The sequence below is a fragment of the Paenibacillus sp. BIC5C1 genome, assembly GCF_032399705.1.
In the GTDB taxonomy this organism is placed as follows: domain Bacteria; phylum Bacillota; class Bacilli; order Paenibacillales; family Paenibacillaceae; genus Paenibacillus; species Paenibacillus taichungensis_A.
The window spans coordinates 5,649,778-5,765,120 of sequence record NZ_CP135922.1; the positions used below are offsets into that span (position 1 = coordinate 5,649,778).

The window sequence follows — 115,343 nt, forward strand, 5'->3', positions numbered from 1 at the left end:
ACTACCAGGGTATCTAATCCTGTTTGCTCCCCACGCTTTCGCGCCTCAGCGTCAGTTACAGCCCAGAGAGTCGCCTTCGCCACTGGTGTTCCTCCACATATCTACGCATTTCACCGCTACACGTGGAATTCCACTCTCCTCTTCTGCACTCAAGTCACCCAGTTTCCAGTGCGATCCGGGGTTGAGCCCCGGGATTAAACACCAGACTTAAATGACCGCCTGCGCGCGCTTTACGCCCAATAATTCCGGACAACGCTTGCCCCCTACGTATTACCGCGGCTGCTGGCACGTAGTTAGCCGGGGCTTTCTTCTCAGGTACCGTCACCTTGAGAGCAGTTACTCTCCCAAGCGTTCTTCCCTGGCAACAGAGCTTTACGATCCGAAAACCTTCATCACTCACGCGGCATTGCTCCGTCAGGCTTTCGCCCATTGCGGAAGATTCCCTACTGCTGCCTCCCGTAGGAGTCTGGGCCGTGTCTCAGTCCCAGTGTGGCCGATCACCCTCTCAGGTCGGCTACGCATCGTCGCCTTGGTGAGCCGTTACCCCACCAACTAGCTAATGCGCCGCAGGCCCATCCCCAAGTGACAGATTGCTCCGTCTTTCCAGTTCTCTTCAGGAGAAGAAAACAACTATTCGGTATTAGCTACCGTTTCCGGTAGTTGTCCCAAGCTTGAGGGCAGGTTGCCTACGTGTTACTCACCCGTCCGCCGCTAACCATCAGAGAAGCAAGCTTCTCTTCAAGTCCGCTCGACTTGCATGTATTAGGCATGCCGCCAGCGTTCGTCCTGAGCCAGGATCAAACTCTCCAATAAAGTATTGAAAAGAGCGATAAGCTCATTTTGAAACTGACGAGATTAAAAATCTCATTTATGCTTCGAAATCATACAGTCCGAAGACTTGTACCGATTTCTCAGCGTCGATCTTGCAAGCAAGATCGTTACTCACTCGTTGTTCAGTTTTCAAAGATCAAACTTGTTTGTGTTACTCTTTTTTTGTTGTCAGCGCTGTGTTTCAGCGGCGACTTAAATAATATATCATACTGACGAAACCAATGCAATAGTTTTTTCAAAAAAAAATCATTTAATAGATTTTACGTCCCAATGCCCCCACTAAAACTATAGTGAATTCGAGGCTCTATTTCCCAAATAACCCCTTCCACATTCAATAGCTCTCTTTCTTGAAATCTACTAAAGAGCCCTACAAGCGTGATACTCCATACTACTTAAGGAGCAACCCTGCTTCCCATGTAAAAACTCAAAAGGCCGGCTCTTCACAGAGTCGGCCTTTTGAAGATTAACGGTTTTTCGTTACTTTATATTGCTATTGCTGTATCCAAGGATTTCTACGCTTTTTGCTGTCAGAACGTTTAGTGGTGATTCCTGTGCGTTCTCTTGCTTGTTTCCCGGATACAGATACTTTAGATTTAGCTTTGGCAGCAGGTTTGGCTGTTCTGCGTTTCGCAGTTCCTGTTTTGGCAGCTTGTTTAGGCTTTGCTTCAAGGTTAAACTCAGCCTCACTCTCTGTAGAAGACTGGCTTAAGCTGGCCTCGTCACGTCCACCCTTTTTGCCCTCCCCCTTACCTTGTGGAGGATACATTTCACCAAATGCACCCAATGGAGACGGCGGCACCATGTTCTGAGTAGGGTATGGGTTTTGATATGCATACTCCAATGGCTGATTAGGCATCGTGGATGTAGTCATTTCGGGTTGCATCCCATAAGGATTGTATGTGCCCCACGCTGGGTTCTGGTAGTTATGTGAGGGATATGCGTACTGATGGTTTGGCATATGATGGTTGCCACATCCGCATGGCGGGTACGGAAGCATAGAGTAAGGAGAAATATGAGGCGGTTGGTGGTTCATATGCTCATTGGCCGCAAATGGAGGATATGGGCTGTTCACTTGACCTGATGGTGCGATCGGATACGAGTTATTCTGCATCTCAGCAGATACGTTTGGCATAACGTTGTTATGATTATACTCTGAACCGGTCCAAGGCATGTTAGATGTATTACCTATGGAGTAAGGACTCACTTCAGGTATACCCGGGAATGTAGCATTGTCATTTACCCCAGCCGTATACATGTTTTGTGGAGCAGTGTATACCTCTTGTGCAGGTACTGGAACTTGGGCATACGGGTGCTCGGCAGGAGCATGAAGCATTTTACTGCCACAACCACATGGAGCTTTGGTCGCAGGCGCCACCTCTGTAGGCCATTTCGTATTGTTAGGTATTACAGGTAAAGGCAGGACTTCAGGTGAGATATTAGGCATCGTATACGTCGGTGCTTCAGTTATCGGTTTTAATTGAACTTCGGATTTGCTGTTTTCTTTCTTCTGAGCTTCCTTCTGCGGCTTCTCTTCCGGAATTTCAGGTAACTGTGGTAACACTTCCACTTCCGGCTTGATATTAGGCACGACCGGATTTGCAGGCACAGGAGCCGGAACCGCATTGGAGACTTCCGGTACAGGTGCTGGTGCTGGCGCTGGTTCAGGTGCTACTGGAGCCGTTTCTTCTTTAACTCCCGTATATTCCTTTCCTTCAGGCGACAATTTCTCATGAACAACATTGGATGATGCACCATTCTCTGAATTCACATTTCCAGGTGTATTCGCTGATGGAATGTACACAGTCTCCCCTACAAGCAGCGCATTAGGATTTTTTAATTGCGGGTTCGCATTGATCATATCTTTCAACGGAACTCCCCAAGCCTGTGATAACTTCCACAATGAATCTCCTTGCTGAACTTTATGACTGTGCAGTACGCCTTCCGGCTTTGGTGTTACAGGCTCCGCAGGAATTTTGACCTTCATGCCGATCTCCAACTTGTCAGGATTTGAGATTTGCGGATTGGCTGCGATAATTTTGTCCAACGCTACATTATATTTTTGGGACAGCAGATATAATGTGTCGCCTTTTTTCACCATGTGTATTTTCACTTGGAACTAACCTCCTAGACGTGATACTTGGGCAGTGCATTCGCCCATACCGTTACTACATCCTATGCAGAAATTGGGCCAATGACATCAACTAAGCAAAAAAAATCCTTCCCACCCCAAAAACCGCATACTCCAGGTATGCTGAGATTCTGAGACAAGAAGGATTTCCTGCTTCCCTATTCAGTTCGTTCCATTTAATCTTCCCAAACTTTGTAACCGTCTTTGTCGACAATTTGACGGAACGCTTCCAGCAATCTCAAAGTTACAGGACCTGCGACGCCCGTGCCAATCGTTCTGCCGTCCACCTCACAAGCAGCAATAACTTCCGCAGCTGTTCCAGTGAAAAATACTTCGTCGGCAATATATACATCATGTAGCGTAAATGGCACTTCTTTTAATTCAAGATCCAGCTCACCGCACAGATCGATAATGGCCTGACGTGTAATTCCTTCCAGAGCACCAAGATAACAAGGCGGCGTATAAACCACACCATTTTTGATGATGAAGATGTTATCACTTGAGCCCTCAGTAACGTAACCTTGGGAATTCAGCATAATCGCTTCACCAGCATTTGAATAGTTGGATTGAATTTTAACCAGGATGTTATTCAAATAATTCAATGATTTAATTTTTGGATTAAGTGCATCGGGAATGTTGCGGCGCTGGGACACAGACACGGCTTTCAGACCAGTAAGATACGCTTCCTCCGGATAAATCGCCAGTTGCTCTACAATGATGATAACGGATGCTTTAGGACAGCGCAGCGGATCAAGACCCAGATTACCAGGTCCACGTGAAACGATCAGACGAATATAACCGTTTCTCATATCATTGCGACGTACCGTTTCAGCCATCACTTCCAGCATCTCATCATAAGACAGCGGAATGTTCAGACTGATGGATTTAGCTGAATCGTACAAACGATCCAAATGCGCTTTGCATCTGAAAATGTTACCGTTATAAATTCGAATACCTTCGAAAATACCGTCTCCATACAAAAATCCATGATCATATACCGAAACGGTTGCGTTCTCCTTGGTCACATATTGACCATCCAAGTAAATCCATTGTTCTGACACCGATGACTGCACCTCCATAAAATTTCCATTCCTAGATTCCGAAACAACATTTATCTCGTTCATTGTACAACAAATGACAAGCTATTTCCTGCTCATTTTGCCCAGTCTTATGACAACCTTCAACAATGTACGTCCTGAATCAGGTCGTTTTCAACGAAGGATATGTATAACACGGATAGCTGCCAAGAACACGTACCTGACAATTCAAAGCCTCAATCTCAGCCATGGCTGCGGTAAGCAATACCGAATCTGCACTTTCCTCAACATCAATGTAAAAATAATAACTCCCCAACCTTTTCTTCGTTGGACGAGATTCCAGTCGGGTCAAGTTCAGCTTCCGCCAGGCAAAAGCCGACAGTACCTGATGCAATGCACCCGGTGCATCTTCAGGCAATGTAACCAGCAAACTGGTTTTCACATGATCAGGTTCTCGTGATATCTGAACAGGTTCATGGCCAATCAGTACAAAACGTGTATAGTTGTTGTCATGATCGGTAACCCGTTCAGCCATAATGTCCAAACCATGCTTTTGTGCTGCCAGTCTGGTACCAATCGCGACCCAGCCTTTTCCAGGATTTTTTTTCACAATTTCGACAGCTTCCGCTGTACTGTTCACACCTTCAAGGTCTGCTCCAGGTGAATGCAGGCGAATAAAATTCTGGCACTGCGGAATCGCTACCGGATGGGACATGATCTTCGTGATTTTCCCGAAATCATATTCACCACTCTCTGACCTGAACTCGGAGCCATGCCCAATGACATTCTGGATGGAGGGATACACCCATTCTGCTTGCATCGGAATATCCACTTCGTTAACCAGCCAGTCCATATGCAAACTAACAGAGCCTTCAATCGTATTCTCGATGGGTATGACACTATACTGTGACTTTCCACTATCCGTTGCCCGGAAAACATCAGAAATCAGCTTGGAATGAAGCAATTCCAAAGGCTCCCCATTAAACAGAAAATCTACAGCTTCATGGGAAACCGAGCCTTCAGGTAATACTGCAATTCGTTTCATGCGTTAACTTCCCCTTTAACTCTGTCCATAAAAGGACTTTCATCTTGATCAGGCAGCACGGTAACACCGTCCAGGTCCGGATCCAACCACAATGCAGAGGCAGTGATACCTTCACGGCTCATTGTGTCTATCAAATATTGCTCCAGTTCGAGCTTACGAGTATCATGACGATCTACCAACGTCAAAAGGGTAGGTCCGGCTCCACTCAATGCAGCCCCCAGGGCTCCGTGACCCACCGCATGTTCCAGGATTTCAGCCATACCAGGTACCAAAGATGCTCTGTAGGGTTGATGAATCCGATCAGACATCGCCTTTTGAATCATGTCCAATCTCCCACTTGCCAAAGCCGCAACAAGTAAGGAGGATCTGCTTATGTTGTGAATGACATCAGACTTGTCAAACTGCTGTGGAATTACATTTCTTGCCTTTGAAGTGGACAACTCGAAGTCCGGTACGATAACCAAAGTCTGCAAATCCTGATGCGGCTCAATGCGAATATGGTCTACGCGACTTCCATCCCACGCTGCTGTAATGATACCTCCATATAGTGAAGCTCCTACATTATCCGGATGCTTCTCCAGTGACGTAGCCATGTCCAGAAGCTTGGCATCAGATAATGGAGTATCAATTAATGCATTGGCAGCAGCCAATGCTCCCACGATGGCCGATGCACTACTTCCCAGACCCCGAGTAAGCGGAATATCGGAATACATGGAAATCTCCAACTCCGGCACGGAAATCCCGGCTTCGTTGAACACCATTTGTGCAACTTCATATATCAAATTGGATTTATCTGTTGGCAAACCTGTCAGATGATCTCCATGTAAATGAAATGTTGTCTGCTCAGCCGGTTTCATCTCAAGCCATGCATACAGAGACAATGCCATGCCCAGGGTATCAAACCCTGGACCCAGATTGGCTGTACTTGCAGGTACCTTAACAGTTACCCTTTGCTGCAAACTCATACGGATTGTTGCTCCAATTGTGCAATTGCCGCCATAACCGCTTCTTCAGAATCTTCCACAACAAGTGGCTCAGTCGCTACCGTTTTGATTGCAATATTAGGATCTTTGAGACCATGTCCTGTCAGTACGCAAACCACAGTCTCTCCGCCTTTAAAGTACCCTTCACTCTTCAGTTTGTATACACCAGCAACGGAAGCAGCGGATGCAGGTTCAGCAAAAATCCCTTCACGAGCGGCGATTGTACGATAGGCAGTCAGAATTTCTTCGTCAGTTACATAATTAATCTGTCCGCCTGACTCTTCAGCTGCAGCTACTGCAGTTTTCCAACTTGCCGGATTACCGATTCGAATAGCTGTTGCTACAGTTTCAGGCTCTAGAATCGGTTCACCTTTGACAATCGCCATAGCACCTTCCGCTTCAAAACCGACCATCCGGGGCAGAGAGTTCGATTTTCCTGCTTCTTTATATTCTTTGAATCCTTTCCAGTAAGCCGAGATGTTGCCTGCGTTACCCACCGGGATTGCGAGTACATCAGGAGCTTGACCAAGCTGCTCAATCACTTCAAATGCAGCCGTTTTCTGTCCTTCAATTCGGAACGGATTCACGGAGTTCACGAGCGTGATTGGATGTTTGGCTGTAATTTCACGCACAATTTCCAGTGCACGGTCAAAGTTGCCATTAATCGCAATTACCTTTGCTCCATAGATCATGGCTTGAGCCAGTTTTCCCAGCGCAATGTTGTTATTCGGGATCAATACGATACAATTCAGACCCGCACGAGCCGCATAAGCTGCTGCTGCTGCTGAAGTGTTACCTGTCGATGCACACATGATCGTGCGGCTGCCTTCTTCCATCGCTTTAGCAACAGCCATAACCATGCCGCGGTCTTTAAATGAACCTGTTGGATTCAGACCTTCATATTTGAAATATAAATTTATACCGAGTTCCTCGGACAGATTCTCCGCATGAACCAGAGGTGTGTTTCCTTCGTGAAGCGTAAGCAGGGGCGTGTTTTCATTAACTGGAAGGTGTTCTTTATATGTTTGCAGTAATCCTTGATATCTCATTATGGGTAAACTCCTTTGTCGTTAATAATCCGAATATAATTGCATACATCTATATGGTTAAACGTGTACCTTAAACCTGGACTTAGATTTGAAAATTCAAATCGGTATTTGGGGACGTATTATCCTTCTACCCGATACACACTCTTAATGCGACGAATGACCGCAAGGGATTCAAAGTGTTTCAATACTTTATCCATGCTCGCCTTGCTAGCGTTATGCGTAACGATGATGATCTCAGCATCCGGGTTGTGCTCATTCGGCTGTTGCACGACTGAAGCCAAGCTGACTTCGTATTCAGCAAAGATTTGTGTAATTTGCGCCAGTACCCCTGCCTTGTCATCCACATGCAGCAAAATGAAATTTTTCGACATAATGTGCTCGTCACTTTGCAGACGCTTCTGTTTATAAGGTACTATCGCTTTGAGACCATTCACACCCAGCTTTAAGTTTTTGATCACAGCCACGATATCCGCTACTACAGAAGTTGCCGTCGGAAGCTCCCCTGCACCCGCACCGTAGAACATCGTCTCACCTACAGCTTCGCCATGTACATACACTGCGTTGAACACCCCATTGACGGATGCAATCGGATGATTCTGTCTTACCATCGTCGGCTGAACACTTATGGTGATCTCATCATCTCGACGATCTGCGATACCCAGCAGCTTCATTTCATAACCAAGTCTTTTGGCATACGTAATATCTTCACGGGTTACGGATGTAATCCCTCTAACGGTCACATCTTTCAGTTCCACATTCGTACGGAAACCCAAAGTACCCAGAATCGCCATTTTGCGAGCTGCATCGAGTCCTTCGACATCCGAGGTTGGATCAGTTTCTGCATATCCAAGTGCTTGAGCCTCTGCGAGAACCTCTTCATACGAGGCACCTTCCTGACTCATTTTGGTCAAAATAAAGTTCGTTGTTCCGTTCACAATCCCCATAATGCGGGTAATCCGGTCGGACGAGAAGCCTTCAATCAGCGTGCGGATGATCGGGATACCCCCAGCAACACTCGCTTCGTAGAATACATCACATTGCTTTTCCTGTGCCTTTGCCAAAATCTCGGAACCGTGCAGAGCCATTAAATCCTTGTTCGCGGTTACGATATGCTTGCCCCGCTCCAGCGCTTCAAGAATGTACTCTTTGGTCTGATCAATGCCGCCCATAACTTCCACGATAACATCAATATCCGGGTGACGTATGACTTCCCAAGGATCTTCGGTGAGCTTGGCGCGGTCTACAGCAATGACACGATCCTTCTCCGTATTCTTCACTGCAATCTTCTCAATAACGATCGGTGATCCAACCTGACTGCTCAGATCCTCCTGATTTCCTTCCACGATGCGAACGACCCCTGTACCCACCGTGCCCAGACCCAACAGTCCCACTTTTACTGGCTTCACTAACGATCTACCCCCAATGTCTTTTTCTCCTTCACCCCTGTACGATTTAACCATACATGCAACTTATTCCTGAACGTTTTAGTAAACGTCTAATTAACCTTGGCCAACAATGCGCGTGCGCCGAACTCCGGGCATATCCTGCATCCGATCGAGCATTTCACCGATTTCCCCATGAAGATGTGATGTCTCCACTGAAATGACGACATTGGCTCTTCCCTGGAGCGGGATACTTTGATTAATGGTTAGCACGTTGGCTCCATAACCAGCTACATGTCCGAGCACACGAGACAATATTCCTGACTGATGCTCCAAATCAATGGAGATCGTTACAATTCGCTCCCGTTCAAGCTGATTGATCAAATGGATGCCATCCTTGTACTTATAAAAAGCACTCCGGCTTAATCCAACCTGTTCAACAGCCTCATGAACTGTTTTAACATCCCCGGAAGCCAGCAGTTCTTTTACCTGCATGGTCTTCACCACAGCCTCTGGCAAAATGTCTTCCCGTACTAAGTAATAGCGTTCATTCACAGAACGTCCTCTCCTCAAAGACTCATGTATTCATATAGTGGACATTATATAGGATCTATCTCAAAAGGGCAATACCTCACATGTCTATTTTTGAAAAACTATTCCTAACAGTATACAAGTTTATCCCGCGCGCAGGTAAGGAAAAATAAAAAAAACGCAGAGTAGCGGGTTATCTCCCACTTCTCTGCGTATATGTTTTACCCTCTAACTGTACATGTTGGCATGACGTCCTTAGTAGTAGCTACTGCCTTCCACAAATTCGAACTCAAACTCGCCAATGCGCACAATGGTGCCTTCTTCAGCTCCACGTTTACGCAATTCCGCATCCACACCCATATATCGCAATGTACGCGCCAGTTTGAGAATCGCTTCATGCGAATTCAGCTGCATCCGCTTCATCATACGTTCAATCTTGGCACTTTCGACAACGAAGATTTCATTCTCCCGTACAATACGGAACCCATCGTCCTCTTTTTTGTCCAAACTGTATACTTTGCGTTCAGATAAATCAGCAACTTCTTCAACCACTGGCTCGTCCGGAATTTGATCCAGCAGATCAGCCGCACGATACAGGAGCTCTTGAATCCCTTTCCGTGTCAGGGACGAAATAGGCATAACTTCAATATCCGGTTGAACTTCACGAGCTTTCTGCAAAAACTCTTCCAGATTAGCTTCGGAATCCGGCATGTCCATTTTATTGGCTGCTACAACCTGCGGTCTCTCAGCGAGGACAGGATTGTACAATTTGAGTTCCTCGTTGATTTTCTGCCAGTCTTCGAACGGATCACGTCCTTCTGAACCAGACATGTCAACAACATGAACGATAATACGTGTACGTTCTACGTGACGCAAGAACTCATGTCCAAGCCCAATACCTTCATGAGCACCTTCAATCAGACCAGGCAAGTCGGCCATAACAAAGCTGCGACCTTCGCCCACACCAACAACACCCAGGTTAGGAGTAATGGTTGTAAAATGATATGCTCCAATCTTTGGCTTGGCTGCCGAAACAACAGACAACAGTGTAGATTTACCGACACTTGGGAAACCAACCAAACCAACATCTGCCATGACCTTAAGCTCAAGTACGATGTAACGTTCTTCGCCTTCTTCGCCATTTTCGGCAAGTTCCGGTGCTGGATTGTTAGGTGTGGCAAAACGAATGTTTCCCCGTCCGCCCCGTCCGCCACGAGCAACAACAACCTGTTGACCATGACGTGTCAAATCAGCCAGTACTTCTCCACTGTCTTCATCCAAAATCACAGTACCTGGTGGAATTCGTACAATCATGTTCTCAGCGTTCGCGCCATGCTGACTTTTATTACGTCCCTTCTCACCACGAGGGGCCTTGAAGTGACGCTGGTAACGGAAATCCATCAACGTACGCAGACCTTCATCCACACGGAAAATGATGTCAGCTCCTCTGCCTCCATCACCCCCGGCAGGTCCGCCGTTCGGTACATACTTCTCACGACGAAACGAAATAATTCCGTCTCCTCCGTCTCCGGCTTTCACATAAATCTTCGCTTTATCTACAAACATTGGTTAACCCCTTCTTCCTATATTCCGCAAGGCATTCTGAATTGTATAAACGTATCCTCAGACGGAAGCTGCTCCGTTCTGACTTTTTTTCCTTTGAGTACGGCATTGAGCTGCCGCAATGTTTCCGGATCGGGTGTTTGATCCCCATCCAGCCGGACAACCACATCTCCGTGATCCTGTCCGAAGTTCAAGGTCAGTTTGCGAACCTCTCCCCAAGACGACCGGCCGCCGCCATATTGATAGGCTCGAATCGCATCGGCAATCGCCCCCGTAAGCGACTCGCCATCCTCGGGAGAGACCAGAGCACTAAGCTGCAACTCTTCCTCTACGACCACATGCAATTCCAGAGCGACTCCACTGGTCCGGAAAGATTGAAGATAAAATACGAGTGAAGGAATACCCAATCTGGAGATTCGGCTTTCTTCGTTAACCCGCTCTACTATTCTTTCCACACATTGCACTGATTTATCAAGTTTGCCCAGTCTAAGATATCCATACAATACCTGAAGATCGTTCATCCAATCATGCCTATGATGATTTAATGATGCAATTGCTGTCTTTTCCATAGATTGTATGATGGTTCTGCGTTCCGCCTCTGCCTGTCTCTTCATCACATTTACAGAAACAAAAAGCACCGCGACGGACCACAATGCGTATACAGCAATTGAAATAATCACTGGATACAGCATAACGAAAACCAAAGGAATCAGAAGTGAACATGCCGCAATCCAGGGCACTCTTTTCCAAGATTTCATGGCTTCTCCCCGTTCTACAAAACTCGGTTGGTTTAAACCCCACCGTAACCAAGTATAACATGTCTTTTCTGCCAGTTCATTATCGAATAACCTATAAATACAAAAAGCCTCCGGCAAAAATGCCGAAGGCTCCTTAGGCGGAATGCCGATATTATGCTTCTACTGCAGCTGCTACTGGAGCAACATTCACAGGGTAGATGCTTACTTTTTTACGATCGCGTCCCCAACGTTCGAATTTCACAACGCCGTCAACTTTCGCAAACAAAGTGTCATCTTTACCGATACCCACGTTAGTACCTGGGTGAATTTTCGTTCCGCGTTGGCGAACGAGAATGCTACCACCAGTTACTGTTTGTCCGTCAGCACGTTTAACGCCAAGGCGTTGTGCGTTACTGTCACGACCATTCTTCGTGGAACCTACACCTTTTTTCGATGCGAATAACTGAAGATTTAATTTCAACATGATTGGTTGTCCTCCTTCTTTAATTATTTGACTTGCTCTATCTGAATATACTTTCCGTATGACTCTGCAATATCAGTGAGCATAAGCACCATGGATTCGAGTAGCAATTGTACCTGGGACCAGGTTCCGTCTTTCTCCAACACCGGTAAAGAAGCGCTTAAAAAGCCATTCTTCATTTTGGCGTCCATTTCGACACCAGTCAGTGTTTCAATCGAATTCACCGTACCCACTGTAACAGCGGATACCCCGGCACATACAATGTCTTCTCCTCGCTTGGCAAAATTAGCATGCCCTTTGATGGAGAAACGATCGATGCTCCCGTCATCATTACGAAAGACTTGAACGATAATCACTTATCGCACCTTCTTACGCTTTGATTGCTTCAATAGTTACTTTTGTATACGGTTGACGGTGACCTTGCTTCACATGGTAGTTCTTTTTAGGTTTGTATTTGTATACAACAACCTTTTGTCCTTTGCCATGTTTCTCCACTTTAGCCGTTACAGTTGCTCCGGAAACCAATGGTGTACCTGCTGTCAAACCTTGATCGTTAGATACAGCCAGGACACGGTCGAACGTTACGCTTTCGCCATCGTTCGCAGTCAATTTCTCGATGAACAGAACATCGCCCTCTTGGACTTTGTACTGTTTGCCACCTGTTTCAATAATTGCGTACATTTGCCTTGCACCTCCTCATGTCTCAGACTCGCCCGGTCTCAGGTGACAGTGTCCTTGCGGAACTGTTCTTGTACCCGGCCAGTGCGGTTACAGCATGTGCAAGACCAATAGGCTAAACACATACCTGATGATTATACCACCAACCATACTAAAAATCAATGCAAAGGCGAAATATATCTTTTGCCTGTCCCATGACAGGAAGAACACGGCTCCACGTAAGGGAGGGTGCTCTCTTCCCGTACTTTCTTACGGGTAAGTTCGAGCAATCCTAGCTTGGTCCAGCCAATTACAAAAGCCTTAGTTCGATCCTTCTTGAGTTCATTTTCCAGCGCTGCCGCAACTTCATGCCGATTGATCGCTTCCTCCATATCAATGAAATCCACAATAATCATGCCGCCGATATCCCGAAGACGCATTAAACGGGCGATCTCAACCGCTGCCTGCATGTTCGTCTCCGTTACCGTCTCTTCCAGACTGTCACCGCCCGCTCCCGTGTACTTGCCTGTATTGACATCGACTACAGTGAGCGCCTCGGTATGATCAATGACAATATATCCGCCACCAGGTAGCCATACCTTGCGGGCAAAATCCTTGTTCAACTGCTCCTGCACACGATAAGCAGTAAAAATGGATTCCTCTCCCTTGTACACCTGTACTTTAGGTTGATGGCCCGGACAGATTTCTTCCAGCAAAGCACTCAACTCACGGGCTTGTACTGCGTTGTCCGTTATTACCTCATCGCTGCCAGGCGTATACACATCACGAATGATCCGCTGAACCATACTGTGATCCCGATGCAGCAGGCTTGGTGAAGGCAAACTATCCGCTTTTTCACGAATCAGACGCCACTGCTCACGTAATGTTTCCAGATCGGCCTGAATGGCTTCCCTCTGTTCCTCTGCGGATACGGTTCGTATGATAAGCCCCTCTTCGTCCCGTCTCAGTTGTTCACCAAGAGTCTTGAGTCGGGATCGATCCCCCTCACGGGCAATTTTCTTGGAGACGGCTACATAATCCGCTAAAGGCATGTAGACAAGCCAGCGGCCAGGTAGCGAATAATGAGTCGTCACCCGGGCTCCTTTGCTTCCTACTGGCTCCTTCAGGACCTGGACAATTACATCCTGACCTGGACGAAGCAGCTCCGAAATTGAAGGCTTCACTTTGGGTTGTTTCTCCAGATTGGGATGCAATACATCGTCCACATACAGAAAAGCATTCTTTTTCTGACCGATATCCACAAAAGCAGCTTGCATACCTGGTAACACGTTCACTACCCGTCCTTTGAAATACGAACCCAGCAGTCCACGCTCGCGTGTACGCTCTGCCATGAATTCTACAGCTTTGCCTTCTTCCAGAAGCGCCATTTGCATGAGGTTATGTTCATTATGTACAATCATTTGTTTCATGGCTTCACCTCTAGAAGACAATTCAATTTAATCCACATCCATTCTGTATCATTGCTATACTCATTGTACATGTATTAACCCAATTCAGGACAGATCCACCAAGATGCTACAACTTATCCGTGTCTTGTTTGAAATAAGAACCGATGATTCGCTGCTCAGGCAAAACGGCCATGATTCTCCCCTGTCTATTCATCACATATATCATATGGTATCTTTCTCTCTTTAATAGACGCAAAATAGTCTCCAAAGGTTTCGCCGGAAATGAGATAATCGGCTGCGCCAAACTGCCTGTAGCTGCATGACGGGTGAATGCACTTTCACGATTCATCAGAAACCGTATAAACCGGTATGGGATATTTCGGTAATCAGTCAAATTGGAATAGAACAGAAAAATTCCGACCAATAGAATATTTAAAGGTAGCCCATAATCACCGGTAAACCAGCGACCGATGGCAACCAAGATAACCCCTGCGCTACACAGAATGCTGATTCTGTAAGTCCAAATCAATGTCGTATAGTAGGGAGCAGCAAGACTAACGAGTGCCTGTACAATTTTACCACCATCCAGCGGCAACACGGGTAGCAGGTTAAATAGGGCAATCAGCAGATTCCCCTGTATAATATAATCCAAAAACAGCGGGTCTCCCAGGTTCCCATACTTCAGCAACAATACGACTCCTACCATGAGCATATTTTGAAAAGGACCTGCCAAAGCGATAATGATCTCCCGGCGGGCTGTAATATTTCCGGCATCTTCAATAACGGCGACACCCCCAAAAGGAAGCATCTGTATCGAAAGGACACGGCAGCCCAGAAGGGCTGCCGCTGCAGCATGTCCACATTCATGAATAAAAACGATGGCGAACAATGTGATGAGCTCAATAAAATTTCCAGTCAACAGGGAAGCCATCATGATAATCACAAAAAAAGGATGAAACGAGATACGCACACCCCATAACCTAATCAAGGGCAACCACTTCCGCTGGGTCTACGTACTGCTCCCCCTCTTTTACAGCGAAATATAATGTGGCAGGTTGATCCTTTCCATTCTCCTTTAGGCTACCTACGGCGTCACCCGCTTCTACCCAATCATTCACCTGGACTTCACTCTCGTTCAAGCGTCCGTAAATGGCTGTGACTTGACCAGAGTGCTGGATTACAACCGTTGTCCCATTCTCCGGGTCATCCAATACTTGAAGTACTCGTCCGGCATCTGAACTGACAACTTGGACAAGTCCTGTACCTCCGGCTTCAGGAACAATTTCAATGCCTTTCATGCTCAGTGCAAAAGGCTGAACGACGGTTCCCGAAATCGGTTTGCCGAGCAGGTGTCGAATACCCGAGCCGTTCACAGCATCGGTGGTATGTCCGAGAACAGGCAGGAATGATGGTGTTCCACCAAAATGCCGTTCGTACCAGGCGGCGGCATAGGCAAAATCCATATCCCGATGCAGCACATCGGCGATCACGGTTTTGGCAGGTGCCGTCCATGAAGTGTTCAACTGGAACAATCCCCAGACAGCGCCGAATAATAAAATGCTAACCACCGTTCGTTTCACGAATGACTTCATCAGGTTGAAACGAGGATGGCCGCTAGGACCATAATGTCCGTTCTCTTTTTTCCACAGCCATTCCGGGTCTCTTTCCGGTTCCGCCAAAGAGGATCTGGCCGTTCGTAGATTATCTTGTATATCTATAGACGAGAACGGATTACGTTGCGTAGACGTACGCTTGTCGAATACCGAGCCCAATTCTCGCTTCTGCACAATTTCTTCCGCAGCACCATCCATTAACCGCCGAATGCGCTCTTCTCTTCTCTGTTTGATCCTGAGTTTCGTATTCATGGAATGTCCTCCCGCCGAGGCTTGTTTACTACATCTTATGAGGGGCTCGTTCATAATATGAACAAGCTTCGGCGGGAAGCAAAAATAACCCCACAACGTGGAGTCCTATTGTAAAGCACATGCCCTGTTCTATACCCAAGCTCCTTAACTCAAAGGCTCCATAATATTCAAAAAGCCGGGCTTGAGGGCCACGGCTATCATACATGAATGTGATGAAAAAGAGCGAGTTAACCCATTCCAAAAAACTTCTTAAAACGTGTGAAAGCACCTTTTTTTTGCTCCAATTGCATCAGAGGAACGGTATCTCCCAGAATACGACGGGCAATATTACGATAGGCAATGGCCGCAAGTGAATCCGGATTCATTACTGTGGGCTCTCCCGAGTTGGCTGCCTTAATGACAAGTTCATCATCAGGAACAATCCCGATCAGATCAATATTAAGTACTTGTAAAATGCCGTCAATATCGAGCATGTCGCCTGATTTGACCATATTGTTGCGGATACGGTTCACAACCAATTTTGGTGATTGAATGTGCGAACTCTCCAGCAAACCAATGACACGGTCCGCATCACGCACAGCCGCATTTTCTGGTGTAGTGACCACAATCGCCTGGTCAGCTCCTGCAACCGCATTTTTGAACCCCTGCTCAATTCCGGCTGGACAATCAATAATGACGTATTCAAAATCTTTTTTCAATTCGAGAATAATGTCCTTCACCTGTTCTGGTGACACAGAGTTCTTATCTCTCGTTTGTGCTGCAGGCAGCATATATAATTCTTCGAAACGTTTATCTTTGACCAAAGCCTGATTCAGTCGGCAACGGCCGTCTGCAACGTCGCACAGATCATAAATGATCCGGTTTTCGAGTCCCATCACGACATCCAGATTGCGAAGGCCGATATCGGTATCTACCAGACAAACCTTTTTGCCGAGCAGCGCCAGCGCTGTCCCGATGTTTGCCGAGGTGGTTGTTTTACCCACGCCGCCTTTACCCGAAGTGATCACGATCGCCTCTCCCATGAGCTACACTCCTTTAAACACATTAAAATCTCGGCGCAACCGAACGATATTGCTCATCTTGTCGATTTGCATCTGATTGTCCTGTAAATAAGCAAATTCCATACCGGTCTCTCGGCTCTCCCACTCATCGGGAGGACGGCTGATGATATCAGCGATCCGCAGCTGCGTTGGTGCAAACACCGAAGCTGCAATGATCGAGTCCTCGTCCCCACCAATTCCAGCGTGAGCCATGCCTCTGAGTGAACCCAAAACATATATATCTCCGGTACACGTTACTGTGCCCCCCGGATTGATATCACCAAGAAACAGTAGATTCCCTTCATGATGAAGCACCTGACCCGAACGTACCATACCACACATGGTTACAATCGGCGGCGGCCCTTTAACCTCTGGTTTAAGGGCCGGTGAGTCTATGGAACGAATGAGCAAATTCCCCTTTTGTTTCAATATATCAAGAATTGCTTCTTTCTGGTCCTCCGTCACTTCCCGGTTGCCCAGTTTGATATCCACATGAACTATCGGTCCGGTCAAAATATTTTGATGGCTGTGTTCCAGCTTATAGCGGAGCTCGTAGAGCAATTCCTCGAATTCACATTGATCGTCCAACAGGAAAACCAGGCCGTCTCGGATGCCTTTAATCGTTACGTGATTCGATTTTACCGTCATAAGCCTGTCCCTCCCATCTCATTACATTTCGTGCCCGGGTCCCCAAGTTCCTGCTTCTCACTCCATAAATGTATCAAGTAGCTTCTTGTGCTTTGCTCTTTCTCTTACCAATCCGCTCCAGTTGTTTCCGAAGAGGAACATAAATGATCAGCGCAAACACAAAATGAATGAACAAATTGGGAATCATGTATTCAAGCAGTGCCCAGTCAAATGTCACATGATTGAGTTGGAAGAGCTTGTACAGAAAGAATAACATGGTGTCATTCAGCAGACTTCCCAAAAGGACGACGGAAACCATAACCGGCAGTGGTGCGCGTGGCGCTTGAAAAATAAGTCCCATCATATATGCCGATAATCCCATCGAGAATCCGTATGGTCCAATCATTTCGCCGTAAAATACGACATCGTGCAAGAGTCCAAATAATATGCCAAGCACCAACGCCGTGTGCCGATGATGATATACAGCAATAAACAAAATCACGATGTAGACCAGGTTCGCAGAAATACGCATTTGCCAGGCCGAAGGAATGAGCAGCGGAAGAATCGTTCCTTCAACAATGAACAAAACGAACAGTAACAGGAATAAGACTTGCTTGCGCGTTATCATTATTCTTTTACCTCAGGTGGAATAATCACAATCAGCTCTTTCCAGTCCAGAAAGCTTGCATAGGGCTCAATTGTAGCTGTTTTTGTTAAACCATATTCGCTTTTCTCGACACTCTTCACTTCACCAATCCGCATATACTTCGGAAAGTTATTGATAATTCCGGAGGAGATAATCTCATCGCCGGCTTTGATATTAGAATCCTCTGAAATCTTGGTCATCTTGAGCATTCCGGACTTCGGATCGTAACTTTCAATCATGCCAAACACTTTTTCTTTACCTACCGCTGTAGCCGCAATGGCATTGGAAGTAGGATCATTCGCATCCATGGACGTTAACAGATTAACCGTTGACGTATATGAGCTGACATGACTGATCACGCCGACCAGCCCCTCTTGCGAAGTAACGGCCATCCCAGCCTTGATTCCCGCATTTTCACCAATGTCGATATTAATCGTTCTGCTGTTGGGGTCTGAGTTGGCACTGATGACTTGAGCAATTCGTGAACCGTAGTTATATCGATTCTTTTGTTCCTCGGTAAAATTGAGAGCTTTCTGGAGCTGTTCATTTACCTGCTCCATATCATTGTACTTCAGCCGATCACGGGTATAGTGCCCCATCGCAATGCGTAGCTCTTCATTTTCTTGATACACCGTACGCATGTTCGCCAAATCTTTGAAAAAGCCCGCTACAGAAGAAGCGGGCTTATAAAATACGTATTGTACAAATCCGACTGAATCCTTAAGGAATTTCTCCGGCCAGGATAGAGCGGTTCGCGGACCGAGCGTAAAGCCCATTAACGCGATAAATGTAACAAGGCCCACCAGCAAAACAAAAAGTCTTTTGTTACCCAGCAGTTTAAACAGTTCGACCACCCTCTAACATCCATTATTCTCTTCCGAGCCATGCCCGGCGGGGAGACTGTCAGACTTATAGTCCCATCGAGAATATCAGCCGATTCTCCCCGGGTATGCGGGTAATAGCTCTCCCGGGGTTAACCGGGTCCTCTTCGTTGATATCATGCCCTTGGCCGATAAGTGAGCCAAGCATGGCATATATCCATTAACGTTTGGAACGAACTGCCGAACTGCTTCTGCTCTTGAACAAATGAATATTTTCAAGCGCTTTACCTGTTCCGATCGCAACACAATCGAGCGGGTTCTCTGCTACGATCACAGGCATTCCTGTCTCACCAGCAAGCAGCTTGTCCAGATTGCGCAGCAATGCCCCACCACCTGTGAGAACAATACCACGGTCCATAATATCCGCCGCCAGCTCAGGTGGACATTTCTCCAAGGTTACTTTTACAGCTTCAACAATGGCATTCACCGTATCCGCCAGAGCTTCGCTGATTTCATCCGATGTAATCGTAATCGTCTTCGGCAGGCCTGTAACGAGGTCGCGTCCACGAATCTCCATAGTTTCCACTTGCTCAAGCGGCATAGCTGATCCGATATCCATTTTCAACTGCTCGGATGTACGTTCACCGATCATCAGATTATACTGGCGTTTGATGTATTGAATCACGGATTCATCCATCTCGTCACCAGCAACACGAACCGAACGACTTGTTACAATCCCGCCAAGAGAGATGACAGCCACTTCCGTTGTACCGCCACCAATATCGACAACCATACTACCCGTCGGTTCCCATACAGGCAGATCTGCACCGATTGCAGCTGCAAATGGCTCTTCGATCGTATAGGCTTCACGTGCTCCAGCCTGTTTGGTTGCATCTTCGACCGCGCGTTGTTCTACTGCAGTAATCCCGGATGGTACACATACCATCACGTTCGGATGACGTTGGAACATGGAGCGTTGTTTCTGCGCCTCACGGATGAAATATTTGATCATCGTTGCCGTTGTATCAAAATCGGCAATAACGCCATCTTTCATTGGACGAATGGCACGAATGTTACCTGGTGTACGTCCAATCATTTTTTTTGCGGCTTCCCCTACTGCCTCAATGCTTTTTGTATCTGTCCGTATAGCGACAACCGAAGGTTCGCGCACCACAATTCCTTTTCCACGTACATAAACCAAAGTATTCGCTGTCCCCAAATCAATACCCAAATCTTTCGTAAAACCACCAAACATGACGTAATCTCCTTTTCTGCCTCATATAGCCGCCCCAGTGAATCAAGAGCGTTTCATTTTCATTCCCACCAAAATGGTGGAGCTAATATTCGCATTTGTTTTGTGTTGCATTTGTTTTGCAAAGTAAAGTGAACCTATCTTCTACGGACAACGCCGTCAACATTCATAGGAAAACATCAACGCCAACCATTATATTATACTAAGCCCTTCTCCTTCAAACTTACGTACGTTCCATCTCCGATAATAATGTGATCCAGCACGTCTATGCCTACAATTGCGCCGGCTTCGATCAGTCTTTTGGTTATTTGGATGTCCTCTGGACTAGGCGTAGGATCACCACTGGGATGGTTGTGTGCGCACACAATAGAGGCGCTGCTGCATTTGATGGCAGCCCGGAACACTTCACGCGGATGTACAATCGAAGCGTTAAGGCTACCCATGGAGAGTGTTTCCTGGGCAATAATGTGGTTTTTGCTATTCAGGAAAAGACACACAAAGTGTTCTTTCTGCAAGTAACGCAATTGTTCGGTAAGGAGGTCGGCCGCATCACGAGGGGTACGAATTGAAGTTGACTGTGTAAGTCTGCTCTTCGCAATTCGATGACCAAGCTCAATGCTGGCTTTCAGCTGTACAGCCTTGGCCATGCCGATTCCCTTCATCGCAGTCAGTTCTTCCAGGCTCAAATCCATCAACGAGCGAATTCCACCCGCTTCGGTGAGAATCCGTTGTGCCATATGCACTGCGGATTCCTGTCTAGTACCTGTTCGAAGTAAGATCGCCAGCAATTCAGCATGGCTTAAGGCGCCCGCCCCGTATTCCATCATGCGTTCTCTCGGGCGTTCTTCCTGGGGGATGTCGCGCATCATATATTGAGGCGACTCCATATGTTCCCTCTTTTCAGATCGTCAATTGCGGAATTTCATGTACGTGGCAGTACATGTATGCCGAATCCATCCAGCATATCGCTAAGCAAAGACAACGGTAGGCCTACCACATTGAAATAACATCCTTCAACACGTTCTATCAATGAAGCACCAATGCCCTGAATGGCATATGATCCTGCCTTGTCCGCAGGCTCTCCAGTCTGAACATACGCACGAATCGTAGCTTCAGACAGTTCCTTCATTGTTACATCTGTCTGCCTATACTGAACCATGGATTGTCCATTACTTGCATCGATACAAGCTACTCCCGTGAAAACACGGTGTACACGCCCCTGTAGACGAGATAACATTCGTTCAGCGTCCGCTTCGTCTACGGGTTTACCAAGAATATCACCGTCCAGAACGACAACAGTGTCACTACCAACAATAACAGCATCCTGTTCACGGCCTTCCAGCCCGCGATAAACGGCAAGCGCCTTCCGCATCGCAAGCTCCTGTACCGTCTGTTCAGGAGTCCATTCCGGCGGTGTATCTTCATCGGCATGACTTGGTATTACTTCAAAAGCTAGATGGAGTGATGCGATCAGTTCTTTACGCCGCGGCGAAGTGGAAGCCAGAATAATGCGACGCTGTTGTGTTTTATCCAAAATAACCGGCCCCTTATGCTACGGCGACATCCTGTCGGATCACGCTAGTAGATATCATTTTTTTTAGTTTCTTCGTCAAAATTCGTCATACTCCTATAACCTGCGATACAGCCATACAGCAGCAATAATACCGATCAGACTCAGGAGGCTCATTTGAAATTGAAGTGAAATATCATAACTGATAATATCCAGATCAGCCTGCGGCGACCAACGAATGGTCGTGGCTTTCGTTAGAAAGGCAACGGCCTTTACAGGCTGCAGTGCCTTGGCGATCCACGCACCGGCCAGCCAGCCGAGCAGCAGAAACAGCAATAACATGCCGAAGTTTTTTTTCATCGGTGATCTTCCCTCGCCATTTTTTGACACCCACATTATTATACGGGGTTTTGTACGTCAATACAAACACAAATCCGGCAAGGGGAACTATTTCCAGTTCCTTGCCGGATAGGTATTTCAAGGCTGTGTTATGGGAAAGAGTTAATTATTGTTTTATTGCTTCAAGCCATTTTTTTTGCTGTAATACATATTCCATCAGATCGGACTGTACAGACCACATATGCACATTGGCCGGATTTTTGTTGTATTCGGCAATTGCCGTTACCGCACTGGCCATCGATTTTTCCATCGCCGATACATAGGGTTGTACATCTGCACTCAGACCTGGTGCAATACTATTCAAACCGGTCAGCCAGAGCTGATGCTGGTTCTGTAATGAAGTCATCGTTTCGGTAGATACGGCTTCAGGAACAGACTGACCAAGTTGCTGGATTGAGAGGGTAGACAGTTGTTCAACTAAAGCCGATCCGCTTGCGAAGAAATGCTGCACATCTTCTGCTTTTCCGCCAAATACTGCCGGGTTCACTTCAGGATTGACAATTTCCTTAACGTACAGCTCCACACCTTCGGCCTTAAGCCTTGAGCTGAGCAGCTTTGCCTCCTCACGGTCAGCCGAAATGCCTGCATATACCCGATTACCATCCTCTGGATCGGAGCCTGCCGCAATGCCTGCCTGGGACAGCTCCACCTTCGCCTGTTCAGCACGTTCAGGAGAACTGAATACACCATATTGCAGTGCATAATAGCTGCCGCCTGTAGTTGTTGCCTGGAGCTGCTGTTCCGAACCCGCCACTCCCTCTTGACCTGTCACGGCCGATACCGCCTGATTGGCGGGAATCTTGCTCCCAGGATCTACAGCCCCTTCCCGATTGAAAAAAGAAAGAATAACCATACCGAAGAGGGCCCCGGTTACAAGCGCACCCGTTACTGAACCAATCATTTTCCAGCCCTTTGGGGGGCGATTCCGCTTATAAGAGTAGTTTTCACTATCTGCAAGCCAATCGTGACCTCCATAATTCTCGTCCGATCTGTTCTCGTCCTCATCTCCCGGATACGCAGTAACATGATTATAACTGTATCCAGGCTCATCGAGTTTCGAATCCTTGTCCGTTCTTTGGTAAGGTTCAGGTACAGTGGAGCCTGTTAGCATCGTCTCTCCCCAGTCACCGGGAATATCCTCTGGTGTCCATGAAGGCGTTGTATTCAGCAGCGTTGGTGTTGGTGTTGGTGTTGGCGTTGGACTGTGCGGAATTTCTTCACTCAAAGCTGCAAATGTGCTGGATGTGGGTATCCCCTTGTTTTCAGGCTTGTCCGACTCGTTATCCCCAAAGCGAAACGTCATTCTAGCATTGCTCACCCCGTACCCTCTCCTTTGTCCCATTTATAACAGCTATATGCGGAGAGAATCTGAAACATTCCATTCATGCAAAAAAACCGCCTGCTTCGCAATGAAGTCAGACGGTTTTACGATTGTAATTATTTCAACCCTTTGGCAAGTGTATCGCCAACTTTCCAGATATCACCTGCACCCATCGTGAGCACAAGATCGCCTGGCTGAAGACGGTTCTGTAAATCTGCAACAACTTCTTCCTTTGTCGGAAGATAACGCGCAGAAGCATTGCTGTTTTGAACGATGAGTTCAACCAGTCTAGCCGAGTGAACACCTTCAATCTGTTTTTCGCCTGCAGGGGAATAGATGTCGGTAATGAGAACCTCATCCGCTTCTGCAAAGGCACGACTGAACGCATCAAGCAGGAAGAACGTACGTGTGTAGCGCTGTGGCTGGAATACCGCAATGATACGTTTCCCCGTTGCTTTGGCCGCACTGATTGTAGCCTCAATTTCAGTCGGGTGATGAGCATAGTCATCGATAATCAACATATCACGCGCTTCACCCAGCACCTGGAATCTGCGTTTCGCTCCATGGAACTGGATAATGGCAGCCGTAATTTTCTCAAAGGGAATACCTGCTTCCAGACAGGTAATAACCGTAGCCATCGCATTATAAACATTATGTTTACCTGGAACTGACAACTCCACCGTACCCAACACATTGCCCTGATGGCTCATCGTGAAGGAAATTCGGCGGTCCCCAAGCACGATATCTGTTGCTGTATAATCAGCAGCATAATCAATTCCGTATGTGGTTACCCGTGATTTTAACTCAGGCAAAATGGCTTGAACATTCTCGTCGTCAGCACACACAATGGCCGTGCCTTCTGGACGAATCTGACTCAGGAACTGCACATAAGCCTTTTTGAGTTCCTCAAAATCACTGTTGTAGTTCTCAAGATGATCTGCTTCAATATTCGTTACAATACCGAGCCAAGGGTGGTACTGCAAAAATGAACCGTCGCTCTCGTCTGCCTCGGCAACAACCCAGTCGCCTTGGCCTGCCTTCGCGTTGGTACCCACGTTCATGATTTCCCCGCCAATGATGTACGTCGGGTCTGTATCACATTTATCCATAACGAGTGCAATCATGGATGACGTGGTTGTTTTTCCATGAGCTCCGGCTACAGCCACACCTTTACGCTCATTCAGCAAACGCGCGAGCATCTGGGCGCGGTGCAAAATTGGAATGTTCAGCTTTTCAGCTGCCACCCGTTCCACATTATCAGCAGGAGCTGCCGTAGAGTAGACAACCAGGTCTGCCCCATTTACATGCTCTGCCGTATGTCCGATATATATTTTCGCTCCCTTGGCTGCCAGCTTCTCGGTCAACTCCTGTGAAGCGACATCCGATCCGGTAACGGTGTATCCCATCTCAAGCATAACTCTCGCGATGGCACTCATGCCATATCCGCCAATCCCTATAAAATGAACGTGTTCCGATGTATTTAACAAAACTTTCACCAACCTTTTTCAGAATCGGTTTGATGCAAAAGGGCTGCCCGCACATCTGCAATCAGGTACAATGTGCCGGACACCACCCCCAGATCTTCCGCTTCCGTCCGTGACTTCAATAGATCAAGTGCCTTTGCCCATTCAGGCTCGACGATGATTTCCAGCTCCGGTTTCGCAATGGCGGGACGTACCCGTTCCACAATCTGCAGCAATTCGGCTGCATCCATTTTGCGTCGGAAATCTGGCTCGGTCAGGATCAGCGTATCCACTAGTGGCAGTATATGCTGCAAATACGCTTCGTGATGCTTATTCGCCAGCATGCCCATCATCAAAATTAACTTGTTGTGAGGATATACGTCGATAATGCTCTTGGCTAGCGATTCAGCCCCCTCCGGATTATGCGCTCCATCCAGAACAATGCGGGGCTGATCAACCACTTTCTCGAACCGTCCTGCCCAGAAGGCATGTTCCAGTCCAAGTGCAATATCTTCATCATCCAGCATAAATGCCATGTATTGGCGAAGCAACTCCAGTACCATAAGTGCACCCGCTGCATTATCGCATTGATGTGCGCCCTGCATGCGAATACGAGCGTCCAGATCACGGAACGGTCCTGTAAAATGAAAAGATTGTCCGTTCTCATCACTGTCCAGTCTATAGTAGGAGAAACGATCTCCCGCCAGATACACGGTTGAACGCAACCGCTCTGCTGTCTCCTGGATCACCTTCACAGCCTCTGGCTGCGTGGCACAGGTAACAACGGGTACCCCCGCTTTAATAATGCCTGCCTTCTCTCCAGCAATCGCCTCAATCGTATCTCCCAGTACATCCGTATGGTCCATACCGATATTGGTAATGACAGATACGACGGGTGTAACAATATTCGTTACGTCCATCCTTCCCCCGAGCCCTGTCTCCCATACCACAATGTCCGGGTAGCACTCTTCCGCATAATACAGAAGGGCGAGTGCTGTAGATACCTCAAACATAGTAGGTGATCCAAGGGGAGTTGAAGCCATCTCTTGAACCAATGGATACAGGCGGTTTGAAAGTTTGAGCAACGTTTCTTCCGGGATATCCTCACCGTTGTACTGAAAACGGTTTGTGAATTTGGTGATATAAGGGGACGTAAACGTTCCAACATCATATCCCGCCTGAAGAAGCACTGACGTCAAAAAAGCGCAAGTCGAACCTTTGCCGTTCGTTCCCGCGACATGAATAAATTTGAGACGCTGGTGAGGATTGCCCAGCAATGACATCAATCCCTCGATTCGTTCCAATCCAGGTCGGATGCCAAAAGGAATAAGGCCATTGATCCAGTTCACGGCCTCGTCATAAGTAAGTAAAGGAGATGCTATTTCTGTCCCGTTAAGTTCCGTCATATGATTCACCTTCGGTTTGAGTTTGGTTGAAAAAAGCGGCCGGATGGCGCATAAGCACTCCATCCGACCCGAATATATTAACCTTTCAGTTCCTTGATTCGTGCAATCACCTTATCCCGTTTATCGGAATAATCCGCTTGCTTGGCGCGTTCTTCCTCGATAACCTTGGCAGGAGCCTTGGCAACAAAGCCTTCGTTCGCCAACTTTTTCTCCACACGGAGTACTTCGCCCTCAAGGTTCTGCAACTCTTTCTCCAGACGAGCCACTTCCTGATCAATATCAATAAGACCCGCCAGCGGCAAATACAGCTCAGCCCCAGTAATGACAGCAGTCATCGCTTTATCCGGTGAGCTCAGATCCAGGCCGCTGTCGAACTCGGACGTATTACAGAAACGTTTGATGTAATGGCTGTTGCGTTCAATGATGCTGGATGTCTCTGCGTTGTTCGCTTTTACCATCAATTCAATTTTCTTGCTCATTGGTACATTTACTTCTGCACGGATGTTTCGCACTGCACGAATGGTATCCATAAGCAGGTTCATCTCAGCAACCGCTTCTGGATTTTCCAATGCAGGGTCATACACCGGCCAGGAAGCCAACGTAATCGTCTCGCCTTCATGCGGCAGATGCTGCCAGATCTCTTCAGAAATGTACGGCATGAACGGATGAATCAGGCGCATAGTCTGATCCAGCACATAAGCAAGCACCGATTGTGTTTTCTTCTTGGCAACCGGATCTTCCCCGTAGAAGGACAACTTCGCAAATTCAATATACCAGTCACACAGGTCATCCCAAATAAAGTTATACAGCAAACGGCCTGTTTCTCCAAATTCATATGCTTCGATTAGACGCGTAATATCACGAGAAGTTTCGTTCAGGCGGTGCAAAATCCAATAATCCGCTGTTCCGAGGTCTCCACTAATATCACGATCTTCATAGGTGAAGCCTTCCAGATTCATCAGGGCGAAGCGTGATGCATTCCAGATTTTATTCGCAAAGTTACGAGCCTGTTCAACCCGCTCCCAACGGAAACGGAGATCCTGTCCTGGAGTGCTGCTAGTGGAGATCATGTAACGCATTGCATCCGCACCATATTTCTCAATCACATCCAACGGATCAACACCATTGCCGAGCGATTTGGACATCTTGCGTCCGTCTGCATCACGAACAAGACCATGCATCAGCACATCCTTGAACGGAACCTCTTCCGTGAACTCCAGAGCGGTAAAGATCATGCGTGCCACCCAGAAATAAATAATGTCATACCCTGTTACGAGTACACTTGTCGGGTAATAACGTTTCAGATCTTCCGTGTCTTCCGGCCAGCCTAATGTAGAGAACGGCCATAATGCGGAGCTGAACCATGTATCCAGAACGTCTTCATCCTGTCTCAGCTTGCGTCCAGCGTATTCTGGCAATGTTGTCGGATCTTCAGCAGATACAATAACTTCTCCAGTCTCCTCGTCATACCAGGCAGGAATGCGATGACCCCACCACAATTGACGAGAGATACACCAGTCACGAACATTCTCGATCCAGTTCAGATACGTTCTCTCAAAACGGTCCGGAACAAAACGAACTCCTTCACCGCTTTGTTGCTTCTCAATCGCTTTTTCCGCGAGCGGCTTCATCTCAACAAACCACTGTGTCGACAAATACGGCTCAACGACAGCTCCTGTCCGTTCGCTGTGTCCAACCTGATGCGTATGATCCTCGATGTTGATCAATACGCCCTGTTCTTGCAGGTCGGCAACAATCTGCTTACGGCAGTCGCTGCGATCCAGTCCCTGATATTTGCCTGCTTCGGCATTCATCGTACCCGTCTCATCCATCACCGTAATCTGTGGCAGATCATGACGAAGACCTACTTCGAAGTCATTTGGATCATGAGCAGGCGTAATTTTCACGGCCCCACTTCCGAAATCTTTATCTACGTACTCATCTGCAATAACCGGAATTTCGCGTCCGATGATAGGCAGAACAAGCACCTTGCCGATCATATCCGCGTAACGCTCATCCTTCGGATGAACAGCAACTGCCGTATCTCCCAGCATCGTTTCCGGGCGAGTTGTCGCTACTGTAACATACCCACTTCCGTCTTTGAGCGGATAACGCAGATGGTACAAGTGACCCTGAACTTCTTTATATTCAACCTCAATGTCGGACAGTGCAGTCCGGTTCACCGGGTCCCAGTTAATGATTCGTTTGCCTCGATAAATGAGGCCTTTTTCATACAGTTGAACAAACACTTTACGTACAGCCTGGGATAGACCTTCGTCCAGTGTAAAACGTTCACGCGAGTAATCGAGCGACAAGCCCATTTTGCCCCATTGCTGACGAATGGTTGTTGCATATTGCTCTTTCCAGTCCCACACCTTCTCCAAGAACTTTTCGCGTCCCAGATCATAACGAGTCTGACCTTCTTCACGCAATTTCTGCTCCACTTTGGTTTGGGTAGCAATCCCCGCATGGTCAGAACCTGGCAGCCACAGTGCATCATAGCCCTGCATCCGCTTAGTACGAATCAGAATGTCTTGCAGTGTGAAATCGAGCGCATGCCCGATATGGAGCATTCCGGTTACGTTCGGGGGTGGGATTACAATCGTATAAGGTTCAGCATCTTTACGCTGGCCAGCCTTAAAATATCCATTTTCCATCCAAGTGGAATACCATTTTTGTTCCGCAGCTTTCGGATCATATGTGGTTGGCATTTCTGTTGCAGCTGAATTTTTTTGTTCAGACATGTGTCATTCCTCCGTTACTTATTCATCATCGCCAAAAAACAAAAAAACCTTTCATCCATCAAAGGACGAAAGGTTAGCTTTCGCGGTACCACCTTTGTTTCACGCAGATAGAAAGACAGACTACCCCTTCTGTACTTACGTGACACTTCAAGCAGATAACGGCTGCGACCGGCCCATCCTACCTCAGGAATGAATGATACTAAAGTTACTCATCCCTTGTATTCAAACAGGCAACTCCCGGGCGACTTCGATCAGTTGGTTCCTACGGAATTTCCCAGCGCTACAATCCCGCTCTCTGAAAGGTCATACTGTCTACTACTCCCGATCCACGTTGTTCTTCAAAAAACCTAAACACATCATACCCTGCCCGTGCCCGATAGTCAACCTGACAACAGCGGAAAAAGCGCGCTGCAATGCAGGTTAAGGGCAGACAAAGCAAAAACCCGCCATCCTCAAGGGATCACGGGTCGAAATGGTCATTAAACCTGCCTACAGGTTAAGGGATATATAGAATCTGTCCTTCTTCCACAACCTGTTCAGATAATCGGTTATACAACTGGAGCTCTCGAGTACTTAACTGATATCGGTCTGCAATGGTATCGAGCGTCTCTTCACGCTGTACAATGCATAACTTTACTTTACGGAACGGGGTCTGATCGACAATGGTGCCGAGAAACAGGTTCTTCCACTCGACATCATCAGGCTGGTATGTTTCTTCCTGCTGGACCCCAGCAAGTGCCTCTTGCTCTCGTTCTGCCTCCGCCTCCCGTGTAACTCTGCCGGAGGATAACAAGGAGGAAATACCTACGCCCTCTTCCTGTTTGGGTGCAGTTTCTCTCTTGCTGCCAAAAGCAACCTTGAGCTCCGGCTTGTCTTCCGTCTCAGCCACAGGTTCAGGGATAAATGCTTCTTTTTCAGCGAACTCATTCGTATCCAACGCTTCAAGAGGAGGTCTGTCTTCCTCTGAAATTTCCGGTTCAGACGCTGCGAAGACATCCTGCCAGTTCTCTGACTGCGAACCTGTCGGAACATCTGCAACTGCCTGCTCCTCTGGCTTTGGTTCAGATCGGGCAGATTCAAAATGCCATACATCCGGTGCTGCCTGTTCATCCAAAGGCCGCGCGTCCGGTTTGGAACCAGCTTGTTCCGAGTTCCTTAAATTCGTATGTAAGGTCTCGACGGAAGGCTCGGACCAAACAGACGACTCTTCAGCCAGAGGAAGCAAAGGCTCGGATTCAGGGTAAGAAGCCAATCTGTCAGCAGTCTCCGCCAAAAAAGACGAAACGGGAGAAGGCGTATCGGACAATTCAGCTGCTTGCGCTTCATCTTCCTTATCCCTCAAGGACGAGGACGCTTCGTTTTCAGGTAATATTTTACTTGGATCGGCGTTTCCATCCCCTTGCTGCCAGGATTGAAACTGTTCGGAAGAAGCTTGAAATAAATGTTCCTGCTGCAACTCCTCTTCGCTCCGTTGAAGCAAATACTCCTGAGCAAATACATTAGGACGGCTGCCTGTCTGTTCTGTTTCAGCAGAACGGTCGCCCTGCTGAGGGTCGGGCGAATGGACAACGGTAAACTCATCTGCTGACCAGACTTGCGGTTCCTCCACCGGAAAGCCCTCGATACCGCGAAGAGACAATACGCCTGTAATGTTCAAACTTCGGTCGGATAACAAATCGACATCAAAATTTTCAATCTCAATGGAAATATCTTCAAGTGATCTTACCCGGTTCAGGGGTACTGTGATCTCCACCGGGATAAAATGTTTGAGTTCCTCCGAGATCTCGTTCTCTCCCCGATACGCACCTGTCAGTAAAAGATGGCCTCGCAATGTTGCATGATCATCCTGACCTATCACCTGAATTCGGGGGTATAACTCAATTTCCTCCAGTTCCTCAATTGCAGGGACTCCCTCTGACAAATGAACGCGCTCATAAATATCGAACCGCAAACCATAAGGTTGATTCAACAAAGGTGGCGTCCTCCTTTCGGCATATGTTCACCATGATCCTTCTCATGGGACTGATCCATGGTCCAAATCCTTCGTTACCCCATCTATATGCCTTGAATGAGATGAGCATGCCACCTTTTGTGCAAACCTTCCCAGTTTATTGGTCCTTGCCTTCCCGCCCTGCCAGTTGTTCGAAATCCTGCGGCCAAGGATCAGCCACTTTAATTCGCGCTCCTGTCAGCGGATGACTAAAACTCAGAGTCTCACCATGAAGCGCCTGCCGACCAATAGAATCCCTTCTGCCTCCATATAACTCATCTCCGATGAGGGGATGCCCCACATAACTTAAATGCACCCGAATCTGGTGTGTGCGCCCTGTATCCAGTGTCAGCCGGACAAGGGTCGCCCTATCCCAAACCTCCACGATCTTCACGTGAGTTACAGCGTCCTGCCCACCTTCAGAGACACGTCTGCGCTGCTTATGATGCCTGTCCTTACCAATCGGAGCATCAATCGTATTCAGCTCCGTGGATATCTGACCGCCTGCAATGGCGACGTAATGGCGTCCAATGTCTTTACGACGCATGGCTTCATCCAGTTTGGCGAGAGCAAAAGCATTTTTGGCATATAAAACAGGCCCAGTTGTATCCTCGTCCAGACGGTGAACATGACGTACATTCGCCTGAATCCCATTCATTTCGTAATAGGAGGCAACCGCGTGATCCAGCGTAATCGCTTGATCCGCCCGGCTTCCATCAGGATGAAGCTTCATTCCGGCCGGTTTGTGCACGACCAGACAGAAGTCATCCTCATACAGAACATCGATATCCGCCCAGCGCGGTTCTACATCAATCGGGTGAGACGCAAAAAGGGCCAGCCGAAGCCGGTCCCCTGCCAGTTGTATGCCCTGGTTCGTCTTTAGCTGACGCAACATCTTCTCTGGTAACTGAAGCTCAGACAAGAGCCATTGTTCTGCAGCCGTTTGTCTGTCTGAACTGCTTGTCACTGCTTTGCCTGGCATCAGCTCAAGCCATTCCCCACGGCGTTTCCAACTTTTAATGGTCATAATGATTGAAGAGCCTTACGGTTCGCCTCAATTGTATCGTCAATATCCTGCTCCGTATGCACGCCAGAGACAAACATACCTTCGTATTGGGAAGGCGCAACACTCACACCCTGATCAATCATGGCCGCAAAGTAACGACGGAATTGATCCAGATTGCTTTCTTTGGCGATATCATAATTCGTAACCGGAACAGCACTGAAAAATGGACATACCATCGAACCAACACGGTTAATCGTTATGGCCACACCTGTCTCTGCTGCATTCTTCTCAAACCCAGCCTGCAAACGTGCGGACAGCGTCTCCAGACGATCATAGACCTCCGGTGTCAACAATTTGAGTGTCGTATAACCTGCTGCCATAGCGAGCGGATTACCGCTCAGTGTACCTGCCTGATAGATCGGTCCGGTCGGAGCAATCTGTTCCATCAGATCACGTCTGCCGCCATAAGCACCCACCGGAAGCCCGCCACCGATGACTTTACCCAGACAAGTCAGGTCAGGTGTAACGCCATATCGTCCCTGTGCACAGTTCAAGCCTACACGGAAACCGGTCATAACTTCGTCAAAAATGAGCAGACTGCCATATTGAGACGTCAGACTGCGCAGGCCTTCAAGGAAACCTGAAACGGGTGGTACAACTCCCATATTACCTGCAACAGGTTCCACTATGACGGCGGCCAATTCTTCACCATAACGTTCAAAAGCAAGTTTCACGGACTCCAGATCATTGTATGGAACCGTAATCGTATTTATAGCCACACCTTCAGGAACACCAGGGCTGTCAGGCAGACCCAGTGTTGCTACACCAGATCCTGCTTTGATCAGCAAGCTATCAGCATGCCCATGGTATGATCCTTCAAACTTCAAAATTTTACTGCGTCCGGTTACACCACGTGCTAGTCGAATCGCACTCATGGTTGCTTCCGTACCGGAATTCACCATTCGTACGATATCGATCGAAGGCACACGCTCACAGACGAGTTTAGCCATCTCGGTCTCCAGCAGTGTTGGCGCACCAAAACTTGTTCCTTTAAGAGCTGTCTCACGCAAAGCTTCTACAACGTCAGGATGCGCATGTCCCATAATGAGCGGACCCCAGGATCCCACATAATCAATAAAAACATTGCCATCAATATCATAGATTTTCGATCCTTCGCCACGCTCTGCATAGATCGGGGTAAGCCCTACCGATTTGAAAGCTCGAACGGGGCTGTTCACACCCCCAGGTATGTACTGTTTGGCTTCTTCAAATGCGCTGCGTGAGCGCTCATCATTGCGACGAGTTCCTTGTTGTGCAGTCATGAACATCCTCCTTAGTGATGAGGCCCCTCCACACCTTAGGAAGAGGCCTTTTATATAATTTTGATAAATGTTAATCCGTTTTGTTCATCCTGGCTGTTATGGGAGCAAGCTATTATTTTTCGGCCAACCAGCGTGAAGCGTCTTTTCCGTAGTACGTAATAATCATATCTGCACCCGCACGTTTCATACTCAGCAAAATTTCCATAGCCACTTTCTTCTCATCAATCCAGCCTTGAATCGCCGCTGCCTTCACCATGGCATACTCTCCACTTACATTGTAAGCAACCAGTGGAAGATCAAATTGGTCCTTGATCGTACGCATGACATCCAGATAGGACAGTGAAGGTTTCACCATCAACATGTCTGCTCCTTCGAGCACATCAGTTTCGGCTTCACGCAATGCTTCACGAGCATTCGCCGGGTCCATTTGATACGACTTGCGATCTCCGAATTGTGGCGTGGAATCCGCAGCTTCGCGGAATGGACCGTAGAATGCCGAAGCATATTTTACGGAGTAGGACATGATCGGAATGTGACTAAAACCATTCTCATCCAGTCCCGCACGGATCGCTTGGACAAATCCATCCATCATGTTGGATGGTGCGATAATGTCTGCTCCAGCTTTCGCCTGGGATACCGCTGTTTTCACGAGCAGCTCCAGTGATTCGTCATTGAGAACATCTCCGCAAATGTGACCATCCACTTCCACGGTGTGCACCATACCACAATGACCGTGATCAGTAAATTCGCACAGACAGGTATCAGCAACAACCAGCAGCTCAGGGTACCAGGACTTAATCAGCTTCGTTGCTTCCTGTACAATGCCATCTTCAGCGAATCCAGACGAACCAACACTGTCTTTGGTTTCCGGAATACCGAATAAGAGCACAGCCGGAATACCCAGATCGGCAATCTCCTTCACTTCTTCCTGCAGACGATCCAGCGAGAAGCGGAATACGCCCGGCATGGATTTGATTTCGGATTTTACATTTTCACCATAAGTAACATAGATAGGTTGGATAAAATCATCCACAGTCAAATGGGTCTCTCTCACCATATTGCGAATACCTGTGGATTGACGTAAACGGCGATGCCGTACAATTGGAAAACTCATACGTGTGAAACCTCCCTGAATCGTGATGTGGAGCAAAAAGCGAAGCGCGCCGGTATCGTAACGAATTCAGCACGCTTCATCTATCGATTGCGGTTCAATTTATATGTTTAACGGGGAAATACAGCTTCTGTAACAGGCTTTCGTTTCCACTCAGACAACACAGAAATCAGACTCTCAATGGTTGCTTCTTCGGCCATCATGGTGACCTTCAAGCCTGCTGCTTCTGCCGTCTTCGCTGTAACAGGCCCGATACATGCAACCTCTACATTTTCCAATAAAGGTAAGGGATCCTGCAATCCCATTCGTTTCAGAATGCTCATGAAATTGGTGACGGTGGATGAACTTGTGAAGGTCATCGCATGAATCCCGCCCTCTTCAAGCAGCTTCAGCAGTTCATCGTCATCCTCGCCAGCCAGAATGGTGTCATAGATAATGGCCTCGGTAACCAGAAGTCCCCGCTCCCTCAACTGTTCAGGCAACCAGGAGCGCGCAAGATCTCCATGAGGTAAAAGAACCCTCTGCCCTTGCTTCAGTTCACTTTCAAAAGCTTCCAGCATACCTTCGGCCTGAAATGGCCCCTGAATGACCTCCGCTACAATGCCATACTTACGCAAAGCTTCCCCAGTGGAAGGTCCTACCGCTGCAACTCTCGCTTGATGAATGGCGCGAATATCCTTACCTTGCTGCTGCAAATGACGGAAAAAGAATTCCACTCCGTTTACGCTCGTGAAAAATACCCAGTCAAACGTATTTAACGCACCAAAAGCCTGTTTGACACTTTCCTGTGCCGACTCCCCTGATGGCATCACGGTCTCAATTACCGGAAATTCGTAAGGTTCACCGCCAAGTTCCTCGATTCGGTTGACCAATTCACTAGCCTGACTGCGTGCTCGCGTCACCAAAATGCGTTTGCCAAACAGCGGCAGTGCTTCCGCCCATTTCAACTGTTCGCGCTGGTTTACCACCTCACCAACAACAATGACAGCGGGTGGTTGAAAATTCGCAGCGATGACTTTTGCTTCGATATCTTCAAGCGTACCTGTGATCGTATCCTGCTCTGCCCTTGTGCCCCAGCGAATCAATGCCACTGGTGTTTGCGCAGGGCGTCCGTGACGAATCAACTGTTCGCTGATATATCCGATTTTGGAGACGCCCATCATAAATACCAGTGTGCCTGTAGCATTCGTCACTTTATCCCAATGAATACTGCGGTCAAGCTTGTCCGGACTCTCATGCCCCGTAATGATAGAAATAGAGGAAGCATAGTCGCGGTGGGTCACAGGTATTCCAGCGTAAGCAGGTACACTTATTGCTGAGGTTACACCAGGTACGATTTCAAAAGGAACGCCGTTTTTGCGCAGCAGATCAGCCTCTTCCCCTACGCGTCCGAATATCGTCGGGTCTCCCCCTTTAAGTCTGACCACAATCTTGCCTTCCAGTGCGAGATCAACCAACAGCTGGTTGATTTCTTCCTGCTTCATCGTATGTCGATCCGGCCGTTTACCCACATAAATCTTAACCGCGCCGGGCTTCATTTGTTTGAGTAATCTTGGACTTGCCAACCGATCGTAAACAACAGCATCCGCCCGACCGATCGTTTCCCAGCCTTTTACCGTAATCAGCTTGGCGTCACCTGGACCTGCACCAACCAAAAAGACCTTCCCCACCATGACTTCATCCCCTAACTTCTGCCAGTATCTGCTCTGCTCCCCGTTCAATCAATCTCCAAGCCACTTCTTCTCCAAGACGAACCGGATCTTTGCCCGTCATCGCTTCTTTAAGAATCAGTCCGCCGTCCGGCGTACCGACCATACCTGTTAATTGTAACGTGTTTTGTCCATTCGGGGAATCTTCATCTTGCTGTGGAACCCATACGGCATGAGCTCCAATCGGAACCTGACAGCCCCCATTCAATACACTAAGGAAGCGACGTTCAGCCAACACAGGAAATGCGGTTTCCGGATCGTTATACAACTGCAACAGATGGAGCAATTCGGCATCATCTTCACGGCATTCAATGCCGAGCGCACCCTGACCTATTGCGGGAAGACAAGCCTCCTCTGACAGATACTCCGTAATTCGATCTTGCCAGCCCATTCGATACAACCCAGCGGCAGCCAAAATAATAGCGTCCAAACCTTCTGTCTCCAGCTTGCGCAGGCGGGAATCAATATTGCCACGAAGCGATTCAAGTTGCAAATCCGGACGGTATGCTTTCAGTTGACTGGATCGACGCAGACTGCTCGTCCCCACTCTTGCCCCTTCCGGCAATTGATCCAAAGTGAGTCCACCATTTGAAATCAGTGCATCACGAGGATCCGCACGGCGCGGAACTGCACCGTTCGTCAACCCTTGTGGCAGCTCGGAAGGCATATCCTTCATGCTATGAACAGCCATATCAATCGTGCGATCCATCATCGCCTGTTCAATCTCTTTGACAAATAGTCCTTTGCCTCCAACTTTTGACAAGGTTACGTCGAGAATCAAATCTCCTTTTGTAACGATTTTATGTACTTCAAAATCAAAAGCTAACCCTTCCCGTTCACAAATATCACGTAAATCTTGAATTACATGGCCTGTCTGGGTCAAAGCAAGTGCGCTTTGTCTGCTTCCCACTTTAATTGTCCGCATGTCTACACGTCCTCCTGATTATGGGATATCCAGTCCCCAATTTGTTCTTCGGTCCACCACTCAAACTGACCTGTACGGATCTTTTCCAGCACATTCATTTCGGTTAAACGACGAAGTAATTTAGCTCTGACACCTGAAGAAGATACACGTGCCTTTACTTCCATCCTCATCTGATACAAAAATTCAATATATGTCTCGTACTCATCTCCGAATTGCTGCTCCAAGGTGTCACGAATCTCTGCTGCGGCCACAGGTCCTGCTCCAGCTGTCGATATCGCAATGCTCAGTCTTCCACGCCGGACCACACTTGGTGTAATAAAGGTGCTTCGCTCAGAAGATATGGCGTCATTAACCAGTATACCCGCTTCTTCAGCTTCTTGGACAACAGCTGTGTTCACTTCACTATGGTCGGTTGCTGCATATACGAGAAAGGCCCCCCGCAAATCTCCATTGCGGTAGGACCGGGCCAGCCATTGAATTCGGGAATCATGATGCAATTGTTGTAACGTTGGCGTAACTTCCGGACTAATCACCTTGATTTGCGCTTCTGCATGAAGCAAACCTTTTATTTTACGTTCAGCGACACGTCCGCCTCCAACCACGAAGCAGGATTTCCCTGATATATCCATAAATATTGGCGTGTACCGCTCCATCCCTTCACTCTCCCGTCCAACGATGAAACGCTGAGTACGCATTGGATAAAAAACTGATAATGACAAAGCCGTATCCGATCAGCGTCCATCTCGCCATAATGACTGTGGAAAACTGTTTTCTTCTCTTAAAGACGAAGTATCCCACATAGATTGCTATGGCTAGTCCTGTTGCAATAACCTTGAGATCCAAGAGCAGGCTCCAACGCGTTTCGGCCACAATGGACAATACCGCGAGCATGATAGAAACACCGAGAAGAGGTGTGCCTATCAATGTAGCACCATCCATATATTTGCCGATCACTTCGAGACTCGGCAGACGACGTACGGTATCATTCCATTTCTTATTCTTCAGCTTACGGTGCAAAAACAGATATAACAAGGCAAATACAGCACCCACCGTCAGAGCCGCAAAACCAAGATTGGCCAACGTAATATGCATAATAAGCAATCCATGCACAGTCTGCCAGTTATGCAGAGATATCTCACCTGCTGTAAACCACAATCGATTCAACACCGTAACGGAGAAACCAACCACGTTCAGCAATAAAATGACAAATTCGGAACGCTGAATTCGAGTCATTACTAGAGACATCAACACAATACTAAATGAAAAGATAAACAAAAAATCAAACGTGGTATAAATCGGAAAATGACCTTCGGTTAGCATGCGTAAAATGACATGGAACACCTGAAGCGCCCACACAACAACAAGAAACCCTGTGCCTGTCCGCTTCGCCCCCGCATTGCGTCGAATGCAGTCCGAGAAATAGAACAGTAGGCTCAGGGCATACATATAAATTAAAGCTTCATAAATTTGTTCAGCTAGGGTCAAGCTGCCCACCCGCCTTATACGCCTGCCGGAGCATAAGCCGGCACGGGGTCTTGCCGGGAATCGTTAAGATGAACGGGATCCGGTTTGCGCAGAGCCGTGGCATCACTCTGACTTACTTTCTCAGCGGCCACCTCTACTGCATCCTCCAGAGCAAAGATCTGAGTAAACATGCGCAGTGCTTCATCGCCATGCTTGGTACCAGCCATTTCCTTAATCCGGTTAATCGGATCGGTCGTCATTTGATTCACGATACTTTTCGTCAGACGGCGGATAACTTTACGCTGATGTTCATCCAGTTCAGGCAATTTATTAAACAGACTATCCATTGTTTCTTCATGAATGGAAGCACCTTTTTCCTGCAATGCCCGAATGACAGGACGAACGCCCAAGGTTTTGAGCCATTGATAATAATCTTCCATCTCAAGTTCAATCATTTTCTCGATCTTAGCAGCTTCTACCTTGCGCATCTCCAGATTGCTTTCCACGATCCCTTCCAAATCATCAATATCATAAAGGAATACATTGGATAACTCGCCGATCGCCGGATCGATATCCCGCGGAACAGCAATATCAATCAGGAACAGTGGACGCGATTGACGACGCTTCATGCTCTCTCGAACGACAGTGGCATCCAGTACATATCTTTCTGCCCCCGTCGAACTAATGACAATATCAACCTCATTCAGTCGCTCTAATGCCTGTTCCATCGTACAAGGGGTCCCCCGAAACTTCGCTGCCAATTCCTCAGCTCGCGCAAGTGTCCGATTCGCCACAATGACTTCGGAGGCTCCGTTGCTATATAAGTGTTTTACTGTAAGTTCACTCATTTTGCCGGCACCCAGAATCAGCACCTTCTTATCCGTAAACATACCAAAGATACGCTTGCCTAATTCTACAGCAGCATAACTTACAGATACCGCACTCTCTCCGATCGAAGTCTCTGAATGTGCCCTTTTGCCCAATGTAACAGCTTGTTTGAACAGCATGTTAAACCAGGTTCCAGTAGCTTTCTCTTCCTGTGCTTTGAAAAAAGCCTGTTTCACCTGTCCAAGAATCTGAGTCTCGCCAATAACCATTGAGTCCAGCCCACAAATGACACGGAACAAATGGCGCATAGCTTGATCATCTTCATATATATATAAGTGTTGCGTAAATTCTTCCCGCGGAACATTAAACCATTGTTCCATGAACGTCCGAATAAAATAACCACACATGTGAAGACGGTCTACCACAACATACAACTCGGTACGGTTACATGTGGCTACGATTACACCTTCCAATACACTCTTGGTCAGCTTGAGCTGCTGCAGCGCTTCAGACAAGTCCTTTTCTGCAAATGTGAATCGTTCCCTAACCTCTACAGGCGCCGTGCGATAATTCAAACCAACGACAACGATGTGCATTGCAAGTTCACCTGCCTAATAAATTTCCAATCAAAGTGTTTTCTACATATGTTCATCCATTTATGATTGACATGGTTAATTATATCACACATCCATAGTATGACTGGGCCATTTTTATGAAATGTTTATGAAATCCCCATGTAAATCATCTTATGCATTGTCATTTATTGTAGTGTCTCACCAATCTTCACCGTTATGCGTTAAATACTTGTTTTAAAGATAAAGATTCATGAAAATCCCATATAAAACAAATAGCCATGGATGGCTCCATGACTATTCAGGTTTGGGGTGATCTTCGCTCCATCCCGATATGTAAACATTATTCATACTGTCGAACATGCATTTAGTTTCATTTCTGGTATCTCCACTTGCAATTCGAGATTAAAAATAACATCTATTCAAAGGGATTGCAACCCCTTTTAGGAAGATAAAAATAAAAGATTACGGACCGAGCAAGCTACCAAAATCAAAAAAAAATCCCCTTTCGCAGCTGCCTGGAATGTGCCAGATCAGAGCATTGGGGGATGGTTCGTTGGGGACTTGTATTATTCACACTTTTAGGTCAATAGGCTTCAAGCTCAAACAGCCGTTTCTGGTGGCGAGCAAGCTTTTCATCAATCTGCTGGAGCTGTTCAGAAGTAGAAACATCCATTCTTGCATCGAGTAACGAATCAATCTCGGCGTATACCCGAATGATCTCGCGTTCAACATCCCGTGCCTGGAATACACGCTGTAACTCAAGCAACGAATTTTTGTATTCATAGATGACACGGATATTCTCACCGGTCTGCTCTACAATTTTACGAACAACGCCTTGAGTATAAACATACGTCATGGTGAACTCTTCATAAATTCGATGAACAACGCCGTCACCCTTAAAGGTCATAAAGAGCTTCCGGACTACGTTCGTCAGATGATGGTTTACCAAGCGGCAAGATAACTCACAGATATAAAACCCTTCCCTGCGGTCAAACGGGAAATGAACTTCTTCTCCACTCACATCTACGAGCACAATTTCCTGACAGCCATTCTCCATCACCTTCACACGTTGATGAATCCGGCCGTCTTCTGTCATCCGCAAAAACTGATGCATCTGGGGTTCTGATAATTTCAAAGTGGCTTTAACATACTCTGTAGCTAATCGCTGAGCCATAAAAATCTCCTCAATTCTTTCCCGATTGTTTTGTTTCCTGCACATGTGGCAGTGATCTCAAAATTCTTCAGGTCGGCAAGGCCGCTACTTTGGTACTGTTACGATTGCACCTATACTCATTATACACTACCGTATAGCTATTTCGCCCCAAAATAAAACAATGAATTTTCACGAAAATCCATAATATATGGATTAATTCTTAATCGCATCAAAGATTCACCCCAGTTGCTCGCTTTCCTGCGCCGAAATGCCGTAATTCCCGGTTATCCGTTAATTTCGGAGTCTTCGTGATTTTCCTCAGCCTGTGGCTCTTCTTCCGCTGAAGCTTGACCGATTCCGGCAAAGCGGGTAATGATCTCCCATAATTCTTCTTTTCCTATACCTTCTTCTGAAGAAAACGGTACAAACAGATCACCTGGACGAAGATCCAGCCCTTGCTTGATGATTTTGATATGTTTTGGTCGACGTGTTTTGGGGATCTTGTCCAGTTTGGTTGCTACCACAACGAGAGGAAGCCCATGATGACGCAGCCATTCATTCATCATTTTGTCATCCTTGGATGGTTCGTGTCTGATATCCACCATCTGCATAACGAGCTTCAATTCCTTGCGCTGCAATAGGTACTTCTCCATCATCTTACCCCAGGCAAAACGCTGCTCTTTCGATACCTTGGCATAGCCATAACCCGGAAAATCGACAAAGTAGAGATCCTGATTGATCTTATAATAGTTCAGTTGCTGGGTCTTACCAGGGGTAGAACTTGTCCGTGCCAAGTTTTTGCGATTAATCAAACGGTTGATCAAAGATGATTTCCCTACATTGGATCGTCCCGCCAAGGCAATCTCGGGCAGGCCGTCCTCGGGGTATTGTTCAGGCCGAACGGCACTGATAATAAATTCGGATTGATTTACTTTCATAATGTATCTTTCCTCTCTTTAACTCCTGTGCTCTGACTTAGAGCTGTTGTTGGTATTATGCCATGGATTGTTCTATCATACCAAAAAAACCGTTCCAGCGGACGCCAAAGCTTCCGCAGAACGGTTTACTCTTCATACGATCCCTGGTTTAACGAACTACAGGTGTAATCCTGCCTGTTCCACAAGCGCATGTTGCAGCACTTGATCCATATGAGCTACGGGGACAAATTCCACATCTTCCTTGATACTGTCCGGAATATCCCGCAGGTCCCGTTCGTTATCCTTGGGCAATAATATTTTTTTGTAACCGGCGCGATGGGCCGCCAGTGATTTTTCCTTAAGTCCGCCGATTGGCAACACACGACCACGCAGCGTTATTTCACCAGTCATGGCAATGTCTTTGGAGACATGTTTGTTCGTTAGAGCAGAGATCAATGCAGTCGCCATTGTAATTCCTGCAGATGGTCCATCCTTCGGAATGGCTCCTTCCGGAACGTGGATATGGATATCGTTCTTCTCGTGGAAGTCGGACGGAATGCCAAGCTGTGCAGCTTTGGATCGGGTGTAGCTGAATGCCGCCTGAGCCGATTCCTTCATGACATCGCCCAATTTACCCGTCAGCGTCAGCTTGCCTGTTCCAGGTACAACGGTAACCTCGATCACGAGGGTATCTCCACCCACTTCCGTCCACGCCAGTCCCGTCACCGTACCAATCTGATCTTCCAGTTCGGCCATACCATAGCGGAATTTACCCGGACCAAGATAATCCTTCACTTCATCCGGTGTAATGTTAATCTGACCTTCCGCACCAGAGACGATGTTTTTGGCTGCTTTCCGGCACAACGAAGCCATCTGCTGTTCGAGATTCCGCACGCCGGACTCTCGTGTATATTCACGAATGACACGCAGCAAGCTGTCATCCCCGATATTCAGTTGGTCTTCCTCCAGGCCATGGTCCTGTTTCTGTTTCGGCAGCAAATAGTTTTTGGCGATTTGCAGCTTCTCCAGCTCAGTATACCCCGGAATATTGAGCATCTCCATCCGGTCCAGAAGCGGACGTGGAATGTTATGCACTGTGTTGGCAGTTGTAATAAACATAACGTTAGATAAGTCAAACGGCAACTCTACAAAGTGGTCACTAAACGTGTTGTTCTGTTCGGGATCTAGTACCTCAAGCAACGCTGCGGAAGGGTCTCCACGGAAGTCGGAAGCCATTTTATCAATCTCGTCCAGCAGGAACACCGGATTGAGTGAACCCGCTGTCTTCATGCCCTGAATGATACGGCCTGGCATTGCCCCCACATAGGTACGACGATGACCGCGAATTTCCGCTTCATCTCGCACGCCACCCAGCGATATTCTAACGAATTCGCGTCCAAGGGATCTGGCGATGGAGCGAGCAAGCGATGTTTTGCCGACCCCTGGAGGTCCAACAAGACAAAGGATCGGTCCTTTAAGCTTTTTCACCAGCTTCTGAACAGCCAGATATTCAAGCACACGTTCTTTCGGTTTTTCCAAACCGTAGTGATCTGCATTTAGCACATCTTCAGCCTTCTGAATATCCAGATCATCGGCTGTCATCTGCGTCCAAGGCAGTCCCAGCAGCCAATCCACATAGTTGCGGATAACGCCGCCTTCGGCAGAACTTGATGGCATTTTCTCCAGTCGATCAATTTCTTTCTCAACCTTTTCCTTCACCTTGTCCGGCAAGTCAAGAGCCTCCATCTGATTTCGGAGTTCCTCCACCTCGCCAGCACGGCCTTCTTTCTCGCCCAGCTCTTTCTGAATCGCCTTCATCTGCTCCCGCAGATAGTATTCTTTCTGGGTTTTCTCCATCTGTTTCTTCACGCGCTGGCTGATTTTGCGTTCAAGCTCCAGTACTTCCCGCTCATTGTTCAGGATGTCCAGCAACTTCTCCAGCCGTTCACGAACGTCAATGGTCTCCAAAATCTCCTGTTTGTCCTTGATCTTCAATGACAGGTGACTGGTGATAACATCAGCCAAGCGACCGGGTTCTTCAATATCGGACACAGCCGCAAGTGTCTCAGGTGTAACCTTTTTGGACAGATTAATATAATTTTCGAACTGGTTCAGAACTGTACGCATCAGTGCATCCGTTTCCGGATGGCTGTTCTCCTCTTCAGGAAGCTCTTGAGCCAGAACCTCATAGTATTCCTCGTTGTCCGTATATTCAATGATTTCAGCCCGTTCCAAGCCTTCCACAAGTACACGAATCGTCCCGTTTGGAAGCTTCAGCATCTGTCTGACTTTGGCAACGGTTCCGATTCTGAAAATATCTTCTTGTGTTGGTTCTTCAATATTTACCTCGGCTTGGGAACATAGGAGAATCAAATGTTCTTCTACCATCGCTTTTTCTAAAGCCTTGACCGATTTCTCCCGGCCCACATCGAGATGCAGTACCATACTCGGGTAGACGAGAAGTCCTCTTAAAGGCAGTAAAGGAAAACGACGACCTTTCGCTTTGCTCGGTCCCATCGCTTTCGCACCTCCAATGGCTCTCAGGTTGTAGTCATTCATTATTCTATCAAATGTTCACATAAAAAACCAATGAAGGGAAGCGCTTAGCAGCTTCCCGAATCTGTAACCTGTCCTGGACGGGGCAAGTCAGCACGTAAATAAGATGCGGATGCCGGCGGAAAAATCTCCGGTGCAGGTGTCGCTGTATCCTCCGCAAGGTTGATTTGTTTAGCTTGCTCCTCATTAGGCACCCAGTCAAATACTTCTCGGAATACGTCTTCAACGGTATCGACCGGGATAACCCGTAAGCCATCCAGATTTTCAAAAATGGACTGCCAGTTCTCTGCAGGGATTATGACTGTCTTAGCACCTGCCTGGAATGCAGCCTCCACTTTGGCGAGTACACCGCCGATCGGTTTTACCCGGCCATGAATACTGATCTCGCCAGTCATCGCTGTCTCATGGTCAATCGGGCGCCCCTGGATGGCTGATGTAATGGCAGTTGCCATAGCAATCCCGGCAGATGGGCCATCAATTGGCGTTCCACCTGGGAAGTTGACGTGTAAATCATAATCATTAGGACGAATACCCATGGCCTTTAATACGGTTAACACATTTTCAACCGAGCCTTTAGCCATGCTTTTTCGCCGGAGAGTGCGCGAACCGCCTCCAATCTCTTCCTCATCCACAACTCCTGTAATGTTAATCCGTCCCTGATCTCGTAGAGCCGGAACAGCAGATACTTCGATCTCCAAAATGGTGCCCATATTCGGTCCATATACGGCCAAGCCATTCACAAAACCGATCTGTGGCCGCAAAGGTACCTTGCGATCTGGCCGGGGTTGAATCTGGCTGCTGCCAGCGACCCATTCCACATCCGATGCCTGCAGCGTTTCACGTTTTTCAGTCAACGCTAGCCCAGCAGCGAGCTGAATGATATTGACCGCTTCACGGCCATTGGTTGCATAGCGTTTAACCACATCAACTGCTTCTGGACATGGACTGAATCCGATTTTCTGAACGGCATCTTCCGCGATTTGTCCAATCTCTTCGGGCAGCAATGGACGGAAATAGACCTCCATGCACCGCGAGCGTAAGGCTGGAGGCAGTTCATGGGGCGAACGAGTCGTCGCTCCGACCAGACGAAAATCAGCTGGCAGACCATTTTGAAAAATATCGTGGATATAAGCAGGAGTATGCGTGTCTTCCGAGTTATAGTACGCACTTTCCAAAAAGACCTTGCGATCCTCCAACACTTTCAGCAGTTTATTCATTTGAATGGAATGCAATTCACCAATCTCATCAATAAAAAGCATCCCTCCATGCGCTTTCGTAACGGCACCGGGTTTCGGCTGAGGAATACCAGCTACGCCCATCGCTCCTGCTCCCTGATAGATCGGATCATGCACTGAACCAATCAAAGGGTCAGCAATACCCCGTTCATCAAAACGCGCCGTCGTGGCGTCGAGTTCCGTGAATTTGGCGTCAGCCTTGAAAGGAGATGATGGATTCTTTTTGGCTTCTTCCAAAACCACCCTTGCCGCAGCTGTTTTCCCTACCCCTGGGGGGCCATATATAATGACATGCTGTGGGTTAGCACTGCATAGCGCTGCTTTAAGGGCGCGGAGTCCGTCTTTTTGCCCTACAATATCATTAATGGTTGCCGGACGTGTCTTTTCTGCCAAGGGCTTAGTGAGTGAAATAGAGCGCAACTTCCGCAGCTTCTCCAGTTCCTTGCGGGATTCACGCTCCACCGCACCGCGATTCGTTTTCTGACCACGAAGCAAATTCCAGAAATACAAACCGATCACCACACCAAAAAATAACTGAATCATCATTATGACCATACCAAATTCCATGTCTCAACATCCTCCTGTTCTATCCCTATTCTCATATGAGATCATGCTAATACTTGGTAGTATAGCCTTTTCACCGAGACGTAAACGGGTGATCAGGAAATTGTATGTTTGAGAACAAAAAACAGCCCGTCATTGCTGACGGACTGTTACAAAATGATATATATATATCAATCAGTGCGAGCGGCCAGGGATAACTCCCGTCGTTTCATAGGACTCCACGATTTTGTCGATCTCTTTTTTCAATTCCTCAACCATAATTTCTTCCGGAACTTTACGGATCATTTTACCATGACGGAACAACAAGCCTTCTCCACGTGCACCGGCAATACCGATATCCGCTTCCTTCGCTTCACCCGGACCGTTAACGGCACAACCCAACACCGATACTTTGATCGGCACCTTGAGTTTGGAGATATACTCTTCCACTTCATTCGCAATGGAGAACAGATCGATATCCAAACGCCCACAGGTAGGACAGGAAATCAACGTAGCTGCATTGGAAATCAGACCAAAGGTTTTGAGCAGGTCACGAGCGACCTTGATTTCCTCAACCGGGTCTGCACTAAGCGATATCCGCATCGTCGAACCAATACCCATCGATAACAAGGCACCCATACCGGCAGAACTTTTGATTGTACCAGAGAACAACGTACCCGCTTCAGTAATACCCAGATGCAACGGATATTTGATGATTTCAGCCGCTTTGGAATAAGCCTCGATCGCCATCGGTACATCCGATGCTTTGAGAGACACGATAATATCGTGAAAATCCAATTCTTCGAGAATACCAATGTGATAAAGTGCACTTTCTACCATAGCATCAGCTGTTGGGTAACCATATTTCTCAAGCAAATGATTTTCCAGAGATCCTGCGTTTACTCCGATTCGAATCGGAATACCCTTCTCTTTACAAGCTTTGACGACTTCCTCTACTTTGGCACGTTTACCGATATTGCCGGGATTAATCCGTACTTTATCGATGCCGTTCTCAATCGCAAGGAGCGCCAGTTTATAATTAAAATGGATGTCCGCTACGAGCGGAATATGAATCCGTTTTTTGATTTCCTTGATGGCTGCTGCAGCTTCCTCATTGTTCACTGTTACACGCACCACTTGGCAGCCTGCTTCTTCCAAACGCAAAATCTCTGCCACGGTTGCCTCAACATCTGCCGTTTTCGTTGTACACATGCTCTGGATGATGACCTCGTTGCTGCCACCAATCGTTAAGTTACCCACTTTTACGGGTCGTGTATCTTGTCTTAAAAACATGAGTGATTTCTCTCCCCACAACGTCAAAGCTCCACCCTGACAGAGACATGAATTCGCCTTCTGCCAGGAGTGGAGAACTGACAAGTCTATATTTCAGTGTTGAAACGGAATATTCACCTGTAGTTAGGCACTTTCTTCCTGCTTGTCGTCCTTGGATTGGCTCAGTTCAGGCACGACTCTCTTCTCAACGACCTCTTCGGTAATGACACAGTTCGTAACATCATCACGGGAAGGCACTTCGTACATAATCTCAAGCATAATGCCCTCGATAATTGCGCGCAGTCCACGTGCACCCGTGTTACGTTTAATGGCTTCTTTCGCAATCGCAAGCAATGCGCCTGGTTCGAACACCAAATTTACATTATCCAGTTCAAGCAATTTTTGGTATTGTTTCGTAAGCGCATTTTTTGGTTCGGACAGAATCCGTACCAATGTATCTTCGTCCAGCGGCTCCAAAGTGGAGATAACTGGCAAACGGCCTACAAACTCCGGAATCAAACCGAATTTCAGCAAGTCTTCCGGCAATACCATACCCAGATATTCACCTGGTTTAAGATCTTTTTGTTCCGCAACGGTGTTAAAGCCGATAACTTTTTTACCGATCCGGCGTTTGATCATTTGCTCCAGACCATCAAAGGCACCGCCACAAATGAACAAAATGTTGGTGGTATCAATCTGGATGAATTCCTGATGAGGATGCTTACGACCACCTTGTGGTGGTACAGAAGCTACAGTTCCTTCCAGAATTTTAAGGAGCGCCTGTTGGACACCTTCACCCGATACATCACGTGTAATGGATGGGTTCTCGGATTTACGCGCTACTTTATCAATTTCATCGATATAAATAATGCCGCGCTCTGCTTTTTCCACATCATAATCAGCAGCTTGAATCAGCTTGAGCAGAATGTTCTCTACATCTTCGCCGACATAACCTGCTTCAGTCAATGAAGTTGCATCAGCAATAGCAAAAGGAACATTAAGGATTTTAGCCATCGTTTGCGCAAGCAACGTTTTACCAGAACCCGTAGGCCCTAACAGCAAAATGTTACTTTTTTGCAATTCAACATCCTCAATCTTACTTTGCGTGTTGATCCGTTTATAGTGGTTATAAACCGCTACAGACAAAGATTTCTTTGCCTGATCCTGTCCAATGACATATTGGTCTAGAATATCACGGATTTCTTTCGGTTTTGGAATATCTTTGAGGTCCAGTTCTTCGTCATGACCGAGCTCTTCCTCAACGATTTCAGTGCACAGTTCGATACATTCATCACAAATGTAAACGCCTGGTCCAGCGACCAGCTTGCGCACCTGTTCCTGAGATTTACCGCAAAAAGAGCATTTCAGTTGCCCTTTCTCATCGTTAAATTTAAACATGAAACCACCCCTTTAGGAATTGATCGGTCTGCTGAGCACCTGGTCAATAATGCCGTACGTTTTGGCTTCTTCAGCACTCATGAAAAAGTCACGGTCTGTATCCCGCTCGATTTTCTCAAGGGGTTGACCTGTACGATCGACGTATATTTGATTCAGTTTCTGACGTGTTTTAATAATCCATTCTGCGTGAATTTTGATATCCGCAGCCTGTCCTTGAACGCCGCCAAGCGGCTGATGAATCATTACTTCGCTGTTAGTCAGCGCATATCGTTTGCCAGGAGCACCGGCTGTCAGCAATAACGAGCCCATGCTTGCTGCCATACCTACGCAAATGGTCGATACATCCGGCTTGATATATTGCATCGTATCGTATATACCCATCCCTGCGGTGACAGAACCACCAGGTGAATTAATGTACAAGCTGATATCCTTCTCAGGATCGTCGGCTGCCAAAAACAAAAGCTGCGCTATGACAAGATTGGCTACATCGTCATCAATCGCACTGGTTAAAAAGATAATGCGATCCTTCAGCAAACGCGAATATATATCGTAAGACCGCTCGCCTCGATTGGTTTGTTCAACAACCATTGGCACCAGACTCATGAGACCAACCTCTTTTCTACATGTAATTAGACATAGGCTACCTGTAAAGCAAACCCAAATTCATTCTAACACGTTCCTGTGACAATGTCATTTTTCACAAGTGGTGTCAAGAGGGAGTGAGTTTACTTTTTTGCCTGATCATATTTAACCATGTTTTCTATGTATGTGCAAATCGGAGCAATCCTATGCCGTTTCACCTTTTTTTATTTGCAGGAGAACCATAGGACGCTGGATATGCATAACCAATACCGCGACAATTTTCCATCCATATTATTACTGAATCATCTATAAAATGGATGCCATAATTTAAAAATAAGGCACGCAATGATTCACGTGCCTTATCGTTTATTCAGCTGCTCATTACATAACAGCTTGTCTTATTTTTCGTCAGCTTCTGCAGCAACTTCTTCAGCTGGAGCTTCAACAGCTTCAACGACTTTGCTGTTCTCAACGAGAACATCGATCGTTTTACGCAGTTTCACTTCGTCACGAAGGCTGTCCAGGGAACCATTACCCTCGAGAATGCCACGAATCTCTTCAGCAGGACGCTTGTAAGACTCAGCCATTTTTTCGAGTTCTTGGTTAACTTCTTCGTCAGACACTTCGATGTTTTCAGCTTTACCAACTGCTTCAAGAACCAAGTTGTTGCGAACGCGTTTGGAAGCATCTTCCTGCATTTGTCCTCTCAGGTCAGCTTGTGTTTGACCAGAGAAGCTCAGGAACATTTCCAGGTTCATACCTTGGTTGCGAAGACGGTTGTCGAAATCACGCATCATGTTTTGTACTTCGCTGTCAACCATTGCAGAAGGAATGTCCACTTCAGCATTTTCAGCCACTTTTTCTACAACAGCATTTTCTTGAGCTGCTTTGGCTTCGTCTGCTTTACGGGATTCCAATTGTTTTTTCAGATCAGCTTTGTACTCTTCAAGCGTATCGAATTCACTAACATCTTTAGCAAACTCGTCATCCAATTCAGGAAGTTGTTTACGTTTGATTTCATGTACTTTCACTTTGAATACCGCTTGTTTGCCAGCCAGTTCAGCTGCATGGTAGCTCTCTGGGAAAGTCACTTCAACGTCTTTGAAGTCGCCTGTGGACAGACCCACAACTTGCTCTTCAAATCCTGGGATGAACGTGTTGGAACCAAGTTCCAAAGAATAACGCTCAGCTTGTCCGCCTTCGAACGGTACACCATCAACGGAACCGTCAAAGTCGATTACAGCAACGTCGCCGTTTTGTGCAGCACCTTCGTCGATAACAACGAGTTCTGCGTGACGTTGTTGAAGACGCTCGAGCTCTTCAGTCACTTCAACATCAGTTACTTCGTGTTTGGCTACAGCAACTTCAACGCCTTTGTAGTCACCCAGTGTAACTTCTGGTTTAACAGTTACTTTCGCTTTGAACTTGAATACTTGTCCTTTAGCGAATTGTTCGATATCTACATCAGGACGATCAACCGGGAAGATATCCGTTTGGTCGATTGCTTCTGTGTAAGCTTCAGGAAGCAAAATGTCAATTGCTTCTTGATACAAGCTTTCCACACCAAAACGAGCTTCGAAGATTGAACGTGGAACTTTACCTTTACGAAATCCAGGTACGTTTGCTTGTTTAACTACTTTATTAAAAGCTTTGTCGAGTGCTGCAGTTACACGATCTGCACCCACTTCAACCTCAAGAACCCCAAGGTTCTTCTCTATCTTTTCCCAAGTTGCTTTCATTGTATACTTTCCCCTCCAAAATTCGCATGTTCACGTAGGCAATCACGTACAAAATAACCATTTTAGTATAAACAAGATTAGATTCTTTTTCAAGGGGAATCCCTTGATACGGTTTGAGGAAAACGTTTCCGGCTCCTATTGACCGTCCAAACCGGCAGAAACAAACTGCTTCATCGATCGATATGCTTGCTCCAGACGAAAGCGCATCGCCCCTGTCACAGCATACATTGAGCGAGTATCTTCCTCGTCATGCGAACCGCCCAGACTGTCTGCAACGGTCATATGTAGAGCGGCTGCCCATATATCTGTCATGGAATCATTTTCTTCCAACATGGACATGTAATCACGTGTTCCGTACACGGCCATGACATATTGAATCCACAGTTCTTGTGCAAAATAAAAGAGTGTAGGTTCATGAACCTCAGTCTGATCTGCCACCCTTTCAAGAATCTGAACAATCTGAATCGGGAAATCCTCAGGTCTAAGTGGAACCGTATCAATCTCCACTTCAACAGGTTCTTCCCCACGAGTAAACGCAATAATGCCTTGAACACCTCGGCGTCGTAATGTCTGAAGCACACGGAACTGAAGTAAAGGATGCAGTGTCTTGTCTTTGAGCCAACCGGTAAGCGAATCATCAATTTCTGGCCGATCGAGATATGCAAGCTGCTCCAGCGCCAGCATCGTTTGTTCAGATAAAGGTTCCTCCATCACGGTACGAAGAAGTTTATCAGCATAGCCGTCATCCTGCTCAAGTTTGGATCGGGCATGTTGACGTGCCATGTCCTCTTCGCTGATTTCCTCTTCCTCCCGCTCTTCACGAACCTCGGGTAAATCTTCCCCATAATGAGGGAATGCAGCTTCGAGCCATTCGAGCAACGCTCGCCATTCGTCGTAATGCCGTTCCTCCTGCCCTTGGCATTGCAGCAAAAAGCGAAGCAGGTCCATCGCTTCACCATAGCGTTCATTTTCTAGCATAACCGTCAATTGAATCTGGTAATAGTCCAGCGTCTTAGGAAACAGCACGATATTGTTACTGTGCTCGGTTTCCGGGGTCGTGGATTCCTTAATAGGAGCACCTCCTCTGTATCCTGAATCTCCAGTCGCAATCAACCATAAATAGATGTATATTAAACGAAAGTCGATCTATTTTTTGAGTTCTTCTGATATTCTAACATAACCTTAATTATAATGAAAAAAACGTTACCGCCGCCAAATATCATATACGAAAAATAGTTTAAAATAAAATGTTTGATATTCATCATTATTTATGATAAAATCAATTTTGCTTGAAAAAATCCATGTCTCAGTAGCTCAGCTGGATAGAGCAACGCCCTTCTAAGGCGTCGGTCGGGGGTTCGAATCCCTCCTGGGACGTAGCAAAGAAAAAGCTTCCTTCGGGAAGCTTTTTTTTTGCGTTCTGGGGATGAGAACCCCGATGGTTCGTCGGAGCATAAGCTTCGGGAGGATTACTTCGCAGTCTCGACTGCAAGGAGAGTATCCCTCCTGGGACGTATTAAAGAAAAGCTTCCTTCGGGAAGCTTTTTTTGCGTTCCGGGGATGAGAACCCCGATGGTTCGTCGGAGCCTAAGCTTCGGGAGCACAACTTCGCAGTCTCGACTGCAAGGAGAGTATCCCTCCTGGGACGTATTAAAGAAAAGCTTCCTTCGGGAAGCTTTTTTTGCGTTCTAGGGATGATTAATACGTTAATCGGCTGATGTTGACACGGGATGTTATGCTTGTTTATGTATATGTATGTATCAAAGTATACATATTAGACAAATAAACTTTAGGAGATTTACCATGCCATCATCTTTACATCAAAATGCCCCTGACCGCTCTGAAGTCGATAATTCATCGTCAGCATCCATGAAACTTGGACTCTTGCTGGCAGGCATTATCGTTATCGCAGCAACCATGCGTTCACCTATTACGGCAACAGGTCCAATTGTGGAACTGATCCGTACAGATACAGGTATAAGTCATACGTTGGCAGGCTTGCTTACCTCTCTTCCTTTGCTTGCCTTCGCGGCAATCTCTCCGTTCGCCCCACAATTGGCGCGAAGATTCGGACTAGAAACCGCTCTGTTAACTGCCATAATTCTCGTGACTATAGGTGTATCCCTCCGGTTTATGCCCTCTGTTCCCGTTCTCTTTGCAGGAACAGCGATCCTTGGATGTGGGATTGCCCTGAGCAACGTATTGCTGCCCAGTCTGATCAAAAGGGATTTCCCATTGCGAGTGGGACTCGTTACCGGACTTTATTCCGTGTCCATGAATATATGGGGCGCTATTGCCTCAGGAATCAGCGTCCCAGCTGCAGGCTTAACCTCCATGGGTTGGCACGCTTCACTGGGCATGTGGGCGATACTGTCCATTCTAGCCCTGATTCTCTGGCTGCCTCACGTCCGATCTGGACGTCGCGGTGAAGTTTACGTGGCTTCGAGAACGGAAGCGAAGCCGGTTCGTCTTATTACCTCTCCCTTAGCCTGGTATGTCACATTGTTCATGGGACTGCAATCTTTAATTTTTTACACTACAATTACCTGGTTGCCCGAGGTTTTATCTGATCAAGGTTTCAGTTCCTCTTCAGCAGGCTGGATGTTATCCCTGATGCAAATGGTTAGTGTACCAGTAACGTTCATCGTTCCCATTCTCGCTGGTCGAATGAAAGATCAACGTAAGTTGACAGCAATTACAGGGTCATGTCTGATTCTGGGATACGCATTCCTTTTAAGTGGTATTTCCTCGCTGGTAACCATTGGTGTTGCTTTAGCCGGCGTTGGAGCAGGGGCTTCGTTCGGACTTGTAACCATGTTTTTTGTACTGCGTACGTCCGATGCAAGACAGGCTGCGGGACTTTCAGGTATGGCTCAATCCTTTGGGTATATGCTGGCAGCTGTCGGACCTTTGCTGTTCGGCGTGCTTCATGATTGGACACAAGGATGGACCCTTCCCTTGCTAGTACAGGTTCTCCTTGCCATTGTATTACTAGTCGCAGGTATAAATGCCAGCAAGAATCGAGTGATCGGTTAGATTAATTACGCTCCCCTTATGAGTGACAGGCTAACAAAACCTGTACTCATGAGAGGAGCGTTTTATTATTGACGGACTTTCATGTGAACTATATTCAATTTACAACTAACAGGACAACGAATAGTTATCCATTCACGCAGCAGAGAAAAAAACAAGATAAAACGGTCTCCATCCCGCGAGATCAGGATGAAGACCGCTTATGCGAAAACATTTGCTTCAATAAATAAGTGCCGTGGAGTTTATTTCACTTTTACCGTGATCTTGTCCGTGCTGGTGACACCAGCTGCGTTGATTAACTCAGCCCGGTACGTATACGTGCCTGAAGTGCGTCCTGTCAGCGAAGTAACGGCACTTTGCGCATTAGGCGTAACCGCTTTGAGCGTTTGGGTGTCGATCAACTTATCATTTTCGTAGAGGCGATACTCAGTAGCATTGGTTCCCCACCACAAGTTCATAGTTACCTTATAATTACCGTCGCCATCCCAGTTATCTTGAGAGAGAACTGCTTTGCCTGGCGATGCGTTGGTAACCTTGACTGTCAGTGTCGCACTCCGTGTGGTCCCTTTGTCGTTCGTTAGCTCGGCTACGTACGTATAGGTGCCGTTGGCTTTACCCGTGATCTTCGTTTGGGCAAACTGTGCCAGTGGCGCATTGTAGGTCAACTTCTGCGTATCGATCAAAACCCCATCCTCATAAAGCTTGTAGCTGGTGGCGTTCTCACCCCACCACAGGTTCATGGTAACGATATATGAGCCTTCGCTCAGGCCATTACCAACCCAATTATTATGAGACAAAACAGGTGTTCCAGGCGCTTTGACGGCTGGAGTTTCAGGCTCAGTCTCCTTGGATTTCAGACTCAGTGCCGTAGTGCCTTTACCAGATAGTCCTTGTTGGTCTTTTACCGTAAGTTCAACTGCATATTCACCTGCTTGGATGCCTTCTAAAGGAAGAGTGAAGCTACCATCAGGTTTTACTTCAAATACACCCTCCTTGTAAATCGAACCATCCTCTTTTTTCAGGACGTATGTTGCGTTCAGCGCAGCCGCCGGGTCAAACTCAATGTTCCAGTTCTCTTTAAGTGAAGGAGCAACACGGAAGTACAAGTCATCCACGCTGCCATTAACAACAACAGATTCATCTTGCTTGAATTCCAGTTTTTCTGGTGCTGTTACAACCGGAGCTGCTTTTTTCACCAAAAATGGAGAGGTATCTTCGATATACGTTTTGCCATCAACACCGATTGTAGTGATATCAACCGTGTAAAGACCATCTGGAATCGTCGTTACCTCGTCGGTAGTGTAATCTGCATACTGTCCATCCCAAGCCAGATTATATCTTGTGTTGGCTGCGAAATTGTAGTAGTTTCCAAAAATAGATCCAATATATCCATCTCCATAATAGCCCCCATCCGGGTTAAGGCCATCAAAGATCTCAATAAGGGCAAAATTCATGGGATTGTAGAATTCCATAGCTACATTGAGTGTATCCAGCGAACCATCAGACTTCAATGGATAGTGGAATGGGTTCTTCTCTGTACCATATACAGTCTCAATGTATTTAACGCCTGCTAGGGTAAGATTGAAATGTGCAACATATGGAACACTAAATGTGTCCGTTCCATTAGACAACTGAAGGTATCCTTGCGCTTCCGTTACCGCAGTAACACCTTTTGGAACTGTAATGGTAACCTTCAACTCTTCCTCACCATTCAGTGTAAAAGAGCTCTTGTCCACCGCAACGGATACACCAGGAATTGTACGAGTAGGATTCACGCTTACAGTGTAGTTTCCACCGCTGCCATTCAGCGACTCCACTTTGATCGTTTTGCTGACGGTTTTTTCGTCCGTGCTGAGGAAGTTGCCAAAATTCACACTACCAGTAACATTTGGTTTCTCGACAGCCACGCCATTCTCTGTGTATTTAGTTACATCCAATACTTTAACAAATGCAGCAGGATCAATCGTTTTCACCGCTTGAATACGCCCCGCACCTTGATCAAACACATCGTATTTGGTTGTGTCGAGCACTTTACCATTGTTCATGAGTGCTACTTTAATATCAAATGGTGTCCAGTCACTGTGCTTCTCAATCAACAGGGCAACTAGTCCGGCAACATGAGGCGTGGCCATACTTGTACCTGATTTACGATCATAAGCCTGTGAATAATCTGCTCCAGGCTCGTCCTTGCCATAGGCAGGAACAGTAGACAGAATGCTGGTACCCGGTGCAACTATATCCGGTTTGATATCCAGAGTCACCTTGGCTGGTCCGCGGGAGCTGGATGGATTCATTTCATCTCCAGCCGTTTGACCTTTAACGAATTCACTAAAGCTCACTTCAACGCTTTGACCGGCATCCAGCTCAGCCTTGATACTTTCTCCATCTTCCTTCGACATGCTCAAGGTTGGAATAAGTTCAAAATTATCTCCCAAACTCACACCGATCGGGCCTGGAATATTGTTATATACGATAATAGCAACTGCCCCAGCAGCTTTGGCATTGGCTACTTTCTCTACAAACGCTAGCTCACCGCGCTGTACAAAAGCCACTTTGCCTGTAAAATCCTTGCCTTCAAAGTCGGTCGGCTTACCCAACCCAGCGAATAAAAGATCATATTGACCCGTCAAAACAGATTCCGGATCTGCCGAGAGGCTCCAGCCCATTACATCAAGTCGGTACACCGACTCAGTAACAGCCAATGGATTTTGCTCCGTTTCAGTTGGAGCAATCGCAGGCTCTTCTTTCACAGGTGCAACCTCTGGAGAGGTTTCGACTGGTGCCGAAGACGAGGCCGGCTCAACACCCTCTTCTGATTGGCTGGCTTCCACATCAAAAGCTGTATCATCGTCAGATGCTGAATCAGACAATCCAGCTTCGTTTGTTGATGGAGCTGCTTCACCGGTCACATCTTCCGGTGTGGTTGATGGTTCACCTTGAGCTGGAACTTCAGGAGTATCAGCACCCGGTGCTGTTCCCAGTTCAGGGGACGACTCAACTTCAGGGACAGGTTGTTCTTCAGGAAGCGTACCTTCACCTTCCTCACCAATCCAGAAATGAGTATTGGCTGTAATGCTTTGGCTAGGCCCTGTGGAGTTACCTACAGTGATTGCCATAGCCGATGCTCCTGGAGAACCTAATGTATAACGATTCGGGCCATCATTACCGCTTGCGACAACTGCAGTCACGCCAGACAGCATGGCATTATTAAGCGCAACTGAAGTGATATAACTTGGATCATTGGCAGCGTTACCCAACGAGAGATTGATTACGTCCATGCCATCGGCAACGGAACGGTCAATTCCACCAAGCACCCATGAAGTTTGACCACTTCCATAGGGCCCAAGAACACGATATGCATAAATATCGGCTTCAGGAGCAACCCCAACAATCCCGTAATCTCCAGCTTCACGAGCAGCAATGGTACCAGCCACGTGAGTACCATGGGATGTGTAATAGGCGCTTCCATTGGCATTAAATTCAGGTGCACCAGATAATTTCCACTCTTCATGTGTTGTTTCATAAGGATCATTGTCATTTTCAACGAAATCCCAGCCACCTTTGAAGGCGTCTTGCAAATTAGGATGTTCATAATCGATTCCTGTATCAATAACACCAACTTTGACGCCTTTTCCTTTGTACCCCAGATTCCATACTTCAGGGGCGCCAATAAAAGGTGCGGTATCTTTCATATAAGGATTTACCTCATCTGTTTCCGGAGCTACGGTAATTTCGAGGTCTGGATATACACTGACAACGCCCGGTATGCGAAGCAATTGCCCCAATTGGTTGCCCTTAAGTTCAATGGCCACACCATTTAGAGCATATGCGTAATTTTCCAATACTTCGTGTTTGATTTTATTCTGAGTGAGGCTATGTACAAATGACTGTTGTTGTTGCTCAACTTGAGTCACAGCCTTTGTTTCCATAGAGGAGGTAAAAGATTTTCCAGAGAGGGTAGATTCGCCTTGCGCAACAGCAACTGGCTTATTGGAGAGTTCAACAATGACTCTTGTATTCTCTCCCCCAAGACCTTCCAGACTCTTGTCTAAAAATGGATCTGCTGCAAGCTTTCCTTCCCGCTGGGCAAGAATCTCTCTCCATTGTTTGGCTTCGGTCTTGCTTAGCGAATTCTCAAGCTGAATACCAACAGGAGCGGCTCCGGCCGCTGGCATGATAATAGAAAAAGTCATTAGAATACTTAACAATATGGATATCAAACGTTTATTCAAGGCTATGCCCCTCCTTCTCAATATGAAAGTACCTCACCAATCGATTGGGTCCTGCAATGACAAGTACTGCAATACCTGTGACAACTCACCACCCTATCTGCAAGTAGATTGACCCTTGGTAAATTATTCTACTAAAATAGCACATTTACCTTCTAAATAATTACAATTATGATATAAAAATTACTTATATGGTTCTTGAGTAAGAGAAAAATGTTAAATTGTATTTATTTGTCGATTGAATAGTTCAATTTTAAAATATGACATAGGAAAAAAGGCCAAGATCCTCTTCATTCCGAAAGAGATTCCCAGCCTATTTGTGATCGATGGATTTCATGAAAAATATTTTATTAATTCATTTAACAGTGACACATCTTTTGCTTATTTAACTTCCCGGCTTCACTGCTTCAATTCGAAGACGCTTATAATCGGCATAGATTGCATCTTCTTTCCAGAGCTTCGGCACAACGATTTGGCTAGTTTCACGACAGATTTTCTGAATTTGCTCCTGACTCAAACCATCAAAATAGTCCCCTCCAAAATGGGCCAACCAGCCCTCTATACCCTGTTCACCATCCGCGAGTCTGGTAGGGCGGTCATAGTGGTAGGCCTGCCGCACCAAAAATCCGCATTGTTCCAAAATGTTGCTATATTGCCCGATCGTCGGGAAATACCAAGGGTTGCGCTCAGATCCACGTATGCCAGTTTGTCTTTCAAACACTTCTTCTAATGCATCTACAATGATCTGTACATTACCCTTGCCACCGAACTCTGCTACAAAACGTCCCCCAGGCTTCAAAGACTTCCATACACTATCCGCTACAAGTCGAGGACTTCGCATCCAATGCAGAGCTGCATTGGAAAAGACGGCATCATAGAGCTTGTTCGTCGCAAACTGATGTCCGTCCCCCTCCATAAAATCGATAGCGGGAAACTTCTCTTTTGCACGGCGAATCATGTCCGGTGATGCATCCATGCCAACTACCTCAGCATGCGTTACAGAAATTTCGTACGTCAAATCCCCCGTCCCACAACCCAAGTCAAGGATATACTCCCCTTTTTGAGGTTGAAGCCATGAGATTAAACTTTTGCCGTAACCCGATACAAAAGCCAGTTTGTTGTCATACTCATCCGCTTGCCATTGATTAATCGAATGCATGGATACCACCGTCGCTTTCATGATTGATATCTACATTGTGTCACAAGATAGTTTATTATTTAAATATATAAAATCTATTCACTTGATAGGTTATACCTATAAAAAAATACCAACCTCCGACGAACCTTTGGGATTCTCATCCCCTGTACGCAAAAAAGCTTCCCGTAGGAAGCTTTTTCTAACGTCCCAGGAGGGATACTCTCCTTACAGTCGAGACTGCGAAGTATTCCTATCGATGCTTATGCTCCGACGAACCATCGGGGTTCTCATCCCTTGTACGCAAAAAAGCTTCCCGTAGGAAGCTTTTTCTAACGTCCCAGGAGGGATTCGAACCCCCGACCGACGGCTTAGAAGGCCGTTGCTCTATCCTGCTGAGCTACTGAGACAAATATGTATAATAAAAATACCGCGCGATTACTATTATACTCTCATTTCTATATTTTTCAATAGTTTTATAAAAAAATTAATAAATGCATCATTCCACATGACTTGAACGTATTATTTTCATACTTAGGAAAGCTATAGAATATGAATGCTTTAACGAGGCAATATTGGAAATATTAAGCTCAGATGCGTTTAGAACATGGGCAGGCATATTCATGATGAGACTTGCTGGGTAATCATTTGCATACATACATTCTACTGGAACCAAATAAAGGAGAGAAATCGCTATGAGACAACTTTTATCAGCATTATCCTATTTTAGTATCTTCTTTGCCCCATTCCTGTTCCCCATCATAATTTGGATTGTAGCCAAAGACAACTATATTGAGGGACATGCAAAACGGGCCTTATTCTCGCATATATTCCCGTTTATTGCGGCAATCCCGCTACTTTATTTCTTCGTTACCGCCCATAGTCTGGGTTCCGCTGTCGGATTTGTAATTTTGTTTTTTGTCATTTATGCACTAAGTTTTGTGTACAATATCGTCAAAGGTATTCAAGTGCTGCGTGAATATGCCTAACCACAAGCTCCATAACCAAGTTAAAATAAACATTCAAAAACCCGCCTTTCGAAAGAAGGGCGGGTTTCTGCATTCCGGTTACTTGTTTCCCTGACGCCACGGATTTCTCTGGGCAGGACGCTTGCTGTTAATGGCGAGCACTTCCTCGGCAAACTCGGTATGATGCGCATAAAGGTTCCCTTTGTTTTTCTTGAACTTGGAAGCCATTGCTATCACCTCCCCGGAACTTGCATATAGTATGGCTCCGGGTAATTCCGCTTATCCTTTGCAGCTATCGGCATTTGTTGGAACGAATACCTTAACCTTGCCCCACCAAATAGCGTTGAAGTGTCGGTCCCAGTAATCCAAAAGCAAGTAACTCACTCTGAAACCGGGCTTTATCTTCCCCTGCTGTAATGCCCTCACTGTTCTCAAACGCTGTTTCCGTGGCATCTTCAAACGCGGTATGCATATTGTTATTGTACCAATCCAGGACTGCATCGGAATGATTGCGTACAATTCGAACGACTTCAAGCGAATTCCCCGGCTGGGTAGCCGCCACGTATACAAGCAAAGACGGATCACCCGTATTTCCAGGCTGTACTTCAACTTCTGCACAAGACAATCCATCCACTTCGGTTAATCTGCGTATTTTGGCATCCTGAATGGCATACATTTGTTATCGCGCTCCTTTGTCCATTTCATGTACTTTGTTCGATCTGGTATCGGGTCTCTGGTGTTCCCAAGCGATAAATCTCCCGATACACCTGCTGTAACACAGCTTCATATGCACGGTTTACAGACTCCTCCGGCGTATCCGGCCAAGGGAATACCATTCCTGGAAAGGCTTCTTCCTCTTTTTCCTGCATCAGATTAAGCAGTCCCAGTAATTGTTCCGCCTCCTGAGGCGTCGCCTGGATCACCCATTCATACGACGTTGCGTGCGGATCCGGAATAACGGAGCGCCCCATGACAGATACATAATAGGTCATACTGTCCATTTGCAAGTTCTCTCCTTCACAGGCATGTTGAGGCCGTTGTCCCTAGAACTAGTTTCCGAAGAGGACAGACATTTTATGCCTGCTTTCGGCATATATTTGTTACGACTTCTGACGAAAAAAACAACATTTGTGGCTGTTAGTGACTTAAGCAGCCATACGGATGAATGACTCGACTAAGAAAGGATGAACAAACCATGTGCGGTATAACCGGCTTCATACAGTGGAATCGGGATTTGACCCAGGAATCAGAGCTGCTGGTTCGGATGACGGACAGCTTGTCGAACCGGGGGCCCGACGCTTCAGGTACATGGATCTCCAATCCTTGTGCGTTCGGACATCGGCGTCTCAGCGTTATGGACCCGGAGAACGGGGCACAGCCCATGCATGCGTTACAGGGAGACACCTCCTATACCGTCGTGTATAACGGAGAACTATACAATGCACCCGAGTTGAAAAAGGAATTGCTCCAGCGCGGACACCATTTCCGCACACAATGTGATACGGAAGTGCTGCTCGCCTCTTATATTGAGTGGGGACCGGCCTGCGTTGACCGGTTTAACGGAATTTTTGCTTTTGCCATATGGGATGGCGGACGCGAACAGGTTTTTATCGCCCGTGATCGGCTGGGCGTCAAGCCCCTGTTCTACAGTCATGCAAAGGATGCACTCGTATTTGGCTCCGAACCCAAAGCACTGCTCATCCACCCGGATGTTGAAGCTGCGGTAGGCCCTGAAGGTTTGGCAGAAGTATTTATTGTTGGTCCTGCCCGGACACCTGGACACGGCGTATACTCCTCCCTTAATGAGCTCAAACCTGCGCATGCACTTATTTACAACCGAAACGGGATTAAAACCTACCCTTACTGGAAGCTGGAAAGTCAGCATCACGAACATAATCTGGATGAGACAGCTGCTGAAGTACGCAGACTGTTACAGGATACATTAGAACGCCAATTGGCTTCAGACGTTCCGGTCTGCTCTCTTTTGTCAGGGGGACTGGATTCAAGCGCTCTATCTGCGTTAGCGGTGGATTATTATAATCGTACAGGTCAAGGTCAGGTCAGTACGTATTCCGTAGACTATGTGGATAATGCAAAACATTTTCAGGCCCATTCCTTCCAACCTGGTGCAGATGGACCCTGGATTAAGCGTATGGTAGATGAACTGAAGACAGATCATCACTGGATTGAGATTGAAAATGGCGAGTTGGTTCATGCCCTGACCCAGGCGATGCTTGTGCGGGATTTACCGGGTATGGCAGATGTAGATTCCTCTCTCTATCTGTTCTGTAAGGAAATCAAAAAAGGAGCCACCGTTGCCATTTCGGGCGAAGCAGCGGATGAAGTATTTGGCGGTTATCCCTGGTTCCATCGGGAAGAGATGCTGAACTCCGGTACATTCCCATGGTCTGTAGCGCCTGATATGCGAGCAGGATTGTTATCTCCGGACATTCGGGAGTGGATCAGACCACTCGATTATCTAGCGGACCGTTACTCGGATGCTGTGGCTGAAGTGCCTTTACTCGATGGAGAGACCGGTAAGGCAGCCCAAATGCGAGTCATGTCTTATCTGAACATCACCCGGTTCATGCCAACATTGTTGGATCGGAAAGATCGGATGAGTATGGGAGCCGGGCTTGAGGTTCGGGTGCCTTACTGTGATCATCGTTTGATTCAATATGTATTCAACGTGCCTTGGGACATGAAAATGACAGGCGGAAGGGAAAAAGGCATTCTGCGCAAAGCGCTGGAAGGTGTACTGCCTGACGATGTGTTGTATCGGAAAAAGAGTCCATATCCGAAAACACATAACCCGCAGTATCTTGCTGCCGTTAAACAGCAGGTGCTGGATATTCTGGATGACGCAAGCTCACCGATCTTGCCATTAATCGACAAGGCTCAAATTCGCAAATTGGCCTCCTCGCCGGATGCTTCATCGAACCTGCCCTGGTTTGGACAGTTAATGTCGGGTCCACAGTTGTTTGCTTATCTGACACAGATCAACTCGTGGTTGCGTACGTACAAAGTGGCCATTCGATAAATAATGCTATCTTTTCATTCGTAAAAGGGGTGCCGCTTAGCAGCATAGTAGCTGTTAAGCGGCACCCCTTTGTCATACTCAAATTATTATAGCTACACATCATCCTACTTTAAATAACCAAGAGACTGCTGTAATTCTTCCGCAACCTCTTCCTGCCTACTTGCTGACTGATATCTATTGATTAATCAGAACCGGATTACGCTCAAGCAGTCCACTGCCAAAGATATCTCTGAACGGAGAATCCTCCATATGAATATAACCGATGTAACAGCCACACTTCTTCATGCCACACGGCCGATCTGCGGCCAAAGCCTCCAAACCATCGCGGTAGAGATGCCCAATAATCCGACGATCCTTGTAGCACCTCTTTACATGCCCTGACCCTTGCACATAAAATACCTCCGAACCCGCGGAACAGCGCTTGCCCAGACTCTCATAATCCCGCAGATTCCCATCAAACAGCGGATCAACGGATCGTAAAAAGTCCACCTCTTCCACGCTGTAATATTTGGGTCGATCTTTAAATGCATTGATCCACATATACACGTCATCGGGTAATGCCTGTCTCATCGATTCAATAGCAGGAAATGCGCTACGCAATCCAACCGTCCCCACACTGAAAGCAAGTCCCATCTCACGTAAAGTCAAACATTGTTTGACGAAGGAAGACTCCTTCGTCTCTCGTGGGTGATAGGTCGCCCAAAATGCTGCTTTATCCCGATTCAACTCGCGGGCCCAGTCCAGTTTGACAGACAGATTGGTTTGGACTGCAATTTTGTCCACATGTGGCATATGGGATAGTTCTATCATTGCTTCCCGATACCAACGTCTTACCAGAGCTTCTCCATATGGGTTAAAGAAAATCGAAAATTGATGACCAGCACTCTCCTGATCCCTCACCCATTTCACAAATTGACGCAGTTGTTGTTCATCCGCTTCCAACGTCTCCTTGGAATCTACCGTTTTGCTAAACGGACAGTACGGGCAGTCGTAATTACATGACGACAGCTTACCCCGATAATACAAGGTTGCTCTCATGAGAACACAAACCCTTCCATTTGTTCACGTACCTCAGCGGAGATGAGCCAATCTCCAATGGCATCCGAGTAGCCCAATCCCTCTTCTGTCAGACGCAGCACCCGATTACCCTTATCGTCCTGCTCGAGCTCAGCCATGCCCTCAGACAACAGTTCACTCAACCATCCGTAGTCTGACATAACTTCCGTTCCGAATCGTTGATCATAATCCGACAGCGCCAAGCCTTCCCGATGCAGCAGAGCTTTCAGAATAAAGCGGCGCTTCTGCTCCTCCCGGCTGAGTACAATGCCGTAATCGGCCACATCATAACGCTCGGTTGCCACATAATCGGCGATGATGCTCTGTGTGGCCTTATAACTAACACCATACTTGGAAGCATAATGTACTTCACTGGTATAAGAGCGTGCACCGCACCCCAGACCAACCATGCCTTCCTCCTGACAGCTGTAGGGTAGAAGCTCTTTGCTTCCAGAAGATGATTGTTCTTTGGCAAATCTGCGCATGGAATACTGGACATAGCCTCTGCTTTTTAAAGTCTCACGCGCAGCCGTATACAGTTTCATCCGAATATCCGGTCCCTGTCGTTGTATATCATCCGGTTTCACAATGGTATTCTCACGGGTGTACAGTGGGTAAATGAAAATCTCACCCGGTTCATATGAAAGGACACGTTCCAGCGAATACAGCCATGATTCCACCGTTTGTCCCGGCAGACCATAGATCAGATCCAGATTCAACAAAGGGAATTCATACTGTGTAAGCTTTTCAAGCGCGCGTTCCACTTCCTGTGGTTTCTGCGGACGGTAAATGGCTGAGGCTTCGGCTTCGATAAAACTTTGAATTCCCATACTTACCCGGTCCACACTTCGCTCCTTCATGATCGCCAATTTGGCTTCCGTGACGGTATCCGGTGACGTTTCTACTGAGATCGAAGCTTGCGTCGGATCGAGCCCCATCACCTGTTCCGCAATATCGAACAAGCGGTTCAACTGAATTTCATTTAATAATGTGGGCGTCCCGCCACCGATGGCAAACCTCGAATAGGGTCTGCGTGATGTGAGTGGTGCCCACTGCTTGGCTTGCCGTTCCAGCGCATCCACATAACGCACATGGGTGTCATCGCGGCGATCCGGCAATGTGAACAGGTTGCAGAATCCACAACGTGCGGCACAAAACGGAATGTGCATATATAAAAAATACGTATCAGTATTCTCACGTTCCCACAATGGACCGAGCTGTAAAGGCGGGTTCAATTCCCGATATGCCGTCTTGTGGGGATACGAATATAAATAAGAGCGATAGGGGGAAGCAAGTACTTCTCTGAGACCTGTAGCTGTGTTGGATCCGGACTGTGCGGAATGACCTGTTGTCGTATGTTGCGATTGATCGTCCATCGGTTTCCTCCCTGTATCCGGTTTGTAGTTATTGATGATATGAATTATTTTTTCTATAAAATAAATTCACGGTATGGTACATTCCAGACGACATCATGTGCCAGTCTATGCCCCTGATAACCGTCCTCACCATATGCCGTGCCATGATCGGAAAAAGCTAAACAAAACGTAGGCCTTGAACGCTGCCTCATTGCATCAAACAATGGCCCAAGGGCCTTGTCCACATACCGAAGGGCTGCACGTTGTGTTTCTACCGAGTCCTCTCTTGCACCCTCCACAAAATAGCGATTGGGCCCATGGATGGCAGACACATTCAGGAACAAAAACAGCTTCTCATCTTGTGCGCATTGCTCCAGCAGCTTCAAGGCATGCTGAACCTGATGCTCGGTCGATTTGGGGTTGGTTACCCCAAAATTCATCCGCCAGTAGCTCTGTTGGAAATAACCCGGCAGCACTTTGGCGAGCGGATTTTTCTTGGTGAAGAAAATGACCCCGCCTATACAAATCGTACGGTATCCTTCAGCTGCAAAACCGGATACGATATCCGGTGTGTCGAACAGCCACGTATGCGGATGCGTCCTTAATCCGGTATTCCGGGAATGAAAAAGTCGTACATGGGATGCTTTGTCCGTATTGGCAGGTGTAGGCATGAAGCCACCAAAAAAAGCATGATGCGCCGCATAGGTAAAACTTCCCGGAGTATGACGCTTCTCCCAAGGACCCGTACCGCACAGGTTGGGGCAATTCTGTTCCTCCAGCTTGGCCACGTCATATCTTAACGTGTCCAGTGTAATCATTAGTAGATCATGGGAGCCTACGATGGTGTTCATATCAGTCATAGTTGTAAGGCTCCTTTCGCAAAAGTTCCATTTCCCATTCATAGGTTCCAAGTCCGTTATGCTGTACTCTGTACAACAAATCTCCAAACGGATTCACATCCAAAATATAGGCACGCGGCTCATTACCTCCACTGAGCATCACATCAATTCCAGCTGACCATGAGTTGGGAAAGGCAGCCATTGCTGCTTTCGCTGCCGTCTGAACTCCACTCATCTGCTGTTCATCCAGCCCTGCTTCTGCGGGAAGCAACCGCTCATTACGCAAATGCAGATTGGTAATTGGTGTCTGACTAAGCCGTACAATGGCATGACCTGCTTGTCCACCTGCCACAAGCTGGCGAATATCAAATACGCTTGAACCCAAAGACGCTTTTGCCATCCAACGTTCAATCTGGGCACCCTCAGCACACAGCCAATCCATGAGCGCAGAAATCTCTGAAGTATGTGTGTACCTGCGCATCCGGCCTTCATTATAAAAAATGATCTTCTCCTGAATCTGTTCCATTCCCACAGTGGTTATGGCGATTTCGGCACCCGTTCGCGGATTAACTTGATAGGCAACAACGCCTGAAGCCCCAGAGCCACACGCAAGTTTCACGAAAACGCGGCTCATACCGGCTGTTGTCATCGCTTTACGCAGGTCCTCATAATTGCGGATCGGCTCCGAAGATTGGAGCGTTGGAGGGACACGAACGCCATGGGCAGATAGATGCTGCTGGCATTTCCTTTTATCAAACATAATCGCAATGTCATCGGGATCATTCATGAACCGGGCATTAGGCCAATATTCCAGAGCTTCATGGCGAATTCGTTCCAAACAGGCTTTCCATCCGCGAAACCATTGGTTGGGCGCGTAGATCCGCCCCCACTCCTGTTCAAGAGTGAGTGTCTGTTCTGCCGGAATCATCCTCGCAGAAAGGCCATCGTTTAACGGAGATACATCATTCACAGCTCCAAGAAAGAGCAGCTCACATTCTACTTCCCAATCCTCACCAGGGGCATCCAGTCGAATAAGAGCCTGCCTGTTCGTAGCCCCTCGCCCTTCCAGACATTGCTGTACGGCATCCGCCATGGTTCCGCCCCGTCTCCAAGTCTGTAGCAACCGGGCATAAGGCAGCATAAGTGCTGGTTGTAAGCCAAGTCGCTGTCTTGCCTCCTGTAATCCAAGGGTACGTCGATTATTCGGGTTCCCAATTAACAATAACGGCTGTTCCAGATCCGTATCCTTAACTGGGAGTTGCAAACTTTGTTCCAATTCCGTCATGCCTGACATCATTTATTCCGTTAACGACGGGTAGCGCCAGTCATCTTCATCACTCTGTTGTTGCTCGCTAACATCTACAGATATACCGGAGCGTTTCCAGCGAATGAGCATTTCGTCCGTCATGTAGTGGTAACTGAGATTGAGATGTTTAAGTTTTTTGATCTTGTCGCTCGCAAGCAGCACCTCTGCCCCTTCATCAGACAACGTGCCCTCTGACAGATCCAGGATTTCAAGTTGGTCCACAATTGGGGCCTCAGCTGCAGCTTTCGCAATCTCATCCTGAATTTCACTATCTTTCAGCCCCAGGTATACGAGCTTTGGAAATAAGCCCTGTTCCAAAAGTGGAAGTACATCTTGCAGTGAACCGTCGAATCCATAATCATCCACGCCCAGATACAGTTCAAGCTTACGCAATTCAGGCAACTTAGCCCGGGCAATTGAAGCTAACACACTTTGGGGAAGACCACCGCAAATAATGATTAATTCTTCAAGCTTGGCATGCTCGATGGGTTCCAGACTTAGTCCGCTGCTGCCCTTCACTGAGAATGACTTCAATTCAGGAAAAGCAACCAATAGTGGTGTGAGATCCGTCTGAATAATCCATGATACTTCGCATTCTTCAAAGCCCATATCTCCGATGAACAGTTTCTTCAAAGACGGAAAGCTTGGAGCAAGTTCGATGAGCGTGCCCATAAATTCATCCGGCGAATTTTCATAGGCCTGTCCCCAGTCTCCTATAATCAGACTCTCCAGCGAACCAGCCTCCGGTTTGGCAGCGAGTTCCCTGATCAACGTTTCCATACGAATACCGTCCTCATAATCATCATAAGACACCGTAAGCTTCACTTCTTGCATAAGCAAATCCCCTCCGTTTGAGTTCATTGATGATTCGTTAACTTGAATGTTAACCCATACTGTACAAGACTTGCAACTTCTTCCAACCCCGGTCCTAGTGCTCTGCTCAAACGTGAAATTTAAACATTATTTATATAGGAACAAGAACATACGTTCTAATTATTTCACTAAAAAAAGCGGGATTTATTTGGGTCCCACGTACTGGCTTGATTAACCTTGGCTCCACTCCATAAAAATAAAAAAACGTTAATGGTCGGTGAAGCATTCCACAGGAATGACTCTTACCTTCCACTAACGTTTTGATATTTAGACAAGGCAATAATTCACCTTATACATTCATAATCATATGAGCTGATTCGTTGGAATCTCAGCCTTTCAGACTGGATACGAGCGCTCTCAGAGCATGCCCACGATGACTAATTGCCTGCTTTTGCTCCAGCGTAAGCTCGGCCATCGTCATCTCGTATTCAGGCACGTAGAAGAGTGGGTCATATCCAAAACCGCCACCACCGGCTGCTTCAGCCGTGATCCAACCTTCCACCATGCCTTCTGATTCATACTTGTCTCCGGTTACCGGATCATACAGCACCAATGCACAAACGAAACTTGCTGGACTCAACAGCGTTTGCTCCGTATCCTCACCGGATTTGAGCGATTCCAGCGCCTCAAGCAATTTGGCATTGTTCTTCGCATCGGTTGCACCCTCGCCTGCATATCTCGCAGAATACACTCCCGGGTCACCATCGAGCAGATCCACACACAATCCCGAATCGTCAGCCAGGACAGGCAAACCAAGAGCATCGCCCACCGTTTTAGCTTTCTTCCAAGCATTCTCTGCAAAGGTTACGCCATCCTCAACGACATCCGGCAGCTCCGGATAGTCGAACATGCTTTTGACCTCTTTGCCCAGTGGAGCGAATGCATGAGCGAATTCACGTACTTTCCCTGCATTACGGGTTGCGACAATGATAATTGGGCTATCCAGACTCATGTTAGGCTTCTCCTAATCCACGAGCACCGATCTTGAGAGCAATAGGACCGAGAACTTCTTTCTGACGCTCAATCATCTCCAGAATACCCTGCTCACCCAGCTCCAGCATTGCGTTCAGCTCACGACGGTCAAATGGTGCTTCTTCACCAGTTCCCTGAAGCTCCACATATTTTCCGCCACCTGTCATCACGAGGTTCATATCAACCTTGGCTTTGGAATCTTCATCATAGTTCAGATCCAGCACAGGCTGTTCTCCAACTACACCCACACTTACCGCTGCAATGAAATCCGTAATCGGGAATACTTGCAATTTATGCTGTTGGGCAATTTTGTTCACCGCGAGCGCCAGAGCTACAAACGATCCGGTAATGGACGTTGTGCGTGTACCTCCGTCGGCTTGAATGACATCACAGTCCAGTGTAATCGTACGCTCACCAAGTGCCTGCAAATTAACAACAGAGCGCAGTGCCCGGCCAATCAGACGCTGAATTTCCATGGTGCGTCCAGTCAATTTGCCGCGGTTCGCTTCACGCTGATTACGGGTATGTGTTGCACGTGGCAGCATGGAGTATTCAGCCGTTACCCAGCCTTTACCCTGCCCTTTCATAAAGGGAGGAACACGTTCCTCCACCGTAGCTGTACAAATAACCTTGGTATCTCCCACTTCAATCAGTACAGAACCTTCGGCGTATTTATTCGTGTTAATTGTTAAATTCATCGGGCGCAGCTGGTCGCTGGTTCGTCCGTTAGATCTCATCATTTCTGCCTCCTACGACTTAAGCATCCTGTAATGTCGAGCTTGTTCACACTTTTACTAATCCCTTCTATTTTACCAAAGAGTTCACTTAAAAGCATCCTGTCCACCAAAGAGTTCTGTCAACCGTACATCAGACCGCTTATTGTGACTTAAATTGGAATTTCATTGATATATTCAGGCTTCGATACTGGGGCACTGTAATCCCGATTATCATCACTCATGACTGTCTTTTGCCCATTCCATTCGATCTGCACTTTAGCTTCCTTGCCAGCTGTATTCTCGGCCGTAGTCAATACGACAGATTGCAGCAGTTCACTTGGCACGACATCTCCCTCAGTAAACATGTCGTCTTTAAGTGCAACCGTTACGGTTCCATCCTCAGACGTTTTGACCGATTGTAGCTGCGTTCCGCCTGTCATAACCTCTTCCAGCTCGCCACCTTTGGCTGGTCCCTTGATCAGTTCATTCAGCGCCGCCTGCACCCGGTCTCCTCCTGGTGTCACAAGACGTGTAACCGGAACATAATATTGAATGCCTGCTGGCGAAGCGGCTGAAAAATAAACCGTTACCGGGCTGCTGTTGGTAGTGAATGTATCACCCAAATCAAGATTGATACCCACCGCACGATTCAGCGGTTCCGGCAGTGGCGTGCTGTTTACTGGCATTTGCGTTAACTTTTTGCCGTCTACCCAGATCTGTACATTCTGCACATCCGGTGTACCGGTTAGTGTCCAGGTGACTGCCTCCAGCATTTTGCGCTCGTTCTTGGCATCATACTTGGCAAAGTTGCCGGAGAACTCTACAACTGCCAGCTTGTCATCCGGATGAATCGTTACGTTCTGAACAACGGTACCCTGTGGGAGAACGCCTTGAAATCCTTCAGGCAGCATCCCTGCATATGGACCACCCGTAACAAGTGTATCCAGAGCTGTTTTGGGGCTGCTGACGTCCGTGCCCGACGGGAGAGTCATGGAAACTGGAGCCAATAAACCTTGCTGGTCCTGCAAATAGACGGTTGTAAGTGGTAGCTTGGCAAGTGATCCGTTGCCTTCAGCCGCCTGAATCATGGCCGCTTCCTGGATCGGCGGCGGTGGATCAATGGCTTCGGAGGATTGTGCCCCAAACATGCCACATCCGGATAACACCACAGGAATACTCAACAGCGCAGCTGCAGAAGCTGTACGCAAATAACGGATCTTACTCATGATCACGTTCCCCCTCATCATTTTTACAGTTTGTACTACCATGTATACGAGCCTTTGCCCAAAAAATAACTACTTTTTAAACAAGCTCATCATGCATAAAGCTGAAAACAGGCCATCTATCCCCGTCGAAGGATAGCAAAGAAACCCAAAACGGTTAATAACGTATTAGGATATATGTATAGGGACATTGCTAACTTCAGAGGAGGAATCGCCCATGGAACATCCGGAGCAAGAAAAAATCCCTTACAGCCTGAATAGCCGCAAAGTGGCAGAGGCAACGAGGGAATGGCTGCACAAGCGGGGCGTTACGATCCCTGAGATCGCAGAACTGGTCATGATGCTGCAGAAAAAGTATTACCCAGGTCTTACGATGGAAGAATGTATCGACAATGTGGAGAAAGTATTACGCAAACGTGAGGTGCAGAACGCAGTACTGACAGGCATTCAACTGGACTTGCTAGCAGAGCAAGGCAAACTCATTTCTCCTTTGCAGGAGATGATTGAAAATGATGAAGGATTATATGGCGTGGATGAGATTCTCGCGTTCTCCATCGTCAACGTATACGGCAGTATCGGATTTACGAACTACGGTTATGTAGACAAGCTAAAACCCGGTGTGCTTGAACGTTTGAACGACAAGAGCCTTGGGCCTGTTCATACGTTCCTGGATGATATTGTAGGGGCCATCGCCTCAGCGGCCAGTAGCCGGATTGCGCATCGCAAACAATCGGAGCTCGAAGAAGCTTTGGGAGAAAAAACTGTCAGCGATGATATCGTATAGTTTTGCATGTGTAATAGGAGTTCGAAATGAACTGATTAAGTAAATTGAGCATTCAGACTTATTCTGATCATGACAAAAAGGCGGCCACCAGGCCGCTTCTTTTGTGTCGATTCACTATTTTAGTAATACACTATTTCAGGTGCTCCTGTCTTCCCGCTCCCGCCAAACGATACACCTCAGCCCATTTCTGTTCCGCTGCCGGCTTAGACTGTACACGATTGGTTCCAATTGTAATTTCTGGACCTTTGCGTTCTCGCAGCATGCCACGAAGTACCGTAATACCAATTATGCTCAAACCAGTAAACACATACATCAGACGCATAAGCACATTGCCTGAATCTGAGCCGGTAACCATGCCATGGAACAGTAAACCAATGAATACGGGATAAGACAACATATGGAACATAAACCACCATTTGCGGCCGAGCTTGTTACGCAGATCACTGGATAACAGAACGATTACCAAACCATAAAAGGATAGCGTGCCCAGTCCGCTCCCAATCGGATGTACTGAAGCCGTGAACGGAATGAGCAGTTCACTCCAGGTAAATGGGCTATAGTGATCAATATATAGGGTTAATGCATGCACAAGTCCAAGTCCAAAGGCGAGCCAGGTCGTTCGGGTATGCCATTTAAACATCGCCGCTTTGGGTTTGCCTTTAGCCATGGGCATCCCTTGGGCAATCCCCAGAAATACCCCCGCAAAGAGCAGCAAATAAGCGGCGATCCCACTAATTCGAATGATATTCCACGTCGGCAGGTAATCTACAATCCATTGCGCCATAACCGGCTCCCCCATATCTGATAGACTTGTCGTTTATATTAGACTGAAGCGGTGATCCGGATCGAAACCAGGCCAGCGTTCAGCGAGCGTATCGGTATTTCCTCTAAAATAAGTGCTCCCATCCCGGGTCATCCACAGGACATCATGCCGGTCGTAATGGCGGTTTAACCAACTTACTGCGTCGGCACTTCCCAAAATACAGACGGTCTTGGCAATAATCTCACATTGCGATGTATGCTGGCCCAGAACGGTACACTGCAGCACATCCGTATCTGCCGGCTCCATCGTCCGGGGATCAATTAGGTGATGTGAAAGGCTTCCGTCCGTATTCTGCCACTGTCTTCGTACCACTCCTGAAGTGGCAATTGCACCTTTCCTCAATTGAATATTCCCTATCAGATTTCGCTCCTCCTGATAAGGATCGGTGACTTGCACAGACCACATCGGATGAAGTGTTGTCCCCCATGCCTGAATGTCTCCACCTGCATTAATTAATCCCGCCGAAATATGAAGTGTACGCTGCAGCCAATCGGCGATACGTTCAACGGCCCAGCCCTTAACAATGCCCCCAAGGTCCAGCTCAGTCCCAGGGTCCTTATGAACCATTCGGCTGCCTTCTCTTTGAATCCAACGTGGACGGCTATAGTCATATTCGTCTCTCAGCATATCTGTTATATCCAATGGTCGGATGTCCAATCTGCGCTCGGTTCCAGATTGATGTAGCTCTCTTTGTTGCAGCTGCTCGAAGCTGACATCGTAACCGAAAGCCCGCAGAGCCTGAGAGATACCTGGCTGAAAAATCCCTTCCGTCTGACCAATATATCCGTAGGCCAAACTTAACACTTCATCCATTGCTGCGGAGATTGGCATCCATCCTGTGCAACGATTCAGACGATTCAATTCACTGTCTGCCTCAAATCGGCTGAAACGCTGTTCCTGCGTCTCAAACCAATTCTTCACCAGCTCTGCTGCATGTTCAGCCTCTTCTCGTCCTGCGGCCAAGTGTACTTCCACATCCGTGTTCATCGCCCGGAAGTGGAACTTGAGGAGACGGGAGACTTGCTCTGTACGGCTCATGATGCACCTGTGCGTGACTGATAATTGCCACGGCTATATCCGGAGTCTGTATCCTCATTGCTGCTCTGATCTGTTATCCAGCCGCCCGATGAGCCTTGATTCGGAACATTGGCAATGCTTCCTTCAGTCGTTCCCCTATCCAGGTTGTTGCCCTCATTCGACGATGCATTGGAATGGCTATCTGTGTTGTTCGTCCATTCGTCCATGACATCATCCTGAGCATTTATCTGGGTAGATGCTGTACTGCTTATATCGTTACCATTTGCAGCCGCATAAGCGACATCAAAGGCATCAGAAGTTCTTACATATTGAAAGAGTGCAGCCACGGTCAACGTTGCTGCCGCTGAGGCTTGCCATTTTCTCCATTGATTTCGTTTTTTTCGGGTCATCGCTCATCCCTGCTTTCTCTGGCGAAGTTCATGCATTTATCATAGAAGTGCTGCCTTAAAAGAAGATGAATGAACGGTTAAGAGAGACTAAAGCTTTCATATATTTGAGTCGTTACACGCAAAAAAAGACTCTGAACAGGAAGTTCTCCTGGTCAAAGTCTTGTAATTCTAAGTATTTTCGATAAAAAAGAATACTCCGTCGTGCTGCTGCTCCTGTACAATATGCTCTCGCCGGATCAATTCCTGCAGATGGGCTAAAGTTTCGCTCATCGCAAAACGAAGCTGATGTGTTCCCAATCGGTCACCAAACATAAACACACAGATATCATACGCATTCGTCGGTGCTTCGCGAATTCGCTCCCTCATCTTCTGAAGGCGCTCTTCGTGATGTGTGAGCAGATGAATCGTTCGATCGGCAAAATGGCCAAACGGATTCCGATGCCCTGGATATGCCACTTCTACATCCAATGCCCCCAGCCGATGCAGTCCTTCCATATAAGACAATAAGGGTTGATCGTCACTTCCCGGTTGCAGGCTAATATTCGGTGATATTTGCGGCAATACGGCATCTCCACACAAGATCTCTCTGGAATCCGGCGCATAGAAGGATAGATGCCCTGGCGCGTGTCCACCTGTTTCTATAGCAAGCCACTTTTTCCCGCCCATAACCAGCCAATCGCCATCTTCAATCGGTGTCACTACCGGAAGTGGCGTAATCTGTGAGATAAATCCCTCCATATGTTCGCGTATCTGCTGCGTCTTGTCTTCCGGCATTCCATGGCGACCATAATATTCAGGCAGCACTGTATTGATGGTTGCCTCCGTTCCCCACATGTAATCTGCTTCCTGACGAGATCGTGTGGACATTCGAACAGGCACACCCGTTTGCTGCTGTATCCAGCCGGACAATCCCAGATGATCGGGATGATGGTGGGTCAGTACAATCTGACTAATATTCTGAAAAGTTAAATTGAAATCTGCGAGTGCTTCGTGCCACTCCTGTTCCGTCTCAGTACTGCGTGGTCCCGGGTCAACAATTGTTATTGATCCATCCGGTTCATGAAGGACATAGCTGTTCACCCAGCGCAGTGGAAAAGCCATAGTAATCTTGACCCGATGCATGCCTGCTGGCATGGAAATGGATTCCGTTCGCTTCATTAATATTCTCCTCCAACTCTACTGTTCCGGCCGATGACCGACAAAAATCATCCGCGGCGATGTCTGCTCATCGTACTTCTCTTCATCATAACCGCCGTGTACCTGATCCACCATGAGTCCTGCCTCGTGAAGCAGATCACGTAGTTGTTCGCGAGTGTACAGCTTGACTCGTTCCTGATAGATTCGTGGTTTTTGGCCCGATTCGGCATCGGTGATGTGAATTTCTTTTTGCACAAATCCATCCTGTATCTTGCGAAACTCCTCAATATTCTGTCCTTCGCTTTCACGTGTTGAGTGCTGCACTAGATGGCGAGTCACATAAGCCGTGTTCATAAAATCAATAATATAGCTGCCGCCCGGCTTCAGCATCCGATGAATGGCGCGTAACACCCTTAGTTGCTCTCCATCCTCTCGGAAATAACCAAATGAGGTGAACAGATTGACAACGGCGTCAAATCCGCCTTTCAGTGGAAGCTCACGCATATCGGCATGATACCACTCAACACGTTGTTCGGTGTCCATGCTGCGTGCTTCACGCAGAAGCACATCAGACAGATCGATTCCGGTCACCTGGAAACCAGCATCTGCAAGGGCCAGAGAATGTCGGCCCATACCACAGCACAGGTCAAGTACCTTGGACTTTGGCTGAAGCTTTAACCAATTGATCATTTTATGTACTTCCTGATATGCACCCTGCACATCCCGATGTTTGTACACAAGAAGGTAGTCTTCTCCAAAACTCTTTTCATACCATTCCGTCATTACGTATCGCCCTCCACATGGTCACTGGCCCAACTATCCGTAATACGCTGTAATATCAGCTGGATCATATCTCTATAGCTTTTAGCCATTGTATCGTCTTTATCCTTCTAACTCAAAAATTTCCAAGGATCGTCCACATTGAACGGCCGGAAACCACACGATATAATGTTAAACATGGTCAAACCCCCGCGAATCGGTTAACTATACTTAGAAGATTGAAGTCGAATCAGTATGGCAATTTCGCTTCATGAACGTCATGAGACGGCTGAAATATACGCTAACATAAAAGAAGCAGTTGGAGGTGTTATTTATGATTCGGATTGGACTTACGGGCTGGGGAGATCAGGAAGATTTGTACCCGAACCGTACCAAAGCGAAAGACAAGCTCCGTCTGTATGGACAATATTTTACGACCGTGGAGGTAGACAGTTCCTTCTACGCCGTTCAGCCTCGGGACCGGATGGCACGCTGGGCAGCAGAAACGCCGGATTCCTTTGCTTTTATCGTCAAAGCTTATCAAGGGATGACAGGACACCTACGGGGAAAACCCTATTTCACAAGCACCTCAGAGATGTATAAGGCTTTCCGCGAATCCCTGGAGCCTGTCATGGAAGCAGGCAAGATGCAGGCAGCCTTGTTCCAGTACCCGCCGTGGTTTGAATGCAATCGGGACAACGTCAATGAACTGCGTGAAGTAAAGCTGCGGATGGAAGGCATCCCGTGTGCCCTCGAATTTCGCCATCGCAGCTGGTATGAAGAGGGCATGCGTGAACGGACGCTGGCATTCCTGAAGGAACAGGGATGGATTCACAGCGTCTGTGATGAGCCTCAGGCGGGGCTAGGATCTATCCCTATTGTACCCGAAGCTACCGATGCCGAGATGACGCTGGTGCGTATGCATGGGCGCAATGTATCAGGCTGGCATCAGAATGGTGCACCCAATTGGCGCGAGACCCGTTATCTGTATCGCTACAACCAGGAAGAGTTGCTGGAGTGGAAAGGTTATTTGGAGCAATTGCAGGAGCAGAGCAAAGATGTGTATGTGATTTTCAACAACAACTCGGGCGGCGACGCCGCTGCCAATGCACAGATGATGATGGAGCTGCTGGAGCAGCCCGTGAAGCCCTTCCCTGACCGCACGGAGCCGGAGGAGGAAGAGGGACCAGAGCAATTGGAACTGTTTTAGCCACACGTTTAATTCGGGATCTGCATTGAATATTTCCATTCATAACGAAAAAAAGCGGTAAGCCATTAAGGCTGTGCCGCTTTATTTGTCGCTAGGCTATACTCATGATTGCTGTACTAGCATTGTGCAGCTGTAACCGAAGAATCTATAGACCCCTCGCAGAGTTGCTGGTTCATTTTATACGCCTCAATCCCGGCCAGGAGTACAATGCCGATACCGTGCGTATCGTTCAGAATCCATCCCAGATCATCCCGGTAATAGAGTGCGGTAAAGGAGTAACCGGAACCCCGACATACACCGTACACGTTGCCTTTATAATCAATGGACAGACGGGTCATGCCTTCCCATCCCCGGCGAACCGCATCCAGGTAGGCCTCTGGCTGCTTCAGCCAGCCTTCGCGAATACCGCGGGCATAGGCGTAAATGAACATCGATGTGCAGGAGGTTTCCTCATACGAATCGGGGCGATTCAGCACCTGATGCCAGAGACCATTTTCACCTTGCAGCGCCAGATACCCCTGACATAAATCCCGGTAGAAGTTCAGCAGTTCCGGCCGTTTGACGTGATCACTTGGTAGAATCGACAATAGTTCGGTTAGTGAAAACAATACCCATCCATTCCCGCGTCCCCATGGTATACCCGTCGCCCGTCCACGTACAAAATCATACACATGGGACATGATCTGTTGTTCGGGAATATACAGATATTTGCGGAACATCAGGAACTGGTTGATCGCATCGTCCCAATAAGAAGTATCTCCCGTCAACTGGCCGTAACGCATCAGGAAAGGTGTGCTCATGTACAGATCATCACACCACATCGTTTCCTGGCGCATCTCTCCGCTGCCACGAACACGGTAAAAGGCTCCGTCATCCAAACGTTCCTGTTCATCCGTAATGTAACCCGCAATACGATCCGCCGTATCCCTTCCTCCACGAATGTCTCCGAGTTCCATCGCTGCCAGCAAAGTGGATCCAAACGAACCGCAGTCATCCAGACTGTCGATGGCAGACAACTGATTATTAATTCCCGCGGCGCCGTACCCTTCCCGATCCCACAGACCATAACGGTCAAACGACGTACTCAGGCCGATATGGTCCCGCACATACTGAACATAGTCGTCGCGTCCCAACTCCTGTCCAATCTGAAGAAGTCCAAGCAGGGTAACACCGAGTGGATAATTCCATTTGCCATAATGGGTATTTTCCAAATAGGGCCGGACACTCGTTTCAGGTAGATCCACATGCCAGTATACACCTTGGGCTCCATCATCAAATACGGTATCTGTTACCACGATGTCTTGGGGAGATGGTTCAGAGCCTGGGGAAAATACACCCGTATACAGCCACACGTCGGGGCACCCTGCAACCGGATGAGGTGGTCTTAACCTCCAGCCTTTTGCAGTGGAATCCTTCGCATCTTCCAATGTAAATCCCCATAACTCGCTCCCAGCTTTGGTTTCACCTTTCGCTACCAGATCAGATGGACCGTAGCGACGAGGCAGTTCAATACGGAAATTGCCGCTTTGCCCAGCAGAATATATTTCCTTGCCATCAACGTACAGCGTCAGGGCACCTTCATGTTTTCCTTGCAAAAGAACAGGTGAAGATCCCGGTTGGATCACATCCAGTTTGGACCATGCGTACGCAACAGCAGGCTGCTCTGTCCCAAAGATTCTGGCGAAAGCTCCAACGTTCTTTTCCCCCTCTGTCCAGTCCCTGCGTGGATACCAAGAGAGGCCCGTTTCTTCTTCAGTCATGCCATCACGAGGGAGTGATGATAACGTTTCATCAACTGGTTCGGAGTACAGCCAGCCCTCCTGACCTTGGCGATCGACGCCTGGCGTGAGAAAGTGAAGCGGGAAATTTTTGAATGAAGCCGTTCCGTAAATCCCGCCGAATCCCACCTCTGTTTTGACAAAACAAAGCAACACATCGTTCCAGCCATATTTCACGGAGATCGGAATCTGGGTTCTTCGCTCGGGAAATAACTCCTGCAATAGCTCCGATTTGAAGATCTCTTCTCCGTTCACATAGACCGTCACCGGACTATAACAGTTCAGTCCCGTATTTAACGTAGCCTCCTGCTGGCTCCACAACTTGCCCCATACGTACACATACTGTCCTGCACGCGCTTCCTTCCACTTGGCATCCAGATTCAAATCATATCGGTAATCCCCAAGTCTGCGGAAACCTCCCTGATGGTACGCCCGAAATAAAAAGGAGTGTTTCGGATGGTCTCCAATATAACGCTGTGCCACCGTGGTCAAAATATCCGGAATTGAATCATACACCTTGCCTGCAATCGCCTCGTTCTCATGAAAATAACGAATGATCGTCAGCTCCCTTCCTATACCTTGATTCGTTGGGTTAGACGCAATGTCTCTCCAGCCTTCACTTCCAACACCTGCTGATCTGCCGTAAACCAGACGGAGATTGCGGATGGATTGTGGATGATGGACCGATCTGCTGAACATTCCAGACGTTTGACCGCTTTCCAGTAAGCAATCACTTCGATGTTCGTCGCGTACCAGATGTCGCCCCGGCCGCCAATCTGCTCAGCAAACTGCTCTATAATCTGCCAATTGTCGTTATCATTGAATTCGTAGCTGTGACCCCATACATATAACAGGAGTGGCGTACCTGTCTTCGTATGCTGGATAAATCGAGCGGCATGGGCCGTCAAATCATGGTTGTGGTGGCAGGTCGGATGCCATTCAAGGGGCCGCTCAGGCAGGGTGTACCTGCCATGGGATTCAACCGTGCGTGCATAATCGATGCCGAGCCATTCGAGCTTGGTGCTGAGAGAACGATCATAACCTCCATTCGGATAGGCCATGCCTCTTACTGGATAACCAACAAGCTGTTCCAGCGATCTCCGATCTTCCATGATCTCTTCGGTCAGCAGCTCATCCGGAACATAGGGCAATGTGGGATGGGTGACCGTATGCACAGCCACTTCATGCCCGGCATATAATTCAGCTACTTCTGTCGTTTCAATTCGGCCAGGCTTGCTCAGCGTACCGGAATTCAGATTGAATGTGCCCCGCAGCCCATGTTGATTGAAAATTCCCACCAGTCTGCGATCATGCACCACGCCATCGTCATAACTGAGCGTCAACGCCTTCATCACGCCACCCGGGTAGCGGTCAAACTGGATACGATGTCCCATCTTTTTACTCCTCCCAATTCAACTTCTTCTTCGTAATCTCCAGGAATAAATCCGTTTATCTTGAGAGGTTTATTCTTCAGCTGATCCATGGCCAGCTTCCCGCAAACTGTGGCTGCCCGAGTCAAAATACGTACCTTCCAGCAGTCCAATTAATGTATTGGTAACTCGTACTTCAATATCGTTGTCCCCTGCTCGCAGCATGGAGGCTTCTCCCGTCCAACGATATGGAGACCAGCATCGAATACCCAGACTATAACCATTCACCCGTACTTCTACCACATCCTGTACCCGCCAGTCGATGAATTCCAGGTCGAATGACATCCTCTCTTCAGCAGGATCATCCAGCCAAAAGTTACGTTTATAACTCATCTCTCCTGCAAAGTAGGGATAAAGCGGTTGGGGTTCCGGCTGAATCCGAATCGCTGTATCCGGTTCAGGAACAAGAGAGATCATCCCCTCATGATGGAATTCCACGCCAAACCGCCCTTGCAGATACAGCGGATCAACGATACCTTCTTCATCCCTTGTGACCTGTACAGTAACGGTCATTTCATTCAGACCACTGCGCAACAACTCTGTTATATTGCAACTAATATTATGGTGATCGGTAATTTCAACCGTCTCAAATTGATCGATTCCAATCTGTTGTCCGTTGATTTCCATGGTCCAGTCACCTGATATCGCTGCCCTGTCCATGAATAACAGACATTCTGCCAATGCCGTTCTCAGCTCAAATGTAGTCGTATACTTGCACTGGATTGGATAGGCAACAGATGCTTTCTTCGGTGTACCAAATACCTGATTAAACTGGAGCGGCAGAAGATGGTTCTCCGGCAATTCAGCCGCCTGGTCAATAAACGGTTTGACTGTAACATGATTACGTTCAAAAATTACACCGTTGTCATTGGAAGCCGTTACGTTGAACTCTCCCATTCGAAGTGTGTTGGCCTGCACCGTTTCCAGGCGCCATGGCCCTTCCGACGGAAGCTGAATGGTATAGGGTGCATTTTCAGTCTCAGTAACTAAACGGTCCGCTCCAGACTTCGTCCCTGTTTGGATCAGAGCAAAAGAATTCCCCTCAGATGCCTCTTGGGCATGTTGTAAAGTGAGCTTCACAGCATGGGCTTCATAGGGAGCAAGCTTTAGCGAAATGCACCACTCCCCTCCACTGCTGGTATATGGTAATGGATCACACTGTCCTGTCTCCAGATCGAGCCGTTCCGCAAGCAGAGTTGTACCCGCTGAAAGATCAACATCCGTCCATAACCGCTTGGCTACCATTTTCAATTGCCCTTCAAGGTGTTGGCCCTCCTGGTTGGACAAAAAGATTATAAACTCTCCGTCCGATAATTGACGGGTCTGCATAAGTAGCGACGCACTTTCTTCCTCCATAATCCAACAGATCGGTTCGGGCAGTACCTGATCCAGCAGCAGGGAGATCAATTCCAAGGAGAAGTCATCCCCGCGACCTGTTCCCGCAGGTAGAAAATAGGCATTTCCCTGCCCCCGTCGCCACATGGATTCTCCGCTGTCGTGATCTGTTTCTTCCGTATTGCCCCAATATGCCTCGTGCGGCTGGTTGCCTGCACCAAAGAACTTAGCAGCCTCATCTCCCGCAGGGCTCCCCGGCTGGATGGCTACATGTGGTGGCATGCCCACGGAAATGACCGTTCCTCCCTGTTCCACGAACTGTTTCACCTGCTGCCAGGCTGCTGCCTCCAGGTTCAGCATCGGTGGAAGAATCAGTACCTCGTAACGTGCAACGCCATTCTGAATTGTGCCATCGGCCAGCACAGCTTCGGCCAACAGCTCGGGGTCCAGATGGTCATAGTCACGTCTGTTTTCGAGCAAGTGGGAGCTAATGCGCATCCAGTCGTTCGTGAGACGATCCAGCTTGGTCCGTTCTGCTTCGTCCTCTCCACCATATTCGAATCCGTGAAGCGGATTGCCCATGAGGCTCCAGAACGTGGTCGTTGGATCAAGCACAGCAATTCGAATGTCCGCTGTCCCGGTGCTCATCAGATAGCTTAAACGTCCCGTGTAATCTCCCAACTGTCGGAAATGACGCCAATACGGGTTCTGTATAAACTGGGATGGCGGTGCATCATGCTTGGCAAGTCCTCCGATAGTATAGAAAAAGGCGTGGAAGTTAAAAAAGTTGGTGCCCATGGCTGCCATCCGGTCAATCATCCATTTGGCATCCTGTAAGGTCATCGACCAGCCTACACTGTGGAAGCACTCTATCAAATTACGACTTCGTCCCAACTGTCTGGCAAGCGAGCTGACCATCTTCGGATTGTCACGCATTTTTTTGCCATACCGCTCCAAAATCCAGGATAAGGGACGTCCGATTTTCTCATGCGCCGAATCTCCACCTGGCATGTGGCTGAACAACTGCGTGGTCATCCGTACCCCAGGCACTTCTGCCGCATACTGAATCCCTGCTTCTTCGCACCAGTCATGTACCTGCTTGTGATATGACTCCCTGAGCAGCAGATGTAACGACTGGTAGTAGTCATACCGGATTCGTTCTGCATCTGGGACATCACCATGCAGCAGAGCGGGTAGGGACTCGATCAGACTGTAACCACAGCGTTCGCTAAAAAATCGGGGAAGCTGTGGAGACCAAGGAATACGCCCGAGCGGTGCAATTTCATCAGAGAACACGCCTTTGATTACGCTTTCAAATCGTTCTCCAACGGCTTCCTTATACCGTTCGTGGGTCAGTTCAATAAAACGGCTCATCGCTTCTTGGTGACACGGGTCTACAAAGTTGCCGTAATATTTGAAATCATCCATCTCTTCTTCCTGAAATATAATCACGTCCCATTCCCCAGCGGGAGCTTTCCATAACAGGCGGAAAGCCGTTCGGTATGTAAAAAACCGCTTGCGATTATACGACGTGAGTCCTGTCTCCTGATATACCTGATCCGTCTGGATATTGCCGATGTTACTGCGCAAATCAATGGATTCATGCCACAATCGTTTGCCCTGCCCATCCTTGGGTATTGCCTTCGCCACTAAAATTCGACCCCACGGCAACTCATAATTCACTGTTTCTCCGCCATGAACACAAATCTGCTGATGTACCAGCTGGCGCTGCTTCGCCTCAGGAAAATCAAGTGTCACCTCACCGCCGGCCATCCCGCTTGGATAGGGATACTCATCATATAACCATACCTGCATGCCGCAGGCGGCCGCCGCCTCCACTGCAATCCGTACCTTGTCAAACCATGCCTCGGACAGATAGGGAATCTCCAGCCCCTGACGTGGACAGATGAAAAAACCACCTACACCCTGTGCAGACATTTCGGCTATTTGCCGTTTGATTTGCCCTTCTTCCATATCCCCATTCCAAAACCAAAAGGGATGAACCCGGTACTGCGCCTCGGGATTTTCAAATGCATCCCCGTTCCACATGTCGCTTCCTCCCTGTATGTGCAAGAGTGGTCGTCCATCTACCGTTAACGTTCATTTAAGTTCAAATAGGTTTGTTTTGCATTGATTATACATCAAAATCCAAAGACTGGAAGCTATAATTCACAAAAAAAGAGATGAAGATGGTTTTAATCGTCCTGAACTATGCATATACGGAAATGCCCGGCTGCACCTTTGCACTACAAGCAAGGCTGCCGGGCTCTGGAACATCAAACTACTTCAGTGCGGCGTACAGCTCATTCACTTCTTTGACATAGTCGTCGCCGCCACTGCTTTTCCACAATGCAACAGCATCCTGGAAGCCTTTTTCATCAATTTGCCCCACGATGAATTTGATACGGGCATCATTGATGATGTTATCGAGCTGCGGTCCTTTCTGGGCATAAACATCGGAAATCAGTGGTTCGCCAGGATTGGCAATGACGATTTCCTCATTGGCTTTCTGCACCTGTGCAACCTTTTCGCGAACAGGTGTCTGTTGCACACGAAGGGTTCTGTCTTCGGGAACAAACATCAGAATCTGATTTAAGCCCTGTACATCTCGCAGCGCCAGTTTATCAGTGGTAGGAATGATGTAACCCTCTTTTTTCTCATACTGCTTGCCCTCCAGACCGTTCCCCAGCAGCGCCTGTAATTCAGGTTCATTTAGTTGATCCAGGAAACTCAGCACCTTCTTCAGTTCTTCTTCCGTTTTGACACTGCTTTTGGAAATGGCAATCATGCCGGAATAGCCGGATGTTGGCATATCACGTAATCCCTTTGGACCTTCCATCGCTTGAAGTACATCCACATGGCCAGTCGCTGACGGATCTTTCTCCAGTATCTTCTGATCCATCCGCTGTGCGTTATCCGCTACATCCACCATGACACCCGCTTGCCCGTTTACAAAAGGGTCAGGCAATTTCGTTGCATCCATCACGGCAAAGTCCTTGTTGACCAGACCTTCGCTATAGATTTGGCGGAAAAATTTCAGAGCTTCCATATATTCTGGAGTCTCATGTGCCGGCATTAAACCTCCGTTACCATCATCGCCCCATTTGTTGGGTGCACCAAACCAAATCTGCATATTATCCCAAGGGCCCGTGAATTTGCTCGCCACCAGACCGTAGGTATCGTCTTTACCGTTGCCGTCCGGATCATCCTTCGTGAACGCTTTCAATACATTGTAAAACTCGTCAATGGTCTTTGGCTCTTCCAGACCAAGCTTCTCCAGCCAATCCTTGCGGATCGTAACACCGTTACGTCCCAGAGCACGTGCGCGGTAGATGCCATAGGTTTTGCCATCGATAGAAGCATTATTGGTAATAATTTCATTCATCTTGCTCAGGTTCGGATAGTCTTTCAAATAAGGTCCAAGCTCCCAGAAAGCTCCGGTACGAGCTGCATTAATAAAACTTGGGGACTTACCAAGCACAACCATAACATCTGGCAGCTTGCCCGAGGCCAGCGTGATATTGAATTTGTCCTCATAAGAGCTGCTCGGTACCCATTGCAGATTCACGTCCACCTTGGTCAATTCCTCTAGCTTCTGAATCACAGGGCTGTTATCCGGCGGATTCTCCGCTTCAAAGTTCGGAAGCATAATCGTGATCTGATCCGTGCCTCCCGCAGCTGTTCCTGAACCTGCTTTGTCCGTGGAGCAAGCTCCCAGAACGGTACTCAGCACTAATGTTGCTGAGAGTAGCAATGCGCCTTTTTTGAATCCAGTATTTTGTCCCATACGTTCTCCCCCTTGGCTTTAGCCTTTGATTGAACCTAACATGACACCTTTGGCAAAATGCTTCTGCAAAAACGGATACACCAACAAAATTGGAATAGTACCTACGACGATAACTGCCATTTTGATCGACTGCTCTGGTGGCTGTACAAAATTAGGGTCCATGTTCGCCATATCTCCGACACTGGCTTGTGAGAGCAATACGATCTGTCTCAGCATGACTTGCAGTGGCCATTTGTCGCTGTCGGAGATGTACAGGAGTGCCGAGAAAAAGTTATTCCAGTGCCCTACGGCGTAGAATAACGCAAATGTGGCAATCACCGGTTTGGATAATGGCAGAACAATTCGCCACAGTACCCCAAGATCCGAACAGCCGTCGATACGAGCCGCTTCCTCCAGCCCTGGCGGCATTTGTTGAAAAAAGTTTTTGACAACAATTAAGTTAAAAGCGCTGATCGCGCCAGGAAGCATAAGGGCCCAGTAGGAATCCAGAAGTCCAAGTCCACGAATGACGAGATAGGTCGGGATCATCCCGCCGCCAAACAACATGGAGAAAATAACCATGTTCATCATGACATTTCGGCCCCAGAAATCACTTCGGGACAGCGGGTAAGCCATCGTAAGCGTGAAGAAGAGATTGACCAATGTACCTGCAACCGTAACAAATATTGAAACGCCTATACTGCGGAAGATGGTGGACGAGGAAAAAATATACTCATATGCACTGAATGAAAACACCTTCGGAATAAGAAAAAAACTGCGTTCGGTAATCTCGGCTTCGGTCGCGAATGAATTCCCTATAATATACAGGAAAGGAAGAACGGTTAATATGCCCAGAATCCCCAGCATGACGTAATTGAAAATATCAAATACTCTGCCGGCAGGGCTGTTGTATAGACGGCTGTTCATGGGCGATTTCCTCCTTTTCAATGGATGATGAACATGCTCTCAATAGATTCCGGGATGCCCGAATTTCTTGGCCAGTTTGTTGCTGCCCAGCACCAGAATAATTCCGACCACAGACTTGAATAACCCAACCGCGGTACTGTAACTAAATGCACCCTGCGTAATCCCAACGGTGTATACATACGTATCAAATACATCTGCCACATCACGATTCAGCGAGTTGGTCATCAGATAGATCTGTTCAAAACCGGTATCCAGGAAGTTACCCAGCCTGAGAATGAGCAAAATAACAATGGTCGTACGAATCGCTGGAAGCGTGATATGCCACATGCGTCGTAATCGTCCTGCACCATCCACAATGGAAGCTTCATATTGCTCTGTATCCACACCAGCCAGTGCGGCTAAGAAGATGATCGTTCCCCAACCCATCTCCTTCCACATCATCTGAACAATAATGAGCGGACGGAATGAACCCGGACTTGCCAGCACATCAATCGGCTTGCCTGTAATCCAGGAGATCAGGTCATAGAGTACCCCACCTTGCGGAGTCAGGAATACATAAGTGATACTCGCGATAATGACCATCGAAACAAAGTGAGGTACATAGACCAGCGTCTGGATGGTCCTTTTGAAGAAAGCGACCCGGATTTCATTGAGTAACAAAGCGATAATAATCGGTGCCGGGAAAAAGAATATAAGATCATATAGGGCAAGGACGAGCGTATTTCTCAGCAATCGGAAGAAATCCGGATTGGAGAAAAAATTCGTAAAGTTCTCCATGCCCACCCATTGACTATCGCGAATGCCCAGAAAAGGCTGATAGTCCTGAAAGGCAATAACGATCCCCCACATGGGCAAGTATTTAAAAATGACAAAGTACAAAAATCCGGGAAGCACAAGCACGTACAGCCATTTATTTCGTTTGATCTGCCTCTTCCAATTGGACTCACGCTTCATCGGCAATGCGGCCATCTCCACTTGAGCTGCTGTAGCGCCATTTCCATTCCAGTCCGTCTTCCCGTTCATAATGTCTCCCCTCCCTATCTATGTAAACGTTATCAATTTGCCTGTTATTCAGACTATACAGCTGCCCTGTTTCCGGCAACCTTCATTTTTTGCATGGTTGCGCAAAGTGGCCCAAAAGCCCGCTATAACGCTATTCCTCCTTCAATTTGGATATATTTTGGCAGAGGTTATTGCACATTTTTGCAGTATTATCCTTCTTTGTTTCCAAGGTGAAACATGAAAAACCGGAGTCCCATGAAGCGGGATTCCGGTCGGCGCTGAAATCTTATGAACAGGTTTATTTACCCAACCATTGATCCCGATACTGGCTCGGCGTTAAACCTTCCTGTTTCTTGAAAATCCGATTAAAGTAACTGTGCTGGTATCCAACAGCGCCTGCGATATCATTGATTTTCAACGTGGTCTCACGCAGCAACTGCTTCGCCGCATCCATACGTACTCGTGTTAAATAATCAATGAAATTCATTCCAGATACTTGCTTGAAGGCCTTGCTTAATGCATAAGGAGTCATCTGCTCCGCATCTGCACAGCCTTCCAGGGAAAGATCATTTCTATAATTCTCATCAATAAACAACATCGTACGTTCCACCACCTGCTTCAGCGGCTCATGGGATCGCATCTCGATCTCCTGCACATATGGGAGTAATACGTCTCCGATCATCCACTTCATCATTTGTTCAGGTTCCCGAATCGTGGACAACCGCTCATACATGTTGCAGCCGCCAAACAGTCTGTAAGGCGTTACCCCGGTCTGCAGCATCATATGCTGAATACTTCCCAGCAATTGAAGCATCATCTGTTGCACCTGGAATTCGGAACTGCCCGTTCGGGTGATCTCGGACATAAATTGCTCCAGTACGCGCTCAGTCTCATCCTTCTTCCCAAGTCTGATCGCCTGAAGGATCTCACGTTCCAGCCCCAAAGGGTACGAGGCTTCTTCCTTTCTGCGGAAACATTGCTCATCCTCCAGATCAAGAATCTGGCTCCCATCTTCCACGCTGCGATAGGCAACGGCCTGCTCCATCTCCATGAATAATCCCGGCAATTCCTGAGGTGAAGCGGCCGGGCGGCTCACTATCACGGTCACGTTCATTTTCAATGTCTGGCCAATGACCTTCACCAATTCCTGACCCCATAACAATGCTTGGGACTTCACAGGCTCGTCCTCGTGAGCAATCACAAGCATGGCTGAAGACAGGTCGTGAAAGTTCATTACGCTAATTTGACTAAAATAATTTTTGGCAACTTCTTCAATGATATTAACTGCCGCAAAGGTAACCAGCCCCGTGTCCTGGCTCCCAAATCTCCCCTGCAACTGGGCATAGCCCGTAAAATACATCTGGAGCAGCAAAAACTGCTGACCTTCCACCTCAAATCCAAGATTTCTCATCCGCTGCTGAAGATCCTGCTCGTTATAGGCATACAGATGGCCCTGCACCAGTTGTAGTACAAAACTGTCCCGCAAATGGGGAAGCTGTTCCTGCAATTGCCGGTGGGCGGTCAGACTCTGCGAAGTCAGTTCGTTCCACTGTTGTTCCAGCAGCTGGAATTCATCCAGTCTGTTGTCTGTTGTCGCTTCATTCCTGCCCGGTGTCAATAAATGGAGCATCCTTGCTACGGGAGAGTATATTCTGCGTGAAGCAAACCAGGATAACACCAACCCCAGGATAAGACTGCCGGTACTCGCAATTACAATAATTTTGGATACGAGCTTCACTGGCGAGGTCACCGAGGTCAGCGGAGCTGCGGAAACATATGTCCAGTCCGAATCAATCCGACTCAGTGATCCATAGGAAACCGAATAGGTTTCGTCCTCATATTTGAAAAGAAAGGAATGTGCGTCTGAATTCAGGGCAATTTCTTCTTTAAGCTGCTGCTCAAATGTAAGATCAGCCTTTCCCGCAACCGGATTACCCGTAACCAGTGTATTGCCCTGCTGGTCCATAAGAAACGTTAAACCTTCATCATATGGGGTAAGCGTTTTCAATAAACTGGCGACTTTCTCATTATCCAGTGTAATGATTAACGCACCAAATGGATTAATGCTTTCACCTGGAATCTTATGTACAAGAACCAGTGCATTACCCGGATCGGTATGCAGTATACTATCATTCGTTTGAGATGCTTTATCACTACTCTGGCTCGCAATCCAGTCTGTCCAATACACATGGTTGCCCATATTCAAATAGCGGTCGTAGGCCTGTATTTTTGCTTCATCCTTCAACTCGTTATAATCACGGTTAAACAAAATCGGTTTCGGTTCCTGTAAATATAGCTGCGCGGATTTGATAAGCGGATGAGAGCCTTGCAACACGTAAAGTGTGGTAACAATCTCCTGGGTTTCGTTGAAATAATACACAAAATCCAGCGTTCGCAGCGCATTGCCAAACCTGGGTTCAAAAGCCCAATGGGACAAGGTCATCTCCAGATAAGCGAGTTGGTCGTCCACGTTGCGTGCCCGGTTCTCAATCTGGCTTTGGTGCATCTGATTAAATTCATTCTCCATTCGGCCAACGACCAACTGATACATCACGACGCCTGTAATCAGTCCGGGAATGCTGGCAATGAGCAGAATAAGCATCAAACTATTTCGATAAAAACGTCCTTTATGTCGTCCTGTGGTTAACGCTGGCCAACGCGTGAGTCTGCCGGACGCTCTTACCTTCCTAACCGGTTCCATCAGCGCTCACCTGCCTGCTTGCGTATGGTCTGACTGTCATGGGAACTTCCTCAACTCCCCTGCGGAATGGTTTACATGAGAATATATGGATGAAATCCGTTTCTTGTATTATACGCATAATTTCCAGGGGAATGAAACGGTATGTATCAGATCATTTTTTAACCAATGTTTTATTAACGCATCAAAATGGATTACAATAGGATAAAGCAAAACATGAAGGAGGCCTTTTAATGAAGGAACAAACTTATTTTCAAGAAAATAGAGAGAAACACCTGGCAGAATTGAATGAATGGTTATCCATTCCAAGTATTTCAGCCATTTCAGCGCATAAAGAGGATATTAACCGTGCAGCACAATGGGCTGCAGATGCACTCACCCGTGCAGGTATGGAAAATGTAGAGGTTATTCCAACAGCGGGACATCCGATTGTATATGCAGATCACCTGCATGCACCCGGCAAACCAACCGCACTGATCTATGGACACTATGATGTACAACCTGTCGATCCGCTTAACCTGTGGGAAACACCTCCATTCGAACCTACCGTTCGTGACGGCAAACTGTTTGCACGTGGTGCTACGGATGACAAAGGACAAATCTTCTTACATATCAAAGCGGTTGAAGCACTGCTTGCCGAAAACAAGGAACTTCCCGTTAATGTGAAATTCTGCATCGAAGGCGAAGAGGAAATCTCCAGCCCGAACCTGCCGATCTATCTGAATGACAATACAGACAAGCTGCGTGCAGACATGGTACTGATCTCGGATACGTCACTGCTCGAAAAAGGAAAACCGGCGATCTCCACAGGTCTGCGTGGTCTTTGCTCACTCGAAGTGGATCTGAACACAGCCAATACTGACCTGCACTCCGGTTCATTTGGAGGCGGTGTACCGAACGCACTGCACGCATTGGTATCCCTGCTCGCTTCGCTGCATGATGAGCAAGGCCGCGTGAGCGTAGATGGATTCTATGATGGTGTTCTGCCGCTCTCTCCTGAGATGAGAGAAGAGTTCGTGAAGCAAGGCTTCAATGAAGAACAGCTTCGTCAAGACCTCGGACTGGAGCAGTTGTACGGAGAAGAAGGTTACTCGTTCGTGGAGCGTGTTGGCGCACGTCCAACACTGGAACTGAACGGGGTATGGGGTGGATTCCAAGGTGAAGGCACCAAAACCGTTATTCCGAAGGAAGCTCATGCCAAAATTACATGCCGCCTTGTTGCGGATCAAGATCCACAGCAGGTACTGGACCGTATCGAAGCACATCTGCGCGCTCATGTTCAACCAGGCGCAACGCTGCATATAAAGCAGATTGAGAAAGCTTTTGCATTCAATACCGATCCTTCGGATCCAGTACTGCAAAAAGCAGCTGATGCCTATGAGCAAGTGTACGGCGTTCGTGCCCTGTTCACGAAAGACGGCGGCTCCATTCCGATCGTGGAGAAACTTTCACGCGTGCTTGGTATTCCGGCTGTTATGATGGGCTTCGGTTTGCCGGATGAGAACCTGCATGCACCGAATGAGCATTTCAACCTGGAGAACTTTGATAAAGGGTTGTTGACGATTGTTCAGTTTTTAAAAAGTTTGTAAAATAGAGTTCATTTCAAAAATAAGTGCTGGAAAGCGTGCGAAGTGGCCGTTCCGGATACGAATCGTTCTTTCGATCGCTGTTATCGTCGGATTTTTTGGATTCCCCTTCTCAAAGGGTAAAATCCGACGATAGCATATGCTTCCGAAGTAGCTTTCTTGCAGAAAGCTTTTAGGCGAACGCTCCGCTTCTCCAGAATCGATTTCGTCCCCTGCACTACTTTGCAGCTTTTCCATGAACTTATTTTAAGACTGAGCTTACTTTACAAATGAAGGGTAGTAGGTAGTATATAAATAGATAAAAGGGGTGCGCCGTCCATATTCATGACGACACACCCCTTTTATAATTGGTAGATCTAGATACAATAACCGGTAAAACCACGTGACATCCTCCACTTATGAGCGGAAGGTTGTGAAATTTAACATATGCACAAGCTGCATCATGTGCGTGATTTCCTGCTGAACTTCGGAGGTGTCTGTACCTGCCATCGCCAGATTGGCCCGCAGCGTTCTACGGGTGTTCAGCATACCGTCGATTAATTTCATGACCGTGTTGCGTCCACGGTGATCCACAATCATATACTTTTTGCGTGCATCCAGCTCCACCCATACGATATTGCTGAATGAGGTGAACAGGTGTCTACGGTACTGCTCCATATCGGTCTCATTGTAGTGCTCGCCATAAAAGGCAAAATATCCGTGTACGTGCAGCTTTTCCGCCAGCTCTGTGATGAACGGGTCGAATTCGAGCATAGCGTTACGTTCCATGTTTCACGCCTCCGTCATGCGTGATCCGCAGATCCCGGCTTTTTTGAGATCTATTTTAACACATTACGCAAGCTATTGCCTGTTGAGGCACACGACAACACTACAGATGTAGAATTAACCGCCGACTCGTCTGCCCTTCATCCACACTTCCTCAATTTTCAAATCACCATTCAGCAAAACGACGTCCGCCTGTTTTCCTTTAGCAAAGGAACCCGTTCGGTGATCAATGCCGAGCAGACGTGCCGGCGTCAGGCTGGCTGCGCGTGAGGCTGCATTGAGACTCAAGCCCACTTCCTGTACCAGATAGCGGAAACCACGAATCATCGTGAGCGTGCTTCCTGCCAGTGCGCCTCCGTCTTTCAAACGTGCCACACCTTCCGTAACAATCACAGGCAGATCGCCAATTTTGTATTCACCATCATCCAGCCCGGTAGCAGACATCGCGTCTGTGATTAACACAAGCTGATCTGCTTGTTCTTTCAGTTGAGCCAAAATAGACATCGCCGCCGGATGCACATGGATACCGTCTGCAATGACCTCTGCACTGATGCGGGAATCACTAAGCACTGCGCCGGCAGCTCCGGGATTCCGGTGATGCAGCGGTGTCATCGCATTGAATGTATGCACGGCATGGTGCAGTCCGGCCTCGACCGCAAGCTGTACTTCTTCATAGGTCGCATCCGTATGTCCTAATGCTGCCGTAATTCGCTGCTCGCGCAGCCATGAAATGACTTCGAGCGCTCCCTCTCGTTCCGGCGCCAGGGTGACTTGACGGATCAGGCCCGGATATTGTTTTTCCCACGCGTCCAGCCAGGACACATTAGGCAATACAATATGATCCGGGTTTTGTGCGCCGGGCCACTTCGGACTGAAAAAAGGACCCTCCAGATGTACACCTTCCAGCTGTGCATAAGGCATGTCACCGGAACGGTAGCTGTCCACTTCAGCCAATACCCGGTCCAGACTATCTTTGGGCGCTGTCATGGACGTTGCCAGCATTGCAGTGGTCCCCTGTGTGCTGTGGAATGAAGTAATTTTATCCATCACTTCCTTACTCGCGTCCATAAAGTCTTCGCCATTGCCACCATGTACGTGGATATCTATAAATCCAGGCACAATGACGCCATGCTTGGAAACAGGCACAGATACGGCTTCACGGCGAATATGTTCAGATAATCCCTCGGGTGCGCCAGCATAAAGGATCTTCCCATCCGTCCAGACAAGTACACCATCCTCCATTACACCATCGGGCAGTACGATTTTACCTCGAAGAAGGGAAATGGTTTTTTCACTCTCTTGCTCCTGGTTTTCCATAGCTTCTACGTTCATTTCACCAGCCTCCCAGCCGCACGATCCAGCAACACGACTACATTAGGATGACATTGCAGCAGCGAAGCGGGACATTGGGTCGTAATCGGCCCCATAAAGGCTTCACGAATAATTTCGGCTTTCTCCTCACCACGGGCGATCAGCAGAATTTGTTTGGCTTTCAGAATCGTACCTACCCCCATCGTAATGGCCTGAGTTGGAACTTCATCAATATGATTAAAAAAGCGGGCGTTTGCTTTTCTGGTCTCTTCTTTGAGATCCACCACATGTGTCCGTCCTGTAAGCTCGGTTCCGGGTTCATTGAAGCCAATGTGGCCATTATGTCCGATACCCAACAGCTGCAGATCTACTGGTCCACGATCATCAATCCGTTGTTCATAGGAAACACACTCCTCATTTAAATCCGAAGCCTGTCCATTTGGCACCTGGGTTCTGGCGAGATCGATATCAATATGCGAAAACAGTTGCTCATTCATAAAGCTGCGGTAGCTTTCGCGATGTTCTACAGGAAGACCGACATATTCATCCAGATTGAAGGAAGATGCCTGCGCAAAGCTGACCAAACCTTTCTGATACATAGCAATAAGCTGTTTATAGATACCTACAGGAGAACTTCCAGTCGCAAGTCCCAGTACAGCCCGGGGTTTCGTATGCAGCAAACTGGCAATCACCCCTGCACCCGTTGCATTCAAATCTTCTTCATTTTCAAAAATACGTATATTCATCTTCTTAGGCACCTCCGTTATGTTGAACTCGATAAGACTGTACATTGTGATACGATTGTTCCAATTTGGGGATAAAACGGTCAAAGTCGGCACTAACCATGCCCGTGAACAGAATATCAACGACATGCAGCAGTGCTATACGTGAAGCCATATCGCCCCGCCTCATTCCTTCTTCCAGTGAAGACGTAAAGAGCGGAATATCCGACACCGCCGCAAGTTTGTTATTGCCATAGGATGTCAGTGAAATGGTAGAAGCTCCCGCTTTTTTGGCACAATGCAAGGCATCGATCGTCTCTGGCGTTTCACCCGAATAAGATACCGCCATCGCCACATCTCCCTCACATAGTGAAGAAGCCGACGTAATTTGCATATGTGAATCCGAGAAGGCGGTACAGCTTTTGCCGATCCGCACAAGTTTCTGATAGAAATCCTGCGTAACAATGGAAGAGGTTGCAACGCCGTAGAGATCAATGCGACGGGCATGACATAGTAACTGAACTGCATGCTCCAGCCTTCCCAGATCCAGCAAACGGGTGGTGTCTGCAATGGATGCAAGATGATTGGCTTCGATGGCTTCCACAATTTTGGACAAAGGATTACCTGCCACGATATCCTGATATGCTGTTTCATTGGTGGAATGGGACAATTCTGCGGCCAGCTTCATTTTGAAATCAGGAAAACCTTTGAAATGGAATGATTTGCAAAAGCGGGTTACCGTAGCCGCACTTGTTCCGCTTTGCTGTGCAAGATGGTTAATGGTCCAGCCAGGAATATCGGATGGGGACTGTAAAATCACCTCTGCAATTCGCCGTTCCTGAGACGGAAGTTCATTCAGCTCTTGCTGCAACGCATGTAGTATGGCTGCCATGAGTCCTCCTTTTATGAAAATTATTTTTATTAAATTATTATAAATAAAGAAAATTATTTTTATAATTTCATTTTAATCAATACGTTGTTGCAAATCAAGAGGATTTTAACCATGTATTCGCTGTATGTATGATGAATTTTAAAAAGGTATCTTCTTGCTTAAGGAATGGGATTCCGCTTATATTGGAGATAAACCTTGAATTGAATGTGGACATTTCATTTCTACGGAAGGAGTACACTTGATGAATCAACGACAACGTCAAAAAATGATTCCTTCCACCTGGATTATTGCCATAAAACAATCCGAAGCTCGTAAATACTATGCCCTCTATGCCGTCGACTGGAAGCGCGGAGCGCGACTGAGCTGGGAAGGTTGGAATAACCTCGCAGACTTGCTGCAATTTCATATTCCAATCAAACGTAAAACTGGTGCTACAAAATCTACGTCCCAGCCTGCTGCCAAAATCGCGAAAAAAGCACTCTATCTGCATCTAGACGAAACACAATACGGGGAATTGGAGCAGCTTTTCTATCAACCTTTTTCAAAGAAACAATGGAAATCCTTTATTGAGGTGCATTCAATAACCATATGTAGGTGAACCCTTATGCCATATACGATTACGGTTGTGATTTCCATCACGCTCTGCCCGTAGCAATCTGCACCCTTGGAATTTCTGCGGGCTGAGCCTTTTCCCAAGGGAGCGTGATGATCCATGAAATCTCAGCAAAGAAATCAAGCCTATTACAGGCATCACAGAAAGCGTGTTATTCAACGTAAAAAACAGCTTGCTGTACGATACGATTGGTCCTAAAAGTTCGAAGGTATTTTTGCAAAAGGAAAAATACATTGTTCCTGTAGATGGTGCTGCGAAAAGACAAAGCGGCTAGGCTATCGAAAATCTGAGCTAACCAGAATAGCGGACTGCAATCAGCAGCTTCTGAATCCAGACTTCTGAGAATATCCATTCAAAACAAGCGATTCCTTCACGTAAGGAATTCGCTTGTTTTTGCTTTCCACCTAAAACAAAAAAGTCTTTCCCCATTCTTCATCATGAAGAATAGAAAAAGACTTTCATGCTGCTTCAATCAACTGTGCAGTATCGCGTCAGATCTTCAGTTCTCCGAGCTTAATCAGCTCTACAACTGCTTGCGAACGACCCTTAACATTGAGTTTTTGCATCACATTCGAAATATGGTTACGCACCGTTTTCTCGCTGATGAATAACTGCCCTGCGATGTCACGCGTCGTTTTGTCCTGAACCAGTAATTCGAATACTTCGCGTTCACGGTGGGTCAACAGAAATTTGCTTTTATGATCGATACCCTTCAATGTTCACCCCTCCTTGCTCGGGTTGTGTTGGTGTAACAAGGTTAAGGGGATACAGTCAACTCATCTTATGTAAGGTCAAGGGCGTTGGTTCAGTTTTATCAAAAAAATGGGCAGTGAAATGCAATTTGAATGAATAATCACTATGTAGGTACAAACGTAGTAAGCGGAAGTCGCAAATTGGGGACTAAGTATCATCTAAGCATACTATGTATCATTTTATTCATCGTTATTTTCAATAACCTTTTAAAAACAAACATGCCTCTGCGACTAATGTTGACCACCAGCGCAAAGGCATATTGTTCAACCTAAATTACCGATTCATGCGGTTCATCATGCCATCGTTGTTGTTACGATTCATGATGCCATCATCAAGCACGCCGTCACGGTGATTGGTGTTCAACGCATTCGTTGGGAAAATACGTTCAACCATCGATTGGAACGTATTAATCATGCCGCTAACCGGTTTGCCGTTACGGATATCTGTGGAATAACTTTCCACATGTTGTACAAAGTCCGGGTTAGCTGACACGTATACGTTCTCCACGTGAGGTGCAAATTGCTTGATTTTCGCCGAGATTTTAGATTTAATCTCTTCGGGTGTGTTGTCATCCGTGCTGTCAATACGCGAAGTTTCACTCTTCATCCCATAGTGACCATCTGTCATTGTACGTGCATTTCCACTGTTCGTCAGACCACGCATCATGCCATAAGATCCCGTTCCCATGGTTCCATAGATGCTGCGGTCATTGCCCATGTGGCTGCGATCCGTAGCTGCATTGGTGTTCAGTCCCGGAGCTATGCCGCTGGTGCTGTATGGAGACATAGTTCCATTACCACCATGTACACGCAACCCGCCCATATCTTGGTTGTAGCTTTCTGTACGCATAGTACCGTTCGCACGGTTGCGTAAAGATTTGCTTTCCAATTTGCCAGCGTGACCATCTGTCAAACGGACTGCAACATATGCATTACGATCAGTCAGCATAACATTTGCGGACTTCACTTCCTTCATTTCCGTAATGCGTTTAGCCAACTCGTCACTTGATTTCAGGTTAGTGACGTTATGCGTACGATAGCTTTTCGCACGGATACCATCCATCCCATTGGACTCAACACCATAACGGTTAATGCCTTTCACTTCGTGACGAACACTTTGGGTGTGCAGATTGTTATCTTTTGTGCTCGTTCCACAACCCGTCAATCCAGCCATTACAAAGATTGCAGTAGACAAAGATAAGCTGATTGCTGTCGCCTTTTTGGCTGCTGGCATGTCTCATCCTCCAATTATGTTGGTTTTGGTCACAAGGATAGGATGCTCTTCTGTACAAAGCGATATGCTGAAAGGATATGGAACATTAGCCTCCTTTATCTGGGCTCATACATTTCACATAAAAAAATAAAAAAGCGGTGCTTGCACAAAGTGCAGCACCGCTCCATAAAACTTTGTATTTCCCATTCTAGTGTGAATCTTCATTATCATGTTGAAGGAGCTATTCACTTACTTGGATGTGGGGGAGGAATTCGCATCAGCATCATCTCCACTCGAAGAAGATGTTGCATCTGATTCTAATTTTTTGATCGAATTCGGAAATTGCTCTGCTTCCTTCAGACTAGCTGCATCCATCGGATAGGCCCACTGACCGTCAGGTGTGATTACCCAGATCTGATCCGGTTCTGATGGAATAGTAAGCCCACGGTACACATCCGTAACAGCTTCTCCATTAACCGTCTGCTCAACGGATAAAGTAAAGCGTGGCACGGTTCCCTTCAGTTCAGAAGCTTTGCGCACATCGTCAGCCGTGGACAGGTTCTTAATTTTGCCAATCAGAGATACAGCATCGGTAGCTTCAATAGCTTCACCATTAAGCGTCCACGTCTGCTCTGCCGCACCCTCCTCTGACGAAGATTTGAGCATCCAGGTGGCTGCTTCGCCTTCCCATTCCAATGTAGTGACATTAGTTTCATCCAGATTAAACGGAGTCGTATCCAGCAGATCCTGCCGTGATAATTCTATATTGCTGATGGATTCCGTCTGTACTGCTACGACAGGTCCGAAGTCTACCCGCACATAACGAGCGTCATCTGCTGGCAATTTGCCACCGATGCTCAGTTTGATCTCACGGTTATCCTTCAGTTGAATGTCCAGCAGCGCTGCATCTGAACCCAATCCATACTTGTCGAGATTCTTCGGCTCCTCCTCTACAACCAGTTCCTGATTCGCGCCACTTAAGGCATCGAGCCAGCTGCTTACCGTATAACCATTCAGAGGATAAGACTTGGGTTCCACCATACTCCATACGCCATTCTTTAGTTCCAATTGTGAAGATGAGGTTTTTGAAACACCTGATGTATCTGTACTGTTATCATGAATCGTGATCGACTGTATATCCGAAGACTTAATACCAAGTAATTTGACCTTCTCCGCTTCCTCTTCACGAAAATAATTTTGACTGGCCGCATATACCCACCCGATAATCAAGACCAATAAGACTAAAATCGTTGGGACCCATTTTTTCATACACGTCTGCGCCTCCACCATAAGAGTACACCTATCATAACAAAGATGAGCGGGAATGCGACAATCGCCACGAAGAAAATGGTTCTGGCTTGTTCACCGTCCAGGTACGCCGTTTGATAACCGGTTTGCACTCGAGGCCGGATCGTTACTCCATCTTCTTTTTCACTTAGATAATTGACGGTATTCAGAATAAAATCTCGGTTACCACCGTTCACTATTTCCGAGTCCTGCATGAAAATGGATGAACCCAGAATTACAGCTTTCGGTTTGCCATCTGTTGTATCTGCCGCATATCCAAGCTCAACAGGACCTTGTACATCCTGATCCGGATCGTTGGTTGTTTCGTTTTGCAATAAACCTGCAATATTCGTCTCGCCATAACTGTCATCGGATGAATGAATAAGCGGCGATAATGTGTATTTATCCTGCTCTTTGCTTGTCAAAGCAATGGACAAGGATAACATCGGATACAGTTTGCTTTCTGATAGTTTATCCGTGATGGCATGTGTGCCATACTCCGGCACAACCCACAGTGGGCCCATTGTGCTGGCCTGCTGATTATCCACCATAACTGCATGCTCATCAACCACGCCATAATCCGTCATGAGTGCATCGATATTTTTCCAAGTCAACTTCATGTCTTCGTGAAAACCGAGGGATAACAGCAATTTCCCTCCGTTACTCAAATAAGTCCGAATAGCTTTTATTTCAGTATCACTAATATCCCGCTGTGGACCAATAATCGCGAGTACGTCCGCATCTTCTGGAACCTGACCTGCCTGATTCAGCTGAAGTTCTTCTGTCGTGATATTATTCTGTTCCAGAGATGTACGCAGCGTAGTCAGTTGATCCAGGCCAAGCTCCTCATGTCCTGTCAGGAAGACCATCTTGTGCATCTCCGTTGAAGACAGATTCATTAGCGCTTGTGTCAACTTTTCCTCACCTGTGAACTGGTAGGATCCATCACTTCCATCCCCGACTGCCGTGAATAGACTGGCGATATCAATGACTTTATATTGATCGCCCTGCTCCAATACAATGGAACTGCCTGTGATACCATATTTGGAGGCCAGGGTAGGCTCCTGCGTCAGATTATATTGCTTCATCGTCAGTTTGCTGTTGCGTTTCGTATATTCCTGAACCATATCCGATACTTCGCGGTTCAAGACCGTATTATTCGCATTTTCGACGGTTAACACCAGAATGTTGACGTCTTCTTTTACGTTTTTGATCGCGGTAAGAGACTGGTCAGACAAGGTATATTGTTTATTTGAGGTCAGATCCAGTTGGAAGCCGCCAATCGAATTCAGAAACAGGGTCAGCAAAATAAAGATGCCAATCACCGCTACAGACAGCACGGTACTGTTGGTATGACTCAACCATTTTTTCATCTTCTCACCTCCACCGCTTCCGTTCCACAATTTGAATGCTTAACAGCAGAAACACACCTGAGAGCGTCACGTAATACAATATATCTGGGCCACTAAGTACACCCTTGGTGAAACTGTCAAACCGGTTCGTTAACGCAAACGGGTCCAGCCATTGTTGTAACGCAGACCCGGAATTGCCTGCAAATGAATCAAGCATCCACAATACGAGCAAAATAATAAAACCGGCAACCGCAGCCACCATCTGGTGCTGAGATAATGTGGAAGCAAACAGTCCAATTGCCATCATGCTTCCGCCCAGGAAAAAGAGACCCAGTGCAGACAACCATACGGATGTCAGATCCAGTTCACCAAAGAAGGACATAATAAACGGGTAAACGAGACTACACAGAATAAGTACAACAAGAATGGCAAGTGACGCCAAATATTTACCGAAAATAATCTCTGTCACCCGTGCAGGTGAAGTCAACAACAGTTCGTCCGTTCCCTGACGGAATTCTTCTGCTACCAGACGCATCGTCAGCAACGGCACCACAAACAGCAGCATGGATAGCGTATCTCCCAGCACTAGTCGATAATCTACAATGCTTGGCTGGTAATACACAAAGCTGGAATAGAACAGCAAACTTGTCATCAGTACATATACAGCAAAAGCAAAATAGGACGTAGGTGACAGGAAGTATGCCTGCAGTTCTTTATTGCAAACCGCCATCATTCTTCTCATTTGGAACCCTCCCCTGTGTGGGAATCAGATGAAGCGCTCCCGGACCTAGCCGATTGCTTCGAATCTGAAGTGGTTCCCAAATTGTCCTCTTCCTCTGGGACCTGACTGACGAGCTGCACTTTATCAGTTTCTGTCTCCTGTGTTTCCTGTATTGCCAGTTCCGCTTCGGATACCGTTTCCGTTGTGGTCAGCTTGAGGAAAATCTGTTCCAGACTGAGATTTTCTTTCTTCATCTCCAGAATGGGCAAGCCTGCACCAGACAAAAGGTAGAATAGTTCCTCCCGGAAATCTTCAGAAGATTCGCCGGTAAGCAGCATTTTTACTGTATCAGTAGAACCATTGGATGATTGCCCATCTGCTGCTTGAATGACTTCGCTCCGAACTTTCTCCCATGGTGTCAGCACATTATGTAATTGCTGCTCTGTGGACTTCACTTCAATGGACACCTTAAACTGATCTCCCATTGCTGAGCCAAAATGCTGCGGTGAACCATCCAATACGAGCTGCCCCTGATTAATAATCAACATGCGATTACAAAGCGTGCTCACTTCCGGCAAAATATGTGTACTAAGCAGCACTGTATGATTCTCACCCAGTTCACGGATCAGATCCCGTATCTCCATAATCTGATTTGGATCGAGTCCTGAAGTCGGCTCATCCAGCACGAGCAGATCCGGTTTGTGAATAATGGCTCCAGCCAGACCCAGACGCTGCTTGTACCCTTTGGACAGTCCGCGAACCAATTGCTTTTCACGACCTTGAAGACCCAGCCTGCTGACCATCTCACTGATCCGCAATTTCACTTCGCGTGTCGGGACATCCCTCAGATTAGCGACGAACTTCAAATAAGACTGTACCGTCATATCTGGATAAAGCGGCGGTGTCTCCGGCAGATAGCCGATCTTGGAACGAACGCTCCTGCTCTGATCGTGCACCGATATGCCATCCACTGCAATGGAGCCAGCCGTAGGATGCAAATAGCCCGTAATCATTCGCATCGTTGTGGTTTTCCCGGCACCATTCGGTCCCAAAAATCCAACAATCTCACCGCGCTCCATTGTGAAATCCAGTTGATGCACGCCGCGCCGTCCATCAAATACTTTGCTTACCTGTTTCACTTCGAGCACATCATTCATCCTTTCCCGTTAAAATACCCGTGTGCCATCATCGCTTTCTTCAGATGGTCAACACGGGAAGTTCCTTGTATCTTACGTGTTGTATCCTAAATGCAGCTTAATGTCACTTAAAAGAGAGCTTAAAAATATGTGTCTAAAATGTGAACACCACTTCATTCACCCACACCCTGTACTCTGAGACAACGTACCTTACAGTACAGGAGCTTGAGCACCTGCACAAAAGTCAGAGGGTGAACCGTGTGAAAGTACTATTCACATTTTTTGTTCCAAGCGGCGGTGTGGATACTTTAAACCGATTGCGTACAGCCGTTCTGCAACGCCATGGCATCGAAGCGCATTTATTGTATTTGTACCCTGGCTCAGGAATGCAGAACAATACCAGTACGCCGGTCTTCACCGCTTCCAGTGATGAGGAAATTCATAGTTTGATTCATCATCATTGTTATGATGCCATTATTGTTACCTCCGATATTGCCATGCCGGGCAGATTAAGAGCCCTCGGGTATAAAGGACGCATTATCTATGAAGCACAGGGACTTGGGACGCGTGAACAGGCTATGGAAACCATTCAGTTGGGAGTACCTTATCTTCAAGCCCACTGTAATGCTGCGGTCATTCCTCCAACAGATCATTTACTGGAGCTGTTCATTCATATGTGCCCTTGGCTTCATCGGTTTGTCATTCCCAATATGCTGGATACCAATACCTTTGCCCCAATTTCGGTGGATACTCCTCCCTATCCGGTACTTGCATGGGTAGGAAGGCTCGAACACAATAAAAACTGGCGGGAATACTTGATGATATCCAGCAAAATCATTAAGAAAATTCCGAAAGCCAGACTATGGTTGTTTCACGATCCTACCTTGGCTAATCCGGAAGATGAGGTCATGTTCCGACACATGCTCGCCGAATACGGTCTTGAAGATCGGATTGGCATTTTTATCAATGTCCCCCATTCCGAGATGCCCACATTTTATTCCATGATTGCAGCTTCCGGGGGGATTATGCTGTCTACATCCCTGCTTGAAGGTTTTGGATATGCGGTTGCTGAAGCCATCAGTTGCGGCTGCCCAGTGCTCAGCACTGATTCAGATGGCGTGCGTTCCTTTATCACACATAACAAAACGGGTAAATTTTATCCGCTTGGCAACGTGAAAGCCGCTGTATCCGAAGCAGTAGACCTTATGCGGAACAAGAAGCTGCGAGAGAATATACGTATTCAGGGCAGACAGCATATGGCCGTCTCCTTCTCACCTGATCGATACGCCGCTTCATTTCGGGAAATGATGACAGCCTTGAGTATTTTCTTCTAAACAAAACAAAAAGGCAGTTCAGAAGAATTTCCTGAACTGCCTTAAATGAATATCTTGATTAGCTTATAAGAATTAATGTCCCATCATCATTGCAGGATCAGGTTGATCCCCTGTTTGAAGGGTTTCTTCCTCCATCCGTTTTGGTTTGCGCAGAATCAGACTGAGCAGGCATCCAAACAAGGCAATACATGCTGCCAGGAAGAAGGTATCGTTGAAACCAGCCACTAATCCATTCACCACACCTGTAGCATCAGTAGCTCCAGCTGTATTGCTTGCAATATGGGAGGTCAGGAATCCGGTCAAGCCGGCAACTGCAAAGGACACAACCACTTGTTGTGCAGCAGCAGTAAGCGGGGTAACCCGACCTACCAGCTTACGTGGAGCAGCATTCAGTACATGCGTATTGAGTGGCATCATGGAGAAACCCATACCTAATCCCATCATGACAAGGCTAAGAATGATTAGGCCAAGACCCGTTTCCGCCGTAATTGTCGACAGAATAAACAGTGCACCCGAGATAATACCCAGACCCACGAAAGCCAATGGTCTTGCACCAATTTTATCAAACAAACGTCCACCAAGCGGCATACCTACACCCGAAGCCAGCGCCTGCGGGAGCAAAATGAGCCCTGTTTCCAATGCAGTGTAGCCTTTGATTTGTTGCAGATAAAGTGGAATCAAAATCATCGCCCCAAACAAAGCGACTTGTGACACCCATGCCAGAATAATACCCCGTGTGAAATCAGATGATTTGAACACCCGAAGTTCCAACAGCGGATTTTTGTGACGAAGCTCCACGATAACGAACAAGATCAGCGCCACGCCTCCGACAATCACACCTGTTAGTGTTGTTGCAGACGTCCAGCTTGTTCCGCCTTCACTTACACCGTATGCGAGCATCGAGAATGCGATTGGTGCCAGAATCATACCGAGCAGATCAAGCGCAGGCGTGCGTCCACGATCTGTATCTGGCAGGAATTTGATACATAGAATAAAAGCGGCAATACCGATCGGCAGATTGATCAGGAAGATCCAGTGCCAGCTAAATGATTCAATAAACCAGCCAGATAATACCGGACCCAGTGCAGGGGCCAACAGCATCGGAATCCCGAGCATACCCATGATAGAGCCCCTTCTTTCAGGAGGAGCCAGACGGAATACCATCGCCATACCAATCGGTGCAACCATGCCTCCGCCAAGCCCCTGGATGATACGGTAAATAATCAATTGTTCAGGAGATTGCGCGATCGAACACAATACTGAACCCAGAGTAAACATCGCGATCGTGAACAGAAATACTCTTTTGGCACCGAATCGGTCGGTCAACCATCCCGCTAGCGGTATGACTGCTGACAAGGCCAACGTATATCCTGTAACCGTCCATTGAATCGTCTTCAGATCGGTCTCAAAATATTGAACCAGATTCGGAATTGCCACGTTAACTACCGTGCTGTCCAAGATGACCATAATCATCCCGACAATAATAGCCAGTAGGGGCAGAATAATCGTTTTAATCGAGAACTCCGCCGGTTCCTGGGGCACTGCTGTTTGTTGTTTCACTCTCTCCACTCTCTTTTCCGGCCTGGAGGCAATATCTTTGTATGTGTCTCCCCATCGGCCTTATATTCACGACGTTTCAAACTTTCGTTTTAAACCGTCGTTTTAAACTCTTGTTTAAGCATAGGTTAATTCTAATGAAAATACCTTTGCTGTCAAGCTATTTTTTATTGGATAACGAATCACGTATGTATGCCAAAAAATGGACCAGGTCTTCTCCTGCTCCACCCCATTGGTTAATCGATGTCCATTATGGTGATATTTTCTAATCTGCCAATTTGATCATCTGATGCTCCGAAAGTATACCCAAGGTCTGGCCTTGGTCACTCCTGCAGTATATGCGAATAACCAGATGCCTTGGTGTAGAATTGTTGCTAATGATGCGCAGTTCGCACGGTTCGGATGAGACTGTGAGATTATGAATAATGTGATTTCCTGTGTCCGCCCCAATCCGACAAAGATAGCGATACAGCTCCCCACGGGTGTGACTGATTTCTCCGACAAATATATCCACATCGTCATTTCCTACAAATGCCAATTCAATGTCCATATATCTCACCGGAACAACGGTTTGCAGCAGTTTTTCGTGAATCTCCAATACATATGCGGCCACGGTATATCCCTCCTGTAGGGCAGAGTTGAACCTTTCTCTAGATATGGTATGCCTGCTCTCGTCCATTGCTATTTGCAATCACCCATTTTAATTAATTCCACGGAAATGCCCACCCTTTCGTCTGCTTTTTTTCATAGACTAACAGGATAGAAGATCGGCCTGTGCAGGCCGTGACAAGGAGGTACCTATGAGAGTTCTGCTCGTGACCTATTGGGAGCTTACACAGATGGGTGGAATATGGACATATGTGAAACAGCTGGCTGACAGGCTAATGGCTCTTGGCGTAGAGGTGGATATTATGGGCACCAACGGAGCCAAAAATGAAGTGTACATTCGCAATCTCAATCGTTCCTTCTCCAAAGATAAGGTATGGCCCATGCTTCAAGCCAAACTTAATCCGACTGATTTGCCTCAATTCACAGCCGATTCTCTCGTGGCTTATTATGAATTGAACAGGTATGCCTTTGAAATGGGAGCCGCGTATCTCGGCGTTGATCATTACGATGTCATCCATGCGCAGGACCCGGTAGCAGCAGTCGCAATGAGACGTATATTAAACCGCAACACACCAATGGTAACGAGTTATCACGGGGCGCTTGCGCGAGAAGCTTTTTACGATGCTCAAAACTCTAACGCGAAGCTAACACTTCCCGAATATTTGCAATCCAAACGTGGACGTTACTTCCTGTCACTGGAAGAGCGAAGCGCTGAACAATCCCAGCTTATTCTGGTCTCCAGCCATTGGATTAAGAGCACACTTACGGACCTCCATGTTCCCGAGTCCAAATTTCGAATTATTCCTTATGCTGTGGATATTCCAGCCTACCGTGCCCAAGCAGCAGTCAAGTTCCGTCAGAGGAAGACAGCGGGCAAAAAAGTGATCGCCTTTACGGGCAGACTGGAGCACATCAAAGGGGTTCATATTCTGGTAAAAGCACTCTCCAGCCTTAAGAAGAATCGCTCGGATTGGGTCTGCTGGATTGCTGGGGAAGGCAATCTGATGGAGGATTTACGCTCCCTAGCCAATGACCTTGGAGTAGGTGCTGACATCGTTTTTTGGGGGAAACTCGACAACATCCCTTCATTCCTACGCCATGCTGACATTTATGTACAGCCCAGCTTGCAGGATACGCAGCCTTTCTCGGTTACAGAGGCTCAGCTCGCCGGATTGCCTGTCATTGTAAGCGGTACGGCAGGTATGCCTGAGATGGTGCAGCCTGAACATACCGGTTGGGTCGTGCCGCCACAGGATGTCGAAGCCCTTAGCGCACTGTTAAATGCCCTTCTGCAGGATGATGCTACCCGTGCAAAGGTAGGAGCAGCAGCCAAAGCCTGGGTTGAACAACATCGATCACTGGAAGAGATGGGATTGCGCACGCTGCATGTTTACCAGGAAGCCATTCAGTTGGGAGGTCAGAGAATATGACATTGCTCGTCCCCAGTGATTTGTATAATCGTTGGTTCTCCACCCCTGTGTCCACGACGCATATCGAGGTGGATTACGCTGTAATGAACGAATTAATGAGAAAGCTGCCCAAAGGGTACGTATTCCCTGATCCGGCAAGCATGCTCATTCTCACATCTGAGAATAATTAGAGTCAAGTAACTCTACAAACAGGAACAAATAAGAGGATATTCGTTCATGCCGCAAGCACTTTACGGCAACCGAATATCCTCTTTTTCTTGTTTGTGGTTCACTATCTAACATTCTTGGTTTCTTCCATGACTTATCACAACTACTTCCAGTAACCGCCAACCTGCAACAGATTGAGTAATACAGGTCGATGCTTCGCTTGAACAAGTTCCATTTCGGCTTTCAATGCCTCAAAGTGTTTCTTGGTTCCCATTGATTCATGAACCCGATAACACATCAGTGGTTCACTGTAATAGAACAGCTCATAAAGCGGAAACAGCCTCAGCCACATCTCATAGTCATGCGTATAGCGAAATTCGGTGTCAAACACGCCGAACTTTCGAAATGCATCCATCTCAAGCATCACTGTACAACCGTTGATTGGGCAACCTTCGGTCAGCACCTGAAGCATCTCTAGACGACTGCCTACTTCTGGTCTCACTGTGTCCATCCATTCGCTGTTCGCATCTACATAATGATAGGCCCCGTGACAGAACGAAGCCTTGACCTCTAGCATGAACTTCAGTTGTTTCTCTACCCGGTCCAGCAACATCACATCATCGGAGCTGAGCCAGACAAAGTAATCACCTGTCGCCTGTTTGATTCCCTCGTTTAACGCGGTTGCTGTTCCACCATTCTCTTTTCGTATATAGCGAATGCGATTCATGAATGGTTGAAGCCGCTCCACATGCTTCGTAGAGCCGTCATCCACCACAATGACCTCAATATGCGGATACGTCTGGTGAATGGCACTGTGAACAGCCTGCTCGATATACGCACAATTATAAAAAGGAATGACAATTGATACCTTCGGCTCCATTCGGTACTCCCCTTTCTCCGCGTGAATATTACCATTCTCCCTATTATATGAGGATAGATCCGTTAGGTATCGGGCATCTGTTGCATAACGACTCATAATTTACGCATATGAGCATTTTGCATTAATCCAATGAGTGGCTTATAGATCGAATTACATATAAATAAAGAGGGCGTTATTCAGCCAACATACGGCCTCCATAACCCCCACCAAAGTTGTTCATCCCCCCATGGCAGTAATCCGCTGCAACAAAGGCTCCCGATATCTGGACCATACCATGGCGGCCTCCCGACCGATGGCATCTGCATGGCGTAACGTCCCCATCCCCCCGTGCCGTCGATATGCAGTAAGCGACTCGTTCAGATATGGAAAACGATGTCCGTTCAGTAAAATACGCATCCATAGATCCAAATCATGCGTATAAGGCAACAATTCATTAAACAGGCCCACCCCACTAAAGAGATCCTTGCGGATCATCACGGTACAGCCGTTCACCGGATTGCCGTTTACGAAGAGGCGCAGCCAATCCGGTTCTGCCATCGGTTCTGCTCCCCCGTTTAACTTGGTCACCGCAGAGTGCTCATTAATGTAATTAAAGTTGGTATGAGAGATGAGCACATTCTCCCGTTGCATAAATTCAACCTGATGACGAATCTTATCCCGATATAAGAGGTCATCCGAACTCAGCCAGGCGACATAGTCCCCGGAGGCATGACGGATGCCGTGATTCAGAGCTGAAGCTGTACCGCCATTGCTTTTGCCAAGAACATAAATGTAGGGGAGATACGGCTGGAGCAATTCCGTATGCCGGGTAGAGCCATCGTTGACGATAATGATCTCAACATCGGTATATGTCTGATTCAGTGCACTTTGGATTGCTTGAGGTACATAGGGACAATTGTAAAACGGAATAACAATGGATACTCTCGGATTCAAGTAGTCGACCTCCCCTGCTGGGTACGAACATCTCTCAGAATGTCCTGCAGAGATTGGGTAAATGGAACCAGCGGCTGCCAGCCCAACTTGCGCAGCGCCGATAACTCCTCCTGATCTCCAGCCCCATCTGGACCGGATGAAGCTCCATCCCAGCGTACAGGCACCTCTGCTTTGGTCATGGTTAGCAGCGTATCCACTATTTCACCCAGGCTTCGCTCTTTGCCCGATACGACGGGGTAGACGGTGCCTGACACGCCCTGAACAAGCAAGGTTGCGTAGGCCCGAACCGCATCCCGTACATCCAGAAAATCACGGGTATTATCCCGCCCGGATAGACGAAAGGCCTCTGTCTTACCTTCCTGTTCACAGGCAACAATATGACGTGCCAGCAGCGAGCATATGCCCGTTGAAGGACCTGCCCCGATCAGATTCCCCGGCTCTGCCAACATAATCTGCTGTCCAAAGAGAGACATCCACGACAGCGACACCATCTCCTCCAGTGCTTTGCTGAGACTGTACGGGTGGGGAGGCTGAGGATGCCGACCGGGTTCAGGTGTGTATTTTAACCGGGAACCTACAATAACGGTCCGTGCCGCTGGGCAGCTCCGGAGAGCATCTAGCAGATACAGTACAGCCATCACATTGGTCTCCAACACCAGTAGTGGATCGGACCACGAATCGGGTACGGAATTTTTGCCTGCAAGATGCAGCACATAATCCGGTTTCACCTCTTCAATCAGATGGCGGACTTGTTGCTTGTCGTTAAGATCGCAGACGTGTACAGCCACGTCATCGCCAAACGAATGTGCACCTGCCCGCCTGACCACTGCAGCAACCGCAGCTTCAGCTGCGCGGAAATAAGCGACCGCATGCCGTCCGGTAAAGCCGGAGGCACCCGTGATCAGTATCTTTTTACCTGTCAGCTCTGCTCCATCCATAATGCCAGCTCCTTCAGCATTGTAGAATAATCCGGAAGGTCTGTCTTCACGTCCTCACGTGTGGACACCAGCGTACGGTCCTGCACTATGCTATCATCAGGGACAACAACAACATCCTGCTTATCCCATGTCTTTTGGAACAGGATGAGCAGATCATGTTTGCTGACAGGTACCGGATGAGCCAGATGGATTAGACCACTGACCGGCGATGCCAGATAATGATCTACCCATTTGGCTAGTTCAAGGGTGGTTACCCCATTCCAGAAGACACGTGTATATCCCCCAACTTCCCCTGTAGTGGACATGAACCAATGCATCAGACCGATGCCACCCTTCCGAATTTCAGGTCCAATAATGGACGTGCGAATCGTCAGATGTCCAGCATCCTGGACTTCACCCAGTGCTTTCGTAATCGCATAGGCAGATGTTCCATCAGTAACATCGTCCTCCCGATATGCCCCCCGATCCCCACTAAACACACAGTCCGTACTGATATGAATCAGACGTGCACCAATCGTGTCGGCAACCCGCCGCAAACGATGCGGCAGGAATCCATTAATGTGATAAGCAGTAATTTTGTCTTCATCTGCAAAACTGTTCAAAACACCTACAGCGTTAACGATGACATCCGGGTGCACCGCCTCTACCAGACGGTCAACCATAAAGCTGTCATTTACATCCAGCAACAGACCGTTGGGGTCCGTTACATCCCGGGTGGTATAGAAGATGCTGTGGATGCCTTGACGGCGGAAATAATCGACCAGAATATGACCGGCCATTCCGTTCCCCCCAAGTATCAGCAGCTTCATGACAGAAACCCTCCGCGTTGCAGAATGTCACGAATCTCCTGTTTGGTCATTAGCTGATGTTCCGAACTAAAACTGCTGAAAGAAACAGGGGGGCAATTGGTATAATGCTCCTTCAACCCCGGTATGCCGAGTGTAGGCAAGATCACCAGATATTGCTCATCGTATACCACTGTGGTCATGCTCTCGAATTCACTCATCAGAATCTCGTGTATCTTCTCGCCAGGCCGAGTACCGCGCTCCACAATGGACACATTCTCCACACCTGAATCCTCAATCAGCACCTCTGCCAAATCCACAATTTTGCACGTCGGCATGGTCATAACAAAAATCTCGCCACCCACGCTTTCCACCGATGCTTTGAACAGCAAGGTGATGGCATCTTTCAAGGTCAGAAAGAACCGCGTCATTTTCATGTCGGTAATGGAAACTTGACCTTTCTGACGAATTTGATTTTTGAACAAATGCACAACACTGCCATTCGTTCCAAGTACATTGCCACCACGTACAGTGACAAATCGCGTATTGCTGTGAAGCAGATTAGCGTATACGATCAATTTCTCACCGATCGCCTTAGTCATGCCGTAGAAATTGGATGGATTGGCGGCTTTGTCGGTCGAGATATAAATGACTTTTTCCACATTATTTTCAATTGCAGCCTCAATGACATTTTGTGTGCCGATCACATTCGTTTTGAGTGCTTCGTAAGGTTGGTCTTCACACACCGGTACATGTTTGAGCGCTGCGAGATGAAATACATAGTCCACATGCTGACAGGCAACGGTTAAGGCGTCCTTGTCTCGAATATCACCAATACGAAAATGAAGACGCGGGTCTTCGAATTCACGACTCATCGCCACTTGGCTGGATTCATTCCGGGAGTAAACGATAATCTCCTTGGGCTGCTGGGGCAGAAGTTGAGCCACAAGTTCATAACCCCATGATCCCGTACCGCCAGTCACGAGTATACGCTTATTTTCAAACATGCATTTTCCCTCCAAGCAGAAATTTGACCACTTTACTGGATACATCGGTTGCTTTGTAGCCTTGTGGACAATCCCAGTCGTTTGACATTTCGATCATTACTTTCACACAACCCGCAATACGCTCCGCATCCAGACCTGAGACCACGTTGCTGCCGCAATCCACCGTCTCCGGTCGTTCTGTTGTGCGTCGCATGGTTACCGTAGGCACACCCATGATGCAGCACTCCTCCTGTACGGTACCACTGTCCGTAAGTGCACAGCGTGCATGTCGTTCCAGCATCACGAAGTCGAAAAAACCGAATGGTTCGTGAAATTCCACCAGCGGGTGCATCTCAAGTTGCAGATGCTCGGCAATTCGAATAGCCGTTCGAGGGTGAATGCTGCATATGACTCGCATGGCATGTTCTTCAGCAACCTGGTTCAAGCCTTTCATGATCTCCAGCAAATGAGGAGGGTGATCAACATTCTCTGCCCTATGGGCCGTAACCAAAAAATATTGCCCGGATTTCAGCTTCAATTTTTTCAATATTTTGCTGGAACTCACCTGTGTGTCGTAGTGACGCATCACTTCATAGATCGGATTGCCCGTCAGCACAATTCGACGACTGGGAATCCCTTCACTAACCAAATGTTTCTTGCTCTGTTCGGTATAAGGCATATTAATGGTTGAAATGGCGTCGATGACCCGGCGATTTTTCTCCTCAGGCACATCCAGATCAAAACATCGGTTGCCCGCTTCCATATGAATGACGGGTATGCCCATCCGTTCAGCCAGCACAGCACATAATGCACTGTTCGTATCGCCGAGCAGCAGCACTTTATCCGGTTGCTCCTGATTTAACAAATCTTCCATTTGCGTAAACATCGAGGATAATTGCCGACCGAGCGAGGCCGCTTCATCCTGAAGGACGTAGTCCGGCGCCCGCAAGCCCATTTCCTTGAAGAAAAGACCGCTGAGACTTTCCGTGAAGTTTTGTCCCGTGTGTACCAGAATATGTTTGGACGCGTACTGGTCCAGCTTGGAAATGATCAGGCTGAGCCGTATGATTTCAGGTCGAGTCCCCAGCACCGTCATGATCTTCATCGTAATCCCTGCCTTCATCGTCTATTGGATGCTCTCCGGTGGAGCCGGGTTCGTCTGGCTTTGCGAGGAGCACGTTTGCGGGCAGCCGGTTGCCCCACGCGTACACGCTTCTTTTTACGTGCCTTCAGCTTCCTACCGCCTGTTCCCATACCTCGTTTCATTCGTTCACGAACCCTGCTGCGTGGGGTTGAATGGGGATACCGCCCCCTTCGTCCCGTTCTGTGGCTTGAGCGAGGTTCTGTTGCTTCATGGACAGGTTGACCTATTGCAAGCGGAGGTAACGGTGAGAGCGGCAACGTTTGGATCACAGTCAGTGGAAATAAAAGCGCCCGAACTGTAGCTGGTTCCAGAACCAGCACGGTTCGTAATTGTCCCTCGCCCCATGCGTACACTGGACCATTCGGAGGCTGAATATACCTAAACCATCCGGGAAAACGCGTTAACCACTGTGTCACCATCGTATGCAACTTTGCCCTGTAGGTTTCAATACCATAGAGCTTTTCCGCTTCTGTCCGATTGCGCCATCCGATGTCGGAAGCCAGTTCAGGATCATTCAATAACGTTGTGGCCAGCGTGAACAACGCTTGAGTATCACCCGGTGGAGCCAGAAATGCACCACTGCCTACCGATTCCAGCAATTCCTTCAATCCACCCTGGGCAAATGCGATAACCGGTTTGGCAAAATAAAGCCCCTCCAGCGCGGTCATGCCGAATCCTTCTTTGACCATACTCGGGATAACTACGATATCCATGGCTGTATACGCCAGAGATACGTTCTCTTCAAACGTCGTAAAGGTGAACCTGCGATAATAACCGGATTTTTTCACCCGTGACACGCACTCGTCATAATACTTTTTGTCCGCTGATGTGCCAATGATCCAGAAACGGCAGCGTGAATGGACTTCACACAATTGCAGCGCCATGTCAATGAACGGCTTTAGACCTTTGGCATCATATATAAATGAAGAGATGTAACCGATACAGATTTGCGATGGCTTGAAACCAAGTTCTTTGCGTTTGCGTTCCCTTAAGTGCACCCATCGATCTGGAGCTGGCAGAGACGGATCACAGGTTGGGGAAATCACCGTGAGTTTGTCGCTTATGCCCGCTTTTTTGAATGGGGTTATCGCCGTTTCGGATATACCTATGATCCAATCCGCGTAACGACCAATCATCTGTACAGCCTCGTTTGTATGTTCATTCTCCTGAATAATTT

Annotated in this window: 99 protein-coding genes, 2 tRNA genes, 1 rRNA gene and 2 other annotated features (2 of these 104 only partly in view); of the genes, 11 read left to right on the forward strand and 91 right to left on the reverse strand. The window is 47.4% G+C overall.

Features of this window, described 5'->3' with window-relative positions; all coding sequences use genetic code 11:
* From RS891_RS25300 to RS891_RS25525, 46 genes are all read right to left on the reverse strand, one after another.
* Positions 1-813: ribosomal RNA gene (locus tag RS891_RS25300) — 16S ribosomal RNA — on the reverse strand (it extends 739 nt beyond the left edge of the window).
* A 508-nt stretch (positions 814-1,321) separates the two neighbouring features.
* Positions 1,322-2,941, reverse strand: a complete 1,620-nt coding sequence (locus RS891_RS25305; RefSeq protein WP_315793544.1) for a LysM peptidoglycan-binding domain-containing protein — start codon at positions 2,939-2,941, stop codon at positions 1,322-1,324.
* A gap of 194 nt (positions 2,942-3,135) precedes the next feature.
* Entirely contained in the window at positions 3,136-4,020 is an 885-nt protein-coding gene (gene ilvE, locus RS891_RS25310) for a branched-chain-amino-acid transaminase (protein WP_315793545.1), read from the reverse strand.
* Positions 4,021-4,159: 139 nt separating this feature from the next.
* The gene (gene pheA / locus RS891_RS25315) at positions 4,160-5,041 is read right to left on the reverse strand and encodes a prephenate dehydratase (RefSeq protein ID WP_113055857.1); all 882 of its coding nucleotides are present in this window, start codon (positions 5,039-5,041) and stop codon (positions 4,160-4,162) included.
* The gene (gene thrB, locus RS891_RS25320; protein WP_315793546.1) at positions 5,038-6,006 is read right to left on the reverse strand and encodes a homoserine kinase; all 969 of its coding nucleotides are present in this window, start codon (positions 6,004-6,006) and stop codon (positions 5,038-5,040) included. Before thrB ends, pheA begins: the two co-directional genes overlap by 4 nt.
* Entirely contained in the window at positions 6,003-7,073 is a 1,071-nt protein-coding gene (gene thrC / locus RS891_RS25325) for a threonine synthase (protein ID WP_113055859.1), read from the reverse strand. The genes thrB and thrC overlap by 4 nt, the downstream gene beginning before the upstream one ends.
* A gap of 119 nt (positions 7,074-7,192) precedes the next feature.
* Positions 7,193-8,479 carry a homoserine dehydrogenase gene (locus tag RS891_RS25330; protein ID WP_076290955.1) on the reverse strand — a complete coding sequence of 429 codons (1,287 nt, stop codon included), beginning with the start codon at positions 8,477-8,479 and terminating at the stop codon, positions 7,193-7,195.
* A 93-nt stretch (positions 8,480-8,572) separates the two neighbouring features.
* Positions 8,573-9,010, reverse strand: a complete 438-nt coding sequence (locus RS891_RS25335) for an ACT domain-containing protein (protein WP_024633956.1) — start codon at positions 9,008-9,010, stop codon at positions 8,573-8,575.
* A gap of 231 nt (positions 9,011-9,241) precedes the next feature.
* Positions 9,242-10,552, reverse strand: a complete 1,311-nt coding sequence (gene obgE, locus RS891_RS25340) for a GTPase ObgE (RefSeq protein WP_113055860.1) — start codon at positions 10,550-10,552, stop codon at positions 9,242-9,244.
* A 17-nt stretch (positions 10,553-10,569) separates the two neighbouring features.
* The gene (locus RS891_RS25345; RefSeq protein WP_063568125.1) at positions 10,570-11,307 is read right to left on the reverse strand and encodes a Spo0B domain-containing protein; all 738 of its coding nucleotides are present in this window, start codon (positions 11,305-11,307) and stop codon (positions 10,570-10,572) included.
* A gap of 151 nt (positions 11,308-11,458) precedes the next feature.
* The gene (gene rpmA / locus RS891_RS25350; protein WP_024633959.1) at positions 11,459-11,770 is read right to left on the reverse strand and encodes a 50S ribosomal protein L27; all 312 of its coding nucleotides are present in this window, start codon (positions 11,768-11,770) and stop codon (positions 11,459-11,461) included.
* Positions 11,771-11,793: 23 nt separating this feature from the next.
* On the reverse strand, positions 11,794-12,123 hold the full coding sequence (locus RS891_RS25355) for a ribosomal-processing cysteine protease Prp (protein WP_079347324.1): 330 nt from the start codon (positions 12,121-12,123) through the stop codon (positions 11,794-11,796).
* A gap of 13 nt (positions 12,124-12,136) precedes the next feature.
* The gene (rplU, locus tag RS891_RS25360; protein ID WP_062328098.1) at positions 12,137-12,448 is read right to left on the reverse strand and encodes a 50S ribosomal protein L21; all 312 of its coding nucleotides are present in this window, start codon (positions 12,446-12,448) and stop codon (positions 12,137-12,139) included.
* Between the two features lie 14 nt (positions 12,449-12,462).
* Positions 12,463-12,547, reverse strand: a sequence feature (ribosomal protein L21 leader region).
* A gap of 56 nt (positions 12,548-12,603) precedes the next feature.
* Positions 12,604-13,854, reverse strand: coding sequence for an Rne/Rng family ribonuclease (locus tag RS891_RS25365; protein ID WP_113055861.1), 1,251 nt, complete (start codon positions 13,852-13,854; stop codon positions 12,604-12,606).
* A gap of 106 nt (positions 13,855-13,960) precedes the next feature.
* Complete coding sequence (locus tag RS891_RS25370; protein ID WP_113055862.1) at positions 13,961-14,821, reverse strand: M50 family metallopeptidase; 861 nt, start codon at positions 14,819-14,821, stop codon at positions 13,961-13,963.
* The gene (locus RS891_RS25375; RefSeq protein ID WP_181586750.1) at positions 14,814-15,698 is read right to left on the reverse strand and encodes a M23 family metallopeptidase; all 885 of its coding nucleotides are present in this window, start codon (positions 15,696-15,698) and stop codon (positions 14,814-14,816) included. Before RS891_RS25375 ends, RS891_RS25370 begins: the two co-directional genes overlap by 8 nt.
* A 227-nt stretch (positions 15,699-15,925) precedes the next feature.
* Positions 15,926-16,720: a septum site-determining protein MinD gene (minD, locus tag RS891_RS25380; RefSeq protein ID WP_053783092.1), complete on the reverse strand. Its 795-nt coding sequence runs from the start codon at positions 16,718-16,720 to the stop codon at positions 15,926-15,928.
* Positions 16,721-16,723: 3 nt separating this feature from the next.
* Positions 16,724-17,386 (reverse strand): septum site-determining protein MinC, encoded by a 663-nt coding sequence (gene minC / locus RS891_RS25385; protein WP_099858127.1) that lies wholly within the window; start codon positions 17,384-17,386, stop codon positions 16,724-16,726.
* Positions 17,387-17,459: 73 nt separating this feature from the next.
* A complete protein-coding gene (locus RS891_RS25390; RefSeq protein WP_113055864.1) occupies positions 17,460-17,993 on the reverse strand; it encodes a rod shape-determining protein MreD in 534 nt (177 codons plus the stop codon).
* A complete protein-coding gene (gene mreC, locus RS891_RS25395; protein ID WP_113055865.1) occupies positions 17,993-18,865 on the reverse strand; it encodes a rod shape-determining protein MreC in 873 nt (290 codons plus the stop codon). The genes RS891_RS25390 and mreC overlap by 1 nt, the downstream gene beginning before the upstream one ends.
* Before the next feature lie 187 nt (positions 18,866-19,052).
* Positions 19,053-20,087 carry a rod shape-determining protein gene (locus RS891_RS25400; protein ID WP_024633969.1) on the reverse strand — a complete coding sequence of 345 codons (1,035 nt, stop codon included), beginning with the start codon at positions 20,085-20,087 and terminating at the stop codon, positions 19,053-19,055.
* 194 nt (positions 20,088-20,281) lie between these two features.
* Positions 20,282-20,971 carry a RadC family protein gene (gene radC / locus RS891_RS25405; protein WP_113055866.1) on the reverse strand — a complete coding sequence of 230 codons (690 nt, stop codon included), beginning with the start codon at positions 20,969-20,971 and terminating at the stop codon, positions 20,282-20,284.
* Between the two features lie 35 nt (positions 20,972-21,006).
* A complete protein-coding gene (locus RS891_RS25410; protein ID WP_315793547.1) occupies positions 21,007-21,618 on the reverse strand; it encodes a Maf family protein in 612 nt (203 codons plus the stop codon).
* Positions 21,619-21,711: 93 nt separating this feature from the next.
* Positions 21,712-21,954: a DUF4321 domain-containing protein gene (locus RS891_RS25415; RefSeq protein ID WP_024633972.1), complete on the reverse strand. Its 243-nt coding sequence runs from the start codon at positions 21,952-21,954 to the stop codon at positions 21,712-21,714.
* A gap of 145 nt (positions 21,955-22,099) precedes the next feature.
* Positions 22,100-23,311, reverse strand: a complete 1,212-nt coding sequence (locus tag RS891_RS25420) for an SPOR domain-containing protein (RefSeq protein WP_315793549.1) — start codon at positions 23,309-23,311, stop codon at positions 22,100-22,102.
* A 119-nt stretch (positions 23,312-23,430) separates the two neighbouring features.
* Positions 23,431-24,750 (reverse strand): UDP-N-acetylmuramate--L-alanine ligase, encoded by a 1,320-nt coding sequence (murC, locus tag RS891_RS25425; RefSeq protein WP_256222490.1) that lies wholly within the window; start codon positions 24,748-24,750, stop codon positions 23,431-23,433.
* Between the two features lie 56 nt (positions 24,751-24,806).
* Positions 24,807-26,183, reverse strand: a complete 1,377-nt coding sequence (locus tag RS891_RS25430; RefSeq protein WP_315793550.1) for a bifunctional folylpolyglutamate synthase/dihydrofolate synthase — start codon at positions 26,181-26,183, stop codon at positions 24,807-24,809.
* A gap of 77 nt (positions 26,184-26,260) precedes the next feature.
* Complete coding sequence (locus tag RS891_RS25435) at positions 26,261-28,927, reverse strand: valine--tRNA ligase (RefSeq protein ID WP_113055871.1); 2,667 nt, start codon at positions 28,925-28,927, stop codon at positions 26,261-26,263.
* A 58-nt stretch (positions 28,928-28,985) separates the two neighbouring features.
* Positions 28,986-29,265: a binding site (T-box leader), on the reverse strand.
* Between the two features lie 158 nt (positions 29,266-29,423).
* The gene (locus tag RS891_RS25440) at positions 29,424-30,899 is read right to left on the reverse strand and encodes a LysM peptidoglycan-binding domain-containing protein (RefSeq protein ID WP_315793551.1); all 1,476 of its coding nucleotides are present in this window, start codon (positions 30,897-30,899) and stop codon (positions 29,424-29,426) included.
* Positions 30,900-31,035: 136 nt separating this feature from the next.
* The gene (locus RS891_RS25445; protein WP_315793552.1) at positions 31,036-31,944 is read right to left on the reverse strand and encodes an RluA family pseudouridine synthase; all 909 of its coding nucleotides are present in this window, start codon (positions 31,942-31,944) and stop codon (positions 31,036-31,038) included.
* Complete coding sequence (hemL, locus tag RS891_RS25450; protein ID WP_091001980.1) at positions 31,941-33,245, reverse strand: glutamate-1-semialdehyde 2,1-aminomutase; 1,305 nt, start codon at positions 33,243-33,245, stop codon at positions 31,941-31,943. Before hemL ends, RS891_RS25445 begins: the two co-directional genes overlap by 4 nt.
* Before the next feature lie 112 nt (positions 33,246-33,357).
* Positions 33,358-34,359 (reverse strand): porphobilinogen synthase, encoded by a 1,002-nt coding sequence (hemB, locus tag RS891_RS25455; RefSeq protein WP_079696601.1) that lies wholly within the window; start codon positions 34,357-34,359, stop codon positions 33,358-33,360.
* Between the two features lie 107 nt (positions 34,360-34,466).
* Positions 34,467-36,029 (reverse strand): uroporphyrinogen-III C-methyltransferase, encoded by a 1,563-nt coding sequence (gene cobA / locus RS891_RS25460; protein ID WP_113055875.1) that lies wholly within the window; start codon positions 36,027-36,029, stop codon positions 34,467-34,469.
* Between the two features lie 4 nt (positions 36,030-36,033).
* Complete coding sequence (gene hemC / locus RS891_RS25465) at positions 36,034-36,990, reverse strand: hydroxymethylbilane synthase (protein ID WP_315793553.1); 957 nt, start codon at positions 36,988-36,990, stop codon at positions 36,034-36,036.
* A 2-nt stretch (positions 36,991-36,992) separates the two neighbouring features.
* Positions 36,993-37,643 carry a precorrin-2 dehydrogenase/sirohydrochlorin ferrochelatase family protein gene (locus RS891_RS25470; RefSeq protein WP_113055877.1) on the reverse strand — a complete coding sequence of 217 codons (651 nt, stop codon included), beginning with the start codon at positions 37,641-37,643 and terminating at the stop codon, positions 36,993-36,995.
* A 4-nt stretch (positions 37,644-37,647) separates the two neighbouring features.
* Complete coding sequence (gene ccsA / locus RS891_RS25475; protein WP_376040466.1) at positions 37,648-38,475, reverse strand: cytochrome c biogenesis protein CcsA; 828 nt, start codon at positions 38,473-38,475, stop codon at positions 37,648-37,650.
* A gap of 14 nt (positions 38,476-38,489) precedes the next feature.
* Entirely contained in the window at positions 38,490-39,878 is a 1,389-nt protein-coding gene (hemA, locus tag RS891_RS25480) for a glutamyl-tRNA reductase (protein WP_113055878.1), read from the reverse strand.
* 562 nt (positions 39,879-40,440) lie between these two features.
* Entirely contained in the window at positions 40,441-41,031 is a 591-nt protein-coding gene (locus tag RS891_RS25485) for a non-ribosomal peptide synthetase module (RefSeq protein ID WP_113055879.1), read from the reverse strand.
* Positions 41,032-41,294: 263 nt separating this feature from the next.
* Positions 41,295-41,948: a ribosome biogenesis GTP-binding protein YihA/YsxC gene (gene yihA, locus RS891_RS25490; protein ID WP_315793554.1), complete on the reverse strand. Its 654-nt coding sequence runs from the start codon at positions 41,946-41,948 to the stop codon at positions 41,295-41,297.
* Between the two features lie 156 nt (positions 41,949-42,104).
* Positions 42,105-44,444, reverse strand: a complete 2,340-nt coding sequence (gene lon, locus RS891_RS25495; RefSeq protein WP_113055881.1) for an endopeptidase La — start codon at positions 44,442-44,444, stop codon at positions 42,105-42,107.
* A gap of 86 nt (positions 44,445-44,530) precedes the next feature.
* Positions 44,531-46,285, reverse strand: a complete 1,755-nt coding sequence (gene lonB / locus RS891_RS25500) for an ATP-dependent protease LonB (protein WP_113055882.1) — start codon at positions 46,283-46,285, stop codon at positions 44,531-44,533.
* Positions 46,286-46,456: 171 nt separating this feature from the next.
* On the reverse strand, positions 46,457-47,554 hold the full coding sequence (gene ispG / locus RS891_RS25505; protein ID WP_113055883.1) for a flavodoxin-dependent (E)-4-hydroxy-3-methylbut-2-enyl-diphosphate synthase: 1,098 nt from the start codon (positions 47,552-47,554) through the stop codon (positions 46,457-46,459).
* Between the two features lie 123 nt (positions 47,555-47,677).
* Positions 47,678-48,931 carry an ATP-dependent protease ATP-binding subunit ClpX gene (gene clpX, locus RS891_RS25510; protein WP_063566713.1) on the reverse strand — a complete coding sequence of 418 codons (1,254 nt, stop codon included), beginning with the start codon at positions 48,929-48,931 and terminating at the stop codon, positions 47,678-47,680.
* A gap of 12 nt (positions 48,932-48,943) precedes the next feature.
* Complete coding sequence (gene clpP, locus RS891_RS25515) at positions 48,944-49,534, reverse strand: ATP-dependent Clp endopeptidase proteolytic subunit ClpP (protein WP_024633993.1); 591 nt, start codon at positions 49,532-49,534, stop codon at positions 48,944-48,946.
* Between the two features lie 377 nt (positions 49,535-49,911).
* Complete coding sequence (gene tig, locus RS891_RS25520; protein WP_113055884.1) at positions 49,912-51,252, reverse strand: trigger factor; 1,341 nt, start codon at positions 51,250-51,252, stop codon at positions 49,912-49,914.
* A gap of 135 nt (positions 51,253-51,387) precedes the next feature.
* A complete protein-coding gene (locus RS891_RS25525) occupies positions 51,388-52,230 on the reverse strand; it encodes a hypothetical protein (protein ID WP_113056041.1) in 843 nt (280 codons plus the stop codon).
* Between the two features lie 325 nt (positions 52,231-52,555).
* Between RS891_RS25525 and RS891_RS25530 the strand changes: the two genes are divergently transcribed.
* Together RS891_RS25530 and RS891_RS25535 are read left to right on the forward strand one after the other, a co-directional pair.
* Positions 52,556-52,629 (forward strand) — tRNA-Arg (locus tag RS891_RS25530).
* Between the two features lie 426 nt (positions 52,630-53,055).
* Entirely contained in the window at positions 53,056-54,288 is a 1,233-nt protein-coding gene (locus RS891_RS25535; RefSeq protein ID WP_113055885.1) for a CynX/NimT family MFS transporter, read from the forward strand.
* Between the two features lie 239 nt (positions 54,289-54,527).
* Here the strand turns inward: RS891_RS25535 and RS891_RS25540 are convergent, their stop codons facing one another.
* The 3 genes from RS891_RS25540 to RS891_RS25550 form a co-directional block, all read right to left on the reverse strand.
* Positions 54,528-58,517, reverse strand: a complete 3,990-nt coding sequence (locus tag RS891_RS25540) for a S8 family serine peptidase (RefSeq protein WP_315793555.1) — start codon at positions 58,515-58,517, stop codon at positions 54,528-54,530.
* A 382-nt stretch (positions 58,518-58,899) separates the two neighbouring features.
* Entirely contained in the window at positions 58,900-59,673 is a 774-nt protein-coding gene (locus RS891_RS25545) for a class I SAM-dependent methyltransferase (RefSeq protein ID WP_113056042.1), read from the reverse strand.
* Between the two features lie 312 nt (positions 59,674-59,985).
* Positions 59,986-60,059: transfer RNA gene (locus RS891_RS25550), tRNA-Arg, on the reverse strand.
* A 285-nt stretch (positions 60,060-60,344) separates the two neighbouring features.
* On the opposite strand from RS891_RS25550, the gene RS891_RS25555 reads away from it, so the two are divergent.
* Entirely contained in the window at positions 60,345-60,638 is a 294-nt protein-coding gene (locus RS891_RS25555) for a magnetosome magnetite crystal formation protein family (protein ID WP_113055887.1), read from the forward strand.
* Positions 60,639-60,716: 78 nt separating this feature from the next.
* On the opposite strand, the gene RS891_RS25560 is transcribed toward RS891_RS25555, so the two are convergent.
* The 3 genes from RS891_RS25560 to RS891_RS25570 form a co-directional block, all read right to left on the reverse strand.
* Complete coding sequence (locus RS891_RS25560) at positions 60,717-60,845, reverse strand: hypothetical protein (RefSeq protein WP_256336669.1); 129 nt, start codon at positions 60,843-60,845, stop codon at positions 60,717-60,719.
* Positions 60,846-60,936: 91 nt separating this feature from the next.
* On the reverse strand, positions 60,937-61,293 hold the full coding sequence (locus RS891_RS25565) for a hypothetical protein (protein ID WP_064635807.1): 357 nt from the start codon (positions 61,291-61,293) through the stop codon (positions 60,937-60,939).
* Between the two features lie 25 nt (positions 61,294-61,318).
* Complete coding sequence (locus RS891_RS25570; RefSeq protein WP_113055889.1) at positions 61,319-61,618, reverse strand: hypothetical protein; 300 nt, start codon at positions 61,616-61,618, stop codon at positions 61,319-61,321.
* Between the two features lie 194 nt (positions 61,619-61,812).
* Here RS891_RS25570 and asnB point away from each other — a divergent pair, with 194 nt between their 5' ends.
* Positions 61,813-63,657, forward strand: a complete 1,845-nt coding sequence (asnB, locus tag RS891_RS25575; protein ID WP_315793556.1) for an asparagine synthase (glutamine-hydrolyzing) — start codon at positions 61,813-61,815, stop codon at positions 63,655-63,657.
* A gap of 174 nt (positions 63,658-63,831) precedes the next feature.
* Here asnB and RS891_RS25580 read toward each other — a convergent pair whose 3' ends face one another.
* The 8 genes from RS891_RS25580 to RS891_RS25615 all read right to left on the reverse strand — a co-directional run bounded on the left by RS891_RS25580 (position 63,832) and on the right by RS891_RS25615 (position 72,000).
* A complete protein-coding gene (locus RS891_RS25580; RefSeq protein ID WP_315793557.1) occupies positions 63,832-64,695 on the reverse strand; it encodes an STM4011 family radical SAM protein in 864 nt (287 codons plus the stop codon).
* Positions 64,692-66,089 carry an STM4012 family radical SAM protein gene (locus tag RS891_RS25585; RefSeq protein ID WP_315793558.1) on the reverse strand — a complete coding sequence of 466 codons (1,398 nt, stop codon included), beginning with the start codon at positions 66,087-66,089 and terminating at the stop codon, positions 64,692-64,694. The genes RS891_RS25580 and RS891_RS25585 overlap by 4 nt, the downstream gene beginning before the upstream one ends.
* Positions 66,090-66,142: 53 nt before the next feature.
* Complete coding sequence (locus RS891_RS25590) at positions 66,143-66,928, reverse strand: STM4013/SEN3800 family hydrolase (protein WP_315793559.1); 786 nt, start codon at positions 66,926-66,928, stop codon at positions 66,143-66,145.
* Complete coding sequence (locus tag RS891_RS25595; protein WP_315793560.1) at positions 66,921-68,192, reverse strand: STM4014 family protein; 1,272 nt, start codon at positions 68,190-68,192, stop codon at positions 66,921-66,923. Before RS891_RS25595 ends, RS891_RS25590 begins: the two co-directional genes overlap by 8 nt.
* A 12-nt stretch (positions 68,193-68,204) precedes the next feature.
* Complete coding sequence (locus RS891_RS25600) at positions 68,205-69,047, reverse strand: STM4015 family protein (protein WP_113055894.1); 843 nt, start codon at positions 69,045-69,047, stop codon at positions 68,205-68,207.
* 367 nt (positions 69,048-69,414) lie between these two features.
* A complete protein-coding gene (locus RS891_RS25605) occupies positions 69,415-70,038 on the reverse strand; it encodes an XTP/dITP diphosphatase (RefSeq protein WP_315793561.1) in 624 nt (207 codons plus the stop codon).
* A gap of 1 nt (position 70,039) precedes the next feature.
* Entirely contained in the window at positions 70,040-70,798 is a 759-nt protein-coding gene (rph, locus tag RS891_RS25610; protein ID WP_053783129.1) for a ribonuclease PH, read from the reverse strand.
* A 146-nt stretch (positions 70,799-70,944) separates the two neighbouring features.
* On the reverse strand, positions 70,945-72,000 hold the full coding sequence (locus tag RS891_RS25615; RefSeq protein WP_090904407.1) for a GerMN domain-containing protein: 1,056 nt from the start codon (positions 71,998-72,000) through the stop codon (positions 70,945-70,947).
* A 214-nt stretch (positions 72,001-72,214) separates the two neighbouring features.
* Here RS891_RS25615 and RS891_RS25620 point away from each other — a divergent pair, with 214 nt between their 5' ends.
* Positions 72,215-72,781 carry a phosphatidylglycerophosphatase A family protein gene (locus RS891_RS25620; RefSeq protein ID WP_113055896.1) on the forward strand — a complete coding sequence of 189 codons (567 nt, stop codon included), beginning with the start codon at positions 72,215-72,217 and terminating at the stop codon, positions 72,779-72,781.
* Between the two features lie 130 nt (positions 72,782-72,911).
* On the opposite strand, the gene RS891_RS25625 is transcribed toward RS891_RS25620, so the two are convergent.
* From RS891_RS25625 to RS891_RS25645, 5 genes are all read right to left on the reverse strand, one after another.
* Positions 72,912-73,565 (reverse strand): ferric reductase-like transmembrane domain-containing protein, encoded by a 654-nt coding sequence (locus RS891_RS25625; protein ID WP_181586752.1) that lies wholly within the window; start codon positions 73,563-73,565, stop codon positions 72,912-72,914.
* Between the two features lie 33 nt (positions 73,566-73,598).
* A complete protein-coding gene (locus tag RS891_RS25630; protein ID WP_113055898.1) occupies positions 73,599-74,642 on the reverse strand; it encodes an FAD:protein FMN transferase in 1,044 nt (347 codons plus the stop codon).
* The gene (locus tag RS891_RS25635; RefSeq protein WP_113055899.1) at positions 74,639-75,031 is read right to left on the reverse strand and encodes a hypothetical protein; all 393 of its coding nucleotides are present in this window, start codon (positions 75,029-75,031) and stop codon (positions 74,639-74,641) included. The genes RS891_RS25630 and RS891_RS25635 overlap by 4 nt, the downstream gene beginning before the upstream one ends.
* 168 nt (positions 75,032-75,199) lie before the next feature.
* Positions 75,200-76,189 (reverse strand): MBL fold metallo-hydrolase, encoded by a 990-nt coding sequence (locus RS891_RS25640; protein ID WP_315793562.1) that lies wholly within the window; start codon positions 76,187-76,189, stop codon positions 75,200-75,202.
* Between the two features lie 18 nt (positions 76,190-76,207).
* Positions 76,208-76,951 (reverse strand): class I SAM-dependent methyltransferase, encoded by a 744-nt coding sequence (locus RS891_RS25645; RefSeq protein ID WP_315793563.1) that lies wholly within the window; start codon positions 76,949-76,951, stop codon positions 76,208-76,210.
* A gap of 310 nt (positions 76,952-77,261) precedes the next feature.
* On the opposite strand from RS891_RS25645, the gene RS891_RS25650 reads away from it, so the two are divergent.
* Entirely contained in the window at positions 77,262-78,137 is an 876-nt protein-coding gene (locus tag RS891_RS25650) for a DUF72 domain-containing protein (protein ID WP_315793564.1), read from the forward strand.
* 116 nt (positions 78,138-78,253) lie between these two features.
* On the opposite strand, the gene RS891_RS25655 is transcribed toward RS891_RS25650, so the two are convergent.
* The 7 genes from RS891_RS25655 to RS891_RS25685 all read right to left on the reverse strand — a co-directional run bounded on the left by RS891_RS25655 (position 78,254) and on the right by RS891_RS25685 (position 91,076).
* Positions 78,254-80,431: a glycoside hydrolase family 88/105 protein gene (locus RS891_RS25655; RefSeq protein ID WP_315796436.1), complete on the reverse strand. Its 2,178-nt coding sequence runs from the start codon at positions 80,429-80,431 to the stop codon at positions 78,254-78,256.
* A 56-nt stretch (positions 80,432-80,487) separates the two neighbouring features.
* Positions 80,488-81,309 carry a polysaccharide deacetylase family protein gene (locus RS891_RS25660; protein ID WP_315793565.1) on the reverse strand — a complete coding sequence of 274 codons (822 nt, stop codon included), beginning with the start codon at positions 81,307-81,309 and terminating at the stop codon, positions 80,488-80,490.
* A 69-nt stretch (positions 81,310-81,378) separates the two neighbouring features.
* Positions 81,379-84,729, reverse strand: coding sequence for a glycosyl hydrolase (locus tag RS891_RS25665; RefSeq protein WP_315793566.1), 3,351 nt, complete (start codon positions 84,727-84,729; stop codon positions 81,379-81,381).
* Between the two features lie 232 nt (positions 84,730-84,961).
* Positions 84,962-86,467, reverse strand: a complete 1,506-nt coding sequence (locus RS891_RS25670; RefSeq protein WP_113055906.1) for an extracellular solute-binding protein — start codon at positions 86,465-86,467, stop codon at positions 84,962-84,964.
* An 18-nt stretch (positions 86,468-86,485) separates the two neighbouring features.
* A complete protein-coding gene (locus tag RS891_RS25675) occupies positions 86,486-87,373 on the reverse strand; it encodes a carbohydrate ABC transporter permease (RefSeq protein WP_024632531.1) in 888 nt (295 codons plus the stop codon).
* A 39-nt stretch (positions 87,374-87,412) separates the two neighbouring features.
* Positions 87,413-88,342, reverse strand: a complete 930-nt coding sequence (locus RS891_RS25680; protein ID WP_052016746.1) for an ABC transporter permease — start codon at positions 88,340-88,342, stop codon at positions 87,413-87,415.
* A gap of 331 nt (positions 88,343-88,673) precedes the next feature.
* Positions 88,674-91,076 (reverse strand): AraC family transcriptional regulator, encoded by a 2,403-nt coding sequence (locus tag RS891_RS25685; RefSeq protein WP_315793567.1) that lies wholly within the window; start codon positions 91,074-91,076, stop codon positions 88,674-88,676.
* 230 nt (positions 91,077-91,306) lie between these two features.
* Here RS891_RS25685 and RS891_RS25690 point away from each other — a divergent pair, with 230 nt between their 5' ends.
* The gene (locus RS891_RS25690; protein ID WP_113055909.1) at positions 91,307-92,662 is read left to right on the forward strand and encodes a dipeptidase; all 1,356 of its coding nucleotides are present in this window, start codon (positions 91,307-91,309) and stop codon (positions 92,660-92,662) included.
* 393 nt (positions 92,663-93,055) lie between these two features.
* Here the strand turns inward: RS891_RS25690 and RS891_RS25695 are convergent, their stop codons facing one another.
* The 4 genes from RS891_RS25695 to RS891_RS25710 form a co-directional block, all read right to left on the reverse strand.
* Positions 93,056-93,427, reverse strand: coding sequence for a hypothetical protein (locus RS891_RS25695; RefSeq protein ID WP_113055910.1), 372 nt, complete (start codon positions 93,425-93,427; stop codon positions 93,056-93,058).
* 114 nt (positions 93,428-93,541) lie between these two features.
* Positions 93,542-94,756: an N-acetylglucosamine-6-phosphate deacetylase gene (gene nagA / locus RS891_RS25700; RefSeq protein ID WP_315793568.1), complete on the reverse strand. Its 1,215-nt coding sequence runs from the start codon at positions 94,754-94,756 to the stop codon at positions 93,542-93,544.
* Positions 94,753-95,481: a glucosamine-6-phosphate deaminase gene (gene nagB, locus RS891_RS25705; RefSeq protein WP_315793569.1), complete on the reverse strand. Its 729-nt coding sequence runs from the start codon at positions 95,479-95,481 to the stop codon at positions 94,753-94,755. Before nagB ends, nagA begins: the two co-directional genes overlap by 4 nt.
* 4 nt (positions 95,482-95,485) lie before the next feature.
* Positions 95,486-96,349: a MurR/RpiR family transcriptional regulator gene (locus RS891_RS25710; RefSeq protein ID WP_113055911.1), complete on the reverse strand. Its 864-nt coding sequence runs from the start codon at positions 96,347-96,349 to the stop codon at positions 95,486-95,488.
* 241 nt (positions 96,350-96,590) lie between these two features.
* On the opposite strand from RS891_RS25710, the gene RS891_RS25715 reads away from it, so the two are divergent.
* The gene (locus RS891_RS25715) at positions 96,591-96,947 is read left to right on the forward strand and encodes a hypothetical protein (RefSeq protein WP_113055912.1); all 357 of its coding nucleotides are present in this window, start codon (positions 96,591-96,593) and stop codon (positions 96,945-96,947) included.
* Between the two features lie 506 nt (positions 96,948-97,453).
* On the opposite strand, the gene RS891_RS25720 is transcribed toward RS891_RS25715, so the two are convergent.
* The 6 genes from RS891_RS25720 to RS891_RS25745 form a co-directional block, all read right to left on the reverse strand.
* Complete coding sequence (locus RS891_RS25720; protein WP_017692532.1) at positions 97,454-97,678, reverse strand: helix-turn-helix domain-containing protein; 225 nt, start codon at positions 97,676-97,678, stop codon at positions 97,454-97,456.
* A gap of 310 nt (positions 97,679-97,988) precedes the next feature.
* Positions 97,989-98,948 carry a YhcN/YlaJ family sporulation lipoprotein gene (locus RS891_RS25725; RefSeq protein ID WP_113055913.1) on the reverse strand — a complete coding sequence of 320 codons (960 nt, stop codon included), beginning with the start codon at positions 98,946-98,948 and terminating at the stop codon, positions 97,989-97,991.
* Between the two features lie 228 nt (positions 98,949-99,176).
* Complete coding sequence (locus RS891_RS25730; protein WP_315793570.1) at positions 99,177-100,196, reverse strand: DUF4340 domain-containing protein; 1,020 nt, start codon at positions 100,194-100,196, stop codon at positions 99,177-99,179.
* Entirely contained in the window at positions 100,193-101,587 is a 1,395-nt protein-coding gene (locus tag RS891_RS25735; protein ID WP_315793571.1) for a GldG family protein, read from the reverse strand. The genes RS891_RS25730 and RS891_RS25735 overlap by 4 nt, the downstream gene beginning before the upstream one ends.
* A gap of 4 nt (positions 101,588-101,591) precedes the next feature.
* Complete coding sequence (locus RS891_RS25740; protein ID WP_113055916.1) at positions 101,592-102,308, reverse strand: ABC transporter permease subunit; 717 nt, start codon at positions 102,306-102,308, stop codon at positions 101,592-101,594.
* Positions 102,305-103,444 carry an ABC transporter ATP-binding protein gene (locus RS891_RS25745; RefSeq protein WP_397333772.1) on the reverse strand — a complete coding sequence of 380 codons (1,140 nt, stop codon included), beginning with the start codon at positions 103,442-103,444 and terminating at the stop codon, positions 102,305-102,307. Before RS891_RS25745 ends, RS891_RS25740 begins: the two co-directional genes overlap by 4 nt.
* A gap of 239 nt (positions 103,445-103,683) precedes the next feature.
* Here RS891_RS25745 and RS891_RS25750 point away from each other — a divergent pair, with 239 nt between their 5' ends.
* On the forward strand, positions 103,684-104,757 hold the full coding sequence (locus tag RS891_RS25750) for a glycosyltransferase family 4 protein (protein WP_181586768.1): 1,074 nt from the start codon (positions 103,684-103,686) through the stop codon (positions 104,755-104,757).
* 72 nt (positions 104,758-104,829) lie between these two features.
* On the opposite strand, the gene RS891_RS25755 is transcribed toward RS891_RS25750, so the two are convergent.
* Both RS891_RS25755 and RS891_RS25760 read right to left on the reverse strand, forming a co-directional pair.
* Entirely contained in the window at positions 104,830-106,317 is a 1,488-nt protein-coding gene (locus RS891_RS25755; protein ID WP_113055917.1) for a DHA2 family efflux MFS transporter permease subunit, read from the reverse strand.
* A 262-nt stretch (positions 106,318-106,579) separates the two neighbouring features.
* Positions 106,580-106,927, reverse strand: coding sequence for a hypothetical protein (locus RS891_RS25760; protein ID WP_113055919.1), 348 nt, complete (start codon positions 106,925-106,927; stop codon positions 106,580-106,582).
* A gap of 187 nt (positions 106,928-107,114) precedes the next feature.
* Between RS891_RS25760 and RS891_RS25765 the strand changes: the two genes are divergently transcribed.
* Together RS891_RS25765 and RS891_RS25770 are read left to right on the forward strand one after the other, a co-directional pair.
* Positions 107,115-108,353, forward strand: coding sequence for a glycosyltransferase family 4 protein (locus RS891_RS25765; protein ID WP_113055920.1), 1,239 nt, complete (start codon positions 107,115-107,117; stop codon positions 108,351-108,353).
* Positions 108,350-108,523: a hypothetical protein gene (locus RS891_RS25770; RefSeq protein ID WP_181586754.1), complete on the forward strand. Its 174-nt coding sequence runs from the start codon at positions 108,350-108,352 to the stop codon at positions 108,521-108,523. The genes RS891_RS25765 and RS891_RS25770 overlap by 4 nt, the downstream gene beginning before the upstream one ends.
* A gap of 140 nt (positions 108,524-108,663) precedes the next feature.
* Here the strand turns inward: RS891_RS25770 and RS891_RS25775 are convergent, their stop codons facing one another.
* The 7 genes from RS891_RS25775 to RS891_RS25805 form a co-directional block, all read right to left on the reverse strand.
* On the reverse strand, positions 108,664-109,380 hold the full coding sequence (locus RS891_RS25775) for a glycosyltransferase (RefSeq protein WP_113055921.1): 717 nt from the start codon (positions 109,378-109,380) through the stop codon (positions 108,664-108,666).
* A 216-nt stretch (positions 109,381-109,596) separates the two neighbouring features.
* Entirely contained in the window at positions 109,597-110,313 is a 717-nt protein-coding gene (locus tag RS891_RS25780; protein ID WP_113055922.1) for a glycosyltransferase, read from the reverse strand.
* Positions 110,310-111,251 (reverse strand): NAD-dependent epimerase/dehydratase family protein, encoded by a 942-nt coding sequence (locus RS891_RS25785; protein ID WP_113055923.1) that lies wholly within the window; start codon positions 111,249-111,251, stop codon positions 110,310-110,312. Before RS891_RS25785 ends, RS891_RS25780 begins: the two co-directional genes overlap by 4 nt.
* Positions 111,233-112,060 carry a dTDP-4-dehydrorhamnose reductase family protein gene (locus RS891_RS25790; protein WP_315793572.1) on the reverse strand — a complete coding sequence of 276 codons (828 nt, stop codon included), beginning with the start codon at positions 112,058-112,060 and terminating at the stop codon, positions 111,233-111,235. The genes RS891_RS25785 and RS891_RS25790 overlap by 19 nt, the downstream gene beginning before the upstream one ends.
* The gene (locus RS891_RS25795) at positions 112,057-113,043 is read right to left on the reverse strand and encodes a polysaccharide biosynthesis protein (protein ID WP_113055925.1); all 987 of its coding nucleotides are present in this window, start codon (positions 113,041-113,043) and stop codon (positions 112,057-112,059) included. Before RS891_RS25795 ends, RS891_RS25790 begins: the two co-directional genes overlap by 4 nt.
* The gene (gene wecB / locus RS891_RS25800) at positions 113,036-114,127 is read right to left on the reverse strand and encodes a non-hydrolyzing UDP-N-acetylglucosamine 2-epimerase (protein WP_113056046.1); all 1,092 of its coding nucleotides are present in this window, start codon (positions 114,125-114,127) and stop codon (positions 113,036-113,038) included. The genes RS891_RS25795 and wecB overlap by 8 nt, the downstream gene beginning before the upstream one ends.
* A 14-nt stretch (positions 114,128-114,141) precedes the next feature.
* On the reverse strand, positions 114,142-115,343 hold the 3' portion of the coding sequence (locus tag RS891_RS25805; RefSeq protein ID WP_315793573.1) for a glycosyltransferase family 4 protein. 439 nt of this gene lie beyond the right edge of the window; the window shows 1,202 of its 1,641 coding nt (coding positions 440-1,641); its start codon lies off the right edge, out of view; the stop codon is at positions 114,142-114,144.

Bases quoted from the DNA above. Each gene is read 5' to 3' on its own strand.
- pheA (WP_113055857.1), bottom strand. From the start codon at position 5,041: ATGAAACGAATTGCAGTATTACCTGAAGGCTCGGTTTCCCATGAAGCT.
- thrB (WP_315793546.1), bottom strand. From the start codon at position 6,006: ATGAGTTTGCAGCAAAGGGTAACTGTTAAGGTACCTGCAAGTACAGCC.
- thrC (WP_113055859.1), bottom strand. From the start codon at position 7,073: ATGAGATATCAAGGATTACTGCAAACATATAAAGAACACCTTCCAGTT.
- obgE (WP_113055860.1), bottom strand. From the start codon at position 10,552: ATGTTTGTAGATAAAGCGAAGATTTATGTGAAAGCCGGAGACGGAGGA.
- RS891_RS25345 (WP_063568125.1), bottom strand. From the start codon at position 11,307: ATGAAATCTTGGAAAAGAGTGCCCTGGATTGCGGCATGTTCACTTCTG.
- rpmA (WP_024633959.1), bottom strand. From the start codon at position 11,770: ATGTTGAAATTAAATCTTCAGTTATTCGCATCGAAAAAAGGTGTAGGT.
- rplU (WP_062328098.1), bottom strand. From the start codon at position 12,448: ATGTACGCAATTATTGAAACAGGTGGCAAACAGTACAAAGTCCAAGAG.
- RS891_RS25365 (WP_113055861.1), bottom strand. From the start codon at position 13,854: ATGAAACAAATGATTGTACATAATGAACATAACCTCATGCAAATGGCG.
- RS891_RS25375 (WP_181586750.1), bottom strand. From the start codon at position 15,698: ATGAATACGAAACTCAGGATCAAACAGAGAAGAGAAGAGCGCATTCGG.
- minD (WP_053783092.1), bottom strand. From the start codon at position 16,720: ATGGGAGAGGCGATCGTGATCACTTCGGGTAAAGGCGGCGTGGGTAAA.
- minC (WP_099858127.1), bottom strand. From the start codon at position 17,386: ATGACGGTAAAATCGAATCACGTAACGATTAAAGGCATCCGAGACGGC.
- RS891_RS25390 (WP_113055864.1), bottom strand. From the start codon at position 17,993: ATGATAACGCGCAAGCAAGTCTTATTCCTGTTACTGTTCGTTTTGTTC.
- RS891_RS25400 (WP_024633969.1), bottom strand. From the start codon at position 20,087: ATGTTTGGTGGTTTTACGAAAGATTTGGGTATTGATTTGGGGACAGCG.
- radC (WP_113055866.1), bottom strand. From the start codon at position 20,971: ATGGAGTCGCCTCAATATATGATGCGCGACATCCCCCAGGAAGAACGC.
- RS891_RS25415 (WP_024633972.1), bottom strand. From the start codon at position 21,954: ATGAAAAAAAACTTCGGCATGTTATTGCTGTTTCTGCTGCTCGGCTGG.
- murC (WP_256222490.1), bottom strand. From the start codon at position 24,750: ATGAGTGCCATCGCGAGAGTTATGCTTGAGATGGGATACACCGTTACC.
- RS891_RS25430 (WP_315793550.1), bottom strand. From the start codon at position 26,183: ATGACGGAACTTAACGGGACAGAAATAGCATCTCCTTTACTTACTTAT.
- RS891_RS25435 (WP_113055871.1), bottom strand. From the start codon at position 28,927: ATGTCTGAACAAAAAAATTCAGCTGCAACAGAAATGCCAACCACATAT.
- RS891_RS25445 (WP_315793552.1), bottom strand. From the start codon at position 31,944: ATGACCATTAAAAGTTGGAAACGCCGTGGGGAATGGCTTGAGCTGATG.
- hemL (WP_091001980.1), bottom strand. From the start codon at position 33,245: ATGACTGCACAACAAGGAACTCGTCGCAATGATGAGCGCTCACGCAGC.
- hemB (WP_079696601.1), bottom strand. From the start codon at position 34,359: ATGAGTTTTCCAATTGTACGGCATCGCCGTTTACGTCAATCCACAGGT.
- cobA (WP_113055875.1), bottom strand. From the start codon at position 36,029: ATGGTGGGGAAGGTCTTTTTGGTTGGTGCAGGTCCAGGTGACGCCAAG.
- hemC (WP_315793553.1), bottom strand. From the start codon at position 36,990: ATGCGGACAATTAAAGTGGGAAGCAGACAAAGCGCACTTGCTTTGACC.
- RS891_RS25470 (WP_113055877.1), bottom strand. From the start codon at position 37,643: ATGGAGCGGTACACGCCAATATTTATGGATATATCAGGGAAATCCTGC.
- hemA (WP_113055878.1), bottom strand. From the start codon at position 39,878: ATGCACATCGTTGTCGTTGGTTTGAATTATCGCACGGCGCCTGTAGAG.
- RS891_RS25485 (WP_113055879.1), bottom strand. From the start codon at position 41,031: ATGGCTCAGCGATTAGCTACAGAGTATGTTAAAGCCACTTTGAAATTA.
- yihA (WP_315793554.1), bottom strand. From the start codon at position 41,948: ATGAAAGTAAATCAATCCGAATTTATTATCAGTGCCGTTCGGCCTGAA.
- lon (WP_113055881.1), bottom strand. From the start codon at position 44,444: ATGGGACCGAGCAAAGCGAAAGGTCGTCGTTTTCCTTTACTGCCTTTA.
- lonB (WP_113055882.1), bottom strand. From the start codon at position 46,285: ATGGAATTTGGTATGGTCATAATGATGATTCAGTTATTTTTTGGTGTG.
- ispG (WP_113055883.1), bottom strand. From the start codon at position 47,554: ATGTTTTTAAGACAAGATACACGACCCGTAAAAGTGGGTAACTTAACG.
- clpX (WP_063566713.1), bottom strand. From the start codon at position 48,931: ATGTTTAAATTTAACGATGAGAAAGGGCAACTGAAATGCTCTTTTTGC.
- clpP (WP_024633993.1), bottom strand. From the start codon at position 49,534: ATGAGTCTGGTGCCAATGGTTGTTGAACAAACCAATCGAGGCGAGCGG.
- tig (WP_113055884.1), bottom strand. From the start codon at position 51,252: ATGAAAGCAACTTGGGAAAAGATAGAGAAGAACCTTGGGGTTCTTGAG.
- RS891_RS25525 (WP_113056041.1), bottom strand. From the start codon at position 52,230: ATGCTAGAAAATGAACGCTATGGTGAAGCGATGGACCTGCTTCGCTTT.
- RS891_RS25535 (WP_113055885.1), top strand. From the start codon at position 53,056: ATGCCATCATCTTTACATCAAAATGCCCCTGACCGCTCTGAAGTCGAT.
- RS891_RS25545 (WP_113056042.1), bottom strand. From the start codon at position 59,673: ATGCATTCGATTAATCAATGGCAAGCGGATGAGTATGACAACAAACTG.
- RS891_RS25555 (WP_113055887.1), top strand. From the start codon at position 60,345: ATGAGACAACTTTTATCAGCATTATCCTATTTTAGTATCTTCTTTGCC.
- RS891_RS25560 (WP_256336669.1), bottom strand. From the start codon at position 60,845: ATGGCTTCCAAGTTCAAGAAAAACAAAGGGAACCTTTATGCGCATCAT.
- RS891_RS25565 (WP_064635807.1), bottom strand. From the start codon at position 61,293: ATGTATGCCATTCAGGATGCCAAAATACGCAGATTAACCGAAGTGGAT.
- RS891_RS25570 (WP_113055889.1), bottom strand. From the start codon at position 61,618: ATGGACAGTATGACCTATTATGTATCTGTCATGGGGCGCTCCGTTATT.
- asnB (WP_315793556.1), top strand. From the start codon at position 61,813: ATGTGCGGTATAACCGGCTTCATACAGTGGAATCGGGATTTGACCCAG.
- RS891_RS25580 (WP_315793557.1), bottom strand. From the start codon at position 64,695: ATGAGAGCAACCTTGTATTATCGGGGTAAGCTGTCGTCATGTAATTAC.
- RS891_RS25585 (WP_315793558.1), bottom strand. From the start codon at position 66,089: ATGGACGATCAATCGCAACATACGACAACAGGTCATTCCGCACAGTCC.
- RS891_RS25590 (WP_315793559.1), bottom strand. From the start codon at position 66,928: ATGACTGATATGAACACCATCGTAGGCTCCCATGATCTACTAATGATT.
- RS891_RS25595 (WP_315793560.1), bottom strand. From the start codon at position 68,192: ATGACGGAATTGGAACAAAGTTTGCAACTCCCAGTTAAGGATACGGAT.
- RS891_RS25600 (WP_113055894.1), bottom strand. From the start codon at position 69,047: ATGCAAGAAGTGAAGCTTACGGTGTCTTATGATGATTATGAGGACGGT.
- RS891_RS25605 (WP_315793561.1), bottom strand. From the start codon at position 70,038: ATGAGTCTGGATAGCCCAATTATCATTGTCGCAACCCGTAATGCAGGG.
- rph (WP_053783129.1), bottom strand. From the start codon at position 70,798: ATGATGAGATCTAACGGACGAACCAGCGACCAGCTGCGCCCGATGAAT.
- RS891_RS25615 (WP_090904407.1), bottom strand. From the start codon at position 72,000: ATGAGTAAGATCCGTTATTTGCGTACAGCTTCTGCAGCTGCGCTGTTG.
- RS891_RS25620 (WP_113055896.1), top strand. From the start codon at position 72,215: ATGGAACATCCGGAGCAAGAAAAAATCCCTTACAGCCTGAATAGCCGC.
- RS891_RS25625 (WP_181586752.1), bottom strand. From the start codon at position 73,565: ATGGCGCAATGGATTGTAGATTACCTGCCGACGTGGAATATCATTCGA.
- RS891_RS25630 (WP_113055898.1), bottom strand. From the start codon at position 74,642: ATGAGCCGTACAGAGCAAGTCTCCCGTCTCCTCAAGTTCCACTTCCGG.
- RS891_RS25635 (WP_113055899.1), bottom strand. From the start codon at position 75,031: ATGACCCGAAAAAAACGAAATCAATGGAGAAAATGGCAAGCCTCAGCG.
- RS891_RS25640 (WP_315793562.1), bottom strand. From the start codon at position 76,189: ATGAAGCGAACGGAATCCATTTCCATGCCAGCAGGCATGCATCGGGTC.
- RS891_RS25645 (WP_315793563.1), bottom strand. From the start codon at position 76,951: ATGACGGAATGGTATGAAAAGAGTTTTGGAGAAGACTACCTTCTTGTG.
- RS891_RS25650 (WP_315793564.1), top strand. From the start codon at position 77,262: ATGATTCGGATTGGACTTACGGGCTGGGGAGATCAGGAAGATTTGTAC.
- RS891_RS25660 (WP_315793565.1), bottom strand. From the start codon at position 81,309: ATGGGACATCGTATCCAGTTTGACCGCTACCCGGGTGGCGTGATGAAG.
- RS891_RS25665 (WP_315793566.1), bottom strand. From the start codon at position 84,729: ATGTGGAACGGGGATGCATTTGAAAATCCCGAGGCGCAGTACCGGGTT.
- RS891_RS25670 (WP_113055906.1), bottom strand. From the start codon at position 86,467: ATGGGACAAAATACTGGATTCAAAAAAGGCGCATTGCTACTCTCAGCA.
- RS891_RS25675 (WP_024632531.1), bottom strand. From the start codon at position 87,373: ATGAACAGCCGTCTATACAACAGCCCTGCCGGCAGAGTATTTGATATT.
- RS891_RS25680 (WP_052016746.1), bottom strand. From the start codon at position 88,342: ATGGCCGCATTGCCGATGAAGCGTGAGTCCAATTGGAAGAGGCAGATC.
- RS891_RS25685 (WP_315793567.1), bottom strand. From the start codon at position 91,076: ATGGAACCGGTTAGGAAGGTAAGAGCGTCCGGCAGACTCACGCGTTGG.
- RS891_RS25690 (WP_113055909.1), top strand. From the start codon at position 91,307: ATGAAGGAACAAACTTATTTTCAAGAAAATAGAGAGAAACACCTGGCA.
- RS891_RS25695 (WP_113055910.1), bottom strand. From the start codon at position 93,427: ATGGAACGTAACGCTATGCTCGAATTCGACCCGTTCATCACAGAGCTG.
- nagA (WP_315793568.1), bottom strand. From the start codon at position 94,756: ATGAACGTAGAAGCTATGGAAAACCAGGAGCAAGAGAGTGAAAAAACC.
- nagB (WP_315793569.1), bottom strand. From the start codon at position 95,481: ATGAATATACGTATTTTTGAAAATGAAGAAGATTTGAATGCAACGGGT.
- RS891_RS25710 (WP_113055911.1), bottom strand. From the start codon at position 96,349: ATGGCAGCCATACTACATGCGTTGCAGCAAGAGCTGAATGAACTTCCG.
- RS891_RS25715 (WP_113055912.1), top strand. From the start codon at position 96,591: ATGAATCAACGACAACGTCAAAAAATGATTCCTTCCACCTGGATTATT.
- RS891_RS25725 (WP_113055913.1), bottom strand. From the start codon at position 98,948: ATGCCAGCAGCCAAAAAGGCGACAGCAATCAGCTTATCTTTGTCTACT.
- RS891_RS25730 (WP_315793570.1), bottom strand. From the start codon at position 100,196: ATGAAAAAATGGGTCCCAACGATTTTAGTCTTATTGGTCTTGATTATC.
- RS891_RS25735 (WP_315793571.1), bottom strand. From the start codon at position 101,587: ATGAAAAAATGGTTGAGTCATACCAACAGTACCGTGCTGTCTGTAGCG.
- RS891_RS25740 (WP_113055916.1), bottom strand. From the start codon at position 102,308: ATGAGAAGAATGATGGCGGTTTGCAATAAAGAACTGCAGGCATACTTC.
- RS891_RS25745 (WP_397333772.1), bottom strand. From the start codon at position 103,444: ATGAATGATGTGCTCGAAGTGAAACAGGTAAGCAAAGTATTTGATGGA.
- RS891_RS25765 (WP_113055920.1), top strand. From the start codon at position 107,115: ATGAGAGTTCTGCTCGTGACCTATTGGGAGCTTACACAGATGGGTGGA.
- RS891_RS25770 (WP_181586754.1), top strand. From the start codon at position 108,350: ATGACATTGCTCGTCCCCAGTGATTTGTATAATCGTTGGTTCTCCACC.
- RS891_RS25775 (WP_113055921.1), bottom strand. From the start codon at position 109,380: ATGGAGCCGAAGGTATCAATTGTCATTCCTTTTTATAATTGTGCGTAT.
- RS891_RS25785 (WP_113055923.1), bottom strand. From the start codon at position 111,251: ATGGATGGAGCAGAGCTGACAGGTAAAAAGATACTGATCACGGGTGCC.
- RS891_RS25790 (WP_315793572.1), bottom strand. From the start codon at position 112,060: ATGAAGCTGCTGATACTTGGGGGGAACGGAATGGCCGGTCATATTCTG.
- RS891_RS25795 (WP_113055925.1), bottom strand. From the start codon at position 113,043: ATGTTTGAAAATAAGCGTATACTCGTGACTGGCGGTACGGGATCATGG.
- wecB (WP_113056046.1), bottom strand. From the start codon at position 114,127: ATGAAGATCATGACGGTGCTGGGGACTCGACCTGAAATCATACGGCTC.